This is a genomic window from Pseudoalteromonas sp. SCQQ13 (assembly GCF_015864415.1).
In the GTDB taxonomy this organism is placed as follows: Bacteria; Pseudomonadota; Gammaproteobacteria; order Enterobacterales; family Alteromonadaceae; genus Pseudoalteromonas; species Pseudoalteromonas nigrifaciens.
In genome coordinates this window covers 1-115,343 of sequence record NZ_JADYXG010000003.1, presented here as the reverse complement: position 1 = coordinate 115,343, position 115,343 = coordinate 1, and the positions used below count along the sequence as shown (strand labels likewise).

The 115,343-nt window shown below is 41.3% G+C and carries 107 protein-coding genes and 1 tRNA gene (1 of these 108 running past the window's edge); 78 read left to right on the top strand and 30 right to left on the bottom strand.

The genetic code is table 11. The features are described 5' to 3' along the window. On the top strand, window positions 1–66 hold the final stretch of the coding sequence (locus I6F41_RS03845; RefSeq protein WP_089367892.1) for a GIY-YIG nuclease family protein. It extends 249 nt beyond the left edge of the window; 66 of the gene's 315 nt are visible here — the last part of the coding sequence; its start codon lies off the left edge, out of view; the stop codon is at window positions 64–66. Here I6F41_RS03845 and I6F41_RS03840 read toward each other — a convergent pair. From I6F41_RS03840 to ilvC, 4 genes are all read right to left on the bottom strand, one after another. Beyond that, window positions 53–1,000: a M20/M25/M40 family metallo-hydrolase gene (locus I6F41_RS03840; RefSeq protein ID WP_197107692.1), complete on the bottom strand. Its 948-nt coding sequence runs from the start codon at window positions 998–1,000 to the stop codon at window positions 53–55. The two genes, I6F41_RS03845 and I6F41_RS03840, sit on opposite strands and share 14 nt — an antisense overlap. Next, window positions 990–2,171: a tetratricopeptide repeat protein gene (locus I6F41_RS03835; RefSeq protein ID WP_179808128.1), complete on the bottom strand. Its 1,182-nt coding sequence runs from the start codon at window positions 2,169–2,171 to the stop codon at window positions 990–992. Before I6F41_RS03835 ends, I6F41_RS03840 begins: the two co-directional genes overlap by 11 nt. Before the next feature lie 86 nt (window positions 2,172–2,257). Continuing rightward, window positions 2,258–4,177, bottom strand: coding sequence for a methyl-accepting chemotaxis protein (locus I6F41_RS03830; protein WP_182683986.1), 1,920 nt, complete (start codon window positions 4,175–4,177; stop codon window positions 2,258–2,260). A gap of 160 nt (window positions 4,178–4,337) precedes the next feature. Beyond that, window positions 4,338–5,810, bottom strand: coding sequence for a ketol-acid reductoisomerase (gene ilvC, locus I6F41_RS03825; RefSeq protein WP_011327542.1), 1,473 nt, complete (start codon window positions 5,808–5,810; stop codon window positions 4,338–4,340). Between the two features lie 136 nt (window positions 5,811–5,946). Here ilvC and ilvY point away from each other — a divergent pair, with 136 nt between their 5' ends. The 5 genes from ilvY to I6F41_RS03800 all read left to right on the top strand — a co-directional run bounded on the left by ilvY (window position 5,947) and on the right by I6F41_RS03800 (window position 10,283). Beyond that, window positions 5,947–6,852, top strand: coding sequence for an HTH-type transcriptional activator IlvY (ilvY, locus tag I6F41_RS03820; protein ID WP_182683985.1), 906 nt, complete (start codon window positions 5,947–5,949; stop codon window positions 6,850–6,852). A 228-nt stretch (window positions 6,853–7,080) separates the two neighbouring features. Further along, complete coding sequence (locus I6F41_RS03815; RefSeq protein WP_011327544.1) at window positions 7,081–7,932, top strand: MipA/OmpV family protein; 852 nt, start codon at window positions 7,081–7,083, stop codon at window positions 7,930–7,932. Window position 7,933: 1 nt separating this feature from the next. Continuing rightward, a complete protein-coding gene (locus I6F41_RS03810) occupies window positions 7,934–8,308 on the top strand; it encodes a DUF3019 domain-containing protein (RefSeq protein WP_011327545.1) in 375 nt (124 codons plus the stop codon). Window positions 8,309–8,322: 14 nt separating this feature from the next. Continuing rightward, a complete protein-coding gene (locus I6F41_RS03805; protein WP_011327546.1) occupies window positions 8,323–9,015 on the top strand; it encodes a response regulator in 693 nt (230 codons plus the stop codon). 26 nt (window positions 9,016–9,041) lie between these two features. After that, window positions 9,042–10,283, top strand: coding sequence for an ATP-binding protein (locus tag I6F41_RS03800; RefSeq protein WP_182683984.1), 1,242 nt, complete (start codon window positions 9,042–9,044; stop codon window positions 10,281–10,283). Between the two features lie 147 nt (window positions 10,284–10,430). Here the strand turns inward: I6F41_RS03800 and I6F41_RS03795 are convergent, their stop codons facing one another. Both I6F41_RS03795 and I6F41_RS03790 read right to left on the bottom strand, forming a co-directional pair. Next, entirely contained in the window at window positions 10,431–10,652 is a 222-nt protein-coding gene (locus I6F41_RS03795; RefSeq protein ID WP_041454363.1) for a DUF3820 family protein, read from the bottom strand. 264 nt (window positions 10,653–10,916) lie between these two features. Beyond that, window positions 10,917–12,488, bottom strand: a complete 1,572-nt coding sequence (locus I6F41_RS03790) for a cation:proton antiporter family protein (protein ID WP_041454668.1) — start codon at window positions 12,486–12,488, stop codon at window positions 10,917–10,919. A gap of 309 nt (window positions 12,489–12,797) precedes the next feature. Between I6F41_RS03790 and I6F41_RS03785 the strand changes: the two genes are divergently transcribed. Beyond that, window positions 12,798–13,541: a sporulation protein gene (locus I6F41_RS03785; protein ID WP_011327550.1), complete on the top strand. Its 744-nt coding sequence runs from the start codon at window positions 12,798–12,800 to the stop codon at window positions 13,539–13,541. Window positions 13,542–13,710: 169 nt separating this feature from the next. Continuing rightward, a complete protein-coding gene (locus tag I6F41_RS03780) occupies window positions 13,711–14,160 on the top strand; it encodes a GNAT family N-acetyltransferase (RefSeq protein ID WP_011327551.1) in 450 nt (149 codons plus the stop codon). A 52-nt stretch (window positions 14,161–14,212) separates the two neighbouring features. Here I6F41_RS03780 and I6F41_RS03775 read toward each other — a convergent pair whose 3' ends face one another. The 6 genes from I6F41_RS03775 to I6F41_RS03750 form a co-directional block, all read right to left on the bottom strand. After that, a complete protein-coding gene (locus tag I6F41_RS03775) occupies window positions 14,213–15,568 on the bottom strand; it encodes a sodium-dependent transporter (RefSeq protein WP_086993503.1) in 1,356 nt (451 codons plus the stop codon). Window positions 15,569–15,767: 199 nt separating this feature from the next. Next, on the bottom strand, window positions 15,768–17,066 hold the full coding sequence (locus I6F41_RS03770) for an ATP-binding protein (RefSeq protein ID WP_179808223.1): 1,299 nt from the start codon (window positions 17,064–17,066) through the stop codon (window positions 15,768–15,770). A 6-nt stretch (window positions 17,067–17,072) separates the two neighbouring features. Continuing rightward, window positions 17,073–17,777: a response regulator transcription factor gene (locus I6F41_RS03765; RefSeq protein ID WP_182683983.1), complete on the bottom strand. Its 705-nt coding sequence runs from the start codon at window positions 17,775–17,777 to the stop codon at window positions 17,073–17,075. Between the two features lie 12 nt (window positions 17,778–17,789). After that, a complete protein-coding gene (locus tag I6F41_RS03760) occupies window positions 17,790–18,176 on the bottom strand; it encodes a DUF3019 domain-containing protein (protein WP_041454364.1) in 387 nt (128 codons plus the stop codon). Continuing rightward, window positions 18,166–19,023 carry a MipA/OmpV family protein gene (locus I6F41_RS03755; protein WP_086993499.1) on the bottom strand — a complete coding sequence of 286 codons (858 nt, stop codon included), beginning with the start codon at window positions 19,021–19,023 and terminating at the stop codon, window positions 18,166–18,168. Before I6F41_RS03755 ends, I6F41_RS03760 begins: the two co-directional genes overlap by 11 nt. Before the next feature lie 92 nt (window positions 19,024–19,115). Continuing rightward, window positions 19,116–19,934, bottom strand: coding sequence for a hypothetical protein (locus I6F41_RS03750; RefSeq protein WP_011327557.1), 819 nt, complete (start codon window positions 19,932–19,934; stop codon window positions 19,116–19,118). A 114-nt stretch (window positions 19,935–20,048) separates the two neighbouring features. On the opposite strand from I6F41_RS03750, the gene I6F41_RS03745 reads away from it, so the two are divergent. Together I6F41_RS03745 and I6F41_RS03740 are read left to right on the top strand one after the other, a co-directional pair. Then, window positions 20,049–21,194: a serine hydrolase domain-containing protein gene (locus I6F41_RS03745; protein ID WP_197107690.1), complete on the top strand. Its 1,146-nt coding sequence runs from the start codon at window positions 20,049–20,051 to the stop codon at window positions 21,192–21,194. Between the two features lie 5 nt (window positions 21,195–21,199). Continuing rightward, entirely contained in the window at window positions 21,200–21,721 is a 522-nt protein-coding gene (locus I6F41_RS03740) for a SixA phosphatase family protein (RefSeq protein ID WP_197107689.1), read from the top strand. 77 nt (window positions 21,722–21,798) lie between these two features. Here I6F41_RS03740 and yhbY read toward each other — a convergent pair whose 3' ends face one another. Continuing rightward, window positions 21,799–22,095 (bottom strand): ribosome assembly RNA-binding protein YhbY, encoded by a 297-nt coding sequence (gene yhbY, locus I6F41_RS03735; protein WP_011327561.1) that lies wholly within the window; start codon window positions 22,093–22,095, stop codon window positions 21,799–21,801. Between the two features lie 88 nt (window positions 22,096–22,183). Between yhbY and rlmE the strand changes: the two genes are divergently transcribed. The 8 genes from rlmE to I6F41_RS03695 all read left to right on the top strand — a co-directional run bounded on the left by rlmE (window position 22,184) and on the right by I6F41_RS03695 (window position 29,499). Beyond that, window positions 22,184–22,813 carry a 23S rRNA (uridine(2552)-2'-O)-methyltransferase RlmE gene (gene rlmE / locus I6F41_RS03730; protein ID WP_011327562.1) on the top strand — a complete coding sequence of 210 codons (630 nt, stop codon included), beginning with the start codon at window positions 22,184–22,186 and terminating at the stop codon, window positions 22,811–22,813. Between the two features lie 57 nt (window positions 22,814–22,870). Further along, on the top strand, window positions 22,871–24,817 hold the full coding sequence (gene ftsH, locus I6F41_RS03725; protein ID WP_172459236.1) for an ATP-dependent zinc metalloprotease FtsH: 1,947 nt from the start codon (window positions 22,871–22,873) through the stop codon (window positions 24,815–24,817). A 97-nt stretch (window positions 24,818–24,914) separates the two neighbouring features. Beyond that, a complete protein-coding gene (gene folP, locus I6F41_RS03720; protein WP_179808219.1) occupies window positions 24,915–25,760 on the top strand; it encodes a dihydropteroate synthase in 846 nt (281 codons plus the stop codon). Continuing rightward, window positions 25,761–27,110 (top strand): phosphoglucosamine mutase, encoded by a 1,350-nt coding sequence (gene glmM, locus I6F41_RS03715; RefSeq protein ID WP_011327565.1) that lies wholly within the window; start codon window positions 25,761–25,763, stop codon window positions 27,108–27,110. A gap of 72 nt (window positions 27,111–27,182) precedes the next feature. Then, the gene (gene tpiA / locus I6F41_RS03710) at window positions 27,183–27,932 is read left to right on the top strand and encodes a triose-phosphate isomerase (RefSeq protein ID WP_011327566.1); all 750 of its coding nucleotides are present in this window, start codon (window positions 27,183–27,185) and stop codon (window positions 27,930–27,932) included. Beyond that, entirely contained in the window at window positions 27,933–28,286 is a 354-nt protein-coding gene (gene secG / locus I6F41_RS03705) for a preprotein translocase subunit SecG (RefSeq protein ID WP_011327567.1), read from the top strand. It abuts the gene before it with no gap. A gap of 85 nt (window positions 28,287–28,371) precedes the next feature. Continuing rightward, window positions 28,372–28,456 (top strand) — tRNA-Leu (locus I6F41_RS03700). 245 nt (window positions 28,457–28,701) lie between these two features. Beyond that, complete coding sequence (locus I6F41_RS03695) at window positions 28,702–29,499, top strand: SDR family NAD(P)-dependent oxidoreductase (protein WP_197107688.1); 798 nt, start codon at window positions 28,702–28,704, stop codon at window positions 29,497–29,499. A 226-nt stretch (window positions 29,500–29,725) separates the two neighbouring features. Here I6F41_RS03695 and I6F41_RS03690 read toward each other — a convergent pair whose 3' ends face one another. Further along, window positions 29,726–32,083 carry a TonB-dependent receptor gene (locus I6F41_RS03690; protein ID WP_089367904.1) on the bottom strand — a complete coding sequence of 786 codons (2,358 nt, stop codon included), beginning with the start codon at window positions 32,081–32,083 and terminating at the stop codon, window positions 29,726–29,728. Window positions 32,084–32,611: 528 nt separating this feature from the next. Here I6F41_RS03690 and I6F41_RS03685 point away from each other — a divergent pair. From I6F41_RS03685 to I6F41_RS03665, 5 genes are all read left to right on the top strand, one after another. After that, window positions 32,612–33,832: an acyl-CoA dehydrogenase family protein gene (locus tag I6F41_RS03685; RefSeq protein ID WP_011327570.1), complete on the top strand. Its 1,221-nt coding sequence runs from the start codon at window positions 32,612–32,614 to the stop codon at window positions 33,830–33,832. 14 nt (window positions 33,833–33,846) lie between these two features. Beyond that, a complete protein-coding gene (locus I6F41_RS03680; protein ID WP_011327571.1) occupies window positions 33,847–34,917 on the top strand; it encodes a ferredoxin--NADP reductase in 1,071 nt (356 codons plus the stop codon). 90 nt (window positions 34,918–35,007) lie between these two features. Continuing rightward, on the top strand, window positions 35,008–35,778 hold the full coding sequence (locus tag I6F41_RS03675) for an SDR family NAD(P)-dependent oxidoreductase (protein ID WP_011327572.1): 771 nt from the start codon (window positions 35,008–35,010) through the stop codon (window positions 35,776–35,778). 9 nt (window positions 35,779–35,787) lie between these two features. Further along, on the top strand, window positions 35,788–36,855 hold the full coding sequence (locus tag I6F41_RS03670) for an alkene reductase (protein ID WP_197107687.1): 1,068 nt from the start codon (window positions 35,788–35,790) through the stop codon (window positions 36,853–36,855). Between the two features lie 287 nt (window positions 36,856–37,142). Further along, entirely contained in the window at window positions 37,143–38,303 is a 1,161-nt protein-coding gene (locus I6F41_RS03665) for a helix-turn-helix transcriptional regulator (protein ID WP_058372844.1), read from the top strand. A 126-nt stretch (window positions 38,304–38,429) separates the two neighbouring features. On the opposite strand, the gene I6F41_RS03660 is transcribed toward I6F41_RS03665, so the two are convergent. After that, window positions 38,430–39,215 (bottom strand): enoyl-CoA hydratase, encoded by a 786-nt coding sequence (locus I6F41_RS03660; protein WP_011327575.1) that lies wholly within the window; start codon window positions 39,213–39,215, stop codon window positions 38,430–38,432. A 161-nt stretch (window positions 39,216–39,376) separates the two neighbouring features. Between I6F41_RS03660 and I6F41_RS03655 the strand changes: the two genes are divergently transcribed. The 8 genes from I6F41_RS03655 to I6F41_RS03620 are packed head-to-tail and all read left to right on the top strand — an operon-like array spanning window position 39,377 to window position 47,423. Then, the gene (locus I6F41_RS03655) at window positions 39,377–40,159 is read left to right on the top strand and encodes an SDR family oxidoreductase (protein ID WP_011327576.1); all 783 of its coding nucleotides are present in this window, start codon (window positions 39,377–39,379) and stop codon (window positions 40,157–40,159) included. A gap of 55 nt (window positions 40,160–40,214) precedes the next feature. Then, window positions 40,215–41,201, top strand: a complete 987-nt coding sequence (locus I6F41_RS03650) for an OB-fold domain-containing protein (protein WP_041454365.1) — start codon at window positions 40,215–40,217, stop codon at window positions 41,199–41,201. Further along, entirely contained in the window at window positions 41,201–42,334 is a 1,134-nt protein-coding gene (locus I6F41_RS03645) for an acyl-CoA dehydrogenase family protein (RefSeq protein WP_011327578.1), read from the top strand. Before I6F41_RS03650 ends, I6F41_RS03645 begins: the two co-directional genes overlap by 1 nt. Further along, window positions 42,306–42,725 (top strand): MaoC family dehydratase, encoded by a 420-nt coding sequence (locus I6F41_RS03640; protein WP_011327579.1) that lies wholly within the window; start codon window positions 42,306–42,308, stop codon window positions 42,723–42,725. Before I6F41_RS03645 ends, I6F41_RS03640 begins: the two co-directional genes overlap by 29 nt. Before the next feature lie 17 nt (window positions 42,726–42,742). Continuing rightward, on the top strand, window positions 42,743–43,918 hold the full coding sequence (locus tag I6F41_RS03635) for a lipid-transfer protein (protein ID WP_011327580.1): 1,176 nt from the start codon (window positions 42,743–42,745) through the stop codon (window positions 43,916–43,918). A 9-nt stretch (window positions 43,919–43,927) separates the two neighbouring features. Continuing rightward, complete coding sequence (locus tag I6F41_RS03630; RefSeq protein ID WP_011327581.1) at window positions 43,928–45,097, top strand: acyl-CoA dehydrogenase family protein; 1,170 nt, start codon at window positions 43,928–43,930, stop codon at window positions 45,095–45,097. A gap of 14 nt (window positions 45,098–45,111) precedes the next feature. Beyond that, a complete protein-coding gene (locus I6F41_RS03625; protein WP_197107686.1) occupies window positions 45,112–46,311 on the top strand; it encodes an acyl-CoA dehydrogenase family protein in 1,200 nt (399 codons plus the stop codon). Continuing rightward, on the top strand, window positions 46,311–47,423 hold the full coding sequence (locus I6F41_RS03620; protein ID WP_197107685.1) for an acyl-CoA dehydrogenase family protein: 1,113 nt from the start codon (window positions 46,311–46,313) through the stop codon (window positions 47,421–47,423). Before I6F41_RS03625 ends, I6F41_RS03620 begins: the two co-directional genes overlap by 1 nt. 104 nt (window positions 47,424–47,527) lie before the next feature. Here I6F41_RS03620 and I6F41_RS03615 read toward each other — a convergent pair whose 3' ends face one another. The 3 genes from I6F41_RS03615 to I6F41_RS03605 all read right to left on the bottom strand — a co-directional run bounded on the left by I6F41_RS03615 (window position 47,528) and on the right by I6F41_RS03605 (window position 51,480). Further along, complete coding sequence (locus tag I6F41_RS03615; RefSeq protein WP_011327584.1) at window positions 47,528–48,316, bottom strand: SDR family NAD(P)-dependent oxidoreductase; 789 nt, start codon at window positions 48,314–48,316, stop codon at window positions 47,528–47,530. A 146-nt stretch (window positions 48,317–48,462) separates the two neighbouring features. After that, window positions 48,463–50,583 (bottom strand): oxidoreductase, encoded by a 2,121-nt coding sequence (locus I6F41_RS03610; protein WP_197107684.1) that lies wholly within the window; start codon window positions 50,581–50,583, stop codon window positions 48,463–48,465. Window positions 50,584–50,625: 42 nt separating this feature from the next. Next, window positions 50,626–51,480, bottom strand: coding sequence for an alpha/beta fold hydrolase (locus tag I6F41_RS03605; protein ID WP_197107683.1), 855 nt, complete (start codon window positions 51,478–51,480; stop codon window positions 50,626–50,628). Window positions 51,481–51,750: 270 nt separating this feature from the next. Between I6F41_RS03605 and I6F41_RS03600 the strand changes: the two genes are divergently transcribed. The 16 genes from I6F41_RS03600 (at window position 51,751) to I6F41_RS03525 (ending at window position 68,566) form a co-directional block, all read left to right on the top strand. Next, window positions 51,751–52,494 carry an SDR family NAD(P)-dependent oxidoreductase gene (locus tag I6F41_RS03600; protein WP_011327587.1) on the top strand — a complete coding sequence of 248 codons (744 nt, stop codon included), beginning with the start codon at window positions 51,751–51,753 and terminating at the stop codon, window positions 52,492–52,494. 8 nt (window positions 52,495–52,502) lie between these two features. Further along, complete coding sequence (locus I6F41_RS03595; RefSeq protein WP_011327588.1) at window positions 52,503–53,138, top strand: nuclear transport factor 2 family protein; 636 nt, start codon at window positions 52,503–52,505, stop codon at window positions 53,136–53,138. A gap of 20 nt (window positions 53,139–53,158) precedes the next feature. Continuing rightward, window positions 53,159–55,027 (top strand): long-chain-acyl-CoA synthetase, encoded by a 1,869-nt coding sequence (locus tag I6F41_RS03590; RefSeq protein ID WP_197107681.1) that lies wholly within the window; start codon window positions 53,159–53,161, stop codon window positions 55,025–55,027. Then, window positions 55,027–56,238, top strand: a complete 1,212-nt coding sequence (locus tag I6F41_RS03585; RefSeq protein WP_011327590.1) for a thiolase family protein — start codon at window positions 55,027–55,029, stop codon at window positions 56,236–56,238. The genes I6F41_RS03590 and I6F41_RS03585 overlap by 1 nt, the downstream gene beginning before the upstream one ends. Before the next feature lies 1 nt (window position 56,239). Further along, the gene (locus tag I6F41_RS03580) at window positions 56,240–57,175 is read left to right on the top strand and encodes a bifunctional OB-fold nucleic acid binding domain-containing protein/MaoC family dehydratase (RefSeq protein ID WP_197107679.1); all 936 of its coding nucleotides are present in this window, start codon (window positions 56,240–56,242) and stop codon (window positions 57,173–57,175) included. A 192-nt stretch (window positions 57,176–57,367) separates the two neighbouring features. Further along, window positions 57,368–58,258, top strand: a complete 891-nt coding sequence (locus tag I6F41_RS03575) for a VOC family protein (protein WP_011327592.1) — start codon at window positions 57,368–57,370, stop codon at window positions 58,256–58,258. After that, the gene (locus I6F41_RS03570) at window positions 58,258–59,133 is read left to right on the top strand and encodes a CoA transferase subunit A (RefSeq protein WP_011327593.1); all 876 of its coding nucleotides are present in this window, start codon (window positions 58,258–58,260) and stop codon (window positions 59,131–59,133) included. The genes I6F41_RS03575 and I6F41_RS03570 overlap by 1 nt, the downstream gene beginning before the upstream one ends. Window positions 59,134–59,147: 14 nt before the next feature. Continuing rightward, a complete protein-coding gene (locus I6F41_RS03565; RefSeq protein ID WP_011327594.1) occupies window positions 59,148–59,954 on the top strand; it encodes an acyl CoA--acetate/3-ketoacid CoA transferase subunit beta in 807 nt (268 codons plus the stop codon). Then, complete coding sequence (locus I6F41_RS03560) at window positions 59,954–60,823, top strand: enoyl-CoA hydratase (protein ID WP_011327595.1); 870 nt, start codon at window positions 59,954–59,956, stop codon at window positions 60,821–60,823. Before I6F41_RS03565 ends, I6F41_RS03560 begins: the two co-directional genes overlap by 1 nt. Before the next feature lie 2 nt (window positions 60,824–60,825). Beyond that, window positions 60,826–61,941 (top strand): NAD(P)H-dependent flavin oxidoreductase, encoded by a 1,116-nt coding sequence (locus I6F41_RS03555; RefSeq protein ID WP_197107677.1) that lies wholly within the window; start codon window positions 60,826–60,828, stop codon window positions 61,939–61,941. Between the two features lie 3 nt (window positions 61,942–61,944). Beyond that, window positions 61,945–62,697 carry an enoyl-CoA hydratase family protein gene (locus I6F41_RS03550; protein ID WP_089367916.1) on the top strand — a complete coding sequence of 251 codons (753 nt, stop codon included), beginning with the start codon at window positions 61,945–61,947 and terminating at the stop codon, window positions 62,695–62,697. 8 nt (window positions 62,698–62,705) lie between these two features. Next, the gene (locus I6F41_RS03545; RefSeq protein WP_011327598.1) at window positions 62,706–63,869 is read left to right on the top strand and encodes an acyl-CoA dehydrogenase family protein; all 1,164 of its coding nucleotides are present in this window, start codon (window positions 62,706–62,708) and stop codon (window positions 63,867–63,869) included. Between the two features lie 11 nt (window positions 63,870–63,880). Next, complete coding sequence (locus I6F41_RS03540; RefSeq protein WP_182683970.1) at window positions 63,881–64,945, top strand: acyl-CoA dehydrogenase family protein; 1,065 nt, start codon at window positions 63,881–63,883, stop codon at window positions 64,943–64,945. Next, a complete protein-coding gene (locus tag I6F41_RS03535; RefSeq protein ID WP_197107675.1) occupies window positions 64,942–66,093 on the top strand; it encodes an acetyl-CoA C-acetyltransferase in 1,152 nt (383 codons plus the stop codon). Before I6F41_RS03540 ends, I6F41_RS03535 begins: the two co-directional genes overlap by 4 nt. A 14-nt stretch (window positions 66,094–66,107) precedes the next feature. Next, window positions 66,108–66,989 carry an SDR family oxidoreductase gene (locus I6F41_RS03530; protein ID WP_197107673.1) on the top strand — a complete coding sequence of 294 codons (882 nt, stop codon included), beginning with the start codon at window positions 66,108–66,110 and terminating at the stop codon, window positions 66,987–66,989. Next, complete coding sequence (locus I6F41_RS03525; RefSeq protein ID WP_197107671.1) at window positions 66,989–68,566, top strand: amidase; 1,578 nt, start codon at window positions 66,989–66,991, stop codon at window positions 68,564–68,566. Before I6F41_RS03530 ends, I6F41_RS03525 begins: the two co-directional genes overlap by 1 nt. A 202-nt stretch (window positions 68,567–68,768) precedes the next feature. On the opposite strand, the gene I6F41_RS03520 is transcribed toward I6F41_RS03525, so the two are convergent. Together I6F41_RS03520 and I6F41_RS03515 are read right to left on the bottom strand one after the other, a co-directional pair. Continuing rightward, window positions 68,769–69,014, bottom strand: a complete 246-nt coding sequence (locus I6F41_RS03520) for a hypothetical protein (protein WP_011327603.1) — start codon at window positions 69,012–69,014, stop codon at window positions 68,769–68,771. A gap of 100 nt (window positions 69,015–69,114) precedes the next feature. Next, window positions 69,115–69,564: a hypothetical protein gene (locus tag I6F41_RS03515; RefSeq protein ID WP_197107669.1), complete on the bottom strand. Its 450-nt coding sequence runs from the start codon at window positions 69,562–69,564 to the stop codon at window positions 69,115–69,117. A 104-nt stretch (window positions 69,565–69,668) separates the two neighbouring features. Between I6F41_RS03515 and I6F41_RS03510 the strand changes: the two genes are divergently transcribed. Beyond that, window positions 69,669–70,052, top strand: coding sequence for a response regulator (locus I6F41_RS03510; protein ID WP_011327605.1), 384 nt, complete (start codon window positions 69,669–69,671; stop codon window positions 70,050–70,052). Between the two features lie 174 nt (window positions 70,053–70,226). On the opposite strand, the gene rpsT is transcribed toward I6F41_RS03510, so the two are convergent. Next, complete coding sequence (rpsT, locus tag I6F41_RS03505) at window positions 70,227–70,487, bottom strand: 30S ribosomal protein S20 (protein WP_002958225.1); 261 nt, start codon at window positions 70,485–70,487, stop codon at window positions 70,227–70,229. Window positions 70,488–70,782: 295 nt separating this feature from the next. On the opposite strand from rpsT, the gene murJ reads away from it, so the two are divergent. The 13 genes from murJ to I6F41_RS03440 all read left to right on the top strand — a co-directional run bounded on the left by murJ (window position 70,783) and on the right by I6F41_RS03440 (window position 85,641). Further along, window positions 70,783–72,321, top strand: a complete 1,539-nt coding sequence (gene murJ / locus I6F41_RS03500; RefSeq protein WP_442960620.1) for a murein biosynthesis integral membrane protein MurJ — start codon at window positions 70,783–70,785, stop codon at window positions 72,319–72,321. Between the two features lie 85 nt (window positions 72,322–72,406). Then, window positions 72,407–73,333 (top strand): bifunctional riboflavin kinase/FAD synthetase, encoded by a 927-nt coding sequence (gene ribF / locus I6F41_RS03495; RefSeq protein WP_011327607.1) that lies wholly within the window; start codon window positions 72,407–72,409, stop codon window positions 73,331–73,333. Window positions 73,334–73,362: 29 nt separating this feature from the next. After that, window positions 73,363–76,191 carry an isoleucine--tRNA ligase gene (gene ileS, locus I6F41_RS03490; protein WP_197107667.1) on the top strand — a complete coding sequence of 943 codons (2,829 nt, stop codon included), beginning with the start codon at window positions 73,363–73,365 and terminating at the stop codon, window positions 76,189–76,191. A gap of 10 nt (window positions 76,192–76,201) precedes the next feature. Beyond that, a complete protein-coding gene (gene lspA / locus I6F41_RS03485; protein ID WP_011327609.1) occupies window positions 76,202–76,702 on the top strand; it encodes a signal peptidase II in 501 nt (166 codons plus the stop codon). Continuing rightward, window positions 76,699–77,139: an FKBP-type peptidyl-prolyl cis-trans isomerase gene (gene fkpB / locus I6F41_RS03480; RefSeq protein WP_011327610.1), complete on the top strand. Its 441-nt coding sequence runs from the start codon at window positions 76,699–76,701 to the stop codon at window positions 77,137–77,139. Before lspA ends, fkpB begins: the two co-directional genes overlap by 4 nt. After that, the gene (gene ispH / locus I6F41_RS03475; RefSeq protein WP_086997376.1) at window positions 77,139–78,068 is read left to right on the top strand and encodes a 4-hydroxy-3-methylbut-2-enyl diphosphate reductase; all 930 of its coding nucleotides are present in this window, start codon (window positions 77,139–77,141) and stop codon (window positions 78,066–78,068) included. The genes fkpB and ispH overlap by 1 nt, the downstream gene beginning before the upstream one ends. 47 nt (window positions 78,069–78,115) lie before the next feature. Then, on the top strand, window positions 78,116–79,150 hold the full coding sequence (locus tag I6F41_RS03470) for a sensor histidine kinase (protein WP_179807243.1): 1,035 nt from the start codon (window positions 78,116–78,118) through the stop codon (window positions 79,148–79,150). After that, window positions 79,147–79,848 (top strand): LytR/AlgR family response regulator transcription factor, encoded by a 702-nt coding sequence (locus I6F41_RS03465; protein WP_182683965.1) that lies wholly within the window; start codon window positions 79,147–79,149, stop codon window positions 79,846–79,848. Before I6F41_RS03470 ends, I6F41_RS03465 begins: the two co-directional genes overlap by 4 nt. Window positions 79,849–79,990: 142 nt before the next feature. After that, entirely contained in the window at window positions 79,991–80,551 is a 561-nt protein-coding gene (pilV, locus tag I6F41_RS03460; RefSeq protein ID WP_182683964.1) for a type IV pilus modification protein PilV, read from the top strand. Window position 80,552: 1 nt separating this feature from the next. Beyond that, window positions 80,553–81,548, top strand: a complete 996-nt coding sequence (locus I6F41_RS03455) for a PilW family protein (protein ID WP_011327615.1) — start codon at window positions 80,553–80,555, stop codon at window positions 81,546–81,548. Then, on the top strand, window positions 81,536–82,039 hold the full coding sequence (locus I6F41_RS03450) for a pilus assembly protein PilX (RefSeq protein WP_086993274.1): 504 nt from the start codon (window positions 81,536–81,538) through the stop codon (window positions 82,037–82,039). Before I6F41_RS03455 ends, I6F41_RS03450 begins: the two co-directional genes overlap by 13 nt. Window position 82,040: 1 nt before the next feature. Then, on the top strand, window positions 82,041–85,211 hold the full coding sequence (locus tag I6F41_RS03445) for a pilus assembly protein (protein ID WP_182683963.1): 3,171 nt from the start codon (window positions 82,041–82,043) through the stop codon (window positions 85,209–85,211). A gap of 19 nt (window positions 85,212–85,230) precedes the next feature. After that, window positions 85,231–85,641, top strand: a complete 411-nt coding sequence (locus tag I6F41_RS03440) for a type IV pilin protein (RefSeq protein WP_011327618.1) — start codon at window positions 85,231–85,233, stop codon at window positions 85,639–85,641. Here the strand turns inward: I6F41_RS03440 and I6F41_RS03435 are convergent, their stop codons facing one another. Together I6F41_RS03435 and I6F41_RS03430 are read right to left on the bottom strand one after the other, a co-directional pair. Next, window positions 85,642–86,178 (bottom strand): GspH/FimT family pseudopilin, encoded by a 537-nt coding sequence (locus I6F41_RS03435; RefSeq protein WP_011327619.1) that lies wholly within the window; start codon window positions 86,176–86,178, stop codon window positions 85,642–85,644. 75 nt (window positions 86,179–86,253) lie between these two features. Next, window positions 86,254–86,805: a GspH/FimT family pseudopilin gene (locus tag I6F41_RS03430; protein WP_182683962.1), complete on the bottom strand. Its 552-nt coding sequence runs from the start codon at window positions 86,803–86,805 to the stop codon at window positions 86,254–86,256. A 160-nt stretch (window positions 86,806–86,965) separates the two neighbouring features. Here I6F41_RS03430 and glnB point away from each other — a divergent pair, with 160 nt between their 5' ends. Beyond that, window positions 86,966–87,304, top strand: a complete 339-nt coding sequence (gene glnB / locus I6F41_RS03425; RefSeq protein WP_011327621.1) for a nitrogen regulatory protein P-II — start codon at window positions 86,966–86,968, stop codon at window positions 87,302–87,304. A gap of 64 nt (window positions 87,305–87,368) precedes the next feature. Here glnB and I6F41_RS03420 read toward each other — a convergent pair whose 3' ends face one another. After that, the gene (locus I6F41_RS03420; RefSeq protein WP_182678528.1) at window positions 87,369–88,133 is read right to left on the bottom strand and encodes an outer membrane protein assembly factor BamD; all 765 of its coding nucleotides are present in this window, start codon (window positions 88,131–88,133) and stop codon (window positions 87,369–87,371) included. Between the two features lie 141 nt (window positions 88,134–88,274). On the opposite strand from I6F41_RS03420, the gene rluD reads away from it, so the two are divergent. The 3 genes from rluD (at window position 88,275) to clpB (ending at window position 92,659) form a co-directional block, all read left to right on the top strand. Further along, the gene (rluD, locus tag I6F41_RS03415; RefSeq protein ID WP_011327623.1) at window positions 88,275–89,252 is read left to right on the top strand and encodes a 23S rRNA pseudouridine(1911/1915/1917) synthase RluD; all 978 of its coding nucleotides are present in this window, start codon (window positions 88,275–88,277) and stop codon (window positions 89,250–89,252) included. Further along, window positions 89,252–89,986 (top strand): peptidoglycan editing factor PgeF, encoded by a 735-nt coding sequence (gene pgeF, locus I6F41_RS03410; protein WP_182683961.1) that lies wholly within the window; start codon window positions 89,252–89,254, stop codon window positions 89,984–89,986. Before rluD ends, pgeF begins: the two co-directional genes overlap by 1 nt. A gap of 96 nt (window positions 89,987–90,082) precedes the next feature. Next, window positions 90,083–92,659 carry an ATP-dependent chaperone ClpB gene (gene clpB / locus I6F41_RS03405; protein ID WP_182678524.1) on the top strand — a complete coding sequence of 859 codons (2,577 nt, stop codon included), beginning with the start codon at window positions 90,083–90,085 and terminating at the stop codon, window positions 92,657–92,659. A 61-nt stretch (window positions 92,660–92,720) separates the two neighbouring features. Here clpB and I6F41_RS03400 read toward each other — a convergent pair whose 3' ends face one another. Continuing rightward, a complete protein-coding gene (locus I6F41_RS03400; RefSeq protein ID WP_179807233.1) occupies window positions 92,721–94,268 on the bottom strand; it encodes a methyl-accepting chemotaxis protein in 1,548 nt (515 codons plus the stop codon). A gap of 427 nt (window positions 94,269–94,695) precedes the next feature. Here I6F41_RS03400 and gshA point away from each other — a divergent pair, with 427 nt between their 5' ends. Together gshA and I6F41_RS03390 are read left to right on the top strand one after the other, a co-directional pair. Further along, window positions 94,696–96,273 (top strand): glutamate--cysteine ligase, encoded by a 1,578-nt coding sequence (gene gshA, locus I6F41_RS03395; protein WP_182683960.1) that lies wholly within the window; start codon window positions 94,696–94,698, stop codon window positions 96,271–96,273. A 133-nt stretch (window positions 96,274–96,406) separates the two neighbouring features. Then, window positions 96,407–97,018 (top strand): transglycosylase SLT domain-containing protein, encoded by a 612-nt coding sequence (locus tag I6F41_RS03390; RefSeq protein WP_182683959.1) that lies wholly within the window; start codon window positions 96,407–96,409, stop codon window positions 97,016–97,018. A gap of 59 nt (window positions 97,019–97,077) precedes the next feature. Here I6F41_RS03390 and I6F41_RS03385 read toward each other — a convergent pair whose 3' ends face one another. Further along, a complete protein-coding gene (locus tag I6F41_RS03385) occupies window positions 97,078–98,346 on the bottom strand; it encodes an HlyC/CorC family transporter (protein ID WP_140391177.1) in 1,269 nt (422 codons plus the stop codon). A 61-nt stretch (window positions 98,347–98,407) separates the two neighbouring features. Next, on the bottom strand, window positions 98,408–99,214 hold the full coding sequence (locus I6F41_RS03380) for a cytochrome C assembly family protein (RefSeq protein WP_011327630.1): 807 nt from the start codon (window positions 99,212–99,214) through the stop codon (window positions 98,408–98,410). Window positions 99,215–99,466: 252 nt separating this feature from the next. Between I6F41_RS03380 and ffh the strand changes: the two genes are divergently transcribed. The 5 genes from ffh to rplS all read left to right on the top strand — a co-directional run bounded on the left by ffh (window position 99,467) and on the right by rplS (window position 103,070). Then, entirely contained in the window at window positions 99,467–100,846 is a 1,380-nt protein-coding gene (ffh, locus tag I6F41_RS03375; protein ID WP_011327632.1) for a signal recognition particle protein, read from the top strand. 261 nt (window positions 100,847–101,107) lie between these two features. Further along, window positions 101,108–101,356 carry a 30S ribosomal protein S16 gene (gene rpsP / locus I6F41_RS03370; protein WP_011327633.1) on the top strand — a complete coding sequence of 83 codons (249 nt, stop codon included), beginning with the start codon at window positions 101,108–101,110 and terminating at the stop codon, window positions 101,354–101,356. A gap of 17 nt (window positions 101,357–101,373) precedes the next feature. Continuing rightward, on the top strand, window positions 101,374–101,910 hold the full coding sequence (gene rimM, locus I6F41_RS03365; RefSeq protein WP_011327634.1) for a ribosome maturation factor RimM: 537 nt from the start codon (window positions 101,374–101,376) through the stop codon (window positions 101,908–101,910). Beyond that, window positions 101,910–102,677, top strand: a complete 768-nt coding sequence (trmD, locus tag I6F41_RS03360) for a tRNA (guanosine(37)-N1)-methyltransferase TrmD (protein ID WP_011327635.1) — start codon at window positions 101,910–101,912, stop codon at window positions 102,675–102,677. Before rimM ends, trmD begins: the two co-directional genes overlap by 1 nt. A 33-nt stretch (window positions 102,678–102,710) precedes the next feature. After that, a complete protein-coding gene (gene rplS / locus I6F41_RS03355; protein ID WP_011327636.1) occupies window positions 102,711–103,070 on the top strand; it encodes a 50S ribosomal protein L19 in 360 nt (119 codons plus the stop codon). Between the two features lie 727 nt (window positions 103,071–103,797). On the opposite strand, the gene I6F41_RS03350 is transcribed toward rplS, so the two are convergent. Then, complete coding sequence (locus I6F41_RS03350; protein ID WP_086995304.1) at window positions 103,798–104,631, bottom strand: mechanosensitive ion channel family protein; 834 nt, start codon at window positions 104,629–104,631, stop codon at window positions 103,798–103,800. Window positions 104,632–104,937: 306 nt separating this feature from the next. On the opposite strand from I6F41_RS03350, the gene tyrA reads away from it, so the two are divergent. After that, window positions 104,938–106,071, top strand: a complete 1,134-nt coding sequence (tyrA, locus tag I6F41_RS03345) for a bifunctional chorismate mutase/prephenate dehydrogenase (protein ID WP_041454671.1) — start codon at window positions 104,938–104,940, stop codon at window positions 106,069–106,071. A 55-nt stretch (window positions 106,072–106,126) separates the two neighbouring features. Here the strand turns inward: tyrA and I6F41_RS03340 are convergent, their stop codons facing one another. Further along, window positions 106,127–107,287 carry a chorismate mutase gene (locus I6F41_RS03340; protein ID WP_086997942.1) on the bottom strand — a complete coding sequence of 387 codons (1,161 nt, stop codon included), beginning with the start codon at window positions 107,285–107,287 and terminating at the stop codon, window positions 106,127–106,129. Between the two features lie 439 nt (window positions 107,288–107,726). Here I6F41_RS03340 and I6F41_RS03335 point away from each other — a divergent pair, with 439 nt between their 5' ends. Continuing rightward, a complete protein-coding gene (locus I6F41_RS03335) occupies window positions 107,727–110,735 on the top strand; it encodes a bifunctional diguanylate cyclase/phosphodiesterase (protein ID WP_197107665.1) in 3,009 nt (1,002 codons plus the stop codon). A 15-nt stretch (window positions 110,736–110,750) separates the two neighbouring features. Here the strand turns inward: I6F41_RS03335 and I6F41_RS03330 are convergent, their stop codons facing one another. Continuing rightward, a complete protein-coding gene (locus I6F41_RS03330) occupies window positions 110,751–111,080 on the bottom strand; it encodes a translation initiation factor (protein WP_011327641.1) in 330 nt (109 codons plus the stop codon). Window positions 111,081–111,210: 130 nt separating this feature from the next. Here I6F41_RS03330 and I6F41_RS03325 point away from each other — a divergent pair, with 130 nt between their 5' ends. The 4 genes from I6F41_RS03325 (at window position 111,211) to I6F41_RS03310 (ending at window position 115,263) form a co-directional block, all read left to right on the top strand. Continuing rightward, window positions 111,211–111,516: an STAS domain-containing protein gene (locus I6F41_RS03325; RefSeq protein ID WP_011327642.1), complete on the top strand. Its 306-nt coding sequence runs from the start codon at window positions 111,211–111,213 to the stop codon at window positions 111,514–111,516. Next, complete coding sequence (locus tag I6F41_RS03320; RefSeq protein WP_182683957.1) at window positions 111,516–113,165, top strand: fused response regulator/phosphatase; 1,650 nt, start codon at window positions 111,516–111,518, stop codon at window positions 113,163–113,165. Before I6F41_RS03325 ends, I6F41_RS03320 begins: the two co-directional genes overlap by 1 nt. A 55-nt stretch (window positions 113,166–113,220) precedes the next feature. Beyond that, window positions 113,221–113,880 carry a GAF domain-containing protein gene (locus I6F41_RS03315; RefSeq protein ID WP_011327644.1) on the top strand — a complete coding sequence of 220 codons (660 nt, stop codon included), beginning with the start codon at window positions 113,221–113,223 and terminating at the stop codon, window positions 113,878–113,880. A 189-nt stretch (window positions 113,881–114,069) separates the two neighbouring features. Next, window positions 114,070–115,263, top strand: coding sequence for an amino acid aminotransferase (locus I6F41_RS03310; protein ID WP_011327645.1), 1,194 nt, complete (start codon window positions 114,070–114,072; stop codon window positions 115,261–115,263). Window positions 115,264–115,343: the final 80 nt, after the last annotated feature.

Here is a 115,343-nt window from a genome sequence, read left to right as displayed (position 1 = left end):
TACCAAGTGAAAAAATTATCTAGGGCTAAAAAAGAAGCCTATGTAGCATCATTTAAGACGGGCTAAGTGGGAGTGGTGTTTTAGCAAGCTGGTTAATAAAGGCTTCTATTAATAGCACTGCATCAGTAAAAAGTTTGCTGTTAATATTCTCAGCGGTGTCATTACTTGTATGATGGGCACTGTCGTAGCCCATGCCAAAGTAAACATAAGGGATTTTTTGTCTTGCAAACGAATAGTGATCGCTCGCTTTATGCCAGTTTATATTTTTAGATTTTATATATCTGCTCATTTGCGCTGCGGAGTAAACCGGTTTTAAATTTACATTATTATTTTCAACGGCTAAAAACACACTATTTAAGGTATTTTTTAACGATCTAGAGGTTAATACATATAAGTTGCTACGACGTTTTTTAACCCCTAGCATGTCTAAATTTATGTTCATAATAACGCTATTTGGTAGCAGTGTTTTGGCAAAATATTTACTGCCATGTAAGCCGTTTTCCTCTGCATCTGTGGCTACAAAGGTAAGAGAAAAAGGCAGTGGCTTATCATTAAATACGCTTGCTAAATAAATTAAAGCAGCAACACCGGTGGCATTATCATTTGCTCCAGGATGCAGTTTTCCGCCACGTTTACCTAAATGGTCATAGTGTGCGGTAATAATAATACGAGTGGCTTTTTGTACGGGGTCGCTTGCCTGTGTTACTGCCTCTAGAGCACCTATGTTGGAACTAATAATATTAATACCACACGCTTGGCTAAATAGGCCCGATTTATAGCAAAATGGCTGCTCGACCACGTTATTATTAACTTGGCTTAATCTGTGTTTTATATAGCTTCTTGTAAGCTCTGCGCTTTGAGAACCTGTTTTTCTACCTGCAAGTTGCTGGTCTGCTAAGTAATATAAATCATCAATAAGTAGCTGCTGCGCCGTTTTACTATTAACAAAAGGGCTTAAAAGCAGAAAAATAATAACGACAGTTAATTGTTTAATGGGCACCTACCTTTGCGGTTAATGATTGCAGCGCTTTTAACTTTGCGTCATAACGTTTTTTGTCATGTAAAAAATCAGCATTTTTTCCGGCTTTACGCAAATGGTACTTTGCTTGCTTTGTATCGCCCCACTGAAAGTAAACTCGCGCCAAGCCAAAATGACTTTCGTGAAGTGTGGGGGATAATGTATAGGCCTTTTTAAAGTGTTTGAGTGCTTTAGCGTAATATTTATGTACGTACTCGGTATTACCAAGTGATATATGGTAATAAGGATTACTTTGGCGCTGTTTATCAAGCTGATTAAGTATTTGAGTTCCTTGCATCTCTCGCTCTGTAAGTAAGTACAACATAGCAAGATTACCTTGTGCTGTGTTGTTGTTTTTATCAAGATGAAGGGCGTAATTATAAGCTTGCTCGGCTTCATTTAAATAGTTAAATTGCTTAAATAAAACACCTAAGTTCCCCCATGCAACGCTAAAATTAGGTGCTACCTTGGTTGCTGCATTAAAGTAGCTATAGGCTAATTCATATTGTTTATTTATTAGCGCAGTAGCACCTTTATTATTATAAAACATAGCGGTAACAGTATTTTTTGATAATCGTGTTGTTTTAAAGCGTGCTTGTCGGCTGTTAGAGTCAAAGTCGATAATTAAGCGCTGATCTCGTTGGTAAAATAAAGTGCCAGCATCTTTTATTAGAGGTTGGCTATTAAGGCTTAAATTTATGTGTCCGGTTAATAAATTAACGCCTTGATCAAGTGCCCAATATTCAGGGATATGTACTTTTTGAAATTGCGCTTTTAAGCCTAAGTGCTCCGCTAAGCTATACGCTAATATAGATAATGACAAACAGTTAGCGTTTAGATTTTGATAGCTTTGTGCAGCGGTTAAAGTGGCAGATGAGCGATAGGCAAGTGAGTCATCACCATTTTTTAATAAAAAGCTAAATATGCCTTGTGCAATATGTTGGGCTGAATTTTGACTGTTTAAATGAGAATCTAATTGCCGCGTTAAGCTGGTATCTAATTTAAATATTTCTGCTGGAGTTTCGATCTGTTGTAGCTTAAAGTTTGCTGGCTCAATGAGTTGCGGCAGCGCTAACTTTGGCGGTGAGCTACACGCACACAAAAAAAGTATAAAGCTAAATGATAAATAATATTTAAGTTGAGTGGCTTTCATATAACACCTCTAAGCAAAACTACTTACCAGTTAAGTGTAGTTGTAATTTTACTCAGAGGTATAATTTAAATGTTACAAAAAATGAGTTAGCGATTTGCCTCAAAAGTGGCAACAAGTGACGCAAGCGTTTGTGCGCTATTTGCTAAATCGCGAATAGCCTGCTCAGTATTTAATTGCTCATTCATCGACTTGTCGCTAATTTCACTAATTTGCTCAATATTACGTCCTACATCGGCTACTACATTACTTTGCTGCTCTGTTGCTGTTGCGATTAAGGTTGCCATATCATTAATTTGATTTGCTGTTTCAGTAATTGTATCAAGCAGCTCAACTGAGTTTTGCATTGCCCCTACACTTTGCTGAGCTTTACTTTTGGACTGACTAATATCGGTAACAACATCATTCGATATTTGGGTTAATTCTTCAATCATCGACTGAATTTCAGTGGTTGATTGTGAGGTACGATTAGCCAGCGCTCGCACTTCATCGGCAACAACAGCAAAACCACGACCGTGCTCGCCCGCACGCGCAGATTCAATAGCAGCATTAAGCGCAAGTAAGTTTGTTTGCTCAGAAATACCTCTAATTGAGTCAACAATACTAGCAATATCAAGCGTTTTTTTAGAAAGTAAGGTTACTTGCTCTGTAATGCCATCTATGTCGCTAGCAAGAGCTGCAATAGTCGTTTGGCTTTGCAGTACCTGTTGATGGCTTTTACTGGTATTTTCACGGCTACTATTGGTTAACTTCGCCGTGTTGGCGGCACTTTGTGCTATTTCTTGTACTGTTGCGCCCATTTCGTTAATGGCGGCAGCAACTGATATTGTTTGCTCTTTTTGCTGATCAATTGCTTGTGAGTTATGTTTTGCTTGCGCAAACACGTGGTCAGAGCTTTGGCGGATCCCATGGCTTTCATGGGCAACTTGTTTAATTGCTGTGTCTATTTTTTCGATGAATTGATTAAAACCATCGGTTAAATAATTTAGCTCAGGTTGCGCAGAGTAAGGAAGTCTATATGCTAAATTAGCATCGCCTGTGCCTAAACGAGAGAATAGCTCGGCTATTTTCGACAGTGGCGACGACAATGAGCGAGCAAGCAAATAACTAATACAGCTCGCTATAAGGGCGATAATTATAGTGAAGGTTAAAATTTGCCATTCTAATTTACTCACACTCGAAAACACTTCGCTTTTAGGTACTTGGGCTACAACAAAAAGGTCAGTATTTTTTATTGGTGTTGCAGCAACCAGGGTGTCTTCACCTGCTAAGTTAATTTCTGCCAATGAAAAGCCATTACTATTTAATAATTTATTATGTATATTTTCGCCGTACAGGGCATCTATATTTACTTTAGCCACTTTATTGGCGTCTTTGTGTAACTGGATCAAGCCATTTTTATTGGCAAGAAAAACAAATCCAGATTGCTCAATCTTAAATTGCTGCAGTAGCTTTTGCATATCGGTAATGCTTTTAGCAAGCCCTGCCAAACCTAAACCATTGGGTTGCTGATGGTTAATAAACATTTTTACATCGTTAGCAGATTCTTGATAAATACTAATGTCATAAGGGCGCTTTGACTGTTTAAATGCGAAAAACCAGCCATCTGCGGCATCGTTTTTTAATACGCGTAAAAAGCCATTTTGGTTCCAGTATTGTGCGGTGTCTCTATTTGCCCATGATGCAGTAGCAAGATCGTACTGCTGTACTAATCTATTTAACTCATTAAGAAGTTGAGAGTCGTCCTCGGTGGCTGAATTTGCCCAATCAATCAGAAATACATTTGAAGAAAGTTGTTCTGCGGCGCCTAAAAGCTCGTTTATTTCGCCACCAATATGGTTACTAATAGTTTGTAACTTGCTTGGAAGTTCAGACTCTATCATGCGCTTTTCGATGATATCCTCTGCGTTATGTAACGATGTTAAGCCTATGAGCGCGGCAACACAGATTGCTATAACACTGCCTAAAGCGGTGATTTTTTGAGTAATAGAAAGGTTTTGTATCATCATAAGGGTAATTTTGTTTACAACTGAACCAAGTAGGTGATTATTTTAACACATTATATATTTTGAGCGAGTGATGAATAGCGCGCCATACAGGTACGAAAAAGCCCACCGCAAAAGCAGGTGGGCTTGGTTTCTAACAAGTGAAACTTAGATTAACTTGGGATTAAACTATTTTTTTCATTGCTGACATGTAACCGCGTAATGTAGCGCCTACTTTTTCAACAGGGTGTTCACGTAATGCTGTATTAATTTGAATTAGCGTTTGGTTGTCTACTTGATTACTATGCTCACCTAAGCCTTTACCAATTACGTCGGTGTCAATTTTTTGCATAAAGTCTTGTAGTAAAGGTAAACATGCGTGGTTATATAAATAACAACCATATTCAGCCGTGTCCGAAATTGTACGGTTCATTTCAAATAACTTTTTACGCGCAATGGTATTAGCAATCAGTGGCGTTTCATGTAATGACTCATAATAAGCCGACTCTGCAATAATGCCTGCGGCAGTCATGGTTTCAAATGCAAGCTCTACGCCTGCTTTAACCATAGCGACCATTAAAATACCGTTATCAAAAAATTCTTGCTCAGCAATTTCAACATTGCCCGCTGGGGTTTTTTCAAAGTGAGTTTCGGCTGTTTCTGCGCGCCATTTAAGTAAGTTTGCATCATCATTATTCCAGTCTTCCATCATGGTACGTGAAAAAGTACCATCGATGATGTCATCTTGATGTTTGTTATATAGTGGGCGCATAATTTGTTTTAGTTCTTCGCTTAATTCAAACGCTTTGACTTTGGCTGGGTTTGAAAGACGGTCAAGCATATTGGTTACGCCACCGTATTTAAGCGCTTCGGTAATTACTTCCCAGCCGTATTGAATTAGTTTTGAGGCGTAACCTGCATCAATGCCTTTTTCAATCATTTTATCAAAACATAAAATAGAACCGGTTTGTAACATGCCACATAAAATGGTTTGCTCGCCCATTAAATCTGATTTTACTTCAGCAATAAATGACGACTTAAGTACGCCGGCTCTGTGGCCGCCAGTACCTGCGGCATAGGCTTTAGCTTGAGCTAAACCATGGCCTTGTGGGTCGTTTTCAGGGTGTACAGCAATTAGAGTTGGTACGCCAAAACCACGCTTGTATTCTTCACGCACTTCAGAGCCTGGGCATTTAGGTGCTACCATAATAACGGTAATGTCGTCGCGTACTTGCATACCTTCTTCAACAATATTAAAGCCATGAGAGTAGGCAAGGGTTGAGCCTTGTTTCATTAGTGGCATAATTGCGTTTACCACTGAAGTATGTTGTTTATCAGGCGTTAAATTTAATACTACGTCGGCAGTTGGAATTAGTTCTTGGTAAGTGCCTACAGTAAAGCCATTTTCAGACGCGTTTAAAAATGATTGACGACGTTCACTAATGGCCGAGTCACGCAGCGTATACGACACATCTAAACCAGAATCACGTAAGTTTAAGCCTTGGTTTAAGCCTTGTGCGCCACAGCCTACAATAACCAGTTTTTTACCTTTAAGAGCATCAACGCCGTCAGTAAACTCGTCTGCGTTCATAAATTCACATTGGGCTAATTGCGCCAATTGTTCGCGTAAAGGTAAGGTATTAAAATAATTCGCCATGTTAGTGTCCTATTGATTCAGTTTGTTAGATGCATTGCTGTTGCTTTGCTTAACTCAACCATATGAAAAATCTTTTCTTGCGTAAACTGATATATTTGCATTAGAGTGTTTCATAATATGAAACACTGGGTTGATTATGGATCACAAGCATTTAAATTACTTTTTAGCGTTGGCAAAAACATTGCACTTTTCGCGTGCCAGTGAACTTTGTCATATAAGTGCGCCGACATTGAGCCGTAATATTAAGCAGCTTGAAAGCGAAGTGGGGGTAATGCTATTTTTACGTGATAACCGCAGTGTAAAATTAACCCGCGAAGGGCTGGCATTTATTGACTACGCCACATCCACATTGGCTAATTGGCAGCGCTTTAAAGCGAACCTAAAAGAGCCACAACAGTATATTTATGGCAACGTGAGTATTTATTGTTCAGTAACCGCGTCGTACAGTTTTTTACATCATATTTTAGAGCAGTTACGCGCTCAACATCAGCATATAGAAATCACCCTAAATACCGGCGATCCTGCGCTGGCAATAAACCGTGTTTTAGATGGCCACGAATCTATGGCTATTGCTGCTAAGCCAAATAAGTTACCTGCACAAATTGCCTTTGTTGATATTGGCTATTCGCCGCTGGTATTTATTGCGCCTAAAATTGCGTGCTCAATTACGCTAAAGCTTGCTAGTAATACAAGTAGTATTGATTGGTCAGAACTTGAATTTATTGTGCCAGAGCAAGGGTTTGCTAGGCAGCGCTTGGAGCAATGGTGGCGAAAAAATAATATTCAGGGAAAAATTTATGCACAAGTAGCGGGGCACGAAGCGATGGTATCTATGGTGAGCCTTGGCTTTGGTATAGCAATGATCCCTAAAATAGTTTTAGATAACAGTCCACTACAAGACAAAGTACACGTTTTACAAACAAATACACATGCACCTAAAGGTATTGATATTGGCTTGGCAGTATTACATAAGGAATTAAACGACCCGGCTATAAGTGCCTTGTGGAATATAGCGCAAAATATGGGTGAAAAAATAATTTAATGCAATACACTTACTAAGGTTGCTCTTAGTATAAAAGCCCAGATAGCGTAAGCCTTTAATCTACCGCTCCTCTATTGCCTATCAATAGAGCTGTTAGGCTAAGTATATAAGCCGCAAAGTAATCATAATTGTATAAAAGTTGTTAATGATTGTAACTGCCTAGAGCTTGTTCTCAATGACCTTGCTACTATGGATAAATGGCCTTTTTATATATGTACGATGAACACAATGCGGTTTTATTTTATAATAATATTATTAATCTCTCTTTCGTTTAATGCTCAGGTATTAGCGCAAAGTGACGAGCCTGTAGATGCACATATATCTACAGAGCAACTGCATTTAAGTATGAGTATAGGGGCGGGAGTAATAACTAATCCATTATATGGTGCAGATAATATTCCGTTGGTGATCATTCCTCAAATAGCCTTTTATGGCCAACAGTGGTTTTTTGATAATGGCCGAGTTGGCTACTCGTTTAAACAAACGCAACAGCATAACTTAAGCCTAGTAACAGAATTAAACCCTGAGTCGCGTTTTTTTATTGATTGGCACCCGCAAAATATATTTGCGCTAAAAAGTGCTAGTTCAAATAATCAATTTACCCAGTTAGAAACAGATACCTCGCCTCAACAAATAAATATTAATAATATTAGTAAGCGCAAGCTCGTTTTAGATGCAGGTATTAGTTACTCCTTTGTAGCTGAGCAGCAGATGTTATCCGTGCAAGCATTGCACGATGTAAACTCAGCTTATAATGGTTGGCGAGCTGCAATACAATGGCAGTATCATGGGCAAGTAGGTAATTTGCAATTAAAGCCCACTGTGGGAGTTAATTATAAGTCTGCGCAATTAAACGACTATTATTACGGTTTAAACAGTGATGAAACACTGTTAGGTAAAATAGTAGTTGGTAGTAGTTGGCAACCTTATGCTAAAATCGATGCCCGCTGGCCCCTTAGCAAGGCCAACGCTCTTCGTTTTCATTTAGCATATTATGACTATTCGGCTATGGATAGTAGCCCGCTGTTTGAACGTCATTATTCAACGACTGCCTTTATAGGATTTGAACATACTTTTTAATATGAAGTATTTAATCTTTTTTGTGTTTATTTCTTCACTACTTAGTGGCGTTAGCGTGGCGCAAACAATTCTTGATGTATCTCCCAAAGTTTGTGTTGTCTCTGAACAGCATGATTTTTGCGATCTCAATTTGCAGTTTAAATGGCAGCAGTTAGCGGTTAAAGATGTGTGTTTGTATCAACAAAATACGCAAATACGATGCTGGCAACAGCAAGGTTCTGGTCAGTTTAGCTATAAAGCGCGTGTTCAGGTGGAGACCATATACTCCCTGATCAATCCTCACACCGGTGACTCACTTGCGAGCGTACTCGTTGAAGTACAAAGTGCCCATACTAAAAAACAGTATCGGCTGCGTTCACCGTGGAGCTTTTTTTAATTTAGGAGTAGTAAATGCCAAAAATATTACTTGTTGAAGATGATCTTGGTTTACAGCAATTAACCAAAGATTACCTCGAACATAATGGCTTAGAAGTCGACGTACTAGATCGTGGTGATGAAGTGTTTACTTACCTTGAAAGTAATCCCGTCGACCTGATTATTTTAGATGTAATGCTGCCAGGTAAAGATGGCTTTAGTGTTTGCAGACAAGTACGTGATAAATACACCACTCCTATTTTAATGTTAACGGCCAAAGGTGAAGACTTTGATCAGGTAATAGGGCTAGAGCTTGGCGCTGATGACTATGTTATTAAACCGGCTGAGCCACGTGTATTATTAGCAAGAATTAGCGCATTATTACGCCGTGGGCAACCTAACTTAAAAGCCACCGAAGAGCTGCAGTTTGGCGACTTATTTATTGATAAAACCAGCCGTATTGTTAAGTTATCGGGCGCAGAAATAGTCCTAACCTCACATGAATTTGAATTACTTTGGCTACTAGCATCAAATGCCGGAGAAGTATTGAGCCGCGAACATGTGCACCAACATATGATAGGGCGACAATACGATGGCCTAGATCGCACCGTAGATGTACGCGTTTCAAGAATTCGCAAAAAACTGGGCGATAACAGCGACAAACCTTATCGGATTAAAACTGTTTGGGGACAAGGCTATTTATTTGTTTCTGACGCGTGGGATATGTAATTAATGCTTAGTGTTAAGCTGCGTTAATGGGCAAGCTGTTTATAAGCCTGTATGTGTATATTATTGTCTCGTTATTTATTGTCAGCGGGGTAATTGAACAGCTTTGGCCATATGAAGAATCGCAGCAGCAGGTGCTACTCGACGATGAGTTTGGCCAGTCTTTGTGGCTATTATCACAAACCCCTAATGGGCTTACAAAGCTAAAAAACCATTTTTCTAGTCAAGTGATTGCTCAGCGCGATTTAATATTACCCGCCGAGCAACAAGCTCAGCTATTAAAAAATCACTACCTTTATTTATATGATAAACAACAGCGCATAGTTTGGTATGTTCAACTTAACGCCACACAACTATTACAGGTTGGCCCTATAGGGGGGGCAGCCAAGCCCGTTGCCTCTGTTTTACCCTACATATTGCTGTTATTAATTGTAGGCATTCCTGTTGGTTTGTGGAGTTTTTTACTGTGGCGAGACTTTGCTAAGCTGCGTAATGCATGCGAGGCCGTAGGTGGCTCACAGGACTTTCAATTAACAGATAGCTCTAAATCATTTTTTTTACCTATAACGGGCACCTTGCAAGTGATGCAGCAGCGAATTGAGTTTTTATTAACCGCGCAGCAAGAGCTTACCTCATCGGTATCGCATGAATTTAGAACGCCACTGGCGCGGTTAAAATTTGCCATTGCAATGCTTCAAGACCGAATGCTCGATGATAAAGCCGAAAAATACTTAGCTAATATGCAAGTCGATATAAATGAACTTGAGGCACTGGTTTCTGAAATGCTTGAGTATGCACGTTTAGATTCACAGCAACCGAGTTTACAGCTGATCAATTGTAATTTAGTGGCAGTGGTTAAAACGGTGGTTGAAAAACTCAGTTTTGATACGCGAATAAAGTTAAGCACGACATTACCCAATGAACTGATTTACCGCTGCGACAGTCACTTTATGGCGAGAATAATGCAAAACTTGGTAGGTAATGCTTTAAAGCATGCCAATAATAGTGTGCAAATAACCTTATTAGCGCAAGCTAATAATATAGTTTTTATTGTTGAAGATGATGGCAGTGGTATTGCTGAAGTTGAGCGTGAAAACGTATTTAAGCCATTTACTCGATTGGATAAAAGTAGAGATAAAAAAACCGGTGGGTTTGGCTTAGGATTGGCTATTGTCAGTAAAATTATTTCTTGGCATCAAGGTCAGTGTACAATTGAAGATTCAAGCTTAGGCGGAGCTAAATTTATTGTCAGCTTACCGATTAATAAATAGCAGCTTTTAATACATAAATAAAAAGTACGCAGATAAAAAACACTCAATAAAAAAGCGCCCTTGTTAACAAGGGCGCTTTTTTGGGTTTTAATCAAAATCAACAAGTAGCAAAGTAATAGACAGTACCTTTATAAAAAAGTTCTTAATTTAATTATTTTTCTTTTCTAGTAATGGCATTAACATTTGCTCTAGCCCATTGAGCTTTACCTCATACATCATGGCTAGTTGGCTGCCTAGCTTTGAGTCGGGAAACCCTTGTTGTTTAAACCATACTAAATAGGGCTCGGGTAAAAGCAGTAAAGGGCGGCCTGCGTACTTTCCAAAGGGCATAATAGTATTAACGGCAATTTTTAGCTGTGTAGGATCCATTGGCTTTAAAGGTTTTATAAAACATAGCTAAGTGTAAGGTATATTAAAGAGATAAAATAGGCTGTGACGGGCAAGTAACAGCCTATTTAACGAGGGAGCAGGCCCTCTGGATTAATATATTTTATTAGTAAGCCCTTCGTTAGCTGGAGTCTAATTAGGGGCAGGTGCTTGCGCTAATATTTACCAATAGTCTTTAGTTTACCTGCTTTTTTCTATGTTAGAGAATTAGCTTGTAAAAGAATGTAAATTCAAACTAGTGCTGCTTTACGAAAATAATTTTTGTTTAACGTGCTCAGCAAAACCACTACCAGCTTCTAAGTAAAAGTTATAGGTAGAATTTACACCCATTTCTTCTAACTCTTTTTGCTGATCAGGGTAGTTAGCAATAGCGGTAACTTGCCCTTTATAACCCGATGCTTTTAATTGCTCTAACGCAAAAATATTTTGCATATGCTGTGGCATTGTTAGCATGACCATTTCAACACGAGAGTGATTTACGCGCTGCCAAAAGTCAGGGTCGGTTGCATCTGCTATTAATACATTTCTTCCGCGTTTTATGTGCTTATCAACTACTTCAGGCTTTATGTCTATACCTGCAACTAGCTGTGGGTGCGTAGCATTTATTGTTTCATAAGCACCTGTGCCAATTCTGCCCATGCCAAATATAACAATTTTAGTGTCGTTAAGGTTAACAGGCAGTTCTTCGGATAAACGAGTTTTACTTTCAAACTTTAGTAGCCAAGGCTCTATTTTTGCGTAAATTTCGTTAGAGCGCTTATTTAAAGGGGATGCAATAATAAAAGTAATTGATACGGCAATTGCAATAACGGCTAACCACTCAGAGGTGATCATGCCTGTAGAGGCGGCTACAGCGCAAACAATTAAACCAAACTCGCTATAATTAGCTAAACTAAAAGTGGTTAGCAATGAGGTGCGAGCACGTAAGTTAAACATGTTTGTTAGCACATAATATAAAAACGTTTTGATTGGTAATACTAACACCAATAATAATGCGGCCAGTAATGAGCTGGTGGTAAGCTCTGCGTTTAAACCTATTGTTAAGAAAAAGCCAACCAATAAAATATCTTTTAAATTAAGTAATGACTTAGAAAGTTCACTGGCCTTTTTATGAGGCGCAATCATCATACCTATTATTAGTGCCCCTAAATCACCTTTTAAACCAACTAGCTCAAATGCATGATAACCAGCCACAAGTGCAAAGAAAAACCCAAATAATGGCAGGAGTTCGCCGTGTTTAGAGCGGTTTAGTATCCACCCCATAACTGGGCGTACTAGCGGCAGTGAAATAATAAGTACCAAAGCCCAAATATTAGGGATTTTACCTGTGCTAATAGCTAAAAATACCACGGCAAAAATATCTTGCATAACTAAAATACCAATGGCTACTTTTCCGTGTAAGCTGCCCATTTCACCGCGTTCTTCTAACACTTTAACAGCAAAAACGGTACTAGAAAAACTCAATGCAAAGCCAACTAATAAAGCGCTTTGCCAGCTCAAATCAACAAATAATGGCAGTGCAAATAGGCTAAGTAATAGCATAAAGCCACTAAATAACGCACTACTCAAAATAATATGTAAAGTAGCAGAAGCCCACACTTGTGGTTTCATTAAACTATTTACTTTTAGCTTTAAACCAATACTAAATAATAAAAGCGTAACGCCTAAGGTAGCAATGGTGTTGAGTAATTCGGTGCTTTTATAGCCCGCTAAATTAAGCGCGAATCCCGCAAGTAAAAAACCGATAAGAGGAGGGAGCTTTAGCTGATAAACAGCAAAGCCAAACACAAACGCGGCGGCAAAGTAAATTAGTTCCATAATTATAAATATCACTTCATTGGGAGGTTTAGTGTAACGAAAAATCAATACCATTGAAAATAAATATACAAATACTCACCATTTTATTCATACAATAAGTCCTTCATAAAAGATTAGGCTTAAGCGCCGTTTAATCAAATACTTGCTCTGTTGCGTATGAAAAATGGACATTTAACACATATTTAATCGTAAACAGCATGTAAATAGTAGTTTTTCACTGACAAGAGCATTTAAATGTGGTTAAGATGCGCTAACGACGAAGTTTAAGTTAGAGCACATTATAGAGCCGCTCAGCTTAAGGAGAAAAATATGTTTAAAAAGATTTTAGCATCGGTTGGTATTGGTGCCGCCAAAGTAGACACTATTTTAGAAACAGAGCACCTTCAGCCTGGGCAATTATTTAATGCGCAAATCGTTATTACAGCTGGTGATGTAAGCCAAGAAATTGCAGGGTTAGATTTACTATTAATGACGCGAGTTAAAGCATCAAATGAAGATGGTGACTATTTTACCAACCACGTTATAGAGCAGTGGCGCATTACAGATATAGGCACGGTAGAGCCAGGGGAAGTTAAAACGATTCCTTTTCAAGCACGGTTGCATTCAGAAACACCTATTACTGAAATTAATGCAGGGTATAACCAATCTTATGTTTGGCTTGAAACTGGGCTGGACATTGATTTAGCGCTTGATCCAAGTGATAAAGACCATTTACATGTGTACCCCAATGAAGCTGTTAAAACGTGTATGCAGGCCATGGAAAAGCTAGGCTTTAGCCTAACTAAAGCTGATGTTGAAAAAGGCCACTTGCGCGCATCAACGTTTCAATCAGTATCTGGTTGTTATCAAGAGCTAGAATACAAGCCTAACAGCCGCAGTTTATTTGGAGTGAAAGAAATTGAATTATCATTCATTCCAGAAGCACATAAAACCCATGTGTTAATTGAGTTAGATAGAGCATTTAAAGGCGATGGTTATGTAGATTTAACCATAGAGCACGACCATGTAAATCTCTCGCAATTATGCGATCAGTTAGAGCGATTATTTACCTAAGGTAGATAATTACTTAAAACAAACCCAGCTTATGCTGGGTTTTTGTTTTAAGCCATTTTATTATATAGCATAGCGGTTAATTAAGCCCCTAGCTGCATTACTGCTATTATGCCTAGCCCTAATAACGTATAGGCTTTTATGTCTATTAGAGCCAACGACAGGAGTTACAATGGCGTTTAAATGTGAAACTTTTACTGCGCTCAATACGCAAACCTTATTCTCCATAATGCGTGGGCGCGTAGAGGTATTTGTAGTTGAGCAAATGTGCCCTTATCCAGAGCTTGACGATAATGATGTAGCACCAAGTACCTTGCATATTTACACTGTGAAAAATAATACGCTACAAGCTTATGCTCGATGCTACGAAAAAAACGCAAAATACAGTGCGATCGGTCGCGTGTTAGTCACTAAAGAGGAACGAGGTAGAGGATTGGCTCAGCAATTGGTTACAGAGGCCATTAATTGCTGTAAAAGCCAATGGCCAGAACGTGATATTTATATTGGTGCGCAAACGTACTTACTGGAGTTTTATCGCTCATTCGGATTTGAAAGTATTAATGCTGAATATTTAGAAGATGGCATTGCTCATCAAGATATGGTTTTACAACTAGTACCTTGATTACAAAAGCCCACAATGTGGGCTTTTTTGTTGTTAAGAGCAGAAACTAACTTTAGCTTAATAATGAATGTAAAAATACCAGGCCTATCGCCAGTGGGCATACAAACTTAGTGTACCAAGGCCATACTTTCCAAAATAAGGTATTGTGTACTTCAGGGTTACCTTCTTGAATGGCCTTTAGTAATGAGCCTCTTGACCAAATCCAGCCTACGTATATACAACACATAAGACCTAATAATGGCTGTGCCACTTTAGTGGTTAAGGTGATCACTAAGCCAAACAGTAACTCTAAGTTACACACTATCGTGATGCTCACTAGAGTGATTAATGCACCAATTACCCAAGTGGCCTGTAAGCGAGACATTGCAAAGCGTTCTACCGTATAAGATACCGGCGCTTCGAGCATTGAAATAGAGGAGGTGAGTGCTGCAATGCTCATTAGCGCAAAAAACGCAAAGCCAACAAATAACCCCATACCACCCATACCATCAAAAAGTGCAGGTAATACTTGAAATACTAATGTGTCTTCAGAGAGGAGCTTTCCGGTAGTCGGTGAGAAAATCTCAATCCCTTGTGCTTGTGCTACATACATAGCAGGAATGATTAATAACCCTGCGACAAAAGCAATAAATACATCAATAAGCGTGACATAAGCACCTAACGAAACTAAGTTCTCTTTTTTACTAATATACGAGCCATAAATAATCATCACACTGGTACCTAGTGATAATGAAAAGAATGCTTGCCCTAGTGCACTAACTAACAAGTTAGCATCAAAAATAGATGAGAAATCAGGTACTAAATACGCCTTTAAGCCTTCAATAGCGCCATCTTGGGTCATTACATAAATAATTAACGCAAATAAAATGCTGAGCAAAGCAGGCATTAAACGTTTTGACCATTTTTCGATTCCGTTTTCAACGCCACGACTAATAATAGCAACGGTTAGTACAATAAAGATCATAGTGAAAATGATGTTTCTGCTAAGTGACTGTTCACCTAGCCAAGCAGATGCAGAGTTTGCGCCCACTAACGTTGTAATAGGTTCTGCTGTTGCACTTAGCATCCAACCAGCAACAATGGCATAAAAGCTTAAAATAAAGCCAGCACATAAAATACCGCCAAAACCAACCGCAAAAGAAAAATGTTTTTGCCAAGGTTTATTAGATATTTTTCTAAGTGAAGAAACCGCATTTGCTTGGCCATGACGACCAATCATTAGCTCCGCCATTAAAGCAGGATAAGCCAAAAAGAATGCCAGTACTAAATACGCAATTAAAAATGCGGCACCACCATTACTTGCGGTTTGTGTAGGGAAACCCCAAATGTTACCTAAACCTACAGCAGATCCTGCGGCGGCCATTATAAAACCAAAGCGAGAGCTAAACTCGCCTCTTACTGCACTCATATTATTGTACTTCTCTATTTTGTGACGGCGCAGACAATCTACTGGAAATGTAAAAAAATAAAAAGTGCTAATTTGCTGATCTAGCACAATTACTTTATTAAACTCTGTGTTATGAACATAGATTTTAATAAAGTAACTTAAAACTAAAAATTAACAGCTTGATATTGTTTAATAATTGTTAATTTACAGTGTGTAGCCTTTACTTTACACTAGGGTGTTGTTGAGCTATTTTCAGGGTAAAACAAGCTCCACCTAACTGCTTACTTTTGCCTGCATAAACACGGCCGTGATGCCAGTCAGCTACTTTTTCAACAATTGCTAATCCGAGGCCATAACTTTTATCAGCTCGATTACGGTGGTTGTTTTCGCGAAAAAAAGGGCTAAATACTTTGCTAAAGTTTTCAGCTGCTATGCCTGGACCATCGTCCTCTACGGTAATAATAATATGTTGCTCATTGACAGTGGCACTTACATAAATATGTTGCAGGGCAAAGTCGCAGGCATTATTAATTAAGTTAGTAACGGCTCTGGCAAGCCAATGTAAGTCGGCATAAATAACATCGTTACTACTATTAAGTTGCACACTGAGTTTGTGGGAGTCTAATTTAGGCGATAGCTGCGCTAAAATATCTTCAAAGTAGCTGCGCATATGGGTTGCAGAGTAGGTTAAGCGGTTGGCATTTTGTTCTAGCGTGGCAAAGGCTAGGTAGCTTTTTAGCATAGACTCCATATGGTCTAAGTCATTTTCCATGCGGGTTAAATATTGCTTCACTTTTGGCATGTCATTGCTATCTATTGCAGCATCTAAACCAAATCGCAGGCAAGCTATGGGGGTGCGAATGTCATGGGATAAACTCGAAGCCATTAGCTTATTTTCAGCAACCAGCTTTTCTATTTGACTCGCCATACGGTTAAAGGTGAGCTCTACATCTTTTATATACGTGAAATGAGAGACTTTGATACGAGTTTTAACATCACCCGATGCAAATTTTTTAGCTGCTTCATTTAACACGCTCAAGCGTTTGGCTAAGGGATAAATAATAAAACCCATAAATACACACAGCCCAGCGTAAAATAATAAGGTTAGAATAATATCGTCGCGTTGCTCTGCTTCAAATGAGTTATCGAGGCGCATAGATAAATGATAAGGGCTTAATGCTTGGTTGCTATAAAGCATATGAAAACCCTGTTCGCCCTCTAAAATTAACCCACCATGGGTTTGCATTTGCATAAGTAAGGCAGGGCTAAGCGCTAAAGTGTCGTTTAGCTTATAGGTAAGCGGCAGGCTAAAGTCGTTGGCTAACTTTGTAACATAATTACTGCGCTGTGCAGGGGGGAGAGTAGCAAGCTGTTTGCTAAACCCTGCAATCATTTTACTTTGCATGCTAAATTCGTCTAAAGGGGCGTGTGTATTTTGACTAAAAGCGTCAATAAGCCAGCCTAAAACAATAATCGAAAGCAGTGCGCTGCTAAGCAGTGCAATATAAAACTTTTTCATTTGTAGCTACCAAGCAGTGGCAACGAGTAAATAACCTCGTCCCCAAATTGTTTTAATTTTTTCAGGGTTTTGCGGATCGTCATTAAACTTTTTACGCAGCGCAGAAATAAGCACATCAACACTTCTATCAAGGCCGTCGTACTCGCGTCCTTTGGTTGCTTTAAACACCGCATCGCGTGATACAACTTGCCCTGCGTTACTGGCTAAGTAATGCAGCAATAAATACTCAGCGCTAGATATATTTATATCGATATCGTTAAGTTTAACGCTTCGCGACTCACTATTAATGCTCAAAGCCCCTACATTAATAATACTATGCTGTTTATGAGGTTGGCTGCTTTGGGTGGTGAGCCTAAGGGCTGACTTTATTCTTGCTAGTAATGCACGAGGGCGTACCGGTTTCATTATGTAGTCACTGGCACCTACCTCTAAGCCAATCACTTCATCCATTTCGTCATCACGAGCTGTTAGCATAATAATAGGAGCTTGATAAAAGCTACGTAGCTCGCGACAAACGCTTATGCCGTCTAACCCAGGAAGCATAATATCAAGTAGTATTAACTGCGGTTTCAAGGTTTTAACTTGGCCAACAACTTCATCACCGCGATGACAAACATGTACACAATAGCCTTGTTCTGTTAAATATTCAGCCACCCATTGTGCCAAAGAAATATCATCTTCAACGAGTAAAATAGTACCGTAATTATCCATAAGACTTCCTTATTAAAACAATCGCCAACGGCGTTTTTTCTGCCTGTTTTGATAAACCCACTGTAACTTTACTTCAGTGGTGGCTATGACTTTTGCAGTATTACTATCAAATAATTCAAATGATAAGCTCTGCTCAGAGTCAAATGCATAATTAAAAACGCCGTGTTGCTGCTTAAGCCAACATTGCATAATATATTTTGAGGTAGCGTCTCGTAAGCAGTAGTTACCTATTGTGGGCTGCTGCCATGATAAAACCACTTCAGTATAACAGTGGCGGCCTTCACGTAGTGCCACGCAGGTATTAGGTATTGCACTAAGTGCGGTTACCTCTTGGGGCACCTCGGCGAGTAAACTGCCAGGGTAAGCTAATAGTAAATAACACCAGCGTCTAAAATACATAACGCACGCCTAGCTTGGCTTTGTGTTGGTACCCTTGAGAAATAATAGGGCTGTCGTCAATTTCTTTAGAAAATAAAGTCGTTAACCAGCCGGCTAAAAACACCCAGTCTTGGTTAAGCGGGTACTCAGCATGAAACTCAAGCATAATGCTGCTGCTGGCATTGGTTTTATAGGCAGGACGCAGCAAGGTAACTTCACTTTGCTCAATACCAAAATAATAGTTAGTAAAGTCAGCAGAGTAGGCACTAAAGCCTATGCCTGAGCGAAACTCCCAGTTACGCCAAGGTTGTATTTTGCTAAAAAAAGAATTAAATACCCAGCCATTGTGGGCGTTTGAAATATCATGCAAAAATTCAATAGAAACCTGTGAGCCATCAAATCTGTGGGTAAATCTAAGGCCTGTATTAAAGTCATACTTACGCTTTTTAATGCCGCGTAATTCCTCAACCACACCATTGTTATAAAACCCCAAGCCTTTTTGACCAAACCCAGCTTGGGCGTTAGCACCGATTATATCGAGCTCCCAATTATATTTGTTAATTAGACTGTAGCCTATAACAAGGCCGCCGCTGAGTTGGTTATGGTCATAATCGAGATAAAAGTTATCAAAAGAAACCGCAAGGCTGAGATCTAATTCAATACCATCGTCATAGGAGTCCATGCCGATAAGGTAAGAGTCTTCAATATAATAACCAGTACCGGCGCTCCAGTCCCATGCAAAGCCTTGAATAGGCTCTAAGGTGTTATCAGCATAATAGCGGTTACTGGCAGTACTATGGGCACTAAATACACAGGCAAATAATAAGCAGGTGTAACATAAAAAATAGCTAAGTATTGAGTGCTTCATCCTTGGAACCTAAATAAGTAATGGTTATAAAGCGTAGTATATTGTTAAACGTTCCTTTAAACCTGTAAAAAAATGTAGTGTTTAACTTACGCTTATATCACTTTAATTTTGTCGATTAATATACTGCTTAAATAAAACTGCATCATTGGTGCTAAAGCACTTATTTCTGTGCGAGTACACGGGCCTTGCACTTTAGTCAGTGTGCTAAGCTTGCTCATTGTATTATATTTAGGAATAGTTACCTTTGTATTTGCCTCGGCACGTGCTAAACGTGCTTGTTCGGTATTTTGCTGGTGGACAAAGGCGACTACTTCAAGTTCATTAGTGATTTTTTGCTCTTCGGTAAAGCTATAAATCAGTGATTCACGATGAAAGCTAGTGCTATCTAAAGATGATTTTGCAAACCAAACAACATCACCAGAGGCTTTATGCGTTAAGCGCATGCTAACTTGCGCTAAAATAGTTGCACACTGCTGGGTTGGAAATTGCTGTGCAACTTTAGAGTATAGAGCATAAGGTTGTTTGGGCTGATTTAACGTGTATTTACTATCATCGGTAAACGACAGATCAACTTGATGAATAGCAAGTGTGTAATCACTATCGTTTTTAGTAGTTACTTTTAGTTGTTTGTCATTGAGCGCTTGGCTTATTTGCGCCAGTAAAGTGTCGGTTACACTTACTCTGTCGGTAACAATTTTAACCGTTTGGTTTTTCATTACTTTATGAGCTGGTAATTGCACTGACTTTACTTTAGGCGAGGTGTGTTGTGCCTCATACTCCAGTTGGTATGTCTGACTTTTTAACATTGGCTTTAAGGGCATTGCCAATGGCTCAGCAGGCTGATTTGTTGTTGTGGTTATAGCGCAACCCGATGAAAATAATATAAAAAGTGGTACAACTAAAAAACGCATAAATACTTCACACTCAGTAAAAGGCCAATAATCAACATATTGTACGTTAGTCTTGACAAAAGTTCATGATATTATATGCATAGAAGCAATTAAAAAAAGAAAAAACAGCCACCGATGAAGTACCTTAATTACTCGATTTATTACCTGCTCGCCTTTTGTATTTTAATAACCCACTCAGAGGTTGCTGCAAATGTAGATCCAGATTGGCCTGCATTTGTAAAAAAATATGGGCGTTACGCAGAAAAAAAGCTTAAACGAAAAGGTATACCTGGCGCGGCTTTATCGATTGTTAATATGCAGTCGAGTGATTATATTCATACCATGGGCTTTACCAAAGTGGGTAGCTCTCAAAGGGTTAATCAACATACACGTTTTAGATTAGCATCAGTATCTAAAACCTTTGCAGGATCGTTAGCTGCTAAGCTTGCAAGTGAAGGGGAAATAGATTTATACCAGCCTATTAGCGACTATATTCCTGAATTTGCTAACACCGACTACAAAGATAATTTAAAGGTTTATCATATTTTAAGTCACTCTAGTGGCCTAGTTCCCAACGCCTACGATAACCTAATTGAATCACGAATGAGTTATCCAGATATTGTTGAAAAGCTACTTACGGTAGCGCCCATATGCGATCCTGGGCAGTGTTATGGCTATCAAAATGTGATGTTTAGTTTAATTGACGATGTAATTTTAAGGAGTACTCATAAAAGTTACTCTCAGTGGCTAAATGACGCTATTTTTACGCCCTTAAAAATGCATGACACTAGTTTAGGCTACGACGCTATGGTGCAAGATAAAAACTACGCATTTCCACATGTAAGAGGGAAAAAACGTTGGTATAGCGCTAAGCTGAAAAAAAATTATTATAAAGTAGCCCCCGCTGCAGGCATAAATGCCAGTGCTGCCGATATGGCAATATGGCTAAAGGCGCAATTAGGTCAGTACCCAAATGTATTATCGCTCGATGCATTAGCGGTACAAACACGTCCCTATACGCATACCAAAAAAGAGCAATACCGACGAGTATGGAAAGGTCATCTTAGTGAGGCTTTTTATGGGCTAGGTTGGCGAGTATATAACTACGATGATGAAACCCTTTATTACCATAGTGGTTGGGTGCAAGGCTATCGCACCGATTTAGTGGTTTTTCCTCATTTAAATGTGGGTTTTAGCTTAAAAATAAATGCCGAAACTGGGGTGATAAATGAACTTACAACAGAGTTTATAAATAGAGTGCTTAAATATAAGCGAGGCTAAAAATCATGATTAAAGATAAAAGGCTTTTAATCTTGGCGCTACTGGTTATGGTGTTTAATAGCCAACTTGTATTTGCCGCCCCAGATAAGATTTATTTATTTCGCCACAGTGAAAAACAAGCCGGTAAAAACCCGTCGCTTACAGTGCTTGGCGCACAACGTGCACAGTATTTGGTACAGTTAATAAAACAACATAAAAACGTGCAGCTATTTAGCAGCAATTATAAGCGTACATTACAAACAGCAGCGCCAATGGCTACTTACTTAAGCACTACAGTAAAAATGTATGATGCAGCTGATTTAGCTTCACTTGAAAGTAAACTACTAAAATTACAGGGTGTTGTAATTGTTGTAGGACACAGTAATACCACGCCTGAACTTACGGCACTGCTTTCAAAAGGTACGGTGAGTGCTATGTCTGAAGATGAGTTTTCGCGCTATTACATACTAGATAAAATACGCGATAAAGCCCCAAAAGATGCACCACAATATAGGGTCAGTGAACTCACTATGGATTTTAATCATTAATTTAAAAGTGACAGATAATAAAAAACCAGCGGGTGCTGGTTTTTTTATATTACCGGGTAAATCCTACAAGTAGGTGTTTAGCCACGCGGTAATTTAATTTTTTTCTCTTCACTTTGGCGGTAAAGCACAATAGTGTGACCAATTGATTGTAATTTAGTTGCACCAGTTTCACGCACAATTGCTTCAAAAATGAGCGCTTTAGTTTCGCGATCATCAGTTGGAACCTTCACTTTAATTAATTCGTGAATTTCTAATGCGCTTTGAATTTCTACTACTACGCCTTCGGTTAAACCGTTAGAACCTAGTAAAACTACAGGCTTGAGGCTATGTGCCTGACCTTTTAAAAACTGCTTTTGTTTGTTTGATAATGTCATGTTTATACAAATTTTGCTGAATATGGCTTGAATTAAGGGTATTCTACCGCCATCTAAAGAATATTACTAATTAGTTGCGTGTTAATTTATGACAAATAAAAAACAGTCAGCCAGTTCACAGCGATGGCTGAAAGAACATTTTGATGATAAATATGTTCAAGAGGCGCAAAAAAAAGGTTGGCGTTCTCGAGCTGTTTTTAAATTAGATGAGGTCCAAAGTAGAGACAAGTTACTCCGCCCAGCAATGACTGTTGTTGATTTAGGGGCTGCACCGGGTAGTTGGTCACAATACTTGGCAGAAAAAGTAGGAGATAAAGGACAAGTTATAGCGTGCGATATCCTCCCTATGGATTCATTAGCGGGTGTTGACTTTTTACAAGGCGACTTTCGTGAAGAAGCAGTGTTAAGTGCATTGTTAAAACGTATTGATGGCAAAAATGTTGATGTGGTACTCTCTGACATGGCACCAAATATGAGTGGTAACAATTCAGTTGATCAAGCTGGTAGCATGTATTTGGTCGAGCTTGCACTGGATATGTGTAATCAAGTATTAAAGAAAAATGGTGCATTTATTGTTAAAGTATTCCAAGGTGAAGGCTTTGATCAGTTCTTGCAAGATGTACGTAATAGTTTTAAAACAGTGAAGATACGTAAACCAGATGCCTCGCGCGCCCGTTCACGGGAAGTATATATAGTAGCGACTGGATATAAACTGTAGTACAGTTGTTGGGCGTTTAGTTGAATTTAAATTAATTGGATACAAGAGGTTAACCCCTTGAGCGATATGGCAAAAAATCTAATACTCTGGCTGGTTATTGCAGTTGTGCTGATGTCAGTATTTCAGAGCTTTAATGGCGGCGATCAAGTAGATCGTCAAACAAGTTATAGTCAATTTGTTAAAGATGCCCGCAGTGGCTCTATACAAGAAGTGGCAATTGAAAGTACCAGTGGCACAATTACAGGTACTAAAACCAGTGGCGAACGTTTTCAAACGATTATGCCTATTTACGACAAAGACATTTTAAATGATTTGTTAAAAAGTAACGTCAATGTGAAAGGGGTTAAACCTGAAGAGCAGTCATTTTTAGCAAGTATATTTATTTCTTGGTTCCCAATGATACTGCTTATTGGTGTGTGGATATTTTTCATGCGTCAAATGCAAGGCGGTGGCGGTAAAGGCGCAATGTCGTTTGGTAAGAGCAAAGCGCGCTTAATGAGCGAAGATCAAATTAAAACCACTTTCGCCGATGTTGCTGGCTGTGATGAAGCAAAAGAAGATGTATCAGAGTTGGTAGATTTTTTACGCGACCCATCAAAATTCCAAAAATTAGGTGGCAGCATTCCTAAAGGCGTGTTGATGGTTGGTCCTCCTGGTACAGGTAAAACGTTACTTGCTAAAGCCGTTGCTGGTGAAGCAAAAGTGCCGTTCTTTACTATTTCTGGTTCGGACTTTGTTGAAATGTTTGTTGGTGTGGGCGCATCTCGCGTACGAGATATGTTCGAGCAAGCTAAAAAAGCATCACCCTGTATTATCTTTATTGATGAAATAGATGCTGTAGGTCGTAAACGTGGTGCTGGTATGGGCGGCGGTAACGACGAACGTGAGCAAACGCTAAACCAAATGCTAGTAGAAATGGATGGTTTTGGTGGTAACGAAGGTATTATCGTTATTGCTGCAACTAACCGCCCAGACGTATTAGATCCAGCCTTACTTCGTCCGGGTCGTTTTGACCGCCAAGTTGAAGTTGGCTTACCTGATATTCGTGGTCGTGAGCAAATACTTAAAGTACATATGCGTAAAGTGCCATTAGGCGACAACGTTGAAGCAGCTTTAATTGCACGCGGTACACCGGGTTTTTCAGGTGCTGATTTAGCAAACCTAGTAAACGAAGCTGCACTCTATGCGGCACGCGGTAATAAACGTGTTGTTAGTATGGCTGAGTTTGACGCTGCTAAAGATAAAATCATGATGGGCGCTGAGCGCAAAACCATGGTGATGAGCGAGCAAGAAAAAGCCATGACAGCGTACCACGAAGCTGGCCATGCTATTGTTGGTCGTATGGTGCCAGAGCATGATCCTGTTTATAAAGTATCTATAATTCCACGTGGCCGTGCGCTAGGTGTAACTATGTACTTGCCTGAACAAGACCGTGTAAGCCATTCGAAAGAATTGCTAGAGTCGATGATCTCAAGCCTGTATGGCGGACGTATCGCAGAAGCACTTATTTATGGTGCAGATAAAGTAACCACAGGTGCTAGTAACGATATTGAACGTGCGAGTGATATTGCCCGTAAAATGGTAACGCACTGGGGTTTAAGTGAAAAACTTGGACCACTACTTTACGCAGAAGATCAAAACGATATGTACATGGGCGGTGGCCGCTCTATGAGTATATCGGACGAAACAGCTAAAATTATCGATAGCGAAGTACGCTTATTATCAGATCGTAACTATCAGCGAGCAGAAGCGATATTAAAAGAAAATATCGATATTCTACACGCAATGAAAGATGCGCTGATGAAGTACGAAACGATTGATGCTAAGCAAATTGATGATTTAATGGCGCGCCAAGAAGTTCGTGAACCACGCGATGCGCATGACCGCCATGAAAAAAAGCCAGTTAAAGAAGATGTTTCAGCAGAAAAATTAGTTGATGAAGATCAAAAACCAACTGATGAAGCTAAAAAAGATGAAACAAACCTTGATGACAAAGCTGAATAATCGTTAAAATAGCTAAACTAAAAGCCCCGAACCTCGGGGCTTTTTTGTATCAAACGTATAAAATAAACTTCAGCTAATTCAAACAAAAAAGGTCATCATGAATAATTTACTAAACTTGCCTCGCAAACGTACACTAAGTTTGGCAAATCCAGTAATTATGGGAATACTTAATGTTACTCCCGATTCATTTTCAGATGGCGGGAAGTTTATAGACCCTGATATTGCGCTGCAGCGTGCGCTGCAATTGTTAGACGACGGGGCGCAAATTATAGATATTGGCGGAGAGTCGACTCGCCCAGGTGCTCCTGATGTGAGCCTTGAGGATGAATTAGCACGTGTAATACCAGCGATTAAAGCAATTCGTGAAAACAGTGATTGCGTCATATCTATTGATACCAGTAAAGCACAAGTAATGCACCAAGCTATTTTAGCTGGGGCCGATATTGTTAATGACGTACGTGCATTACAAGAAAGCGACGCACTGAACGTAGTGGCGCAGTTTCCTGATGTTGCGGTGTGTTTAATGCATATGCAAGGCCAACCTCGCAGCATGCAGGCAGCGCCGCACTATGATGATTTATTTACAGATATAAAACAGTTTTTTAGTCAGCGTATTGCTGCGTGTAAAACAGCGGGGATTAAGCAAACACAACTTATTCTTGATCCTGGCTTTGGTTTTGGTAAAACACTCAGTCACAATTACCAACTACTGGCGCAGTTTAATGACTTTAATCAGTTTGGTTTACCGTTGTTAGCGGGATTATCGCGTAAGTCGATGATTGGCAACTTATTAAATAGAAATACAAATGAGCGATTGGCCGGCAGTTTAGCGGGCGCATTAATCGCAGCACAAAATGGTGCGCATATTATTCGTGTACACGACGTAAAAGAAACCGCAGATGTACTTAACGTACTACAAGCCTGCAAACAAGGAGTACTTTAAATGAAAGAAAGAAAATATTTTGGCACCGATGGTGTACGCGGGCTCGTGGGTGAGCATCCTATAAATCCTGAGTTTGCAATGAAACTAGGTTGGGCTGCGGGCCGTGTCCTATCAGAAAATGGCACTAAAAAAGTGATGATAGGTAAAGATACCCGCATTTCAGGCTATATGTTAGAAACCGCATTACAAGCAGGGTTAATTGCAGCAGGAATCGATGTTGTATTACTGGGCCCTATGCCAACCCCTGCGATTGCTTATTTAGCACAAACATTTAGAGCCGAGGCCGGCATAGTAATTAGTGCATCGCACAATCCGTATTACGATAACGGCATAAAGTTTTTTAACTGTCGCGGTTTAAAGCTTGATGACAAAGTAGAGCTTGAAATTGAAGCCATGCTTGATGAACCAATGACTTGTGTTGAGTCAGATAAATTAGGTAAAGCGAGTCGCTTAACTAGCGCTGATGGTCGTTATATCGAATTTTGTAAAAGCCAATTTCCACAAAGCTTGTCGCTTGAAGGATTAAAAATTGTACTCGATTGTGCCAATGGCGCAACTTACCATATTGCACCTTCAGTTATGCGCGAACTAGGTGCAAATATAATCACGCATGCGTGTGAGCCCAATGGTGTAAATATTAACCATGAATGCGGCGCTACTCACGTAGATACCCTAAAACGTAAAGTGCTTGAACATAATGCAGATGTGGGCATTGCCTATGATGGCGATGGCGACCGTGTAATGATGGTTGATCATAATGGTCGTGTGTTTGATGGTGATGACTTAGTGTATATTATTGCCTGCCAAGCAGCGCAAGATGATAATTTAGGTGGTGGTGTTGTTGGCACTGTTATGTCAAACATGGGCCTTGAAAATGCATTGAAAGCCAAAGGTATTGAATTTGCACGCAGTAAAGTAGGCGACCGTTATGTAATGGAGTTGCTACAACAAAAAGGCTGGACTATTGGCGGCGAAAGCTCGGGCCATGTATTAAACCTTGATTTAATTAGCACCGGCGATGGCATTATTTCAAGCTTGCAAGTACTAGCTGCTATGGTTGCGCAAAATAAAACATTACAAGACTTAGGTACTGGTTTTACTAAGTACCCAATGAAAATGATTAACGTACGTTACACCCCAGGTACAGATCCGACAAAAGCGCCTGCAGTATTAGCTGCAGTAGCAGAGGTTGAGCAAACTTTAGGTGAAAAGGGGCGTGTGTTACTACGTAAATCAGGCACTGAACCTGTTGTACGTGTTATGGTTGAGGCCGAACAAGAGAAGTTAGTAATCGACAGCGCAGAAAAAATAGCCGCGGTTGTTGAATCTATGAGCAAACAAACTGATTGATAACAATAACCTCTTGTAACTTTGGGCGAGTCGAGTTAATATCTCGACCGCTTTCTCATGTGGAGTGGAAAAATGGCAGCACGCAAGGCGATGGTCGCAGGCAATTGGAAAATGAATGGCTCTTTAGAGCTGGTTAAACAAATGTCTGATGCTATTAACAATGTTAAATCAAACGAGATAGACATTGTTTTATTTCCTCCGTTTCCGTTAGTGTCAGCAATGATAGCCAGCGGTGTTTCAACGGGAACTCAAACTGTGTCAGAAAATACCCCCGGTGCATTTACCGGTGAAGTTGATGCACAACTTATTAAAGAGTTGGGCGCCCAATATGTATTAGTAGGTCACTCAGAGCGCCGTAGTATATACAAAGAAAGCAATGATGTCGTAGCTGCAAAATTTGCTCGCGCACAACAAGTTGGTTTAACGCCAATTTTATGTGTTGGAGAGAGTGAAAGTGAGCAAGAAAACGGTAAAACAGAACAAATAGTTGCTGCACAAATTGATGCAGTAATTGAAAAATTAGGTGTAGCAGCACTCAAAGATTCTGTGATAGCATATGAACCCGTTTGGGCCATAGGCACAGGTAAGACTGCATCGCCAGAACAGGCACAAAGCGTTCATAAATTTATCCGTGACAAAATCGCTTCATTAAACAGCGATTTAGCACAAGGGCTAACCATCTTATATGGTGGTAGCGTTAACGAAAAAAATAGCGAATTATTATTTGCACAAACAGATATAGACGGCGGCCTAATTGGTGGCGCAAGTTTAAAAGCAGATTCATTTACTGCTATCTGCAACAGTGCAAAAGGGACCGTATAAATGTACGAAATTTTACTAGTAGTTTATTTAGTTGTAGCTTTAGCGCTTGTTGGAATGGTTTTAATCCAGCAAGGTAAAGGTGCCGATATGGGTTCTTCATTTGGCGCGGGTGCTTCGTCAACTGTTTTCGGATCATCAGGTGCAGGTAACTTTATGACTAAAACAACGACAGTTTTAGCTTCTGTGTTTTTTATATTAAGCATAGTACTGGGCAACCTTACTGCAAGTCATATTAAAAAGACTGATGAATGGGAAAACCTTGAAGCAGCACCAGCTTTAGAAACAGTTATTCCTGTTGAAGAAGATGTGCCAGTTACATCTTCGAAAGAGCAACGCTCTGACGTACCAAATTAATTTAGCGTAAAAGCTAAAACGTTAAACGATTTATACTCCTCAAATAAATCATAAAGTTTAACATCTAAGCGCAAGCTTAAAAAATGCGGATGTGGTGGAATTGGTAGACACGCCACCTTGAGGGGGTGGTGCTTTAGGGCATGGGGGTTCAAGTCCCCCCATCCGCACCAAATTTAAAACCCAGTAACTAACGTTGCTGGGTTTTTTGCTTTTAGCTAACGTTAACCTTTATTACCACAAAATCTCCTCACAAAATCACTTATTTAATCTAACAACGGATGCTTTTAGAACACACATTATTACTTGTGTAATCAGTTATGTAGCATTTTCATATAACAATAAAATCCTTGGTCCATTTAAACTATGCCGCAATGCTAAATTGATGCTAAGTTAAATAAAAAATAGGAGATAATTTGTGTCAAAAGTAGCGTTTATTTCAGGTGCAAGTAGAGGTATTGGTCGTGCAACAGCCATCGCATTTGCAAAAGCAGGCTATCGAGTAGCAATAACAGCTCGTGAATTAGATAGCGAGGTAGCACAGCAAAGTACGCAAGGGAGTTTAAAACAAACAGCCCAAATGATGGAGCAATTAGGTTGTGAGGTCATTGCGATAAAAATGGATTTACTTGATTTTAACTCCGTTGCTAATGCTCTAAAGCAGGTGTTTGAACACTTTGGTAAAATTGACGTGGTTGTCAATAATGCTATTTATCAGGGGGCTGGCCTTAATGCTTCTTTACTAGATATAACGCAGCAAACGCTTGAAAAAGTTGCTAGAGGTTACATAGGCGCGCCAGTGCAAATAGCACAAGCTGTTTTACCAAGTATGTTAGCGCAACAAAGCGGTTGTATAATAAATATAACCTCGGGAGCGGGTGAAAAAGATCCGCCTATTCCTGCATCTAAAGGGGGCTGGGGTTATGCATACGGTGCAGGTAAGGCTGCAGTGTCGCGACTGTCGGGTATTATTTGCCGTGAACATGGTCATCAAGGTATTCGCGCTTTTACAGTAAACCCGGGAGTTGTTAACACTGAAACGCTAAGAGCGACTATTGGCGATCAGGGTATTAAAGGCTTGCAGCAGGCTGTAGCCGAACCGGATGAAATAGGTAATGTATTGTTATGGATTGCAGATAACTCTGCAGCAGATGAGCTGCAGTACAGTACCATCTCCGCACAAAAGTTAGCGCGCGAGTTAAACCTACCTAAATAATCGAACCTCATATAATCTTGCTGCTTTGTGCTAGGTCAATTAAGCGCAATTACAGCAAGGTTATAATTAATATAACTTTATATCCTACCTACCAAATTATGCGTATTAACCCTATCTCAACGATCATTACTGTGCAAATACAGCTGTATTCGTAGCAACAATAGCAGCACAAATAAAAAGGCCTTAATAAATATTAAGGCCCTTTTTCACTATAATAATTATTTAATTAATACTCAAAACTAACATCTATGCCATAGGTTCTTGGCGTACCGTATGCCTGCGCATCAAAGAAGTTAAAGTTTGAACCAAATACAATGTACTCTTCATCGGTAATATTTTTCCCCCAAAGCGATACTTTAAGGTTTGAACGCTCACCTATCTTGATATTAGATAATGTTAGGCGTGCATTGAGTAGCGCATAGTTATCACCCACTAAGCTTGGGTCAGATACAGAAAATTGATAGTCATCCACCATCACATAGTTTGTATTGAGTGCTAAGTTACCAAAGTCTAATTCGGCTATAGTCCAATTCATTGCAACAGATGCCGAATAAGATGTGTTGTCGGTAAATGTAATATCACTGTATTTCGTATCTAAATACCCAAGGCTGGTGGTAAAGAATAGGCTGTCGGTAGCAGCAAATTTAGCATCAATCTCGATCCCCTTATTTTTCGACTCACCAGTATTAAGTGAACGACGAATACTGCCATCGAAAATGGTTTTTTGTAGGTTAGTGTTATTATTTAAAAATACAGCGGTATTAAGCATTAAACGGTCATCCAGCAGCATTGCTTTAACACCAACCTCATACGCTGTGGTATCTTCAGGATCGGCAGGTGTTAGTGTTCCTTCATAGTTTGCTTCGCCCATATTTGCTGGATTAAGATAAGCAAATCGGTCGATAGAACCTGGGTTGTAAACCCCTGCAGCGTACCCTTGTGAGATACTAGCGTACATAGTTAAATCTTGATCTACTACATAATTAAATAGCAGTGATCCCACTGTTTTTGACCAGTCAGTTTCAGAGTGTAAATCGTTTCTTAACATTGCATCATGCTTTGCTACGTTAGTCAGAGATTTGGTATCTTTTGTATAGCGTATCCCTGCAACCACATTTAACTCGTCCGTTAATTTATAATCAACATTGGTAAAAAGCGCCGATGATTTAGCGTTTACTTTATAAAAGCTACCCCATGGTAGTGAGCCGGTGAATAATACGTTAGCGCCTTGGCCTGTAAAAATACCTATATTCCACGGGTTGTTTTCTTCACCTTCTTCACTGAAGTAATAATACCCAGCTACGTACTTTAAATCACCTTCTAAAAACTGACCGAGTAGTTGAAATTCTTGTGATTTTTGCTCTTGTGATTTCACGCTAGTATATTGAAACGCCGGAATAGCAAGCACGTCACTGGTGTCAACACTTGGTGGCGAAGTACTGAAATCTAAAGCTGGAGCAAAATAAGCACCGCCATCGGTATCGTAACCTTCGCTTAAATCTGAGTCATAGCTGCGAAATGAGCTAATCGATTTAAAGGTATGGTTGTCAGAAAAATCCCATTCAAACGTTAAGTTGTGTCCTTCAATATCAACATACTCACGGCCATGTTGATCTAATTCAAACTCGGTTTGACGGCCAGGCGCTTTCTCATTGGCGGCCATCATTGCAAATACGTTGCCGGCATAGAGCTTACCCGTAGATAGGTCCATAGTGGGTACATTTGGATCTGTATATTGCGGGCGCACATTGCTAATTTGTACAGGCATAGCGACTGAACTGCCATCAGTATTGTCATAGCTGTAGTTAACGGTAAAATCATCACCGGTATAACGCAGTGCAACACGCAGTGCATCAACATCTTCTGCACCTAAGTTTTTTTCTTTTGCACCAGCAAAGGTATTGGTAGCCCAACCATCATGCTCACTGGTCATATACGTAAGTCTGGCGGTAAAATTACCAATTGCGCCGGTATCAATTGATGTGGTTGAGCTAAGTAAGCTGTTATTGCCTACAGTAACCTTTTGCTTAAATTGAAAGTCATCTGATGGTTTTCTAGTGACTAAGTTAAGCGCACCACCGGTTGTATTTTTACCCCAAAGTGTACCTTGAGGTCCACGTAGTATTTCCATACGCTCTAAATCAACGATATTAAAAATAGCCCCAGAGTTACGTGCTAAATAAACGCCATCTAAATAAATACCTACTTTAGGGTCAATCGCTAATGAAGGTTCAGATGTCCCTAGGCCGCGAATATCCATGCCAACGTTAAAGGTACTACCATATGGAGGAAAAATTTTGACGTTGGGTGCTTGCGCATTAACATCACTGATATCTTCAATACCCAGGTTTTCTATTGCTTCAGCGTTAAAAGCGGTAATGGCGATAGGCGTTTCTTGTAATGTGCTAATACGTTTTTGGGCTGTTACCGAAACACGCTCAATGCCTTTAACTGCGGTCTGTTTAGCTTCGGCCTGCTCTGGTTCTTGCGCTGCAAATGCCTGACCAGATACAGCACATGCAATAGCAAACGCTAACGGTTTTATAGTGAGATTTGATGCAAACCTATTGTCATTTAAATTCATTACACTTCCTCGATGATTTTTTATATTTATTTCAGCGATAGGCATTCACTAACTACTGCAACCCTCATTGAGTAAAGCTTATCAAAGAGGAAATGCCTAACCGCTATTTTGTTGTACTTTTTTTACACTGCGGTTTGAAAGTAGCGATAAGTGATCTGTTGAGCATCACGCATTTGGACTATGTGTAAATAAGAGGTAAACAAACTGCTGCTTTGGTGTTGTTTTATAAGCGTTATATAAGTTAGTGCCCGTTGCCGTATTTGTTCACTTGAGTTTTACACCCATGTTTCAACCCCCTTAATTTGGTTAAGCTATTGAATTTAAAGTAATATTATTGAGTTGGGAAATGTTGTTCTTTATTATGTGGGTTGCTTAATAGCGCTGTTAATTATTGCATGGAATGAGAAGTTTTTTTGCTTAGTCCATATTGACGATGAGAGATAGTGGCTAGTGTGAAAATCTGGTGTTAAGCAAGTTGGTGAGTTTAACCAGTGCAATTGCGCGCTAATTCTATGAAGGATAACAACCATGAGTGTTCCATATAAAATTGATATTACAGGTATCTCAGATGATTTTCTTACACCAGAAGCTAATCGTCTCATCGCAGCGGCAGAGAAGTTGGTTCCTAACTTACTTGAGCGCGCCCAAGCTGCAGAAACTGCTGGTAAAGTACCTGATGAAACAATAAAAGAAATGATTGCAGCAGGTTTGTTCCGTGTTTTACAACCTAAACGCTGGGGCGGATATGAGCTTGACCCTAGAGTATTTTATATTATTCAAATGACGCTAGCGCAAGGTTGTATGTCTACCGCTTGGATTTATGGTGTTATTGGCGTACATAACTGGCAAATTGGCTTGTTTGATGAAAGGGCACAAATAGAAGTACTTGCTGAAAACCCAGAAATATTAATTGCTTCTACTTATATGCCAGTGGGCAAAGTAGAAAAAGTGGAAGGTGGTTTTAACTTTTCAGGCCGTTGGGGTTTTTCAAGCGGTGTAGAGCACTGTGAATGGATATTTTTAGGTGGCTTAGTGCCTAAATCACCAGGTAGTAAAGAGCTTGAACATAGAACATTCTTATTACCTAAATCTGATTTTAAAGTGGTAAAGAACTGGGATGTACTTGGACTACGCGCTTCTGGTAGTCACGATATTGTGGTTGAAGGGGCATTTGTTCCTGAGTATCGCACCCACCAAACTAATGACTACAGCGACGCAGCTTGTAAAGGGCGCGCGATTAATGATAACTGGTTATACCGTATCCCATTTGTGCAGATATTTCAGCGTGCTGTATCTACCGCGTGTATTGGTGCACTGGATGGTGCTGTTACTGAATTTCGTCATCGCTGCGCTGAACATGTGGGTAAACACGGTGGTAAAACTGCAGAAGACGTGAATGCGCAAATGGCAGTAACCGAAGCAATAATGACCAGCGATCAGTTGAAGTTGGTGTTGTTTCGTAATTTTGCAGAAGTGGTAAAGCATACTCAAAATGGCGAAATGATGCCAGTTAATGACCGTTTACTACAGCGCGCGCAATCAGCAGCTGTGCCTAAACAGTGTAGTGAAAGAATTAACGAGATTATGCGCGCTTGTGCAGCGTCGGGAACTTATAAAGGTAATCCGATTGAGCGAATTTTTCGCGATATAAATCAGTCTCGTGGTCATATTGCTAACAATACAGATACTTACATGCGTGCACATGGCACTGTAATGCTAGGTTTACCTAACTCAGATCCTTTTGTATAAGCTAGGGAGTCGCTATGTCTCGTTATCATAATTTAACTATTGCTGAAGTAATACAAGAAACCGCTGATGCGAACTCTATTGTATTTGACGTACCAGCATCGTTAACCGAGCAATTTGACTATCAGCCGGGTCAATTTTTGACCCTTAAACTCCCTTATGAAGGGGCATTTTTGATGCGTTGTTACTCTATGTCGAGCACGCCAAGCCAAGATACAGGATTACGTGTCACGGTTAAGCGTGTAGCAGACGGGCGAGGTTCAAACTGGATTTGCGATAATCTTAAAGCGGGTAGCAACATAGAAGTGATGCAACCTGCTGGGCTGTTTGTGCCAAAAGATTTAGCGGAAGATCATTTGTTATGTGCAGGGGGCAGTGGTGTTACTCCTGTGCTGTCTATTTTGCGACATGTGTTAATTAATGGCACCGGAAAGGTGCGGGTTATATACGCTAATCGCGATGAAGCCTCGGTTATATTTCAGCAAACATTTAAGGCATTATCGGCGCAGTACCCAGAGCGTCTTGAAGTGATTCATTTATTAGATTCGTTACAAGGCATTCCTTCATTATCACTGTTAACTTCGTTAGCTGATGGTATGCAACAAGGACGTGCTTTTATTTGTGGCCCTGGGCCATTTATGGATGCAATGGAATTGGCCGTTAAAGCCGCTAAATTTCCTGCTAGTCGTATTCATATTGAACGCTTTTCTAGTGCAGCGCCAAAAATTACAACAAAACCGGTACCAGCCAATTCATTAAAAACACCGATTCAAGACAATATCGCAGAACTTGTTGTTGATGAAGCAAATATGCCTGCGGCAACAATACAGCTTGAACTTGATGGCGAACATTATGTTATTGCTTGTGAGAGCGGACAAACCGTGCTTGATGCAGCTGAAAAAATAGGTATTGAATTACCCTACTCTTGTCGCGAGGGCATGTGTGCCTCGTGTATGTGTGAAGTGGTGTCAGGGCAAGTAAAACTTAATAATAATGATGTGCTCGATGAAAAAGATTTAGCAAACAACTTAACGCTAAGTTGCCAAGCAGTGCCTTTAACCAGTGAGCTTAAGCTCAAATATACCTAACACTTAATATTAATATCAGTAACGCAACGCGTTATCACTCATTCACTCAGTGCAACATTGTTTGCACGTTTCCAATATAAGGAATTTCTCATGCAATCTCGTTTTAAAGATAAAGTCGCTTTCGTAACAGGTGGTGGCAGCGGAATTGGTGCAGCTACTGCACAGCGACTTGCACAAGAGGGCGCCACAGTAATTATTTGTGGTCGCAATAAAGCACCATTAGACGAAGTAGTAGCGACTATTCGCCAGCAAGGCGGTAACGCTCATGCAGTACAAGCCGATGTAAGCAACGAGCAAGCATTTGTTACAGCACTTGAGCAAACGGCGCAGCAATATGGCAGCCTCGATATTTTAGTTAATAATGCCATGGCCTTTACGTATGGGGCAATTGAAGATATGAGCACCGAACAGTGGCATAGCAACTTTACAACCTCGGTCGATGGTACATTTTGGGGCACCCGAACGGCAATGCAATTAATGAAAGAAAAAGGCGGTGCTATTGTTAATATTTCATCTATTTGTGGTGAATTAGGTACGCCGATGATGGCCGGATATAGCGCCTCTAAAGCGGCGGTAGTTAATTTTTCACGTGCGGCTGCGGCAGAAGGTGCAGCGCATAACATTCGCGTTAATGTGGTAGTACCCGCAGTAGTAGAAACCCCGGCTACGGCAGGTATGTTAAGTGACGAGGGTATGCTAAATAATACCAACAGGCTTATTCCTATGGGTCGTGTTGGCCGCGCCGATGAGTTAGCGAGTGCAATTGCCTTTTTAGCCAGCGATGACGCATCTTATATAACAGGGGCTTCTTTACCTGTTGATGGTGGCCGCGCAGCAGTATTGGTAACCGCTTTAGATTAAGGACATTGTATGACCACAAATAACCCACTATTAACCCCATGCAAATTGGGTGATATAGAAATAGCAAACCGAGTAATAATGGCGCCAATGACGCGTAATCGCGCTGATGCAGATGGTACACCTAATAGTATAATGCGTGACTATTATGCACAGCGAGCAAGTGCTGGGCTGATTGTAGCTGAAGGCTCGTGGCCTGTTGTTACAGGGCAAGCGTATAATCGCCAACCGGGAATAGAAACGCCAAAGCAAATTCAAGCATGGCGCGAGGTAACCAATGCAGTACATCAGGCGGGCGGTAAAATAGTGCTGCAAATTATGCATGCAGGGCGTATTGGCTCGCACCATATTAAAGGTAATGATGTAGCTACTGTTGCTCCTTCAGCAATAAAAGCTCGTGGCGAAGTGTATACCGACAGTGCGGGTATGCAGCCATTTGATATGCCTGAGGCCTTAACTACAGAGCAAGTGTGGCAAGTAATAGATGAGCATCGCCAAGCTGCCGAAAATGCAAAAGAAGCTGGTTTTGATGGTGTTGAACTGCATTGCACCAGTGGCTACTTACCTATGCAATTTTTGTGTTCTGATTCAAACCAACGCAACGACGAGTTTGGTGGTAGCGCTCAAGCACGCGCTAAATTTGCCAGTGAATGTATACGAGCTATGGCGACGGTATTTGGCGCAGGGCGAGTTGGTTTGCGGATGAATCCGGGAAACCGCTTTAACGATACCAAAGATGAAAACCCAGCAGAAAGTCATTTGGCCTTGCTGCATGCGGTGGCCGATTTAGATCTTGCTTATTTGCATATTATGCGTGCGCCGACAGCCGATATCGACGCCTTTAAAATGGGCAGAGAAGCATTTAAAGGCGCTCTGATCATTAATGATGGCTTTGATGGCGAGTCTGCTGCTGAGGCGGTTACTTCAAACCAAGCAGAAGCGGTTTCATTTGCTCGTCACTATGTTGCTAACCCTGATTTAGTAACTCGTTTTGCAGCGCAATTACCGCTGGCAAAGTTTAAACGTGAAACACTTTATACCCCAGGTGCGGCAGGCTACACCGATTATCCAAACGCATAATAAAGTACTGTTATTGAGTGTTGCAACATAATAGGTACAGCAACACTCAATAGCTTCATTTCATCATTTGTCATAGTTTTCATACAATAAACTTAATCGTTAAAATAGATTAATATTACTTTAATTAGACTAAATGATAATCAAAGAGTCACTTGCAAACCTTGCTAATAACGGTGATAGTGGAGTAAGTGAAATATTAAATAGCAGTATAAATTAATAATATAGCATGCTTATTTTTTTGTTTTATTTTCAAGTTTTAATCAAAAAAAATAACTATAGGTTGAAAAATGGCACAATTAGATATAAGTCTCGATGCATATAATGAATTAATAAATGCATTATACGAAGCGTCGGCAGATACCAGTTCTTCAAGTTGGAATATCCCTCTAAAGCTAATCCAAAGCATACTTCAAGCAAACTATGTCACCTTAATATTAAAAGTTCCCGAGGAAGACGATTTAGGATTAATGATCGCAGTAGGTGAAGGTTTAGAAGAAGGGGACACCGTTCAGCATTTACCCTATCAATATAAATTAACCCCTTTTGCTGATCAACCACTTGATACAGTGTTAACTGTTGCGGATTTTATGGATGAAAACGAATGGAAAAATTCATCATATAGGGAACACTGGTGCGAAAAAAATAACATTTACCATGTACTAACTGCCGATATTAGCACTCCTAATGTTGGTCATTTAAGGTTTAGGGTTACGCGAACCGATGCACAAGAAGATTTTTCTCCAGCTGATAAAGCGTTTGTAGAGTTACTTATCCCGCATTTTAGACGCGCAATTACTACCTTTTTACAACTCAATAGTAGTGCGTCATTAGGCTCGTTATATTCTCGTGCTATTGGTCGTTTGTCTATTGCTACTATTACTATTGATGAGCATGGCAAAGTACTCGATAAAAACGTATTTGCTAGCCATATACTCGACGCCGAAGACGGGCTTAAAATAATTGGTGGTAAACTAACCGCGCAAGATAACAGTGATAATCGCGAGTTAAAACGCTTAATTAAAGCAACGTTTGCTAATGCTGATGGCAAGCAAACTATGCCAGAGGCAATGTCGATTACTCGTCCATCAGGCGAAATAGCTCTTGGTGTAGTAATTGAAGTTATTCCCTCATTAGGTTGGGCTGAAGGTAAAGGGCAAAACAAGGCCGTAATTTACATTCGCGATGCGGTAGGTAAATCGACCACCAGTATTGAAATATCGAAAAAGCTATTTGGTTTAACGCCGGCAGAAACTGCGCTATCACTGCAGTTAACTAATGGTTTATCGTTAGAAGAAGCTGCTGAAGAGCTAAATATTCGCCGTAACACAGCGCGTGCTCACTTACGTTCTATATTTTCTAAAACCGGTGTACGCAGGCAAACAGAGTTAGTTAGATTGTTTTTAAATAGTGTCGCTGCGCTGGGCTACGACGACAGAAATAGCTTGTAAACTTTATTACAAACGATTCCTGCCTTACCTTAAAGTAAAAATAAGTAGGCAAAAAAAAGCCAGCTAAATGCTGGCTAAAATTAACAAAGGGGAGTGTTAATTAATTTAAATTAATGACTATTACCCTTACTTTCCGCTAAATACAGGATGGCGTTTTTGTAAAAACGCCTCCATACCTTCACGTTGATCTTTTGATGCAAATAATAACGCATTTGCTTTGCGCTCCAGCGCCATAGCACTGGCAAGTGGAGCGTCCATTCCTGCTAAAATAACTTCTTTTATTTGCTCTGCCGCTAGCGGAGGCATACGTGCTATGCGACGACAATTTGCTAGTGCCTGTTTATATACATCGTCATCTTCGCACAGCTCACTTACCAGTCCGCCTACCCAAGCATCGTAAGCACTAATAGGCTTGCCTGTAAGCGCCATTTGCATTGCTTTAGCTTTACCTACTGCACGTACTAAACGCTGCGTGCCACCAATACCTGGCATAATGCCAATGGCTATTTCGGGCTGACAAAAACTTGCGCCTTTACCGGCAATAATAATGTCGGCCAACATGGCCAGTTCACAGCCACCGCCATACGCGTAGCCATTTACTGCAGCAACTACAGGTATTGGGCATTGCTCAATAGGTGCCCATAATCGCTCTGTATGGCGCTGGTAAATCTCAATTGGGTCTGCATCTATTAAGCTAGTAATGTCGCCGCCTGCAGCAAATACTTTGTCGCCACCGGTTAATAAAATACAGCGAATGTCTTTATTGTTTGCCAGCTCAGTAAAGTACTTAGATAGTAATGTTTGCAGCTCTAAGCTTAATGCATTGGTGGCACTGGGTCGGTTTAACGTTAACTCGGCCACGCCAGGCTCAGGGAAACTTAGTAAAACGCTAGGCTCGTTTGTATCTGTCATTCATTACTCCAAAACATTGCTAGGCAACGCACAGTAAAATTTCTATGTTGTTATTGTCACTTGTTGTCGCTAAACACAGCATCGTCCATTTAGACGAAGCTGGTTATCTAATACTGCCTGTACACTGTTTTTATGGAATTATTTTATGACAAGGCTTAATTATGCATGCGAGTAAAAACTATAAAGATAAAGTGGTACTCATAACCGGCGGTACTAAAGGCATTGGCCTTGGTATAGCACAAGGTTTCTTGTCGGCAGGCGCTAAAGTAGTAGTGTGTGGTCGTGAACAAGTAGAGCAGCTACCACAGGTAATCCTTGATGGAAAAACTCGTCAGGCACACTTTATTCAAGCAGATGTGAAAGATATTGATAGTACTGCAGCCATGTTTAGCACCATAGTAAAAGAATATGGCACGCTTGATGTACTCATTAATAATGCGGGCGGCAGTCCATTTGCTTTGGCCGATAAAGCATCTCCTCGTTTTCATGAGGCTATTCTTAAGCTTAATTTAATTGCACCGTTAAACGTAGCACAGCAAGCAAACGAAATAATGCAAGCAAATAACAGTGGCTGCATTATTTTTATAGGCAGTATTAGTGCCATGCGAGCTTCACCAGGTACGGCGGCTTATGGCGCTGCTAAAGCGGGTATTTTATCTTTAGTAAAATCACTTGCAGTAGAGTGGGCACCTAAAGTGCGTGTTGTGGCGGTAAGCCCAGGGTTAGTACATACCGAAAACTCACACCTACATTACGGTGACGAGGCCGGAATTGCCGCAGTAAGCGCAACAATTCCAGCAGGGCGTATGGCGCAACCAGATGATATTGCTAACGCTTGTTTGTTTTTAGCTTCAGCAGAAGCAAGTTATGCAAGTGGCTGTAATTTACTGCTAAATGGCGGCGGTGAAATGCCCGCTTTTCTTAGTGCTAGCGAAACTAACTAAATAATTAATAATTTTAATTTTTAGAATTTATCTTGATAAATGCAGGAGACGAACATTGGCTAAATATGAATGGTTTGCAGAAATAGAAGCGATGATAGGGCGACAATATGGTCGTATCTATGCGTGGGACAAGGTTAATGAAGCTATGGTACGTCAGTGGTGTGAAATTATGGGGGTAGAAAACCCACTTTACACCGATGCAGACTACGCGGCAACAACCGAGTATGGGCAACTAGTAGCACCACCAGCAATGTTACAAAGTTGGTGTTTAGCGGGCTTTGGTGACAAAATTTTAGCACCAGGTTCAACTACCGAAAACCCGTATGGCGTACTCGAAATACTTGAAAAAAATGGCTACCCAGCGGTCGTGGCAGTTAATTCTAACCTAACGTTTGACCGCTACATTACTATGGGTGAAAAGCTTTATTACACCACAGTACTCGATAGCATCAGTGAAGAAAAAACCACCGCACTGGGCACCGGCTTTTTTGTTACCTTAAAAATGACTTATTTCTCAGAAAAAACCAATGGTGAAGCCGACGAAAAAGTAGGCGACATGATGTTTAGAGTCATTAAGTTTAAACCAGCGCAAAGGCCTGAGCAAACAGCGCCCGCTAAAGAAGCACCAGCTAGAAAGCGTCCTAAGCCTGGGATCAGCGACGATAACCGCTTCTTTTGGGAAGGATTTGGCGAGCAAGAGCTGCGTATTCAACATTGTATAAGCTGCGACAAATTACAACACCCACCAGCACCTGTGTGCATGCATTGCCATTCGTTTGAACTTGATTACCAAGTAGCTAGTGGTAAGGGTGAGCTGTATTCATTTGTGATAATGCACTACCCACATGTAGCCCCATTTGATAGCCCAAATCCTATTGGTTTGATTGAGCTTGAAGAAGGCGTACGTATTCCAGCAGGCTTAATCGGAGTTGAAGAAGGTGTAGCTCCTAAAATTGGCCAAAAAGTGCAAGTCGAATATCACACATTTGATGGTGAGCTGACCTTGCCACAATTTAGACTTGTTCCAACTAAGGAGTCGTAATGGATTTTAATTTAAGCGAAGAGCAATCAGCCATTGCAGAAATGGCCAATAGCTTATTTACCGATACCTGTACCGATGACTTTCTGCGTGACTATGACGAAGCAGGCCAAGGCACCATGACGCAGTTATGGAACTCGTGTATAGAAACCGGGCTGCACGGGGTAATTATTCCCGAAGCAACAGGCGGGATTGATTTAGGTATGACCGAACTGAGCTTAGTATTACAGGCGCAAGGCGGGGCGTTAGGGCAAGTTCCTTTGTGGCGTCATCAGCTGGTGGCTACTGCCATTGCAAAGTTTGCGGGTGCACAGCTGCAAACAGTTGCACAAGCTGCGGCTGAGGGCACAAACCTATTAACGCTGGCATTTAACTTAGTAAATACCCACAGCGAAGCGACGCTCAACGTAGAAAAAACGAATGACGGCTTAAGTATTAATGGCTTAGTACAGTCGGTGGCAGTTGCAGGACTCGCTGACTTTGTTTTACTACCACTGACCCTTGATGAGCAAACACGCTGGGCACTAGTGGCAACAACAGCGCCAGGTTTAACCCTAGTTAAAGGGCAAATGACCCAAGGCGAAGAGGTTGCAGACTTACAACTAAATAACCTGCTTGTAAGTAATGCAGCGTTACTCGATAGCAAAGCTAATGACTGGTTAGTACCAAGAATATTCGCCTCTTTGGCATCATTACAGTTAGGTGTTAGTGAAGCGCAAATTAAAAAAACCGTTGAATATATTAGTGAACGCCAACAGTTTGGTCGCGCTATAGGCACCTTTCAAGCAGTACAAATGACCATGGCCGATACCAAAATTGCCCTTGAGGCATTACGCAGTAATGTATGGCAGTTGTGTTATCGCCTTGACAATAACTTAGGCTGCGATCACGAAGCGTTAGCAACAGCGTGGCATGCCTGCGAAGCGGGTCATTCTATTGGCCACAAAGCGCAACATGTGCATGGTGGTTTTGGTGTAGATGTTAGTTACGTTATCTACCGATACCTCTATTGGAGCCGGGCTATTAGCCTAAACTTGGGCGGGAGTCCCGCATTATTGGCAAAACTTGGCGATGCCTTAACCGAAAATAATAAGCTGGGGTGGAAATATGACCTTGATGAAAACAATGCAATTTAACGACATAAACGTAGGTGACAAGCTACCTGAAAAAGCGATTCCAATTACCGTGGCACTTATCTCTAATGGGGCTTTAGCAACGCGTGATTTTTTTCCAGGCCATCACGATAAAGATGCCGCTATTGCGCTGGGCTCACCACATATTTTTATGAATATTTTAACCACTAATGGCTTAGTGCAAAGCTATGTAGAAGGCTGGAGCGGCCCACAAAGTCGCTTAAAAAATATTGATATTAAATTAGGTATGCCTAATTACCCAGGCGATGTTATGACCTTTATGGGCGAAGTAACCGCAACCGATGCCACAACCCGCACTGTGGATGTAGGTTTAGCCGGCAAAAATAAATACGGCATGCATGTTACAGGTACCGTGCAATTGGTATTGCCATAAAATTTAGGAGAGACAAGATGAGTGAGTCAATTAGTGGTAAAGCTGCCATTGTAGGTCTGGGGGCCACAGAGTTTTCTAAAAATTCAGGGCGTACTGAATTACGTTTAGCCATGGAGGCAACATTAGCAGCTTTAAAAGATGCGGGAATTGATCCCAGTGAAGTGGATGGCTTTAGTAGTTATTCAGTTGATAAAGTACCAGAGTACGAAATTGCGCGTTTATTAGGCTGTAAAGAAGTTAAGTTTTTTTCACAAATACCTCATGGCGGCGGCGCAGCGTGTGCACCTATAGTGCATGCGGCAATGGCTGTGGCCAGTGGTGTGGCTAAAACCGTAGTGGTGTATCGGGCGATGAACGAGCGTTCTTGGTATCGTTTTGGTACTGGCGATTATGGCTTTTCATCAACCCCTATTTTTGAAAATGTGAATTACGGTTATTACATGCCCCACGGTTTTCATACACCTGCAAGTTGGGTGGGTATGTTTGCACAGCGTTATATGCATGAGTATGGCGCTACATCAGAAGATTTTGGTCTTGTTGCGGTTGCCGCACGTGACTTCGCAGCAACTAACCCTGCGGCATTCTTTTACGAAAAACCAATTACTTTGGCCGATCACCAAGCGTCTAAGTGGATTTGTGAACCGCTACATTTACTTGATTGTTGTCAAGAATCTGATGGTGCGGTGGCAATGATTATTACCAGTGTTGAGCGTGCAAAAACGCTAAAAAATAAACCTGTAGTAATTAAAGCCGGTTCGCAAGGTATTGCCGAAGGTCAGCAAAGTATGACCTCGTATTATCGCGACGACATTACCGGTTTACCCGAAATGGGCATAGTAGCAAAAGAGCTTTATGCACAATCGGGCCTAGGGCCAGATGATTTTCAAACTGCGATTATTTACGATCACTTTACCCCTTTTGTATTGCCACAACTTGAAGAGTTTGGGTTTGTAGAACGTGGTAAAGCAAAAGAGTTTATTCGCGCAGGTCATCATCAACGTGGTGGTAAGTTACCTATTAATACCCACGGAGGACAATTAGGTGAAGCCTATATCCATGGTATGAATGGCGTGGCCGAAGCAGTACGACAAGTGCGTGGAACAGCAGTAAACCAAGTTGATAATGTTGAAAATGTACTCGTTACAGCAGGCACTGGTGTACCCACCAGCGGCTTAATTTTAGGCGCAGAGTAGGAGTGCAAAATGTTCATTGATTTAACACCAGAACAACGGGCGTTACGCCTAGAAGTACGTGATTACTTTTCGCAATTAATGACACCCGAACTGCGTCAAAAGCTAAGAGGCAGTGAAGGCGGCGAAGACTTCCGTAAGGTTGTACGTCAAATGGGTAAAGACGGCTGGTTAGCTGTTGGTTGGCCAAAAGAGCACGGCGGCCAAGGTTATCAAGCCACCGAGCAGCTAATCTTTTTTGAAGAAGCCAATATTGCAGGCGCGCCCCTACCATTTGTTACTATTAGCACAGTAGGTCCTGCGTTAATGGAATACGGTACTGAGTTACAAAAAGAAAAGTTTTTGCCTGGTATTGCTAATGGTGAAATTCATTTTGCCATTGGTTATTCAGAACCAAATGCGGGCTCTGATCTAGCCACTTTAAAAACCAAAGCCAGCCTAGAGGGCGACAACTTTATTGTTAATGGCAATAAGCTATGGACCTCAGGCGCTGAGTCGGCCGACTATATTTGGTTAGCTGCACGAACCGATCAAGAGCTGGCGCGTCACAAAGGGATTTCTATTATGATTTTAGATACCCAAAGTGAAGGCTTTAGCAGCACAGTTATTCCAACGTGTTCAAACCCAACCGCGGCTACTTATTACGACAACGTAAAAGTACCTCAAGAAATGCTGGTGGGTGAATTAAATGGCGGTTGGCGTTTAATTACTTCGCAACTTAACCATGAACGTTTAGGTTTAGGTTCGTGGTCTGATAAAGTGGTTGGCTTATTTCGTCGAGTATATTTGTGGGCTAATACCGCAGATGAGCAAGGCAAGTCTGCTGCTAATAACCCTTGGGTGCGCGCAGCGTTAGCTGAGTGTTACGCTAAGTTAGAAGCCATGCGTTTAATTAACTTTCGCATCGCCGCCGATTTAGAAAAAGGCCATATGGATATTGCTCTGGCGTCAATTACTAAAGTATATGGCTCAGAATGCTCAATTGAAATACTGCGTAAGCTGATTGATATTGTGGGAATGAATGGCATGGTTCGCGATGATTCTGCCGCGTCATTTTTAATGGGTGAGCTGGAATACGAAGTACGTGCCTCGGTTACCTTAACCTTTGGTGGTGGTGCTAATGAGTTACAACGAGAACTAATAGCCCAATTTGGTATTGGTATGCCACGCGCAGTGCGCTAACAGGAGATAACAGCATGAGTGAGTTAACTGAATTTCGCCAGCAGGTTCGTACTTGGCTAGAGGCAAATTGTCCTATGTCGCTGCGCACCCCAACGCCTGATGGCGAGCTCATTTGGGGCGGGAGTGAGGTTAACTTCACTTTTGATGATCAACGCCAGTGGTTTAATAGCATGCGCGACAAACATTGGTTTTGTCCTAGTTGGCCAACGCAGTACGGTGGTGGTGGTTTAACTGCGCAGCAAAACAGCGTATTAGAAAGTGAAATGCGCCGTTTAAAGTGTCGCCCGCCACAAATTAATTTAGGTATTTGGATGTTAGGTCCTGTGCTGTTAGAGCACGGAACTGAGCTGCAAAAACAACAGTTTTTAACACCAATGACTCGCGGTGAAGTACGTTGGTGCCAAGGGTTTAGTGAGCCAAACGCCGGCTCTGATTTGGCCAGTATTCGTACCAGCGCCATTGATCAAGGCGATCATTACTTAGTTAATGGTAGTAAAATTTGGACTTCTTACGGTGACAAATCTGATTGGATGTACGCATTAGTACGCACTGATGCTAAAGCCCCTAAACACCAAGGCATTAGCTTATTACTCCTCGATATGCACAGCCAAGGTGTGCAAGCCAAACCTATTGATTTAATTAGCGGTAAATCTTCTTTTTGTGAAGTGTTTTTCGATAATGTAGTCGTACCCAAAGAAAATCTTATAGGTGAGCTCAATGGCGGCTGGAAATTGGCTAAAGAATTGCTGCAACACGAACGCAGCGCAATGTCTAAGTTTGGTGAGTTTCAATTACCCACGCACTTTGACTTAATGTCACTAATGAGCGATTACATGCCAGCGCCACACAGCGCTAGTGAAGCCGCGCTTCTAAATAAGGCGGTTGCAGCCAATATGGAAGAGCAGGCATACAACTTAACGGTGCAACGCTTAGGTGCAGAAATGCAAGCGGGGCAAAGCTGTTTTGGTTTAATGTCGATTATGAAGTTAGTGCATACCGAACAAGAAAAAATTAAATTTGAATTATTACTCGATGCAATGGGTTACCGCGGTTTAGGTTGGGAAGATGATAGCTTTAGCGAGCAAGAGCAAGCAGTTACTCGCGCTTGGCTAAATAGTTTTTCGCAAACCATAGCTGGCGGATCCTCAGAAGTTCAGCTGAACGTGATAGCAAAGCGTGTATTGCAATTACCTGAAAATAAAGGAGTAAGCTGATGAGTATGGTATATAGCGAAGATGATCGCATGTTGGCAGATACCGCCGAAGAGTTTTTAAGTGCGCAAAGCCCTGTCGCAGCGCAGCGCGCATTACGCGATAAGCCAACCGCAGTTAATTTTGATGAAAAAATTTGGCAACAAATGCTGGAACTAGGTTGGGGAGCAATTACTTTTCCCGAAGAGCTGGGTGGCCTAGATTTTGGTTATAAAGGAATGGGCGCAATATTTGAAGCTATGGGTAAACACCTGAGTGCTTCGCCAATGTTATCGTCGGTAACCCTGTGTGGTTCATTATTACAACAACTAGCCAACGCAGAACAGCAAACCTGGTTAACAGCAATAATGAGTGGTGAAAAACGCTTAGCCTTAGCGGTTGACGAACATGCAAGGCACGATCCCGACAGCATGCAAACAACGGCAACAACAGCGGTAGATGGCTTTGTGTTAAATGGTAAAAAAACCATGGTTATTGATGGTGTCAGCCCCGATGGCTGGATAGTTGCGGCGCAGCATAACGCTGGCTGTAGTGTGTTTATTGTGCCATTTAGTGAGCAAGTAAAGGTTAAGCGCCTTAACCTTATCGATGCACGCAATTACGCCGAGCTTACTTTTAATGACTTAAAACTACCCGCAGAAGCCTTATTAGGCGATGCTGGCAATAGCTTAAAAGCACTGCAACAAGCACTCGATTTAGGTCGTTTATGTTTAAGTGCTGAAATGCTTGGTGCTATTAAAGCGCTGTTTAATATGACTATAGAATACTTAAAGGTACGTGAACAATTTGGTGTAAAAATTGGTACTTTTCAGGCATTACAACATCGTGCGGCACGCTGTTATGTAGAATTAGAATTAGCTCAATCTTGTGTTATAGCCGCACTTTCGGATGCAGATAAGGCTGACGCAAATTTAGCCTCAAGCGCTAGTTTAGCTAAATGGAAACTATCAAAAGTAGCCGATTTAATCAGCGGTGAAGCGGTGCAAATGCATGGCGGCATTGGGGTTACTGATGAGCTAGACATTGGTCTTTACCTAAAGCGCATTCGCGTAGCACAAATGTGCCTTGGTGATGCCGATTACCATCAAGCGCGGTTTGCAGCTTTAGCGCCTTAAAACTCATCTTGAGTTAAACATAAAAAACCAGCCAACAGTTATTCACTGCTGGCTGGTTTTTTTGTTCATGCACTGAGAGCCTTAATGCGCGTTGAAGGTCGCTATTACTGTGCTGGCGCGCCAGGTACACCATAATAATATTGACCAGCCGTTAGGCCGCCATCTACCACCATTTCGGTGCCATTACAGTAAGATGCCTGATCCGAGACTAAAAAGTTAACCATATTGGCTACTTCTTCAGGCTGACAACCACGTTGCTGTGGAATAAATTTATAGCGTGGGTTCAGCTCTTCGCTACTTAGCCCCTGTGGGTTAGTCATGGGGGTATTTACAGCACCAGGATGCACACTATTTACACGTATACCAAACGGGCCTAGCTCAAGCGCTGCGGTGCGAGTTAACCCTCTTACTGCATATTTACTTGCAGCATACGCACCTGTGCCATTGTTAGGTAAAATAGACGAGGCTGATGAAATATTAACAATAGCGCCACTGCCGGCTTTTTTCATGCAGGGGATCACGCTATGTAAGCCTAAAAAGGTGCCGGTAATATTAATATCGATTAATTTACGAAACTGCTGCGGCTCTGTGGTTTCGAGCGTTGCGAACAGTAAAATCCCCGCATTATTAACTAAAATATCTATTTTTTGGTGCTTTTCTAAAGTTGCTGATACGATCGACTGCCATTGTAGCTCATCGGTTACATCGTGTGTCATTGGCGTAACCTTGTCGCCAAGCTCTTGCGCCATTTGGTTAAGCTCTTCAGTTAAAATATCAGTGGCTATAACAGTGGCTCCAGAGTCAACCAGTGCTTGGCATATTGCTCTACCGATACCCCGTGCGGCACCGGTAACTAAGGCGACTTTATTGGTTAAATGTGTAGCGTTTTTCATTGTTAGTTTCTCGCTTTAAAATAGTTGTAAGTATTATTGCTGAGGTTCTTGCTGAGCCATAAAAAGGCAGCAGCTTTAATTATGGTAATAAAATAGGGGCGAGTGCCCCTATGTTAAAAGTGTTAGTAGTTAGTAATTAGTGGCTATTAACAGCTTAAGCCAGCTTTATAACCGGCACTAATTGCACCCTCTATATAGGCAACGTCATTACAATCACCAATATCTTTTACTGTATGGCCAGCTGCAATTAAGCTGTTTGTTAAGCTATTATCAGTGGTAATACCCGTTGCCATTACTACGGTATCGGCAAGGCAGCTGCGGGGTTGCTCGTCCACTTTATAGTGCACAGCGTAGGTATCGATAGCGGTAACGTCTGCCTGAGTAATTAAAGTAACGCCTAATTGCCTAACATGATCAAGTACCCGCCAGCGCCTAACAATACTCAGCTCGATGCCTAAGTTACGTCCGGCTTCTATAACGGTCACTTCGCGGCCACGCTCAGCTAAAAACTCGGCCAGCTCTAAGCCCACTAAGCCACCGCCAACAATAGTGACGCGCTTGCCAAGTGGCATCCATAAATGCGATAAGCGTTGTAATTTATCTACGTGTTTTGTTAAGCCCAGGGTGTTGCCCGCTCCTAACATTAAGCGCTGTAGCGCGGTTAGCTTATTGCTAGTGTTAGTACTTACTTCGCCGGTAAGTAACTGTCTAAGTTGTTCGCCAGACCAAACGTGGCTTAACTCACAACCCTGTATGTCGGGCATGCCACGGCTGGCGCCGGTTGCTACAAATACTTCATCGGCATTTAGTGTGCTAATTAATTTCGGAGTCGCTGTGGTATTAAGTTTTACTGTAACCTTAGATTGGGCTAGTTGCCTTAAATGGTAGTCGAGTAACTTGCCATTTTCGGGATAGGCCAGCGCTGCAAAAAATAATGTGCCGCCTAAGCGTTTACTGCGCTCTAACAAGGTTACTTTATGGCCTCGTTCACTGGCGGTTACAGCAGCTTCTATGCCAGCAGGCCCGCCACCAATTACCACAATATGTTTGGGCTTATCGGTCATTATTACTTTTAGTTCAAATTCTTTACCAGTCGCGGCATTAACTGCACATTTAACGCGCTGATTAATAAATACTTGGCTTACGCATACATAGCAATAAATACAGGGACGAATGTCGGCTTCACGATCTGCGGTGAGTTTATTTGGTAGTTCGGGATCGGCTAATAATTTACGTCCCATTGCAATAAAATCACACTTACCGCTGGCAATAGCAGCATCGGCAATATCGGGCTCTAAGCGGCCAACGGCAATTACCGGTATAGACACTTCTTTCTTCACTGCCGCAGCCCAATCTAAAAAGCCTGCTGGTTTATGCACTAGCGGCGCGGCGGTAAATGCAGAGCCTGTGGTTAAGGTGGCATAAGCAGAAATACTAACGGCATTTACACCCGCTTGTTCAACCATTTTGCTCACTGCAATACAGTCCTCAAGGGTAATACCGCCAGGGGTGTTGAGTTCGTGCGCATCTAGGCGTACCCACAATGGAAAATTTTGGCCTACGCGTTCGCGTATTGCCGCTATTACCTCGAGTAGTAAACGTGCGCGGTTTTCAATACTGCCGCCATATTCGTCATCACGTTTATTATAATAGCTCGATAAAAAGCCAGCCAAAATATACGAGTGCGCGCTGTGCAGCTCAATAGCATCAAAACCCGCTTGCTGAGCACGTTTTGCCGCTGCGGCAAACCATTCCACCATTTGGACAATATCGGCTTTTTCCATTACTTTTATGGTAACGGGTTTATCTGCTGGAGGTCTAACAAAGGTACTTAATTCTGTTGGTGTTACCGCTTGCATAATATCGCTTTGTGGTGGCGCAGGGGGCAGTGAAGGCACCCAAAGCTCGCGGCCTTCGGCTAAATCGCGTACTGCCGTTTTACCAGCATGCTGTAATTGCACCGCAATTTTTGCACCATGCTTATGCACCCGCTCGGTAAGTGCTTTTAATCCAGGAATAAACTCATCTTTAGAAATACCCACCTGATAAGGTTCGGCAGTTCCTGCGGGAAACGCAATAGCAATAGATCCCATAGTAATAAGGCCCACACCGCCTTTTGCTCTGGCTTCATAAAAAGCTTGAATACGCTCACTACAATGGCCATCAGGGTCAGCATAATTAGAGCCCATTGGCGCCATCATAATGCGGTTACGCAGCGTTAGTCCGCCTACTTTCCCTGGTTTAAGCAAGTGCTGATAATGTGACATAGATTATTACCTCTTATTATTTATGTTTTTTGAGGTGCTGTATTAGCCGTGTTGTAAAAAATCAATACAGCTGCTGTTAAACAGGCGTTGATGTTCTACTTGTACCCAATGACCACAACGATTAAGCATAATAAAGCGCGCTGTTGGTACGTTATCCAAAATTTTATGCATGCCTTGATGTGGATTAAATTTATCGTTAGTGCCCCAAAAGCCAAGCACTGGGCAGTTAAGCTCGCCAAGGCGTTCGGTCATGTTTGGCACCATCATAGTGCTAAATAAATTAGCCGGTTGAGTAACTGCTACTGCAGCGCGCTCTGCTAATATATCATCAGAAAGTACAGCTGAATCAAAAAGTTGTAACGACATCACTTCGCGCATTTGGTTAACACCCATAGGGCCACGGCTGTATACTTCTACCATACGCACTATACCTTCCATTTGAAAATACGTTTCGCGCTCTTCAACACCACCCGGGGCCATTAAAATTAGGCGCTCTACCGTATCGGGATAATCGAGAGCTTGCCCCAGCGCAATAGCACCGCCTAAAGAATTGCCTAATAAAGTCACCTTAGGTAAATCAAGGGCGTTTATAAAACCATTAAGTGCTGTGACAAAAAAAGCTAAATCGTAATTAACGTCATCGGGTTTATCTGAGCGACCAAAACCAGGTAAGTCGAGCACAATATTACGATAGCCCGCATCAGCAAATTCAGGATAATTGCCTTTAAAGTTACTAAAACCACTGGCACCTGGGCCACTACCATGAAGCCAAATAACAATAGGGCCTTGGCCTTGCTCTAAATAATGTAATTTAAGGCCGTTTTCTAGGGTAACAAAGTGTCCCAGTGGTAACGGTAAATCCTGTGCTTTCTTTGGATTAGTTGTTTGCTGATTCAAAACTCTTACTCCTAATTTTGCCTTGCTAACAAGGTAATGAACGCTCACCACCTCTGCTTATTTATATAATTTTCCTACTCAATACTGCGTTGCTCGTTTGCTTAAAACATCGTCCATTTAGACCAGTGTTTTGTTTGTGTTGGTTAGTCTTATTGGACGATGCTGGTTTTTATTACATATCCCAGTATGAATTGGAAAATTAATATTGGTGCGACTGCAAATGTTGCTCTATATACGCCAAATTGGCTTGAGAAAAGCAAGGGGATAAAAATGAAACATCAGGATCAAGTTGTGCTAGTAACAGGTGCAGGGCAAGGCATAGGCCAATCAATAGTAAGTTATTTTGCTACTGCAGGCGCTAATGTCGCCGCGGTAGATATTAACGCCGACACATTAAATGCCAGCGTTAATGAATTAAATGCAAACGTTGCCGGCAATATTGTGGCTATTACTGCCAACATAGCAAAAAGCGACTCAGTACGTGATGCCATTGCCGCTGTAGTGGAAAAATTTGGCCGACTCGATGCCATTATTAATGTGGCTGGTGTGGGCTCTATTGATGCATTTGTTGATACCCCAGATGAGCACTGGGACAAAGTGATTGCAGTTAACTTAACCGGTACTTTTTTGTGTTGTCGTGAGGCGGCTAAAGTTATGCAAGCCCAAGGATCGGGTTGCATTATTAATGTTTCCAGCACGGCGGCATTAACCGGCGAAGGCCCAAGTCATTATTGTGCATCAAAAGCCGGTGTTATGGGGCTTACGCGTAGTATGGCACGCGAACTAGCGCCAGTGGGTATTCGGGTAAATACCATAGTACCAGGGCCAACCAATACACCCATGATGGCTGATATTCCAGAGGAGTGGACGCAGCAAATGATCGCGGCTATTCCATTAGCGCGCATGGGCGAAGGTGAAGACATTGCCAAAGTAGCGAGCTTTTTAGCGTGTGATGATTCTGGCTTTATTACCGGCCAAAATATCGCAGTAAATGGCGGCATGGCCTTTATTTAGGAGTGAATATGAGTGACTTAAGTTCAAGCCTTGAACAACGAATTGACCGCTTAGAGTCTATTGAGTCAATTCGTCAGCTCGCGGGTAAATACTCGTTGTCATTAGATATGCGTGACATTGACGCACATGTAGGCTTATTTGCTCCCGATGTACGTGTCGGGGGTGGGAAAAGCGGCCGAGCTCATTTAAAAGCCTGGGTTGACTCAACCTTGCGCGATCAATTCACCGGCACGTCGCATCATTTAGGGCAGCACATTATTGAGTTTGTTGATGAGAACAATGCCATTGGTGTTGTGTACTCTAAAAATGAGCATGAAACCGGGCGTGAATGGGTACTGATGCAAATGCTGTATTGGGATGACTACCAACGCATTGATGGGGTGTGGTATTTCCGCCGTCGTCTGCCATGTTATTGGTACGCCAGCGATATAAATTCAGCGCCAATTGGCGATATGAAAATGCGCTGGCCGGGTCGCGAACCTTACACCGGCACCTTTCATGATTTATTCCCATCATGGCAGTCGTTTTGGCAGCATCGACCTAATTCAGATGAGTTACCCGAAGTGGCAACTCCTGCGCCACTTGAACAGTTTTTACGCACCATGCGGGGTGATACCCCAGCACCTAAAATCCGCGTTCGTTGATTAACACCAAAGGAGATAATATGTTGGACAATAATAAAATTCCTTATGCTGGAAGTCTCGACAACGCGCCAGTATCTAGAGCCGCCACACAACAAAAAATGGATAAGCGCGCACTAGCAGTACGCTCGGTTAGTCCGTCGCAAAAGTACAGCATTGCCGACCGCCTAGAAGCGCAAGCAGTAGCACATGGCGATGCGCCATTTTTGATTTATCAAGGTAAAAGCTACAGCTACAGCGAAGTAGATGCCCAAGCAAGTAAATTTGCTAAAGCGATACAGGCCCGTGGTTTAATGGAAGGTGATGTGTGTGCTATTGCGATTGAAAATCGCCCTGAGTTTTTCTTTGCGTGGTTTGGCTTAACCAAGCTGGGCGTAGTGGTCGCTTTTATTAACACTCAAGTACAAGGCAGCGTGCTTGAACATGCAATTAACACCACAGATGCCAATGTAGTTATTGTTGGTGAAGAATGTGTACAGCGTTTTATTGACACACCAGAGCTGGCAAATAAGTCAATTTGGCTGGTAGGCGATTATGAGGTAGTTGATAAACCGGTACTTCCTCAGTGGATTGATAGCAGCTTTGATAGCGATGTGGCTGCGCGCAGTGGCACAAGTTGTAAGCAGGCACGTGGCTCAACGGTGGGCGAAACCCCAACTTTACTTATTTTTACCTCAGGCACTACCGGGTTACCTAAAGCGGCGATTTACAGCAATATGCGTTGGTTAACCTCGGGTGATGTGATGATTGAAACCATTGATGCCACACCAAATGACGTATTTTATTGTTGTTTACCTTTATACCACGGCGCTGCAGCCACTTCAGTGACTTCAACTGCGCTAGCGGCGGGGTCAAGCATAGTGGTTAGGCGTAAATTTAGTGTTAGGCAATTTTGGGATGATATTCAAACGCATAACATTACCGTTTGCCAATACATAGGTGAGATTTGCCGCTACCTGCTTAACTACGCCGAGGCCACGGGAATTAAGCCAAAAGATCATCAACTGCGCTGCATGTTAGGCGCCGGTTTAACCGAAACTAGTTGGCATCGTTGGCTTGAGTACTTTGGCGAAATGGACGTGCTAGAAGGGTGGGGATCTACCGAAGCGAATACTAACTTACTTAATTTAGATAACTATATTGGTTCGTGTGGTCGCGTGCCGCGCTGGGATCGCACCAATTTTAGGTTAGTTAAATTTGATACCGAAACCGAAACTCATGTTAAAGATGCTAACGGGCATTATGTTTTATGCCAACCTGGCGAAGTAGGGGAAGGGCTGGGAATGATAATTAACATGCCTGATTTTGGTGGTGGCCGCTTTGAGGGCTATACCTCAAAACAAGGTACAGAGCAGAAAATTTTACGCAATGTGTTTCAGCAAGGCGACGCTTACTGGCGCTCAGGTGATTTACTGCGCTACGATGAAAATGGTTACTTTTATTTTGTAGATCGCATTGGTGATACCTATCGCTGGAAAAGTGAAAATGTATCATCGCAAGAAGTGGCTACCGCTTTGGCTGAATACGATGGCGCCGAGCTGGTTAATATTTATGGCGTACAGGTTCCTGAAAATGAGGGACGAGCAGGTATGGCGGCCATTGTTATGCAACCAGGGCGGCAGTTTGATCCACAAGTGTTTTATGCTTTAACCATAGAAAAAGTGCCTAATTACGCCGCCCCTCAGTTTATTAGGGTAAGCAAAGCCGCCGACATGACATCAACCTATAAACTGCGTAAAGTCGACTTACAAAAACAAGGTTATGACCCAGTAGCGTGTAATGAGCCAATTTACATACGTAACGATAAGTTAGGCTGCTACCAGCCATACTGTGAAAGTGCGTTGCAAGCGGCAGGATTTTTACCGTTCTGTAGCAATCAGGAGGAAAAATAATGGGCTTAGCAGGAAACGCCGCGATTGTTGGTGCGGCGCAATATAAACCAGAGAAATACCAAACCGCGCCGCAAATGTTTCATTTAGAACAAGTGGCCGACTTAGCCAATCAAGCATTATTAGATGCTGGGCTACAAAAAAGTGATTTAGATGGTTTGGTTATTAATGGCCCACATTTTCACGAGGCCTCAGTATTTGTGCCGGCAATGGCCGCAGAATATTTAGGAATAGAAGTAAACTTTGCCGAAGTAGTTGATTTAGGCGGCTGTACCGCAGTTGCACAAATTTGGCGTGCAGCGGCAGCGATTGAGCTGGGGTTATGCCAAGCGGTACTGTGTGTTATTCCCGCTCGCATGGCACCAATGGCACCAAATGAAGACCCAGCTTGGATGGCGCAAGCTATGCGTTATGGCGGCCACAGTACGGCATTTGGCGCACCAGAAGCAGAGTTTGATTTGCCCTATGGTCACATGGGGCAAAACACCGGTTATGCAATGATTGCACAGCGTTACGCAGCGCAATATGGCTACGATCAAGCGGCTATGGCTAAAATAGCAGTCGATCAGCGCTTTAATGCGCAATACCACAAAGACGCTATTTTTAAAGGCAAAGAGCTAACTATTGCACAAGTATTAGCTTCTAAAATGGTAGCCGACCCACTGCATGTACTAGAAATAGTCATGCCGGTATCGGGTGGCGCGGCGGTTATTGTGGCCTCTAAAGAAGTGGCTGCAAGAGCGAAAAAACGCCCTGCATTTATTACCGGTTTTGGTGAGCGTTTATCATTTAAATCGCCATCGTATGCGCAAGATATGACAGTGACGCCAGTTGCCGAAGCCGCAAAGCGTGCGTTTACTATGGCCGGGCTGTCGCCTAAAGATATACATGCAGCGCAAATTTATGATTGTTACACCATTACTGTGTTGTTATCACTTGAAGATGCAGGCTTTTGTCCTAAAGGGGAAGGCATGCGCTTTATTAAAGAGCATAACCTCACCTTTAAAGGCGACTTTCCGATGAACACCCACGGCGGGCAACTTAGTTTTGGCCAAGCTGCAGCAGCGGGCGGTTATTCTCAAGTTATTGAGGCTTTCCATCAAATTTCAAACTCTGCCGATCAACGACAGCTAAAAAGGTGTGACAATGTATTTGTTAGTGGCACCGGTGGCGTGATGAGTGAGCAGGGCGCATTGATATTACAAGGAGGCTAGTATGGCAACGTTAAAACCTATGCCAGTCGCAACAAAAATTTCTGCACCATTTTGGCAGGCGCTAAAAGAAAATCAGTTAAAAATTCAGCAATGTAAGCAGTGTGAAGGGTGGGTGTTCTTTCCACGTAATCATTGTAGCCATTGTTTAGCGCACGAGCTGCAGTGGCAGCAAGTGAGCGGTGAGGGCACCTTATATTCATACACCCTTACACGTATTCCAACTATGCCAGAATTTAGTGACGAAATGCCGCAAGCATTAGCCGTGGTCGAACTAGCTCAAGGCGTTCGTATCAATACCACGTTAATAGATGTGGCAGAGCAAGACATTAAAATAGGCATGCCTGTTAAAGCGGTGTTTGATAAAGTGAGTAGCGATGGCGATACCTTGCTACGTTTTACCTCTATTAATAATGCCGGTGGTGTGCGTGAATATATTAATCCGCTCAATGGGCTTGAACGCAACGACAAAGGGCAAGTACAAGTACCGCTAAGTAACCTTGCTGCGCTTTATGCACTGGCCGATAATAAATATACCGACTGGAGTAACGTGGTTGTTGTTGATCAAGACCTGATTAACGCCTTTGCCGATTTATCGGGGGATGATTACTGGTTACATACCGATCCTGAGCGCGCAAAAACAGATAGCCCGTTTAAAACCACCATTGCCCATGGCTCGTTAGTACAAGTGCTGCAGTCACGATTAACGATTGCACTGCCATTTGAAATTATCGGCTTTAATAACATGGTTAACTATGGCTCAAATCGTTTGCGCTTTCCTGCGCCAGTGCCTGCGGGCGCAACTATTTATGGCCGTAGTAAGGTAAAAGACATTAGCGTGTCGCACAAAGGGGTGCAATTAACCCTAGAAATGAACATCCATGTGGTTGGCAATGATAAACCAAGTGTGATCAACGATTTGGTGATCTTTTACCGTTAAACACAGTAAATAATTTGGTAAATATAAAGCCGCTGAGCAACATTATTGCTCAGCGGTTTTTTGTTTTTTTAGTTTTAAGCTTATGACTCTTAATGCTTTTTTTTCGTTTTTTTGGTTAGTCTCAATGGACGATGAAGCATTAGTAATTTGCCCTAATAATGAACCTAATCACAATTTTGTAAGAGAGGGTTCATGGATATTCGCGCATTAGGTTATTTCGTAGCACAGACTGACGCTCCACAAGAGTGGCAACACTACGCAGAGCAAGTATTAGGGATGATGACGGCGCCAACTGACGACGGTGGATTCTACATCAAAATGGATGAGCGCCCATACCGCATGTTGGTTATACCCGGCGCAGACAAGCGCTATTTTGCTTCTGGTTGGGAACTAACAGGTGCAAAAGCTTACAACAACGCTAAACAAACATTACTTGATAAAGGCATTGCCTTTGAAGAGGCTAATAAAGCCTTATGTGAGCAGCGCCGCGTACAAAATATACTCATAGTTAATGACCCAGCTGGTAATCGTCACGAACTGTATTGGGGTCATGTTTCAGACTGCCAACCGTTTACTTCTCCTCAAGGTGTACCCGCTTTTATTACCGGCGATATGGGCCTTGGCCACACCGTACTACCTGCGCCAAATTTTGATGAAACCTTTGCGTTTTTAACCGACGTATTAGGGTTTGAATTATCAGATTTATTTAATTTTAAACCTGCACCAGAGGCCGATCCAATTCGCATTTACTTTATGCATTGTGGCAACGCACGTCACCACAGTTTAGCTATTTGTGAATTTCCGGTACCAAGCGGTTGCGTGCATGCCATGGTCGAAGTTGAAAACATGACAGAAGTAGGCCGCGCTCACGACAGACAACAACAACATCAAGTACAACTGTCGGCCACTTTAGGTCAGCACCTTAACGACAAAATGACCTCATTTTATATGAAAACACCATCAGGCTTCGATTTAGAGTATGGCTTTGGTGGTTTACAAGTTGAAAACTGGGAAGAGCATTGCGCTTTTGAATTTAGCCGAGTGAGCCTGTGGGGCCACGATTTCTCAGTAGGAGAAAAATAATGAATAAAGTAAAAACAACAGCGCAAATGGTGGCTGAGCTAAGTGATGGCATGACAATTGGCATAGGTGGTTGGGGCCCGCGCCGTAAACCAATGGCGCTTATTCGCGAAATTATAAAATCGGATCTTAAAGATCTTACGATTGTGGCGTATGGCGGCGCCGATGTGGGGATGTTATGCGCAGCCGGCAAAGTAAAAAAATTAATCTTTGCGTTTGTATCGCTAGACTTTATTCCACTAGAACCTTTTTTTCGTAAAGCCCGTGAACATGGCGAGCTTGAGCTAATGGAAATTGACGAAGGTATGTTGTTACTTGGCCTTCGTGCTGCGGCGTGGGGCTGTCCTTATATTCCAACTCAAGTTGGTTTAGGTACAGATGTACTTACCCACAACCCAGATATTCAAGTGATTGATAGCCCCTATGACGATAAAGAATGGGTGGCAATGCCAGCGCTTAAACTCGACGCTGCACTGGTACATGTTGATCATGCTGATGAGCGTGGTGTGTGCCAGATTTCAGGTCCAGATCATTACCTAGACGATTGGTTTGTACGCGCAGCAAATAAAAGCTATGTCACCTGCGACAAGCTAGTTAGCAGCGATCATTTTTATGATCGCACAGCGGCAGATAAAGTATTTTGGGAACGCAGCTTAACAACGGCCGTAAGTGAAGTACCTGGGGGCGCGCATCCAAGCAGTTGTCCGCCATTTTACGGCATTGATAATAAACATTTGCTGCAATATAACAAATACGCAAAAGAAGGCGGCTTTAGTGCTTACTTTGATGAGTTTATTAACAATAAATCAGAGCAAGAGTACCAAGCTAAATTAGGCGGCATCGATGCGATCCGCCAAATCCCTAACACAAGTTACTAAGGCAGGACATTAAAATGACAGCAACTCAATACAGCTTGGCAGAATTAATGATTTGTGCCGCAGCAACCGCATTTGATAACGATGGTGAAGTGCTTGCCACCGGCATTGGGGTTATTCCGCGTTTAGCGGCGAGTATTTCTATGAGTACTAACAACCCAGATTTAATGATGACAGACTCAGAAGCCTACTTACTGAGTGAGCCAAATCCGATTGGCGCACGTGGCGATGATTTTGTACAGCGTAACGAAACATGGATGGGTTTTTCACGCATTTTTGACAATGTGTGGAGCCGTAAACGCCACGCCATGATAGGGCCAACGCAAATTGATAAGTACGGGCAAAGTAATATTTCAGCCCTAGGGGGCGACTACGATAAACCTAAAATACAAATGTTAGGCGTACGTGGTTTACCGGGTAACTCAATTAGCCATGCTAACTCGTTTTTTGTACCAAGCCACAGTAAACGCGTATTTGTAGAGCAAGAATGTGATGTGGTGTGCTCAATTGGTTACAACCCAGCACGTTTGCCAAAAGGTTATCAGCTATCGGATGTCGATATTCGTTTAGTGATCACCGATATTTGTGTGATGGATTGGCAAGGTCCAGAGCATCAATTGCGCTTAGTGAGCGTTCACCCTGGTGTGAGTGTACAAGAAGTAATTGAAAAAACAGGCTTTGAAATTCACGTTGAGGCAAACACTCCAACCACACCAGCACCTACAGCTGAGCAGTTAGCATTAATTGCTAAATTGGATCCGCACAATATTAGAGCTAAACAGCTAAAAGACAACCCACCGGGTGTACGCCCAGAGGAGTCGTAATGAGTGAAGTTCAAACAATAGATGACGTAGTGTTATACGAAGTGCGCGCTCAAGTGGCGGTTATTACCATGGATCGTCCTGAATATAACAACGCGCAAAACTCGCAAATGACCTACGCGCTAGATAAGGCTTTTCAGCTTGCGTGTAACGACGACGAAGTAAAAGTAATTGTACTTGCCGGTAACGGCAAGCACTTTTCTGCTGGTCATGACATTGGCACCCCTGGGCGCGATGTTGATAAAAGCTTTGATCGTACTAACCTTTTTTACGATCACGCTAATAAGCCCGGCGGTGAGTTTTTATATGCTCGCGAGCACGAAGTGTATTTAGGAATGTGTCGTCGCTGGCGCGATTTGCCTAAGCCAACGATTGCTATGGTACAAGGTGCCTGTGTGGCTGGTGGCTTAATGCTGGCGTGGGTATGTGATTTAATTATTGCCGATGACAAAGCATTTTTCTCTGATCCGGTCGTGCGCATGGGTATTCCTGGGGTTGAGTATTTTGCGCATGTGCACGAGCTTAATCCACGTATTGCCAAAGAGTTTTTATTTACCGGCGATCGTATGTCGGCAGACCGTGCTTATCAAATGGGCATGGTGAATCGCGTAGTGCCAAGGGATAATTTAGAAGAGACGACCTTTACTTTAGCTAATCAGATTGCACAAATGCCACGACTGGGTTTGCAATTAACTAAGCAAGTAATTAATAACGCCGAAGATTTAATGGGTAAACGTTCAACCATGGATATGGCGTTTGGTTTGCATCATTTTGCGCATGCGCATAACGAAACAATATCGGGTGACCGCTTAGGTGGCTTTGACGCGAAAGCGATGGCTCAAGCCAATAAATCAGCAGCCAAGGAAAAATAAATATGAGCACAGAGCACAATAATGCCGATGGCCGCTGGAATACGCCGTTAACAGAGGCACTGGGCTGTCGTTATCCGATTATTCAAACGGCGATGGGCTGGGTCTCTGATGCAAACTTAGTAATAGCAACAACGCGTGCGGGCGGTTTTGGTTTTTTAGCTGGCGCGACGATGAACACTGAAGAAGTGGAAAGTGCCATAAAAAAAGTAATTGCTGCCACAGGGACCAGTAATTTTGGTCTTAATTTTCATATGTTTCAAGAAAACGCGCAGCAATGTCTTGATTTAGCTATTAGTTACAAATTGCGTGCGGTGAGCTACGGACGCGGCCCCGATAAAGCCACTATTGAGCGACTCAAAGCGGCAGGTGTGCTGTGCATTCCCACCGTAGGCGCAGTAAAGCATGCAGTAAAAGCGGTTGCCATGGGCGCCGATATGATCACCATTCAAGGCAGTGAAGGGGGCGGTCATACTGGCAGCGTACCGAGCACTATTTTGTTACCGCAAGTGTTAAATGCGGTGTCGGTACCAGTAATTGCCGCAGGGGGATTTTCGTGCGGGCGTGGTTTGGCCTCAGTATTAGGCGCAGGCGCTGCAGGTATGGCAATGGGCACGCGCTTTTTGCTGACCTGCGATGCACCCACGCCAAAAGTCACCCAGCAGCGTTATCTTGATACTAAAGACAGTGCCGATATTCGCATTTCTACCGCGGTAGATGGCCTGCGTCACCGGATGATCAACACGCCATTTATTGATGATTTAGAGCGCTCGGGTGGTGTTAAGCGCTTATGGTTGGCACTAAAAAGTGCGCGCCATTGGCAAAAAGAAACCGGCATGACATCGCTGCATATGCTCAAAGTGTTTTTTAATGGCCTGCGTGAAGATCCCAAAGCTGCAGCAACATTGGTAATGTCGGCTAATCAACCGGTGTTAATTCAAAAATCTATGGTTGAAGGTAAACCCGACGAAGGTATTTTACCCAGCGGCCAAGTGGCGGCGGTAATAAATAACTTACCTAGCGTTGAGACACTAATAAACGAAATTATCGCCGAGGCAGACACCTGTCTTGAGCAATTGTTAATCCGCCGGACTAACCGGTCAGTCGAAGAAGAGGCCTAAGCTATGAACCCAGCATTTAAAAGCCATATCGAAAACGGTATCGCCGAAATAATTATAAATAAAGCACCGGTAAATGCACTCGACAGTGCTGAATGGCAAGCGCTCGCCGATCTGATCAACAGTATTGGCCAAAATTTGGCTGCTCGGGTATTAATTATTCGCTCAGAAGGGCGTGGTTTTTGTGCCGGTGTTGATATTAAAGAGTTAGATAAATACCCAGAGCGTATTGTTAGCGTTAACGCCGGTAATTACGAAACGTTTAAAGCGGTACATTTGTGTCCAATACCAGTAATAGTTGCGCTGCATGGTTATGTGCTGGGTGGCGGTATTGGTATTACTGGTGCGGCCGATATTGTGGTGGCGTCAGAATGTACCACTTTTGCGCTACCAGAAGTAGATCGTGGCGCTATGGGCGGCGGCGCGCATTTACAGCGCTTATTTCCGGTGCAAAAAGTACGTTACTTGTTTTTTACTGGCGAAACTATTTCGGTACAAGATGCCGATAGATACGGCTTTATTGAACGCATTGTACCTAAAGAGCAATTACGCGATACCGCGCTGGAAATTGCCAGCAAAATTGCCGCAAAAAGCTCCGATATGATCCGCATTGCTAAAGAAAGCCTAAATGGTATTGAAGACGGTGACCTAGAAGCTAAATACCGTTGGGAGCAAGGGTTTACGCTGCAAGCTTATACCAGCCCAGATTCTGCTGAAACCCGCCGCGCGTTTGTAGACAAACGCGAAGCGAATTTTTGAGGCCGACTATGAAACTAACTTATACAACAGAGCAACAAAATTTCCGTATGGAAGTGCGTCAGTGGCTTGCAGAAAATGTACCTGCAGAAAAACTGCCCACTTACGACACCAAAGCAGGCTTTGAGCTGCACCGCCAATGGGAGCGCAAGCTACATAAAGCGGGTTTTTCAATGGTTATGTGGCCTAAAGAATATGGCGGCCGCGGGTGTAACTTAATTGACTGGCTTATTTTTGAAGAAGAATACTACGGCGCAGGTGCACCAGGGCGAGTAAATCAAAATGGCCAGCTATTACTTGGCTCTACTTTACTTGAATTTGGTACAGAGCAGCAAAAGTCGCACTTTTTACCACGTATGGCATCAAGTGAAGACATGTGGGCGCAAGCCTGGTCTGAACCTAATGCGGGCTCAGATATGGCCAACATTAGTAGTAAAGCAATTCGCAATGGCGACCATTACATTGTGAATGGCCAAAAAACCTGGTCTACCCGTGCTACTTATGCCGATTGGGCATTTGGCTTGTTTCGCTCAGAAGCCGGTTCGCAGCGCCACCATGGTTTATCTTTTTTAATGGTACCGCTGGATGCACAGGGCGTAACTATTCGCCCAATTAAAGCGCTGGATGGCGAAGATGCCTTTGCAGAAATATTCTTTGATAACGTCAAAGTGCCGGTTGAACACCGCATTGGCGAAGAAGGCAAAGGCTGGCATGTGGCAATGGCAACGGCAGGTTTTGAGCGTGGTTTGTTGCTGCGCTCACCAGCGCGTTTTCAACAACCTGTGCGCAAACTAGTGCAGCTGTACCGGGATAACAAAGCGGCTGCCGATCGCGATCCAGCCATTGGTGCTGCGGTGGCTAAATGTTGGGCTGATGCAGAAGCCTATGCGCTGTCGGCTTACAACACTGTAGGACGTATTAGTCATGGCGATAAAATTGGCGCTGAATCGAGCCTAAATAAAGTGTTTTGGTCAGAGCTAGATTTGCTCATTCATCAAACGGCGATGGATATTTTGGGTACTTGTGGTGAGTTACTCTCATCGGCAGCACTTGCCGAGGAGCATGGTTATTGGTTAAACGGCTTTTTATTCTCTCAAGCTGGGCCAATTTATGCGGGTGCCAATGAAATTCAACGAAATATTGTTGCTGAGCGTATGCTTGGCCTACCTAGATAGCGAGTGAAACTATGGATTTTACCTTTACTGAAGACCAATTAATGTTTCGTGAAGCTATCAGCCGTTTTTTAATGACTGAAGCAGCACCAGAAACACTACGCGAAATATGGGAAACCGACGCGGGTCGCTCTCCCGAATTAAGAAATAAAATGGCAGAGCAAGGGCTTACTGCGCTATCAGTGCCAGAGCAGTTTGGCGGTTTGGGAATGGGCGATATAGCGTGGTCATTAATGACCCAAGAGCTAGGTTATTACGCTATTCCTGATTCGCTTGCCGATACGGCTTATGTAGGCAGTGGCGTATTTTCAGCCCTTGATGATAGCGTGGCTTGTAAAGCTGATTACTTAGCTAAAATTTGTGATGGCGAGCTGCGCTTAGCTATTGGCCATCAATGCAGTGAGCTGGTATCGGATGCACATTTAGCGCAGGTGCTACTTATGCAACACGCTGATGAAGTGCATTTAGTACCGTGTGAGCAAGTGGATAACGTCGTTAATTTAAGTATTGATTCGTCGCGCCGCTTATCGCAAGTAACTTGGCAGCCAACAGCCGAAACCTGTATTGCACAGGGCGAGGCGGGCAAAAAAATATGGAATGACACGCTTAATCGCGGGGCGCTCTCGGTTGCTGGGCAATTACTCGGTTTAGCGCAGCGCATGCTCGATTTAACCGTTGATTATAGTGTACAGCGTAAACAGTTTGGCAAAGCAATTGGTAGCTTTCAGGCTGTTAAGCACCATTTGGCTGATGTAGCAGGAAAAATTGAAATTGCAAAACCAGTACTGTATCGCGCGGCGTGTTCGCTAGAAAATAACCACCCTTTAACAGACGTGCATGTTTCACAAGCGCGTAATTTTTGCAGCGAAGCAGCCGCACTTGCAGCGCGCCACGGGATTCAAATCCACGGTGCTATGGGTTATACCTGGGAAGTAGACCTGCAAATGTTTATGAAACGCAGTTGGGCATTAAACAACACCTGGGGTGACAGTATTTTTCATCGTGCACGAGTGCAAGATTATGTACTTAACTCTGATGTCGATTTGGCTCCTTCTAAAACTTTTGAGGCGATACTATGACCCATGCATATATTGTAGACGCACTGCGTACACCTACAGGCAGACGCAAAGGGGGCCTTGCCCATGTGCATGCCATAGACTTAGGTGCAGCAGTATTAAAACCTTTGGTTGAGCGCAATAACATACCAGCAGAAGATTACGATGATGTGATTTTTGGCTGTGTAGACACGATAGGCTCGCAAGCAGGAAACATTGCCCGCACCAGTTGGTTAGCGGCGGGACTAGCAATGAATGTACCGGGTACAACGGTTGATAGACAATGTGGCTCATCGCAACAAGCCGTGCATTTTGCTGCGCAAGCGATTATGAGCGGCACGCAAGATGTGATAGCGGTAGGGGGCGTGCAAACAATGACGCAAATTCCTATTTCGTCAGCAATGCTTGCCGGGCAACCACTTGGCTTTAGTACGCCATTTGCAGAGAGTAAATTGTGGGAAGCACGCTTTGGCGATGCGCCGGTAAATCAGTTTTATGCCGCTCAGCGCATTGCTGATCATTGGGGTATAAGCCGCGCCGATATGGAAGTGTTTGCGCTAGAAAGTCATCGCCGTGCATTAGCAGCCGCAGCAGAGGGACGCTTTGATCGCGAAATAGTGGCGATTGAAGGATTAACATTTGATGAAACACCTAGAGAAAGTAGTTTGGCTAAAATGGCAGAACTTGAGCCGGTTGACCCTACTTACCCAAGTATTACCGCAGCGGTTTCGAGCTCAGTGTGCGATGCATCAGCAGCAATGCTTATTGTGTCTGAGCGCGCATTAAAAAAATATAACCTGACCCCAAGAGCGCGTATTCATCATGTTAGTGTGCTGGGAGATGATCCTATTTGGCACCTTAGAGCACCTATTCCAGCTACTATCGCGGCATTAAAAAAAGCGAATCTTACGCTTGATGATATTGATTTAGTAGAAATTAATGAAGCGTTTGCCTCTGTAGTAATGGCATGGCTAAAAGAAACCGGTTACAGCCATGAAAAAACTAATGTTAATGGTGGTGCCATTGCACTGGGCCACCCCCTTGGCGCTACCGGCGTGCGCTTAATGACCGGATTATTACATGAATTAGAGCGTACAGGCGGGCGTTATGGCCTACAAACAATGTGCGAAGGCGGCGGTTTAGCCAATGTCACTATCATTGAACGATTATAATTAAGGAGAAAGGTATGGGTATTTGCCAACAGCGTACAGTTATTATTACCGGAAGTGGCGGTGGATTAGGCCGTGCTTATGCACTTGCCTTTGCCGCAGAAGGCGCCAATGTGGTAGTGAACGACATTCGTCTTGATGCTGCAAAAGCAGTGGTTGATGAAATTATTACTGCCGGCGGTAAAGCAATTGCTAATAGCAGCGATATTACTACCACGGCTACGGCGCAGCAGATAGTAGATGATGCCATTGCCGCTTTTGGCGAAGTGCATGTGCTAGTTAACAATGCCGGCGTACTGCGCGATGGTATGTTTGTTAATTCAGATGAAGATGCCTGGGATATGGTAATGCGAGTGCACCTTAAAGGGCACTTTTGTTTAGCCAATATTTTAAGCCGTCGCTGGCGCGATCAGTCAAAAGCAGGTAACCCAGTAGCTGCACGTATTATAAACACCAGCTCGGGCGCAGGCTTACAAGGCTCGGTAGGGCAAGCAAACTATTCTGCGGCAAAAGGCGGTGTTGCTACGCTTACTTTAGTACAAGCGTCGGAATTGGCGCGTTACGGTATTACTGCTAATGCATTGGCACCGGCAGCACGCACCGCAATGACCGAATCAGCAATGCCTGATCTAGTGAAAAAGCCAGAAGATGATAGCTTTGATGCTTGGGCACCAGAAAATGTAGCGCCGCTGGTTGTTTGGTTAGGCAGTGAGGCATCATCTACCGTAACAGGGCAAATATTTGAAACGCAAGGCGGGCGTATCTCATTATGTGATGGCTGGCGCACTGGGCCTACTATTGATAAAGGCGCACGCTTAAATGTAAATGAAATTGCCGGCGTGATTGATCAATTAAATGCCCAAGCTGTGGTACCACAAAAGGTATGGGGTAGTAAATAATGACTAAGATAGATTTAGATAGACGACGACTTATACAGGCGTGCGGCGCAATTGGTGGTGCGTCTATGCTAGGTTTATCACTTGCAAGTCAAGCATCGGCGGCTGCAACAGTTAACACTCCTAAACAGCCGCTTGGTGACTACGACAGTTGGGATATGTCGACCATGGCGGATTTATTACGCCAAGGCGATATTAGCCCATTAGAATTAACCGACAGTGCAATTGCAAGGTTTGAAACAAATGCTGCGCTTAATATGATAGCCGTTAATCATTTTGAGCAAGCGCGTGAGCAAGCACAAAAGTTAAACCAATTAAGCACTGCACAGCGAACAGCTAAAATGGCCAGCGCGCCGCTGTTGGGAGTGCCGTTTGCGCTTAAAGATTTAGGCGTAACTATGGCCGGTACTATTACCACTAATGGTTGTCGTTTTTTTAAAGATAACCGTGTGGCTGAAAATTCAACCTTAGTTAATCGCTATCAAGCTGCGGGACTAAATATTATGGCTAAGCTTACCAGCCCTGAGTTTGGTCAAACGCCTACAGGTGAGTCGAGCTTACATGGCGACACGCTTAACCCGTGGGATACCCGCTATAGCAGTGGTGGCTCCTCGGCAGGCTCTGCAGTGGCGGTTGCCGCGAGAATTTTACCCGCAGCTCATGGTAGCGATGGTGGCGGCTCTATTCGTATACCTGCATCGCATTGTGGACTATTTGGGCTCAAACCAAGCCGTGGCCGTGTGGCATCTGGCCCCACTAACTTAGAAAGCTCAATGGGGTTATCGGTTCATCATGCGCTTACCCGCAGTGTGCGCGACAGTGCATTGCTGCTGCAGCTAACACAAGGGGCAGAGCCAGGGTCGCGTGTTACCCTGCCCAACGATAATATGTTAGCTGCGGTTAACGCCAAACCAAAGCCTCTTAAAATAGCATTAATGCAAAGCCATCCGTTTGGTTACCCTGTGCATCAAGATTGTAGCGACGCCTTAGATAAAACCGTTAAATTACTGACTAGTTTAGGCCATATTGTTGAAGTAGCACAGCCAACCTTGCCACTTGAGCAAATGTTTAACGGCATGGGCATAGCCACTTCAAGCGGTATGCTTAATGCGGTACAAGCTAGAGAATTAAAAATAGGGCGTGCAGCACGCGAAAACGAATTTGAAGCCATTGTTTGGGGACACCTGCAGCGGGCTAAAGAATTTACAGCTCAGCAAATGCTAGCCGCCCGCAGTGCCTTTGATCAAGGCGGGCAAGCTTTTGACGTGTTTTTTAACGACTACGACTTTATTTTGACGCCAGTGACCACAGCGCCACCACCCAAAATTGGTGAGCTTAGTTTAAATCAACCCTACGACTCATTTGTGCAACAGGTATTAAAAGCATCACCCATTGCAGCGTTATTTAATATGACAGGTTTACCAGCAATGTCGGTGCCACTGCATTGGAATAAGAATGGCTTGCCAATTGGTGTGCAGTTTGCCGGTGCGTATGGCAGTGAGGCGCAGTTGCTTACGCTGGCCGCGCAATTAGAGCAAGCCGCTCCGTGGGCAGATAAAAGGCCGCCTATATTAAGCTAAGGCACAAAATATAGAGATGCTAAGCAGCAAAAGAGCCAACTAGGCTCTTTTTTAGTTGTAAAGTAGTAACTATACGGCATTAATTCAGTTGCAGTTAACTATCGTAATGAGTTAGCAGTAGCTGCAATCAGCTTGGTTGTTAAATATTAGGCAAAAAAAAGCCCAGCTAAGCTGGGCTATAAAATATTCTAAGGAGAAGTGCTTAATTTTGGGTTACAGTAAATTGCCCAAAAGTATAAACTTTAAACAAATAAAATGTATTGATTAACACCAAACTCATATTCGAAACAATACTCGACGACATAAGATCTAAGCTAAATGATAAAAATAGCAAACCACAGGCACTAACCGCGGCAATACGCAGTAATGTGAGTTGGTTAATAAAGAATGCACCTAAACCTAGTGCAAGTAATATCGTGTTTAAAAGCCAATCTAGCTCGTTCAGCATGGTAGTTTCAATAGTTCATTTGTTGAAAAAAGGAGCGCCATTATGTTGATCTTTTGCACACCTTTCAACCAAGTAATTTTAAATTTTCAGATTAGTTTTTTTAATGCTGAAAGTAAGCTTTTATTGCCGCAATAATTCCATTATCGGCAATTACTTTATATTTTTGACAGCTTTTTGAGTTAACCGTATTAGTACATAAATAAAGTGCCTTACGCTTACTGTCTAGCTGTGGCTGTAAGTTTGAATCGAGGAGCGTTGCGCCGTAACCAAATACCCCAGGCCAATAAATGCTATTACTCACCATACCTAATTTATGATAACTAAGCAGTGTAGGCTTAGGGATTATAATTATTATAAATAGTAATAGTCCAAGCGTGGCCAGCAAGCTGCTTTTAGACTTTTGCGCTGCTTTATTGTTAGCGCTTGTATTAGCACTTTGTTTAATATTATTAGGCTTTGTAGTCGTACTGCGGTTTTGCTTGTTTTTTGTTGTTTTTGTACTTCTAGGTGCTTTACCTAGTAATGATTGTTTTTTTGTATTTGTAGACATAAAGCAAATCTGGCCTTTTTGGTGTAGTTCTCTATAATAAATAATTGTATTTAAAGCAAATGATAGCATTTGCAAACATTGCTTTTAGCCTATAAGGATCAAATATGAACACGCAGCTTGCAATTTTAATCGTTGATGACGTTAGTACTGTGCGCAGCTTTTTAAGCCAAACATTGATGCATTTAGGCATAGAAAACGTAAAAGAAGCATCAACTGCCGCACAATGTATTAATGAGTGTCGTGCTGCAAATTATAACATGATTTTTTTAGATATAGAGTTACCTGATGGCGATGGTAAAGAGTTAATTGAGCAAATTAATCAACTGAACCCAGAAACAAACGTGGTTATGGTGTCGGCGCACTCAGGGGTTGAAAATGTAAAAGATGCAATTGATAAAGGGGCTAAAGGTTTTGTGGTAAAGCCTTTCTCTCCTAAAAAAATAGCAGCTATGCTGAAAAAGTTTTATCCCGAGCTAGAAGGGGTTTAATAACTTACGCGCCATTTTATTAAAAGCGCTTATTTAAGCGCAACTGCCCTAAATAAGAATATGTGATGATGGTGCTGTGTGAATTGGCTACATACCTGTTTAACGCTATAAGTATTAAATATTAAGCAAAAAAAAACCGGCCAAGGCCGGTTTTTATATTCTTGCAAAAACAAATTATAGTGCTTTAATTTTAGCAGCTATGCGGCTCTTATGACGAGCAGCTTTGTTTTTGTGAATTAGACCCTTAGTTGCGTAACGGTCTAGGATAGGTGTAGCAACAGAAAAAGCTTGCTGTGCAGCTTCTTTATCACCAGCTTCAATAGCTACGATTACTTTTTTGAAGTAAGTACGCATCATTGAACGACGACTTGCGTTGTGCTGACGGTTTTTTTCGCTTGTAATAGCGCGTTTTTTTGCAGACTTGATGTTAGCCAAGGTTTGCTCCTAACAATCTTAAATAAAGCTTAAATTAAAGGCCGTGGAATATGCCTGTTTTTATCATGAATGTCAATTTAATTTTGACAATCCAAGAAAAACTGCTCCTTATAACGAACATCAATTTGCCGCTCTAGCAGTTAATATCGACATTGTAACAAAGCATGAGGATTCAGCCTAGTGCTTTAAAGCGATTTATAAAAAAGACTATGGCATAATTACTTATCTTAATGATTTTTAGTGTGGGTTTGCGGTGTCAAAAGGTTTATTTCGCTCCGGTATGATTGTTAGTTGTATGACAATGATATCGCGTATTTTAGGGTTAGTTCGCGATGCGGTTGTTGCAAACCTCCTGGGAGCCGGTGCTGCGGCCGATGTTTTTTTGTTTGCTAATCGAATTCCTAACTTTTTACGTCGTTTATTTGCAGAAGGTGCGTTTGCTCAAGCATTTGTACCTGTATTAAGCGAAATAAAAGAGCAGCAAGGCGACGACAAGGTTAAACTTTTTGTTGCGCAAGCAGCAGGAACCTTAGGCACTATTTTATTAATAGTGACAATTGTAGGTGTGGTTGCGTCTCCGGTTATTGCTGCACTATTTGGCACAGGTTGGTTTATAGATTGGTGGCAAGGTGGCCCTGATGGCGAAAAGTTTGAACTTGCCAGTGCATTATTAAAGCTGACATTTCCGTATTTGTTTTTTGTAAGCCTTGTGGCGCTAAGTGGGGCGGTTATGAATGTATATAACCGCTTTGCTGTGGCTGCGTTTACCCCAGTGTTATTAAATATATCTATTATTTTGTGTGCTATTTTTTTACATGACCAATTTTCGGTAGGTGCATATGCATTAGCTATCGGTGTATTTATTGGTGGTGTGGTGCAATTACTGTTTCAGTTGCCTTTTTTATATCGGGCAAAAATGTTGGCGCGGCCGCGCTGGGCTTGGCAAGACGAAAATGTAAAAAAAGTACGTAAATTAATGCTGCCTGCTTTGTTTGGGGTCTCTATTAGCCAAATAAACTTATTGCTCGATACCGTTATTGCTTCATTACTCATGACCGGCTCAATTGCTTGGTTATATTACTCAGACCGTTTAATAGAGTTTCCGCTGGGATTATTTGGTATTGGTATAGCAACGGTTATTTTACCGGCACTGTCAAAATTACACAGTAGTAAAAAAAGCAGCGATTTTCAGCATACCTTAGATTGGGGGGTGCGTTTTGTAATATTTTTGGGCCTGCCTGCTATGATAGGGTTAATGATTATTAGCCCACTTATTATTACTGTGTTGTTTGATCATGGTGCATTTAAAGAAGCGGGGATTGATCATGTTAAAGCGGTGAGCTTAGGGGTAATGGCTTATTCGGTTGGTTTAGTCAGCTTTATGCTAATAAAGGTATTAGCCCCTGGATTTTACGCCCGCCAAGATACTAAAACCCCAGTGCGCATTGGTATTATTACCTTGGTACTTAATATGGTGTTTAATATAATGCTTGCGCCTTTTATTGGCTATTTAGGATTGGCATTAGCTACTTCAATGTCGGCAAGTTGTAATGCATTTTTGCTTTACAGGCAGCTTAAAAAAGAAAATGTGTATCAGTTTTCGTCAATGAGCTTATATTTTACCCTTAAATGCTTTGTTGCAAGTATTGTTATGGGGTTACTGGTTTGGTTTACCAGCGAGCAGTATAGTTGGACGACTTGGCACTTTGGCGAACAGGTTATTTTACTCCTAGTGTTGCTAGCAATTGCAGGGTTAAGTTACTTTACGCTGTTATTTTTGATGGGTGTGCGACTAAATACGATAAAAAGTGTAGCAATTACTGAATCGAACTAAAAAAAAGATTATAATCGGCAACTCTGCAACTTCATTCAATTTTGAGTTGTGAATTAATAACTCGCTTAAAAAGGCATTGGGTGGCATGGAGTTAATTAGAGGTATACACAATATTCGCTCACAACATTTTGGTTGTGTGCTTACTATTGGTAATTTTGATGGTGTTCACTTAGGTCATGCTGAAGTATTAAAAGGCTTACTTATTGATGCTAAAGCAAATAATTTACCTAGTACGGTAATGTTGTTTGAGCCTCAACCACAAGAGTTTTTTGCTAAAAGTAATGCGCCAGCGCGTTTAACTCGCTTACGAGATAAACTGCTATTGCTCAGCGAGTTAGGTATTGAACGAGTTATTTGTATTAGCTTTAATCAGCAATTTGCAAATATGCATGCAGAGCAATTTGTTAGTGATATTTTAATTAAAAAGCTAGGCGTTAAAGCATTAACGGTTGGTGATGATTTTAGATTTGGCAAGCAGCGACAAGGTAATTTTGACTTACTAGTAAGTATGGGCAAACAAGCGAGCATGGATGTTAAAAGCACCGCGAGTTTTCGCCAATTAAATGCTAGAGTAAGCAGTACTTTAATTCGTGAAGCGCTTGCCGCTGGTGATTTAAGCACTGCAAAGGTAATGCTTGGTCACAACTATGCCATTTCGGGGCGTGTTATACATGGTTGGAAACGTGGCCGAGAGCTGGGTTTTAGAACCGCAAATATAGCGCTTAAACGTCAAGTTTGCCCGGTAAATGGGGTGTTTGCTGTGCAAGCAACCATAGCAGGGAAACAAGTTTATGGGGTTGCCAATATAGGCAATAAGCCCACCTTTAATGGAACTCGTGCCTTATTAGAAGTTCATCTTTTTGATTTTGCACAAGACATTTATGGACAATTTATGCATGTGGAGTTGATTAAAAAACTCCGCGATGAGAAAAAATTCGAGACATTAACACAATTAACGGCGCAAATAGCAACTGACGTTGCCGCCGCTAAGCAGTGTTTTGGTTTAAATTAGGTAGCCGATAGATACGGAATGTAGGATTAATGAGCGACTATAAACATACTTTGAACTTACCGGAAACACCGTTTCCAATGCGTGGCAATTTGGCACAACGTGAACCAAAAATGCTAAAAGCATGGTATGAAGACGACCTATATGGTCAAATTCGCAGTGCTAAAAAAGGTAAAAAAACCTTTATTTTGCATGATGGACCTCCGTATGCAAACGGCGATATCCATTTAGGCCATTCAGTAAATAAAATATTAAAAGATATTATTGTTAAGTCTAAAACCTTATCTGACTTTGACTCGCCATTAGTACCTGGTTGGGATTGTCATGGTTTACCAATAGAATTAATGGTTGAGAAAAAAGTTGGCAAGCCAGGCGTTAAAGTAACCGCGAGCGAGTTTCGCGAAAAGTGCCGTGCATACGCTAAAAAGCAAGTTGAAGGTCAAAAGGTCGACTTTAAACGTTTAGGTGTATTTGCCGATTGGGACAAGCCTTACTTAACCATGAACTTTGATTTTGAAGCGAATGCTATTCGTGTACTTGGTCGTATTATTGAAAAAGGCCATTTACATAAAGGCGCTAAGCCTGTGCATTGGTGTACCGATTGTGGTTCTGCTTTAGCCGAAGCCGAAGTTGAATACCAAGATAAGCAATCACCAGCAATAGACGTACGCTTTATTTTTAACGACCAAGACGCAGTAGTAAGTGCGTTTGATTTAGCTGATGGTCATAAAGGTGCAGGTAAAGTTGGTACTGTTATTTGGACTACCACTCCGTGGACGCTGCCTGCTAACCGAGCAGTAGCAGTACATGCAGAATTAGAATATGCACTAGTACAAGTTGATGACGAAGGTAAGCAGCAACGCTTAATATTAGGCTCTGAGCTCGTTAAAGATGCAATGGACCGTTTTGGTTTTAATCAATTTCATGTATTAGGTTATGTTAAAGGTGCGGCACTTGAAAATTTACAAGTAGCACACCCTTTTTATGACTTTAGTGTTCCTGTAATTGTAGCTGAACATGTTACGACCGACTCAGGTACGGGTGTTGTACATACGGCTCCAGGGCATGGTCAAGAAGATTTCGTGGCTGGACTTGAATACAAACTAGAAGTGGCTAACCCGGTTGGCGCAAATGGTGTGTACTTGCCAGACACTGAGTTATTTGCCGGTCAGCATGTGTTTAAAGCTAACGCGAGCATTGTTGAAGTGCTTAAAGAGCATGGCGCATTAATGCATCACCATGCTATTACGCATAGTTACCCACATTGCTGGCGTCATAAAACGCCAATTATTTTCCGTGCTACACCACAGTGGTTTATTAGTATGGATCAGGCTAATTTGCGTCAAGACTCATTAAACGAAATTAAAAACACGCAGTGGTTACCAGAGTGGGGCGAAAGCCGCATTGCAAACATGGTTGAGGGCCGTCCAGATTGGTGTATATCACGCCAACGCACTTGGGGTGTACCAATTGCATTGTTTGCTGATAAAGACACCGGTGCTATTCATCCAAATACGCAAGAGTTAATTGAACAAGCAGCACAATTGGTTGAAAAGTCAGGTATTCAAGCATGGTACGATTTAGACCCAGCGACACTGTTAGGTGAAGAAGATGCTAAGCAATACATGAAAGTGCAAGACACTCTCGATGTATGGTTTGACTCGGGCGTATCGCATGCGTGTGTTGTTGATGCGCGTGAAGACTTAACTGGTCCTGCCGATTTATACCTTGAAGGTTCTGATCAGCATCGTGGTTGGTTTATGTCGTCTATGATGACATCGGTCGCTATTAACGGCCATGCACCATACCGCCAAGTACTTACTCATGGTTTTACCGTTGATGAAAACGGTCGTAAAATGTCTAAGTCGTTAGGTAATGTTATTTCACCACAAAATGTGATGAATAAACTAGGCGCCGATATTTTACGCTTGTGGGTTGCCTCTACCGATTACACCGCAGAAATGACGGTGTCGGATGAAATATTTAACCGCTCAGCAGATCGTTACCGCCGAATTCGTAACACTAGTCGTTACTTATTAGCTAACCTAAATGGTTTTGATCCAAAAACAGATCAAGTAGCTGTTAATGATATGGTTGAGCTTGATAAGTGGATTGTTGGCCGTGCAGCACAATTACAAACAGAAATTTTAGCTGCCTACGATAGCTACCAAATGCTGTTAGTAACGCAAAAGCTAATGAACTTTTGTACCGGTGAGCTTGGCTCGTTCTATTTAGACGTAATTAAAGACCGCCAATACACAGCTAAGAGTGACAGCCACGCACGTCGTTCTTGTCAAACAGCGCTGTACCATATTGCTGAAGCAATGACGCGTTGGATGGCACCAATTATGAGCTTTACTGCTCAAGAAATTTGGGAAGCATTACCGGGTGAGCGTAGTGACTACGTATTTACATCAACCTGGTACGAAGGCTTACAAGCTCCTACTAACAGCCAATTTAGTAACGATGATTGGTTAGAAATTCTAACAGTGCGCGATGAAGTAAACCGCCTATTAGAAGCTGCACGTAAAGAAGAAGTGATTGGTGCAACGCTCCAAGCAACTGTTAATTTATATACAGGCAAAGCGCTCGCAGCTAAATTATTAGCACTTGGCGACGAGCTGCGTTTTGTATTTTTAACATCAGCAGTAAACGTAACCGAAGTTGATAGCCAGCCGGCAGATACACAAACTACCGAAATTGATGGTCTTTATATTAGTGTTGCTGCAACCGACGCACAAAAGTGTGAGCGTTGTTGGCATTATAGCGCTGATGTAGGTGTTGAGCCTGCTCACCCTGAAATTTGTGGACGCTGTGTAAGCAATGTTGACGGTGAAGGCGAGCAACGTCAATTCGCTTAGGAGTTAATTAGTGAGCAAACTAGCCCAAAAAAGTGGTTTAGTGTGGCTATGGTTAAGTCTACTGCTGTTAGTAGTAGACTTTGCTAGTAAAACACTTGTTGTAAGTAGTATGGCTTATCAAGAGTCGATTAATTTACTGCCTGTTTTTAGTATTACTTATGTACATAACTACGGTGCAGCTTATAGTTTTTTAAGTGATGCAGGTGGTTGGCAACGTTGGTTTTTAAGTGCTATTGCAATTGCTATTAGTGGATTGCTGGTGTGGTGGTTAAAACGCCTGCCAGCAACTAATAAAGTATTATGCGCTGCCTATTCATTGGTACTTGCCGGTGCAATTGGTAACTTATACGACCGTATTGCATACGGTTATGTAATTGACTTTATACACGTATTTTATAAAAACTCACATTTTCCGGTATTTAATGTTGCAGATTGCGCTATTTGTATTGGTGCAGCATTATTATTATTTGACGCCTTTACAGGCGAAAGTCCGAAGGAGCATAAAGCATGAGCCAAGCTGTAATTGGTGAAAACTCACAGGTTATTTTTCATTTTTCTATTAAGTTAGAAGATGGCTCTGCTGCCGACTCAACCAAAGTGCATAACAAGCCTGCTAAATTAACTATGGGCGATGGTAGCTTAACAGCTAACTTTGAAAAGTGCTTATTAGGCTTAAACGCAGGTGAGAGCAAAACCTTTGAGCTAGAACCAGAAGATGCATTTGGTCAGCCAAATCCAGATAACATTTACTATGTTGATCGCAGTAAATTTGGCCCAGAAACCCCAGCTAAAGTAGGCGCTATAATAGCGTTTACTCAGCCTGACGGTACCGAGCTTCCGGGGTTAGTGCGCGAAGTGCAAGGCGAGTCGGTAACGATTGATTTTAATCATCCGTTAGCGGGTCAGCGTTTAACCTTTGAAGTAGATATTATTGAGGTGCAAGGTTAATGGAAATATTACTAGCCAACCCACGAGGCTTTTGCGCAGGGGTTGATCGCGCTATTAGTATTGTTGAGCGCGCTTTAGATATTTTTGAAAAGCCAATTTACGTACGCCACGAAGTGGTGCATAACCGCTATGTGGTTGACGGCTTAAAAAGCCGCGGTGCGGTATTTGTCGAAGAGCTTGATCAGATACCTGACGACAGCATAGTTATATTTAGTGCGCATGGCGTATCGCAAGCGGTACGCACCGAAGCAAAGCGTCGTGACTTAAAAATATTTGATGCGACCTGCCCACTGGTTACTAAAGTACATATGGAAGTAACCCGTGCGAGCCGCAAAGGCATAGAGTGTATTTTAATTGGCCACCAAGGACACCCAGAAGTTGAGGGCACCATGGGGCAGTATGGCAATGACGAGGGCGGTATTTACCTGGTAGAAACTGTAGAAGACGTAGCTAAGTTGAATGTAAAAAATGCTGACAACTTATTTTACTGCAGTCAAACAACGCTCTCGGTAGATGATACTGCTGATGTAATTGATGCGCTGCGCGCTAAGTTCCCTGCTATTGATGGGCCGCGCAAAGATGATATTTGTTATGCAACGCAAAATCGTCAAGATGCCGTTCGCGACTTAGCCGATAAAGTAGACGTATTGTTAGTGGTTGGCGCTAAAAACAGCTCGAACTCAAATCGTTTGCGTGAACTTGCCGATAAAATGGGCACTAAAGCTTATTTAATTGACGATGCCACAAACGTGCAAGAGTCATGGTTTACTGGTATTAATGCTGTTGGGGTAACCGCAGGAGCATCAGCACCTGAAGTGTTAGTGCAACAGGTTATAACCCGCTTAAAAGAACTTGGTGGCAATCAAGTTACTGAAAATCCTGGCGAAGAAGAGAACATTGTATTTGCTGTTCCTATTGAGCTGCGCTAATCTGAATTAAATATATATCTAATTAATTAGCTTAAAAGGGAGCCGTTATGAGCAAATCGCCACAAGTGGATGGGTTGCTTTTTTCGGCTCTTTTTAATGAACGAGGCGTACTTGCCTCGTTAGTTGTATCGCAAGTTGTTGCTATTGTTCTGGCTTTTGCACCCAATGTAGAAGATGATATTTGGCTTCGTCTTGGAATAATAAGCTTATTTTTACACTTAATAGTGTTAGTCAGTACCTCTTCTTTATACTTCTGTAGATTTTTTTTACAAAAACGTACTCAAACTTTTCAGTTAAGTTTGTTTTTTGTCTTTTTTTTATTATCTACATGCATTTTTAGTATTTTATTTTCTCATTTTGCTTTTGATATAGATGATACAAATAGCCTAATTTATTTCATACTTCGTAATTGTATTATAGTGGCTTTACTGACTGCTTTATTCGTCCAGTTTTTATTAATTTATTTTGAAAAAGAGCAGCAAACTAAAGCGCTTGCCCGCGCAGAGCTTGATGCATTACAAGCACGTATTCGCCCACACTTTTTATATAACAGTTTAAATACCGCTGCAGAGCTTACCCATCATGATGCAACCGCAGCTGAGCAGGCTATTTTAGCCTTAGCTGCCTTATCTCAAGCGGCAATGCGCTCAGGGCAAAGTGTGCCATTAGAGGACGAAATAACCCTTAGCAAGCAATATGTTGCACTAGAAGCATGGCGTTTTGGTAACCGCTTAAAGCTCGATTGGCAAATACCCAATGAGCTTCCCGCGCTTAATATTCCCTGTTTAACTTTGCAGCCTTTAATTGAAAATGCCGTGTGCCATGGCGTAGAGCCTAGCGAAACAGGCGCTGTCATTAAAGTTGAGCTGCATGTTACAAGTGGCTATTTAACTATTATAGTCACTAACCCAATAGCCGTGGCAACCACAAATACTCGGCCAAGTAACGGCATGGCGCTGGAAAATATTCGCCAACGACTTAATATTTATTACAAGGGTAAAGCGCAGCTCACTATTGCTAATAAAAATGGCGTATTTAGAGTGAAAGTAGTGATCCCTAAACATATTGAGAGTCAATTATGAATGTAATTATTGTTGATGATGAACCCTTAGCTAGAGCGCGTTTAGTACGTTTATTGGCGGCTCAAAATATAGTTGTACAAAATGAAGCGAGCAATGGCACAGAAGCACTTGCGTTAAGTAAAGTAAACCAGCCTGACTTAGTGTTTTTAGATGTTGATATGCCGGGTATTAATGGCTTGGAGGTAGCAAGTGAGCTTAACAAACTTGCAGTTCCACCCGCCATAGTATTTATTACCGCCCACCCTGAGCACGCGCTAGACGCATTGCAATTAAATGCGGCGGGTTATTTAGTAAAACCTGTATCGGCGCAATCATTACAAAAAGTAGTTGAACAACTTGGGCGCTTAAATAAAGTACATATACAAAAACAACAAACAACAAAAATTACGTATCAGCTCGCGGGCACATTAAAAAGTATAGAAATGGAGTATATTTATTATTTTGCTGCTGAAGAAAAATATACAAAAATGGTATTTAAAGGGGGCAGTGCGCTTATAGAGCAAAGTTTAAAACAATTAGAAACCCTTTATCCCACACATGTTTTAAGAGTACACCGCAATACGTTAGTAAATAAAAATAAGGTGGTTGCTCTGCACTCACTAAGTAGCGGTAGCCATGCTATTGAACTACAAAATTGCCAAGAGCTGTTAGCGGTTAGTCGCCGCGAGCTAAAAACAGTTAAATCTACCTTGTGTTAACTCATTTACTATAAAGCTATTTTGGCAAAAACAGTGTTTATTAACCGTTTATCAACAAAATCAACCGTTAGTCTTAGTAGTTCTTGAATCTATATTTTATTTGCATACACTTATAATTAGATAATATTTATTTGGTTTTATTATGCATTCACACCCAATTAAGCGACGCAAAGGCTTCACTTTAATAGAAGTACTTATTGCTTTTATCATCCTCAGCTTTGGTTTGTTAGGCGCCGTTGCACTGCAAGCAAAAGCCAAACAAGCCAGTTTTGACTCTATGCAGCGCGCCGCCGCTGTGGCTTTAGGTAACGACATTATTCAGCGCATTCGAGCCAACGACAGTCCTCAGTTAGCTACTCATTATAAACAAACATTAACCAGTGAAACGCCAATAGCGTCGTCAACTACGTGTTTTTCCGGTTCATGCACTGCGGCGCAAATAGCGTTACTCGATATTGAACAGTGGAAACGCGCCATTCGTGCTCGTGAAAATACCGGCTCATTAGATGATGCGACTGTGTGTATAAACCCGGCAGGAGTGGCCGGCACTGGCGGTAAAGCATTTAATTTAGAGGTAGTAATCTCCTGGCAAGGTCGTCAAGAGTTTAAAGCAAGTGATGCAACAGGAGATGTTAGCTGTGGTACTGCAGATAAAAAGCGTCGATTAGTGGTATTAACTAGCTATATTTATGTGAGGAGCTAGCATGAAACAAACAGGTTTTACGCTCATAGAAGTAATGATTTCGCTATTTATAGGTGGGTTAGTACTCGGTGGCGTTATGTTTACTTATATTGGTATGAAAGTAACTACTAAAGACACCATGACCATAGGCGAACTACAAGAGTCAGGGCGCTTAGCAATTAATATAATGCAGCGCGATATTGAGCAAATTGGTTTTTGGGGAACCTATTATGAAGATTCATTTACAGCTGGAAACACATCAACTTTACCAGCTCCAACAAACGATTGTTTTGAAGGCTTAAATAACGGCAGCTTTCCAGATTTAGCCAGCAGCAGTAATTTTAGAACTATATATGCTAAAACGGCTGATGGTACAAAAGAACTGAATTGCATTAATAACCCGATAAAAAAAACCGATATTCTTCAGCTTAAATTTTTGCAAGGAAATCAGCTTACGGTAGAGGCAGGGACTAATGAAACACAAATAAATCAAAACTACTTTATTGCCGAACAAGAGCAAGCACAATTTGTACGCGGAGTTGTTGATCAAAGTACATTAAATACAAATGCGACAGTATGGCCTTATAGCCATCATACTTATTATATTACTGAGCAAACATATACAGTAAATAATCAAAGCTTGACTGTACCAGCGTTAATGAGAGAGCGTTTAGTAGCGGACGAGGTAAGAGCAGAGACTATTATGGAAGGGGTTGAAAACATGCGTTTTGTATTTGGTTTAGACACTACCAATGATAGCCGAGTAGATACTTACCGCAGCATTAACGACATGACTTCCACTGATTGGGAAAATCGAAAAGGCATTTTAACCGTACAATTATTTTTATTGATTAGAGCATTGCAACCCGATCCTGGAGTTAAAATTAAAAATCAAAAATATATACTGGGTGAAGATAGCGATAAACGAGAGCTAACATTTACCGATAATTACAGACGTACGGTATTTACTACCACTATTCGTTTAAATAATGTGGGGGCTAACTTATGGCGCATTTAAAAAATATACCGAATAAACAGCGGGGTGTAGTGCTTATTACAGCATTGATAATGGTAATAGCTGTAACAGGCATCGCTGTAACATTAATGAGTAGTAGCACTATAGATATTAAAATCACCAATGCAGCTCAAGAGCGTGAAGTTGCTGAAAATGAGTTGATTGGCGAAGTGCAGCGGATGATTTCGGGTGAAGCAAATAAGGGGGCAGGCAATCAGTTTTTTTTAACCCCAGACGAAGTAACCAGCATTGCATCAGGCGATGAGAGTGGCATGGTAATAGCTAAGCATAATGACATGCAAAGTAAAATGATTAACTTAAATAAAGGGGCGCTCAATTTAGAATGCCCGCGCCGATTTAATTTTACCGCAGGAGTATCCTGCAATATGGTGCAAGTAGCTACCACTATAGAATATGGCTCAAAAAGTAAGCATCAACTAACCATAGTTACTGGTGTAGCCCAAGAAATGGCTAGCACAGGTAAGGGGATTTAAAATGAAGTTTAATGCAGTCATAGCCTCACTAATAGTTTTAACTATTAGTATGTCAGCAAGCGCTGAAGATATTGAGCTTTATGTAAATCATAATGTTGAAACAAAAGAAAAGCCTCGAGTCATGATGATTTTTGATACTTCTGGCAGTATGGCTTGGGATGTGAGTGATGGTGACGCTTGCTATATGAGAAGTGGTAATCGCTATTACGAAGTTGACTGTTTTCAAAGTAAAAACAGCTACAATCGAAATGAGCAATGCTATAAGAGATCTTCTTACTATAATTATGAAGCAACATGCAGTGATAGCAGATTGAAAGTTGCACAAAATGCGATTAAACAATTAGTAAATGATAACGAAGATATTGAATTTGGCTTAATGCGCTTTAATGGGGATAACGGTGGTTATGTTTTAGCAAGAGTAGGGGCCGACAAAAAATCCTTGCTAGAGAAAATAGAAGAGTTACCTGCAAACGGTGCAACGCCTTTGACTGAAACATTATGGGAAGCTTATTTATACATAACAGGCCAAAAAGTATATTACGGTAATAATACAAATGACCGAGACAAAACAGCCGAATCCTCTGGGTATTATAATTCGCCGTTTGTCCCTGTTACGGGGGAGCCACTTAGATGTGATAACAGTATTAATATTATATTAATGACTGATGGAGACCCAAGTAATGACTCCAACAGAAATAATGATATTTACTATCTTCATCGCGACTATTTTTCTGAAAACCCACCTATTGTTAGTAATAGTTATTTAGCAGCCCTAGCTAAAATAATTCATGGTACTGATGATGTGGAAGTCGATTTATATAAAAACACTAAGAATGTACTTGATATAGGCCGTGTATTTCCTATTGGCTTTGGTACAGGTATGAGTAATTCGGGTAAAAATTTACTTACTGAAACTGCTGACTATGGCGGTGGTCAATATTTGCATGCAAATACTGCTGCGCAGTTGTCTGATGCACTTAAAAATACAATTTCGCGCATTCGAGAAGTGAACGACAGCTTTTCATCGCCTTCTGTAGCGAGTAACAACGTAGATCAAACCCGTAGCCGCGATGCGATTTACTTTGCGATGTTTTATCCCGAAACCGGTGCGCGCTGGCGTGGTAATTTAAAAAAGTTGAAAGTTTCGGGTGATCAAATAGTTGATTCAAAGGCTAAGGGAGCGCTGGATGATAATGGCTTAATTAGCAAAGATGCAAAAACGTTCTGGCTGCCAAGTAATCAGCCTGCTGATGGTAATGCAGTAGCGCAGGGTGGGGTTAATTTACATTTAACTACTTTAGATACCCAAAGCCGTAACCTATATACCGAGAACCAAGGAGCGCTTGTTAAATTTAGCCCTACAGTGGTAAGTGATATTCTTAATACGACTCCGGATAATACACTTAGCTTAGCAAGTGATGACATAAAATGGGCGATTGGGGTTGATGTTGATGATGAGGACAGAGACGGCTCAAAGCAAGACCAACGACAAGATATTTTTGGCGATCCGCTGCACTCTAAACCTGTAGCAATTGATTACGGTAATGATGACGTTCGTTTGCTTATTGGCACCAATGCTGGCTTTTTACATATGTTTAAAGACGCAGGAAATACAGTGAGTGAGAGTTGGGCGTTTATTCCCTCTGCATTATACAAGATTATTAAACCACTGCGTGAAAACCAGGCTGAAACTAAAGTTTATGGCATGGATGGAGCAATCAGTGTTTATTTTAGTAATAAAAGTTTAAACGGTGAAGGATTAAATGACGGCATTATAGATGCAAGCAAAGGCGATGAAGTATGGGCTTTTGCAGGAATGCGCCGTGGTGGTAAAAACTACTATGCACTAGATATTACAGCACCAAATGCTCCGAAAAAACTCTGGGATAAACCAATTGAAGGCGGGAAAGGTGACTTTACTGAACTTGCTCAAAGTTGGTCTAAACCACAAATAGCCTACATAAAAGCATTTGGCGATAAGCCTCTGCTTGTATTTGGTGCTGGTTACGATACAAATAAAGATGCTGCTATTCGTAGTGAGGATAAGACTGGCCGCGGTATTTATATTGTTGAAGCTAAAACAGGTAAAAAAGTTTGGGCATTAACACCCGGTGAAAATGGCTTTACAGGCAAGCACAGTATTGCAGCCGATTTAACCACACTCGACTCTGATTATGACGGCTATATAGATAGAATTTATGCGTCAGATACAGGTGGTAATATTTGGCGGATTGATATGCCGGGCAGTGATACTAGTGAGTTCAGTCATTTTAAATTAGCTGAGCTAGGTAGTACAAGTGCCACTCAAGATAGGCGCTTTTTTTACAAGCCATTAGTTGCGCGCACTATGTTTAGTAAAGTGACTCAAACTACCGTCAAAAAAGGGGAAGTAGTTACCACGCGCTTAGATACGCCTTACGATGCCATAGTTATAGGTAGTGGTAATCGCTCTAAACCGACTGATACTAATGAGCAAGATCAGTTATTTATGATTCGAGATGAAAATACAGTGACTAAGTCATTTAAAACAGGGGCACCAGCAACAATCAAGGCATCTGATTTAATGCTGATGAATAGCGACCCATTTGGTAATTTATTAGACGATGTAGATGGGTTTATTGAACTAGAGGCTGATTTAGCTAAAGTTAAAGGTTGGCGGTATGAATTAGCAACCGGTGAAAAATCACTTGCCGCAGCTACAGTTGTGGGTGGAGTGGCTTATTTTACCTCGTTTACTCCGGCTTCAGATACAGCAACAGTAAACCAGTGTTCACTTAGTGGTGGTGGAGGCTCACTGTATGCGTTTCACTTACTTTATGGTACTAAGGTATACGACGAGCTGAAATTTTTGACCAGTTATGACGTACCCGATACCCCGCAACTGTACTTTGGTGAAGGACCGTCGTGTGCTGATGGCAATGGTGATGGTAAATGTGACGATAACCCGACCGTTGATGTAAAACAGGAAAGCCAATTTTATTTAATTGGCCCGGGTATAAAAGGTAAAGATGCTCAAAACCCAATGAGACCAGTGGATGTTATTGGGCCGGGGTTAAAAGTAGTAGACGGAAAAATACAATTAGTAAATAAGGAGTCTGTCGGTTTTGGTTTTAAAACCCAGCAAACTTACATTTATAAGCGCGAAGAAAACGACGAAATCAAATCTAATTAAGATGATTAAGGGTGTTTAAATGAATAAAAAGCAACATGGATTTACCTTAATTGAGCTGATGATAGCAGTTGCTATCGTCGGTATACTTGCAGCAATTGCATTGCCTAATTATACAGAGTATGTGAAGCGTGCTTCGCGTGCAGAGGCAGTTGCTGCATTATTAGATGCAGCTAATAAGCAAGAGCAGTACTTTGTAGATAACAGAGAATATACAGAATTAGCGAGTGATTTAGGGATTCAAAGTAAAACAGAGAATGGGCATTTTGAATTAACGATTAAAGTCGTTGATAAAAATACTTTTACAATCACAGCAAAGCCCATTGCAGGCTCGGTGAAAGGGGACAATAATTGTAAAGAAATATGGATTACCGACACTGGGCTTAAAGGAAAAACTGGCAGTGGCGATGTAGATTACTGTTGGGGAAGGTAGCTATTTCTTCTGGCATTTATCAGTTGATTTAATACGAATTCTACCAGTTTGACTTACAGATAAAGCCAATCCTTCCAGATTGGCTTTATCGCTATTAGGGCAATATATAAAAGTCCCATTTTGAAAACCGTTTAATGAGCCATCGGGCCTAAAAGTAAGTGCCTCTCGGGGGTACTCTAAGCTATCAAACTCATGGGTGTGTTCAAAGGTGCTTAGCATTAGCTCATCGTTATTAAGAGAAGTAGATTTATCGTTATCGATAAATAACGATATTTGCTCCTCCCAATCACCTTCTTGACATTCATTGTTTTTTAACGCGCATAAAGTAACGTATGTACTGTTTTCTATGGCGTAAAGGCGAGCATAGTTTATATTGCGATGTAATAAGTTTACTTGATTATCAGCACGGTTTAGTGCCAGAAAATCAGGAAAAAACCACATAGAAAGCTGGCTAATAATAGCCACAATAGCAATTGTTACCATTAGCTCAAGTAAGGTTATACCATTATGCTTAGTTGAATATGTTATTAACTTCATCCCTGAAGCCTTAAATGGAGAGGTGATTATTTTAGTTTAGTAAATAATCAAAAAATAACAATATGGAGCTTGTTTTTAACTGCACTTAAGGTTGGTGTCTCCAACGTAAAAGGCAGTGCCCGATTGAGATACAGTTAATGCTTTATTATTCTCGTTATCGCTATTAGGGCAATATATAAAATCCCCAGGGCTTGTGGTAATGCGGCCACTGGTGTTAAAACGAAGGCTGTTAACTTTACCGCTATATTCCACTTTATCATTTCTAGAAACGGCCTCCATTACACGCAATAGGCTATCATTATCTTTTTTGTAGTTGCCATCACGATCAGCATCGACAAATAAAATAACACTACTCGTCGCTCCCCATTGACTTTGACAAGTTAAAGTTGGCTGATTGCTTGCAACATTAGCGCTAGAAGCAGGACATACAACGACTATTTCATCGGTGCTTGCCGCTTGCGCGCGTGCATAACTAATATTACGTTTTAGTTCTAATAGAAAGTTCTCGGCGCGGTTTTCCTCTAGCATGTCGCTACTGTTCCACAATGCAATGGTGGCAATAATGCCTACAATAGCCACAGTCACCATCAGCTCTAGTAAAGTGAATCCGTATTGTGTTTTTTTCATATTGATCCCGTAGGTTACTTATTGTTTTAGTATAGCTATTTTTATTAGCATAATCATAGCATGACAGATTGTTTTATCACCGTAATACAGTCACTTTGTTTGCTATGAGCCTTGTGATTGTCTAAAATCGAGGCAACTGTAGCTTTAAAAAGTAATTAATATGAAAAAAATAGAAGCAATCATTAAACCTTTTAAGCTTGATGATGTGCGTGAAGCCCTATCAGAAGTAGGCATTACAGGTATGACAGTAACTGAAGTTAAAGGGTTTGGGCGTCAAAAAGGCCATACCGAGTTGTATCGTGGTGCGGAATACATGGTTGATTTTTTACCTAAAGTTAAATTAGATATTGTACTGGGCGATGATGATGTTGACCGTGCAATTGAGGTAATAATTAAAACGGCACAAACAGGAAAAATTGGTGATGGTAAAATATTTGTCACTGAAGTTGAGCGTGTTGTGCGTATTCGTACTGCAGAGGAAGATGAAGAAGCTATTTAAGCTTTATTACAACAAGTACGCTAAAAAGGCGCTTACTCAAGTTAGTAAGCGCCTTTTTAATTAATTATTTATTTCTGCTGTTAAAAATTCGTGTTTGTTTAGCGTCTTCGCTAAGCTCACTTAAGCCTAGCTTATCGTAGCTTTTTTCCATCATTTCAAGTGCAGAGTTTAAGTAGCTGCTTTGAGAGTAATGTTCTACTACAAACTTACCGCGGTTAGCAGCTGCTAAGTAGGCTTCACGTTCATAATAGTAATTGGCCACTTTTAGCTCATACCTTGCCATACGGTTTAACAACCACACTAAACGACGTTTTGCCTCTGGGGCGTAGTCACTTTGTGGGAAACGCTTAACCAAGGTTGATAAATCGGTAAAGGCCACACGTGTACGGTTAGCATCGCGGTCAGCTCTATCAACACCAAAATATTCTTGGAATGCGTTTTTATCGGCTTTAATGTTAACTAATCCACGCATGTAATACATGTAGTCTAAATCTTTATGATTTGGATTTAAGCGAATAAAACGGTCGATTGTTGCTAGTGCTTGCTCGGTATTACCCGATTGGTAATGCGCATAGACTAAATCCATTTGTACTTGTTTAGAAAATGGGCCAAACGGGTAGCGAGAGTCAATAGCACTTAAAAGTTCAATTGCGCGTGCATATAAACCAGAATCTAAAGTTTGCTTGGCATCTTCATACAAAGCGTGAGCCGATTTATTAGGTACACGTTGAATGTCTTCTTGGTCAGGAGCTGACGAACAAGCACCTAAACTAAGCACTGAAACTGAAAAAACAATGGCGAATGCACGTTTCCCTATTTTATTTATCATTTTATTTGTTACCTTCGTTGTCTACGGCTAGGCCAAGTCGGTAAAACCGAGTAAACTATGCGTATTATATTATGCTTTTATTAAAAGCGATTCTAACCCAGTCGAGCAAAGCTTGCACTGGTAAATTGGGTAAAATTACTAATGTCAGAGCAAATTTCTCTTCAAGCCGACGTTCCAACCGATTTAGGTGGTAAACGTCTAGACCAAGTATTAGCACAATTGTTCCCTGATTATTCACGATCAAGGATAAAAACGTGGATTTTGGATGATAAAATCACCGTTGATGGCGAAATATTCAACACACCGCGCACTAAACTGCTTGGTGGTGAAGTACTTAATGTTGAAACAACCATTGAAGCACCTCGTGAATACATAGCGCAAGATATCAAATTAGACATTGTTTATGAAGATGATGATATTTTGGTAATTAATAAACCTATGGGCTTGGTAGTTCATCCTGGTGCAGGTAATCCAGATGGCACAGTGCTAAATGCATTGCTACATTACCACCCAGAAATTATTAATGTACCTCGCGCGGGTATTGTGCACCGATTAGATAAAGATACTACAGGCCTTATGGTGGTAGCTAAAACTATTCCGGCACAAACGCATTTAGTAACCGCACTGCAAAAACGTGAAAATTTCACGCGTGAATACGAAGCGCTTTGCAATGGCACAATGACCGCTGGTGGTATGGTTGAAAAGCCTATTGGCCGCCATGCAACGCAACGTACGCATATGGATGTACATGAACAGGGTAAGCCAGCCATTACGCATTACCGTGTTGCTGAAAAGTTTCGTGCTCATACACGTTTACGTTTACGCCTTGAAACCGGTCGTACTCACCAAATACGTGTGCATATGGCTTATTTAAATCATCCGCTTATTGGCGATCAGTCTTATGGCGGCCGTCCGCGTCCACCTAAAGGGGCAACGCCTGAGTTATTTGAATTGCTGCGTAGTTTTAAACGCCAAGCATTACATGCGGTTAAATTAAGTATTGCGCACCCAATTACGGGTGAAATGATGACATGGCAAGCACCTATTCCAGATGACATGGTTGCTATGACACTGGCACTGCGTGAAGACACAAAAGCTAATCCTGACATAGATAGATAATGCAGTTTTTATCAGCAGCATGGCAAGTCCCTATAACAGGTGTGAGTACATTAAGTACCACACGTGTAGGCGGTGTTTCAGAAGCGCCGTTTAAGAGTTTAAATTTAGGGCTGCATGTTGGTGATAATAAACAACAGGTATTAAAAAATCGTGCTTTGTTGGATAAGCATTTGCCAAATAGTGCTGTATGGATAGATCAAGTTCATAGTGGCGATGTACTCATTGTTGATGGGCAATTTAAATTTAACGCTCACCATCAAGGAGATGCACTATATACACAACTCGTTGCTCAGCCTTTGGCAATAATGACCGCCGATTGCTTGCCCATTTTACTTGCCAGTAAAGATGGAAAAGAAGTAGCTGCCATACATGCTGGTTGGCGTGGATTAGAGCAAGGTGTAATTAAAAATACGCTAAGCTGCTTTAATGCCAAAAAAAGTGAAATAAGTGCCTGGTTAGGTCCCGCAATAGGGGCTGATAAATTTGAGGTAGGTAGCGAGGTGTTTGCATTGTTTAATGCCCAAAACCCTTTGTTTGCCAAAGCGTTTAAAGCGTGTGCAAACCAAAAGTACCTTGCCGATATTTATCACCTTGCACGTATTCAATTGCGTCAATTAGGGATTATAAATATTACCGGTGGTGAGCACTGTACGGTTTCTCAAACTGAACAGTTTTTTTCGTACCGACGCGACGGCCAAACCGGACGCATGGCAAGTTTGATCTGGCGCAACTAATTTATCAATATAATGATTATATTTTCTGCAACACCTTGAACAACCCCCCTAACATACCCATTATTTAAGCAATGAATTTAATAATAGGTAACCCCAATGCGTTTAGATAGATTTACCAGTAAATTTCAGTCTGCGCTTTCTGATGCGCAATCTTTAGCCCTTGGCCGCGATCATCAATTTATTGAGCCGGTACACTTAATGTATGCTTTGTTAAAGCAAAGCGGTTCTAGCGTGCGCGCGTTATTAGCACAAGCAGGTGTTAGTGCTGACGAGCTTAATACTAAGCTTTCCCAAGAAATAGAAAAACTATTTAAAGTGGAAGGCGTAGGCGGCGATGTGCAGCTATCGAACAACACTATATCCTTGATCAACTTATGCGATAAGTATGCGCAAAAGCGTAAAGATAAATATATTTCTAGCGAACTGTTTGTATTAGCTGCTTGCGACGATAAAGGCCCGCTGGGTAATATTTTTAAAACCTTAAATATCACCTCCGACAAAATAGAAACGGCCATTAATGCAGTGCGTGGTGGGCAAAAGGTTGATGATCCAAATGCCGAAGAAACACGCCAAGCACTTGAAAAATACACCATAGATTTAACCGAACGTGCAGAGCAAGGTAAGCTTGATCCGGTTATTGGTCGAGATGATGAAATTCGCCGAACAATTCAAGTTTTACAACGCCGAACTAAAAACAACCCAGTATTAATAGGTGAACCCGGTGTAGGTAAAACTGCGATTGCCGAAGGTTTAGCACAGCGTATTATTAATGGTGAAGTACCAGAGGGATTAAAAAACAAGCGGGTACTTTCGCTTGATTTAGGCGCGCTGGTGGCCGGTGCTAAATACCGCGGCGAATTTGAAGAGCGATTAAAATCAGTATTAAATGAACTGGCTAAAGAAGAAGGCCAAGTGATTTTATTTATTGATGAAATACACACAATTGTAGGCGCAGGTAAAAGTGATGGCGCAATGGATGCAGGCAATATGCTAAAACCGGCACTTGCCCGTGGCGAATTACATTGCGTAGGTGCCACCACTCTTGATGAATATCGTAAATACATTGAAAAAGACGCCGCCCTTGAGCGTCGCTTTCAAAAGGTATTAGTAGAGGAGCCTTCGGTTGAGGATACTATTGCTATATTACGAGGCCTAAAAGAGCGCTACGAGCTGCATCACTCTGTTGAAATTACCGATCCTGCTATCGTTGCTGCTGCGCAATTATCGCATCGTTATATTAGTGACCGTCAATTACCCGATAAAGCAATTGACCTAATAGATGAAGCGGGCTCTTCTATTCGTTTACAAATAGATTCAAAACCAGAGTCATTAGATAAGTTAGAGCGCCGTATTATTCAATTAAAACTTGAAGATAACGCACTCGCCAAAGAAAAAGACGAAGCAAGTTTAAAACGCCGTACTGAAATGCAAGAGCTGATCACCGAGCTTGAAGGAGAGTACAATGAGCTTGATGAAATATGGACTGCCGAAAAAGCATCTTTACAAGGTACTCAAGTTATTAAAGCTGAGCTAGAACAAGCACGACTTGATTTAGATGTAGCTCGAAGAGCCAGCGATTTACAGCGTATGTCGGAGCTACAATATGGCCGCATACCAGAGCTTGAGCGTAAACTTGATTTAGCATCGCAAGCAGAAATGCAAGAAATGACCTTGCTAAAAAATCAAGTGGGCGAAGATGAAATAGCCGAAATACTCTCACGTTGGACCGGTATTCCAGTATCGCGGATGCTACAAGGTGAGCGAGAAAAACTATTGCAGATGGAAGAAAAGCTACATGAAAAAGTAATCGGACAAGATGAAGCCGTTGTAGCGGTAGCTAATGCTATTCGCCGCTCACGTGCAGGGCTTGCCGATCCTAATCGCCCGATTGGCTCGTTTTTGTTTTTAGGCCCAACCGGGGTCGGTAAAACAGAATTAACCAAAGCACTCGCCGGCTATATGTTCGACACCGAAAGTGCCATGGTGCGTATTGATATGTCTGAGTTTATGGAAAAACATTCAGTAGCACGTTTAGTTGGTGCGCCTCCTGGGTATGTTGGCTACGAAGAGGGCGGGTATTTAACCGAAGCCGTGCGTCGTAAACCTTACTCAGTTATTTTATTGGACGAAATAGAAAAAGCACACCCAGATGTGTTTAATATTTTGCTACAGGTTTTAGATGATGGACGTTTAACCGACGGTCAAGGACGCACGGTTGATTTTAAAAATACCGTTATCATCATGACCTCAAACTTAGGCTCAGATATAATTCAAGAGCAAGCGGGTAATAACGATTACGTTACTTTGAAAGAAAAAGTAATGAATGTATTAATCAATGAGTTTAGACCTGAGTTTATTAACCGTATTGATGAAACCGTTGTTTTCCACCCACTGGCTAACGAGCACATTAAAGAGATTGCTGACATTCAGTTGAGCAAATTACGAGAGCGTTTAACGCAAATGGGTTATTTACTCGAAATAAGCGACGCTGCTTTAGATCGTATTGCCGCAAGTGGTTTTGATCCGGTTTATGGTGCGCGTCCGTTAAAACGAGCTATTCAACAAACGATTGAAAATCCATTAGCACAAAAATTACTCAATGGTGATTATATGCCAGGCAGTGTTGTTGTAATTGATGCAAATGACGACGGTTTAGTGTTTTCAAGCCGTTAAGCGTTATAAAGTAAAAACGAAAAAGCCGCTAACATAGCGGCTTTTTTATTTGTGCTGACAATTAAATTTTAAAAGTAAGCAGTAAGTCGTTGATCTTTCTTGAGCCTTCAACTAACTCAGCAGCGCCCCTGGCAACATTAAAACTTAAGTTTAAATTATCATCACCTAAGTTTTTAATCTGCTCTACATTAGTACCTATGTCGTGGCTCACTACTTGTTGTTCTTCTGCAGCAGCCGAAATACCAGTAGCGAGTTGCGCTATTTCGCTAATTTGAGTGAAAATGCTATCAAGCTCTTGCTGTGTTTGCGTTGTAGTATTTACACAACTGTCGGCTTGTTGCTTCGTGTTTTGCATTATTTTTGACCAGCTAAACAAGGTGTCTTGAATTTCCTTTATTGAGCTGTGAATTTGCGCAGTGGCATTTTGTGTTCTTGATGAAAGCGCTCTTACTTCATCGGCAACTACAGCAAAACCACGGCCATGCTCACCTGCTCTTGCAGCTTCTATGGCAGCATTTAGCGCAAGTAAGTTAGTTTGCTCGGCAATACCTTCAATTTCACTCATTACTTGGCCAATTTTATCGGCTTCTGAAGCTAGGCTGTTAGCGGTTGTTGCTGCTTGCTCTACCTGAACGGCTAAATCAGAAACCATGGCATTATTATCGGCAATGTGTACTTTTATATCGGAGCAACTTTGATAAGTAACACTTACTTTATCGGCAGTGGTGCAGGTGTTACTTGATATTTCACCTATAGTCGAACTCATTTGCGCCATTGCAGATGCTATTTGCTCAAGCTGCGAGCCTTGCGATGAAATGCCTTGCTCTGTGAGCGTTGACTGTTGATCTAAATTTAAAGCAATATCATTAAAGCTTAAGGTAGAGTCTTTCATACGCCCCAGTACAGTGCGTAATTTAGCGCTTAGCATTTGCTCTCTGTAATCACTAATACTGTGAGGGTGTCGGCCACTATATATATAACGAGATATAGAATCGGCCTGTTGTTTTTGCTGCTTTAATATTCTTGGCGTTGTTATTAGCTCATCATAATTTAAAGCAAGTATAACTAAGCAAACCACTAAGCTAATTAGTGCAATAGCAAATGAAGCCCATACAGCAGTTGCAACTAACCAACATAATAAAGCAAATACACTTAAGCTTTGTCTTAAACTTGTGCGTTCGCGCCAATTAAAGAATGACTTTTTAGCATTTACTTTACTGTAAAATAGTTCTGCACGGCGTTTTAACTGTGGGCTTAATTTGGTTCTTACAGATTGATAACCAATTAACTGGCTGTGCTCAAAAATAGGAGTTACAAATGCATCAACCCAGTAATAGCGGCCATCTTTACAACGGTTTTTAACTGCGCCGCGCCAAGAGTGGCCTTGCTTTAATGTTTCCCACATTTCTTTAAATGCAGCTTTTGGCATGTCAGGGTGGCGCACTATACTATGATTTTTACCAGTAAGTTCTGCTATATCATACCCGGCTATAGTACAAAATGCTTGATTAGCGTAAGTGATCACTCCGCGCAAATCAGTTGTTGATACCAGTTCTTGTTGTTCTTCGAAGGTCACTTCTTCATTTATTAAGCTTTGATTACGACGCATATTATTCTTTAATCATCCTTTGTAATACTTACTATTATACTTGCTTATATAAAGCGGTAGTAGGGTAATCCCATTATGAAGGTCACTCAGTTTATTTATTGCCTGTATTTATGATCTAAATCAAGATTAAAGTTATATAAGCTATATATAACATACCAGTATGGGACTAATACGGCTAATAGTTAGCTAATTATTTACTTTAGTACGGTTAGTTTTTGTTTTGATAAGATAAATAATAGTGCAAAGCAATTGTATATTTTGTATAGCAATGGCAAGATTATCGTTTATGGCGTTAAATAAAGCGTGTTTAAAGCAAAGCAGATACAATAGAACTATAAATAGTATTTTTTCTTAGTATTTATCTTGAGTATAGGTAATTAGACCCCATAACCTTATGATTAAGCCACTTGGCTCGAGGAAGTATTTTTTGGCAACACATGATCTAACAAACGCGCTTGACGCTCTTTCAGTAACGCAGCATAAACATGCAATTAACGGAATAAAACGTGGTATTGAGCGTGAGTCACTAAGAATTAAAAGTGATGGCGTTATCTCTGCACAAAAACACCCAGAAGGGGTGGGCAGTGCGCTTACCAATGGCCAAATTACGACCGATTTTTCAGAGTCGTTACTTGAATTTATTACCCCAGTTAGTGAATCGTCCACACAAACGCTGCAGCAATTAAAAGACTTACAAAAGTTTACCCTAGAAAAAATGGGTGACGAATTACTTTGGCCTATTAGTATGCCGTGCTTTATTGAACATCAAGACGACATAGTTATTGCGCAATTTGGCAGTTCAAATGTAGGGCAAATGAAAACGCTTTACCGTGAAGGGTTAAAAAACCGTTACGGCAGTATGATGCAAGCTATTGCTGGTGTGCATTTTAATATTTCGTTTCCAGATTCATTGTGGCAGTCATTACATACGCTAAAAAATAGCGACCTTAGTTTAGAGAATTTTATATCTGATGGTTACTTAGCGCTTATTCGTAATTTTAAACGTGAATTATGGCTGATCAGTTATTTATTTGGTGCATCACCTGCGTTATGTAGTTCGTTTTTACAGGGTAGAAAAACCGATTTACCATTTAAAAAGCTAGGTAAAGGCACCCTGTATTTAGAAGTAGGCACTGCGCTGCGCTTAGGTAACTTAGGTTACACCAATAGCGCACAATCATCACTGCGTGTAATGTATAACTCGTTAGATGAATATGTAGCTGGTTTGAAAAAATCAATTAACACACCTTCAGATATTTACGGCAACCTTGACGATTACACCAGCGAAAATCCAAAACAGTTAAATAAGAATATTCTGCAAATAGAAAACGAATTTTATTCGCCAATTCGCCCTAAACGTAATGCTAAAAACGGTGAAACACCAACAGATGCACTACTTAGAGCCGGTATTGAATATGTCGAAATTCGCGCATTAGATGTTAATCCATTTAGTGAAGTGGGCATAGATATAGAGCAGTTCCACTTTTTAGATGTGTTTTTAACGTATTGTTTATTAAAAAGCTCACCGGCAATGGATTGGGAAGAGCAAACACGCAGCACAGAAAATCTTGATACAGTAGTAAATAAAGGGCGAGAAAAAGGCCTTGAACTTAATTACTTTAATCAACCGCGTACCCTTCAATCTTGGGGTGAAGATATATTTTCGCAATTAAGTGAAGTGGCAAAATACATGGATACTGCCTACGGCGTTAGTTATTATTCAAGTACTATTGAGCGCATGGCAACTTGGATTAATAACCCAGGACTTACATATTCTGGGCGTTATGTAGCTGAGTTAGAAGCTTCAGGGCTAGATAACGGCCATTATGCGCTAGCAATTGCTGAAAAGTATAAGCAAAGCCATCAAACTGCAGACTATCAAGTGTTTTCAAAGCAATGGTTAGAGGAGCAAGTTACACGCTCTAACGACGCTCAGCGTGCTATTGAGCAAAGTGACTCAGTATCATTTACCGCATTTTTAAATGCTTATTTTGATCCTAAATAAATAGTTAGTTTTAAGCAAAAAAAACGCAGCTCAAGGTAGCTGCGTAATTATTTTAGGGAAGAAACAATGCTGCTCTGCTGCATTGTTAAAATCAGACTACTGATTTTTGCAAAAGTTCAGCGAGATAAACCAAATGAAAAAAAATGTAGTTGTTTTATCATTAGCGTTTAGTTTAGCCGGTTGTGCCACCGCTCCACCAAAGCAGCCTGATGATATTTGTAAAATTTTTGAAGAAAAAAGAAGTTGGTACTTTGGTGCCAAAGATGCTCAAGAAAAATGGGGCGCTCCCAAGCACGTACTTATGAGCATGATGTACCAAGAAAGCTCGTTTAAACATGACGCAGCTCCACCAATGCAGTATTTCTTATGGATTATTCCTACCGGTAGAGCAAGCTCTGCTTATGGCTACTCACAAGCAAAAACGATGACCTGGTCTGATTATATTCGTGAAAGTAAGAATAGTGGCGCCGATAGAGACGACTTTGATGATGCTATCGACTTTATGGGCTGGTTTGCTTATAAAACCCATAAAATAAACGGCGTATCTAAATGGGATGCCTACGGTCAGTATCTTAATTATCACGAAGGGTGGGGCGGTTACAAACGCGGTACTTACAAAAAGAAAAAATGGTTAATGGGTGTGGCTAATAAAGTAAAACACCGTGCGAGCCGTTATGGTGCGCAGTTAAAGCGTTGTGAAGCAGATTTAAATAAAGGGTGGTTAGAGCGTTTGTTTTTTGGCTAATAACATCTGTTGTATTTATTTAGCCTACAAAAAAGGAGCCAATTGGCTCCTTTTTTAGTTTATTTTTTACGTTTTTTCGGCTGTATTTTAACCAGCTTTATCATGTTTTCTTTTACTTCAAGTACTTCAATAGGGTAGCCGGCAATACGCAAACTTAAATTGGCATCAGGAATGTTTTCTAAATACTCAACTATTAAGCCGCTGAGTGTTTTAGGCCCGTCGAGTGGAAACTCCCAGCCCATTTCTTTATTTAAGTCGCGCACGTTAGCACCGCCATCTACAATGCACGAGCCATCGGTTTGTGTGGTTACTTCTTCGCTTGGCGTACGAGTTTGGGTGGTGGTAAAATCGCCTACCACTTCCTCAAGTATATCCTCTAGGGTAACTAAACCTTGAATGTCGCCATACTCATCTACCACCAAGCCAATACGCTCTTTAGATTGCTGAAACTTTAATAGCTGCGTATTTAGTGATGTGCCTTCAGGTATGAAATAAATTTCACGTACAGCGCGTAGCAACGATGGTTTATCAAATTGCTCTTTTGTAAGTAACCTAAGCGCATCACGCGAATGAATAAACCCCACCGCGTCATCTATGTTATCTCTATATAACAATACACGCGTATGTTGTGCATGAGTCAGTTGGCGGCTAATAAGTTTCCATTCATCGTTAATATCTATGGCCACAATTTCGTTACGTGGGATCATAATATCTTCAACGGTTACTTGTTCTAAATCTAAAATTGAGGTCAACATGCTTTGGTGACGCGCAGGAATAAGTGCACCAGACTCATTAAGTACTGATTTTAGCTCTTCTTTACTCATGCTGTGCTCATCTATTTGTGCCGCACTAATACCAAATAACCGCAATATGCCGTTGGTTAGCCAGTTAATAACAACGACAAATGGGAAAAGGATTTTTAGTAATCCTTTAAGCACAACAGAACTTGGGAAGGCAACTTTTTCAGGGTAGAGAGCAGCAAGTGTTTTTGGGGTTATTTCTGCAAAAATAAGCACTACTAAGGTTAACGCACCTGTTGCCACAGCAATACCTAAATCACCGTATAAACGAATACCAATAATAGTAGCAACTTGTGCAGCGGCAATATTAACTAAATTATTGCCGATTAAAATTAAACCAATGAGCCTATCCGGACGACTAAGTAATTTACTGACACGTTTAGCAGCGCGATGATTCTCTTTGGTGAGATGTCGCAGGCGTATACGATTGATTGACATAATTCCGGTTTCTGAGCCAGAAAAATAAGCAGAAAAAAGTACCAAAAAACCTAAAATGATAAACAAGGTACTGGTCGATATGGCGTCCAACGATGGATCCTTTTATTATAAACTAGCGTGTATTAGGCTAGAGTGAGTTAGTAGAGTCAAGTTAAAATTTATTTAGAATAACTTCTTGTATAAAACGACTGCCAAAATAAGCCAGTGTAAGAATAAAAGCAGCAACCATAATAGCAATAACCACAGGTTTACCACGCCAGCCTTTTTTCATATGGCCAAGCGCAATCACAGCAAAAATACACCATGCAACAAGCGATAATATCGTTTTATGGATAAATTGAGTAGCGAACATACCATCGAGAAATACAAATCCCGACAATAGTGCCAAAGTGAGTAATATAGTACCTAAGTTAACCAATTGATACAGTTGGCGTTCAACCACCATTAGTGGTGGTAAATGGCTGTGTACAATAGCTAAATCTTTACGCTTTAAGCGCTTATCAATAAAGTAAAATTGTACGCCATATAAAGTAGCAATAATTAAAATACAGTAAGCGAGTAATGATAACGAAATATGGGTTACTAAGCCCACATCAACATCAATACTTTGCAGTAAAATATGGTGTGGTATAAACAAGCTTGCCATAGTTAGTAGTGCAGCAAAGCCGTACACGACCGGCAATAATAAGGTCGCCGGAAACTTTAACGATACCGTAGTGACAGAAATCACAATAACCCAGCAGGTTAAAAGCGCCACATTGACAATACTTAAATCTTGTCCGTCTGCTCTAAAAACCGAATTTACTAACAACAGCATGTGCGCCAAAATAGCCACAGTACTCAATATAATAGTTAGCTTTTGGCTAGGGCCTTGTTGATGAAACAACCGTGAGAGCACGTAAGACGTTGCTAACACATAAAATAAACTGGCAATAATAGTTAAGCTAATAATCAGCATTGTGCTTGGGCCACTTAATTTGAGTCAAATAATTAATGATTGTTATATAGCCATTGTATTTTATAGCAAAGCAAATGCATAGACCTTAAAAAAAGAAACTCAACAAGCTGCACTTGAACACTGTATTGTAAGACACCATTTACGGTATACTGCTTTTAATTGAAATTTAATAATATTAATTCTATTAATACAGCGCACAGAGTTAAAGGCGCTTTAATTGGGTTGGTATAAACGTCTTATCGGAACCGTAATATGTTTGAGAATCTCCAAGAACGATTAGGTAAAACCTTAAAAAACATTAGTGGCCGTGGCCGCCTAACAGAAGAGAATATTAAAGACACTCTTCGTGAAGTGCGCATGGCATTTTTAGAAGCCGATGTGGCGTTGCCCGTTGTTCGCGATTTTGTAAAACAAGTTAAAGAGCGTGCGGTAGGTGTTGAAGTTACAAAAAGCTTAAGCCCAGGCCAAGTATTTGTAAAAATAGTACGTGAAGAACTCGAAAAAGCCATGGGTGAAGCCAACGAAGAGCTAAGCCTAAATGCACAACCCCCTGCTGTTGTTATGATGGCGGGTTTGCAAGGTGCTGGTAAAACCACCAGTGTTGCTAAACTGGCTAAGTTTTTAAAAGAGCGCAAGAAAAAATCAGTACTTGTAGTAAGTGCCGATGTATACCGTCCTGCAGCAATTAAGCAACTAGAAACGCTCGCTGCTGAAGTTGGTGTTGATTTTTTCCCAAGTGATATTTCGCAAAAGCCGGTTGATATAGCAACCGCAGCTATTTCTCATGCGAAAAAGAAATTTATTGATGTGGTATTAGTCGATACTGCAGGTCGACTGCATGTTGATAGCGACATGATGGATGAGATTAAAAATCTTCACAAAGCAATTAACCCAATCGAAACCTTGTTTGTTGTAGATGCAATGACAGGTCAAGATGCGGCAAATACAGCTAAAGCATTTGACGAAGCCCTGCCACTTACCGGTGTTATATTAACAAAAACCGATGGTGATGCGCGTGGTGGTGCTGCTTTATCTATTCGTCACATCACTGGCAAGCCAATTAAATTTATGGGTGTGGGTGAGCGCATTGATGCACTTGAGCCTTTCCACCCTGACCGCATAGCGTCACGTATTCTAGGCATGGGTGATGTACTTTCATTGATCGAAGAAGTCGAAATGAAAGTAGATAAAGAGCAAGCTGCCAGAGTCGCTGAAAAAGTATTTAAAGGCGCTGGTTTTACCCTTGATGACTTTGCGGATCAACTTAAGCAAATGAAAAACATGGGCGGCATGATGTCGATGCTAGATAAATTGCCAGGTATGTCTAACTTACCCGATGCTGTTAAAGGCCAAATGGGCGATAAAACCTTCATTCAAATGGAAGCCATTATTAGCTCAATGACAAAAAAAGAGCGCGCCCGCCCAGAAATCATTAAAGGGTCACGTAAAAAACGCATTGCAGCAGGTTCTGGTACGCAAGTACAAGAAATTAATAAACTGCTAAAACAGTTTACCCAAATGCAAAAAATGATGAAAAAAATGAAAGGCAAAGGCGGCATGACCAAAATGATGCGCGGCATGAAAGGTATGTTACCGCCGGGAATGATGGGTGGCGGTGGCCCTAAATTTTAAAGTTGAGTTTAGCGTTAGCTTAAACGTAACGATGTAAAATATATAAAAAGGAGCAAATAGCTCCTTTTTTGTTGAATAAATTATGCGTGCTAAACGTTATTAACGCTAATTTAAAGTTGGGATCACGCTTTAACCTACTAATCTGGCTTTTAGCATCACTTCTTACTTGCATTGTTGCTAAAAACTCGTACAATTCCCCAGCTCCCCATTCTGGGGAGTAAATCTTATTAATGAAAACAGTCAATCTTTATAGAGGACGGTATGGTAACTATTCGTTTGCAACGTGGTGGCGCTAAAAAACGCCCTTTCTATCAAATTGTGGTTGCGGATAGCCGTTTCTCGCGTGACGGTCGCTTCATCGAGAAAGTAGGCTTTTTTAACCCAATTGCTGCAGGTCAAGAAGAAAAAATTCGTTTAGATTTACCACGTGTTGAACACTGGGTAGGTCAGGGCGCGTCTCTTTCAGATCGCGTAGCTAAGTTAGTAAAAGACGCTCGTAAAGCGGCTTAATAGGCGTAAGTGTAACCATGAGTCAAGAGAACACCTCATCAATAATTGTCGTAGGAAAGCTCGGTGCCCCGTATGGTATAAAGGGCTGGCTTAAGGTACATTCATTTACTGATGATCCCGCAGGGATCTTCGATTTCAGCCCGTGGTTGATAGGGCAGCAAGGTAAATGGCAGACCTTAGAAGTGGTCGACTGGCGTCGCCACAACAAAGGCTTTATCGCTAAATTTGCGCAAGTAAACGATCGAGACGAAGCAGTGGCTTATACCCACGCAGAAATCTCAATGGATTCAGCGCAATTACCAGAACTCCCGCAAGGTGAGTTCTATTGGCGAGATCTCATTGGCATGTCGGTTGTAACTGATAAAGGTTACGATTTAGGCATTGTTGATGACCTAATGGAGACAGGGTCAAATGACGTACTGGTTGTTAAAGCAAACAGTAAAGACGCATTTGGTCAAGCAGAGCGTTTAATTCCGTTTTTAACTGATACAGTTATTATCGAAGTTAAACACGACGCAAGAGAAATTACCGTAGACTGGGATCCAGGGTTTTAATGACGCAAACGAGTTCATTATGGGTAGGGGTGATAAGCCTTTTTCCTGACATGTTTGACGCTATTACAGACCAGGGTGTTACCGGTCGCGCAGTAAAAAGTGGCTTAATTGATTTTAACTGCTGGAATCCGCGAGACTACGCTTTAGATAAGCATAGAACCGTGGACGATCGTCCTTACGGGGGCGGACCAGGTATGTTAATGATGGTTGAGCCATTAAAAAAAGCGATTGCCGAGGCTAAAAAAGCTGCAGGTGATGGTGCTAAAGTAATTTATATGTCCCCACAAGGGCGCAAACTAGATCAGCAAGGAGCTAGCGAACTCGCAAGCTCTAAAAAACTGATTTTGATTGCCGGTCGCTATGAAGGTATAGATGAGAGAATAATAGAGTCATACGTTGACGAAGAATGGTCAATTGGTGATTTTATTTTGAGTGGTGGTGAATTACCAGCCATGACATTAATTGACGCAGTAGCGCGATTAGTGCCTGGCGTATTAGGTCATAACCAATCAGCAGAACAAGACTCATTTTCGGATGGCTTGTTAGATTGTCCTCACTATACACGGCCAGAAACATTGGACGACAAACAGGTGCCTGCTGTATTGCTCAGCGGAAACCACCAAGAGATAGCAAAATGGCGGCTTATGCAGTCATTAGGCAGAACTTGGCTACGCCGTCCTGACTTGTTGCATAACCTAGCTCTGACTGAGGAGCAAGCGGTATTACTCGCGAAATTTCAGCAAGAGTACCAAAAAGCTTGTGGCTAGAAGACAGTTACACCTAGGAAAGTGAGAAACATAATGGCAAAAGTAAACCAAAATATTATTAAAGCGCTTGAAGATGAGCAGCTTAAAACAGACGTACCTGCATTCGGCGCTGGTGATACAGTAGTTGTACAGGTAAAAGTAAAAGAAGGTGCTAAAGAGCGTCTACAGGCCTTTGAAGGTGTTGTAATCGCTAAGCGTAATCGTGGTCTTCACTCAGCATTCACAGTTCGTAAAATTTCGAACGGTGAAGGCGTTGAGCGTGTATTCCAAACGCACAGCCCTCTTATTGATAGCGTAACAGTTAAGCGTCGCGGTGCAGTTCGTCGTGCTAAGCTTTACTATCTACGTGAGCGTTCTGGTAAATCTGCACGTATTAGAGAAAAACTTAACTAATACGCGCTGTTTATCAACGCAAAAAAACGGGTTGCATCCTTCGGGTTGCAACCCGTTTTGGTTTCTATAACATAAAATTTCAGGCTAAATACTAAAGCTTAAACCACAGCTGTCGGACTAGGAGTCTCACTGTCGTAATATTCACCAGTATAGTTAGGCTTCCTTTATTGCTAAACACAAAGTGCACCTCGATAAATTTTTATCAATATGTGTTTTAAACACCTTTTCAACTTACCCGCAGAATACGTAATAACCCAATTAACGCCAGTATGAGCATAACTTTGCTCAAGCAAAACTTAAGCTAAATATACCTAAGCCAAATAAAGCACAGAAAATAAAAATTTGGCAGATGAATTATAGTATTTAACCTTGAACTCTGGTTAAGAGATTTACTAACGTATTGAATCATAGTTATATTTAATTTTATTTTCTCTAGCCAGAGGTTTTCAGTGAAAACAAGGCGAATTTACGCGTCAATAGCTGGCCTCTTGCAAGAAAATTCAACGCAGTTAGCGCTGAAAATAGCTGCTTGAGATAAGTTTATTATCCGGAGCTCAGGTTATTTAAGGAAGTAGGGTGATGAAAATAGCTCAAAAAGTGGAGCCATGTGTAACTAGGTATAACTTGAAGGGGTATTGGATGGGCAGTAAGGATTGCGGTAAGGGCGCTTTATACGACCTTACCGCGACTAAGTTATTAGGCTAGTTGAACCTATGCACAATACAAATTACTTAACGTTATGAACATGTACATCGCGTTGTGGGAAAGGAATAGAAATACCTTCTTTATCAAACGCTTTTTTCACTTTTTCTTGCATATCCCAGTAGTAAGGCCATAAGTCACCTGTTGCAACCCAAGCGCGAAACATTAAATTAACTGAGTTATCGCCAAGGCTGGCAACACAAATACGTGGTGCCGGATCTGTTAAAGAGCGCTCGTCTTCTTCAAACAGGCGTTTTAAGATAGCTTTTGCCGTATCTATGTCGTCGTTATACGAAATTCCAAAGGTCATATCACAGCGGCGTTTGTCATAAATACTTACGTTCACTAGTGTCGCATTCGATAGGCTACCGTTTGGAATAACAATGCGGCGGTTATCGAAGGTATCTACTACCGTGTATAAAATTTGAATTTCGACGACTGCGCCCATAAAGCCCTGTGCTTCGATAGTATCGCCAACCTTGAACGGTTTAAAAATTAGCAACAGCACACCGCCAGCAAAATTAGCTAGACTGCCTTGCAGTGCAAGACCTATTGCCAGGCCTGCAGCACCAATCACCGCGATGAATGAGGTGGTTTCGATACCTACCATAGAGGCCACCGAAATAAGCAGCATAATTTTCACTACAGCGCTAATTAAGCCACATAAAAACTTGTTTAGTGTTGGATCTTTTTTGCCTAGTCGGTTATCTAAAACCTTAACAAAGCGGTTGATCAGCCATAGGCCAACCAGTAAAGTAATAATAGCGAGCACAAATTTTGGTGCGTAAGTCATAACGAGTGATATGGCTTGGTCTATTAATTGTGAAGCGTCTACATCTGTTCCTAAAACTTCTTCCATTTTATGGATCCTGTTTATTTTAATTACTATATGAATAATATAAGAATAAACGTGATAACTCTACTATGCAACAAATGCAGGCTTTTTAGCTTGCTAATTTACTTTTATTGACTGCGGCTTTTAGGGTAAATAATTAATATTTACTTTAAAGGTATTCGTTGCTTCTCAAAGTATTGTTTTTCAATTTAACCTTTTACTTATTTAGTCTTTTATCAGGCTATTGATCCTGTTAGTATTTATCGTATTGATTAGTTTACTTTAATGTAAACTTAAGTTGGCGTTTTTGCTTTTTAAGGTGGTATGCAAGTGGCGGATATAAATGATTTAGCCCAGTTAAGAGTGGGTATTGATGAGTGTGATACACAGTTGGTGGCACTGCTGGCAAGGCGTAATTCGCTTACTCAAAAAATTGGCGCAATAAAGCAGCAAACTGGTGCGCCACTTCATGCACCCGATCGTGAAGCTGATTTATTAGCTGCAAGGCGCCAAGAAGCAATTAATCAGGGAGTAAGCCCAGAGTTAGTTGAAGATATTCTTAGGCGTATGATGCGCGAAGCGTATCAGAATCAGCAAGCCAAACTTGCATGTGCTGCACCGCATTTATCACCCATTGTTATTGTGGGTGGGCAAGGTGCTATGGGGCAATTATTTGCTAAGCAATTTCAGCGCTCTGGTTACGAAGTGAAAACCCTTGATAAGCAAGATCAAGTAAACGCTGCAGCAATTTTAAAAGGCGCTAAATTAGTACTATTAAGCGTACCTATTAATGCGTTAGAAACTGTAGTTGCTGAACTACCTAAGTTAGATGAAGGCTGTTTATTGGTAGATATAACATCGGTTAAGCAAGCGCCAATTAAAGCACTAAAAGCAGCGCATAGCGGCCCAGTTGTAGGGCTGCATCCTATGTTTGGCCCAGATATTTCGCACTGGGTTAAGCAAACAGTGGTGGTGTGTGAAGGGCGTGACCACGATGTTGCACAGGGCTTGTTAGCACAGTTGCAAGTGTGGGGTTGCCAGCTAGTTGAACTTGATGCGAAAAAACATGACGAAGCAATGCAAATAATTCAGGTAATGCGCCATTTAACCACCTTTGTATATGGGCAGTTTTTAGCAAAACAAAGCCATACATTAGCGGAGTTACGTAGCTGTTCATCACCTATCTATCAATTAGAGTTAATGATGGTTGGGCGCTTATTTGCGCAATCGCCAGAGTTATATTCAGATATTATGTTAGCGCAATTTGATAACGTAGAGAGCTTACTGGCGCAGTATCAACAGACTTTTGCAGACACACTTAAAAAGTTAAAAGCAGGAGATAAGCCCGCGCTTATTGATGCCTTTGCTGATGCAAAAGCTTATTTTTCAGATTCGACAGCGCACTTTTTAACCCAAAGTCGCAGCCTGTTAAATAAAGCGAATGACGCAAAAGTGCTAGATTAAAACAGAAAAACAAAAAAGGGCTTAATTAAGCCCTTTTTACATTATAAGCTGCGCGTTATTGCGTATTTACACTCACAGCTTGGAGCGTTTCGCTTTGATAGCAGCCTAAAATACGTACATACTGAGTGTATTCTTTTAGCTCCTCTAATGCATTTTTTACTTGGCTGTCGGCAAGGTTCGCTTCTAAGTCGACGTAAAATACTTCTTCCCATGGGTTACCCGGCATAGGGCGAGACTCTAACTTAACCAAATTAATTTTATGTTGTTTAAAAATCATTAATGCATCGGCAAGTGAACCAGCCTGCTGTTTAGTGGCCATAATTAAACTGGTTTTAGTGGGTATTTGCTTTGATACCTGTAATGGCTTACGCGCTACAACAATAAAGCGGCTGTGGTTTTCGCTTTGGTTTGCTAAGTTAGATTTAATCACTTCTAGGCCTACATTTTTACCTGCTTGGGCAGAGCCAATAGCGGCACTATTTGGCGTATTTAGTGCTGATTGCAGGGCACTTGAAGTTGAGTCGCAGGTTTCGTGTTGCAGCTCACCAAGGCCTTGTAAAAAGCGGCTACATTGAGCAAACGGTTGCGGGTGAGCAAATATTTTTGTAAGTTGGCTAAGCTCAGTATCTGGGTTGGCAAGTAAACAATGTTCAACACTGTGCGTTACTTCACCAACAATAGACACTTGTGCATGTTGTAGTAAATCAAATACTTCGTTGATACTGCCTGAACTGGTGTTTTCAATAGGCAGCAAACCAAAATCGGCTTGGCCGTTTTCTACTTTACCGGTAATTTCGTCAAACGAGCTACAGCCTATTTCAACTAACTTACCTGGGCGACGGCTAAAGTATTTATGACAGGCCAACTGGCTGTATGAGCCTTGCCCACCTAAATACGTAACACGATGGGTTTCGCTTAACGCATCTGGGTTAAGGTTTTTTTGCAGCATAGCTTGTTGATGCAATACAGAGTCTTCTAAAATAGTTTGAAAAACATTATTTACGTAATAGGCGTCTAACCCTAACGATTTCCCATAACCTATCAGCTTTTCTAGAAGTGCTAATTCACGGGCTTCATCACGAATCGGTTTATTGTTCGCTATTTTATATTCCACCACACCATGGCTAATACGACGTCGTTTGGCTAGTAAAACCAGTAAATCAGAATCTATCTCATTTATATCGTGTCGAAGTGTATTTAGTACATCATTGCTCATTTGGCTTTCCTCATTCCAAAAGTATGCTGTTCATACAGCAAAAACAAAAAAGCCTCCCGGTTGGGAGGCTTTGCTATTCGATTGATTTTATCTCACAAACAGTTCAGCCTCTTCTATATAAAGAAGCTAAAAAACGAAAAAAAAGTAACTGCGTAAGTAATGTTCATGATGATAATGTATGGAGAGTTACTGTTAATGTCAACAGCGCTTTTGTTAAATAACTTAAGCTCTGAAAAATAAATCTATCACTAGTGGCTATTTTCAAGGTTAACTGTGTTGGATTTACTTGTAATAGGCCGTGATTGTTGCATAAATTTGTCTTGTTCCCTTTGTTTTTTTTATATAGTTTACAAATAATTTATAAATATGATCTTGGATCTGGTATATTTCAATTACTGGTTCAAATAATAATAATTATTAATAATAAAAAGGTTAGCCTGTGGTGTATCGACGCCCCCCATCTCGTTTCGGGATAAACTCACTTAGCGTCAAGTTGTCATTGTTGATTTCTGCAATATGTTTAATTGCTGGAGTGTGTGCGGCCGCGTTAATGCTCAAATCTGAAGAAAAACAACTGGTTTTTGAAGAGCATGAAGTATTAAAAGAATCTAACGAATTACTTATAAAACAATTCAAAAACTTACTAAACACTAAAATTAAAGTTGCTCAGCAAGCAAATATAGTTGTGGGTGAGCAGCTATTTAGTGATCGGTCATCGTTAATAAGTAATAAAGTAAATACACTGCAATTAAATAATGACGGTACGATACGCAGTGCCTCTACTGATGGGCTTTCGGCTGCATTTATCCCACAAACTAGCTATACACCTTTTTATAAACAATTAATATCAGACTCTGAAACGCTCTGGAAAATTATATCGCCACCACTAACTCAAGATTTTTTTAATTTTTACCTTATTACTAAAGATAACTTTATTCGCATAGCGCCGCCTAACGAGGCTTTAAATGCGCCAGCTAATTATACATTTACACAAAGTACGCGCTTTAATTACGTTAAGGCGCTTACTAATCCTCAACATAGGCCTGTTTGGTCTAAAGTTTATTACGATACTATATGGCATAAATGGGCTATTAGCTTAACGGTTCCTATTTATAAAGAGGGTGAGTTTTTAGGTGTTACTGGCAGTGACATCGCGCTAAAAACATTAATATCGCAATTGCCAATTGGCGGAAAAGAAAAACAGTTAGTGGTATTTGACAGCCAAGGGCAGTTATTAGCGCACCCCAATTTAACCCAATCAAGTTATGCACAATATGGTAAAGCAGGTAAAAAACTACTCCCTGAGGACTTTATTGATCCCACATTACAAGTAATTGTAGATGATGCGATTAAAATGCAACGGTCTGAATATGCCGACTCATTCAAATTAAATAATGAAGCGCATATTATTAATATTCATAAAATAGATGGCTTAGATTGGTATGTAGGGGTATATAAAAAACGTTCTTCAACATTCTCAGCATTAGCAGATTTAAAGATGAAGTTTTTTGGGCTATTTATACTCTATGCCATTTTAGTCGCCTTACTCTTACATCAAGCACTTTATCAGCTAGTACTTAGGCGTATACATTCTTTGGTTTATGCCGTTACAAACTTTGGTCAAGGCCAGTTACAAATAGAATTTCCAAAAGAAAACAAAGATGAAATAGGCACTCTCAACGGCTCATTTAAAGACATGACCATTGAAATTAGAAAGCTAATAGATGGGCTTAACCAGCGTATTATTGAAAAAGAAATTGCAGAAAAAGCAGCCAGGCGACTATCCAAAGCCGTGGCGTTTTCTGGTACTGGTGTGGTGATCACCGATAAAAACTTTGTCATTGAATACGTAAACCCTAAAATGCTTGAAATGACCAGCTTTTCAGAGGAACATTTTAATCGAGCGCCTTTATTAAGCATTATTGCAAGCGAAATGGCTATATTAATTGATGATATAGATGTTGATTTACGCAGTCGTAATTGTTGGCGTGGCGACACCTTAATTGAAAGCAATAATAAAGCGCCTATTTGGGTTTCTTTAAGTATTTCACCTATTCGCGAAGATGACGGAACAATTACCAGTTACGTAGCCTCTGCGCAGGATATTTCGTTTGTTAAAGAAAGCCAGCGTAAAATGGAACAGCTTGCTTATTTTGATACTTTAACAGGACTTGCTAATCGAACATTTTTTAGAATGCAGCTGCGTAAATCGATGGCGCTCGCTGAACGCGGGCATTATGCCTTTGCATTGTTTTATTTTGATTTAGATGAATTTAAACGTATTAACGATACCTTAGGCCATAATTCAGGCGATCAATTACTCGTTGAAGTTGCAAATAGATTAAAGCAACGCCTAAGAGCAGAGGATACTATTGCGCGTTTAGGCGGTGATGAGTTTGCTATATTACTCAGTGGCATTGAGCATCAAGAGCATGCAACTCAAGTGGCAAATACGATTCAAAAAACCCTTAATGAGCCTATTCAACTTGGCAGTAACGAAGTTATTATTAGTGCCAGTATAGGCATTACTATGGCCCCATACGACAGCCAAGAAGAAGACCAACTGTTAAAGCATGCCGACTTAGCCATGTATGAAGCAAAAGCAAAAGGGCGTAACACCTTTCATTTTTATAGCCAAGAGCTCAATACTGCTGCAAATGAACGCTTGTTTATTGAAAACGAGCTACGCCAAGCGATAAAAGATAAACAACTCACGGTTTATTATCAGCCGCAGATTGATAGCCGCACTCAGCTTATAGTGGGTTACGAAGCATTGTTACGCTGGTTTCATCCAACAGAAGGGGCGATTGCACCCACTAAATTTATACCTATTGCAGAAGCTACCGGTTTAATTGTTGAACTGGGAGAGTGGGTATTACACCAAGCATGTAATTTTGCAGTTAAGTTAGAGCGCCAAGGTAGAGCGAGTAATATTGCGATTAACTTATCGGCCAGACAGTTTAAAGATGCCAGCTTATTACCTACACTGAAAAAAATAATAGCCAGTACACAGGTGTCGGCTAAAAGCCTACATTTAGAATTAACCGAAAGTATGCTGATGGGCAATGTAGAAGCTGCTATAGCACAACTACATGAATTAAAGGGACTCGGGGTTTCTATTTCTATAGATGACTTTGGTACTGGTTACTCTTCATTAAGTTACTTGAAACGTTTTCCGGTGGATATTCTTAAAATTGATCGCTCATTTATAAAAGATATTCCAGATGATAATAATGATATGGCAATAACAGCGGCAATTATAGCCATGGCGCAAAAGCTAAAACTCGATGTGGTTGCCGAAGGGGTAGAAACCGTTGAGCAAGTAGAGTTTTTGAAAAATAACAATTGCTTTATAGTGCAAGGGTATTACTTTAGCCCGCCAATTGCAGAGCGCGATTTACCCATGCTTTTTGAACGATTGGAGCAAATGGCGAAGGACGAAAAATAAAATTAAATTGCGGGTTTAACCACCCGCAATTTTTACTTTAAAGGTTAAGCTTTCTAAAATAGCTTTTAGTTTATCGCGATCATCACCTTGTACTTCAATAAGACCGTCTTTTACTGCGCCGCCTTGGCCCATTTTACTTTTAAGTGTTTTAGCTAATTTTTTTAAATCATGCTCTTTAGGATCGACTCCAACTACCAGCATAACGCCTTTGCCTTTGCGTCCTTTTGTTTGGCGCTCAATACGCACAAACCCGTCTTTAAATAGTTTACCTGCAACTTCTTTCTCTGGTTTTGGTTGCTCTATTCGCCCCGTTTGTGTTGAATATACTAAGTGACTATCGCTCATCATTACCCTATACAAAAATTGAATCAAACAATGGCGTAAATAATAGCAAATTTGTGTATTGATGTTTTTATTTTTGCTAATTAGTTTTAAACAGTTATATTTGATTCAAAGAATATTAATAGGACATAATATGAGTTTAACTAAAAGTATATCGGCCGATGCAGCTACGTTAACAATACATATAAAGGGTAAGTTTGACTTTAATTTAGTGCAATCTTTTCGCCAAGCGTATGCGCAAATAGACAAAAGCATTACTAAAGTAATTATCGACCTAAGGGAAACCGATTACATGGACAGCTCAGCATTAGGTATGCTGCTAAATATGCAAAAAAGCATAGATACACAGGTCAATAAATTTGAGATCAGCAACTGCCAACCACAATTAAAAAAAATATTACAAATATCTCGGTTTGATAAGAAGTTTGATATTAACTAATGATGCATATTTTAGTTGTTGATGATCAAGCCCTTAACCGAATATTACTGCAAAGGCTATTAACACAAGAAGGCTATACAGTTTCTTTGGCGTATAATGGTGTTGCCGCTCTAAAGATACTCGCGCAAACCCCAATTGATATTGTGCTACTTGATGTAGTAATGCCTATTATGGATGGCTTTGAAACGGCAAAAATAATAAAACAACGCTTTAACGATATTCATTTACCTATTATTTTTATTACGGCACTGGATGATCACGCCAGCTTTGAGCGTTGTTTAGCGGTTGGCGGTGATGACTTTATTCAAAAGCCGTTCGAAAAAGTAATTTTACACGCCAAAATTAAAGCCCACTGCAGGACCCGTGAATTAAGTAAAAAGGCTAACCAGCAAAAAATATTACTTGAGGAGCATCAAAATCAGCGTGAGCGAGAGTATGAAATTATTGAGCATATTTTTAATAACTCCCTCGAAAATCAAGATCAATTTAAAACCCACCTCGATTTTAATTTATCGCCTGCCACCATGTTTAACGGCGATATGTTTTTAGTCGCGCAAAGTCCTATAGGTAATTTATATTGCATGTTGGGTGATTTTACCGGTCATGGTTTAGCGGCGGCAATAGGCGCTTTACCAGCATCGCGTGTGTTTTACACTATGGTTAAAAAAGGTATGGCGTTACACGACATTGCCCGCGAATTAAACTTATTATTATACAATTTACTGCCCGGACATATGTTTTGCGCTGCAACTATTATAGAGCTAAGTGTATCTGGTAAAAGTATATCGGCATGGCTAGGCGGGCTTCCCGATACTTACTTAATAGATAAGCAAGGTAACCTTAAAAAAACGCTAGAATCGCAACATATGGCATTGGGTATATTAAACAATCAAGAGTTTGAACATGAGGTTATTCACTTTGAAGTAAATGAGCAAACACGGCTTGTACTTGCAACCGATGGCATAATTGAAACACCGAATAAACAAGGTGTTTTTTTTAGTGAACAACGCTTTATCGAAACCTTAAAAATGAACCCGATGATCAGCAGCGAAAACATCGTTAATAGCGTAAGTCAGTTTGCTGATGGTACTAAACAACAAGACGATATAAGCATAGTGTTACTCAATTGTTTACCACTAAGTGTAAAGCCGGAACCCAGAGAGGCATTTTCTAAATTAGCGTTTAATATGTCATTGAGTTTAGATTCGAAGCAAATAAAAAACACCGATCCGGTTTATGATTTAGTAAATATGCTCAGCAGTATTAGTGGCTTAAAAGCACATAGAGCGAATATATTTTTACTCCTATCGGAGGCATACAATAATGCGCTTGATCATGGTGTACTTAAATTAGACTCACAATTAAAAACTCAAGATGATGGCTTTTTTAAATATTATGAATTGCGCGCAAAAAAACTTGCAGAACTTAGTAATGCAAAACTCTCTATAGAGGTAAGTTACTGCCCTGATAGCTTGAACTTATACTTTATTATTTGCGACAGCGGCTGCGGGTACACTCACCAGCAAGATACCCTATTTAATGACGCAGCTGAGTTTGGTCGCGGGCTGTCACTGCTTGACGAAATAGCACAGAGAGTGACTTATAACAGCAGTGGGAACCAAGTTGAAATGTGTTATAAGTTGAGCTAGCACTGTAAAAAAATCCATGCTAATATTTGCACACTATAGAAGTATGGATGGCCAAATGATTAATTCCTATTTACAACAAGCACAACTCAGTGCAGACACCCGTTTAATTTCAGCAGAGCTAACAGCGCTTGAGCAAGCACTTGTAAGCACTAGCTTGCCTGAAGTTCGCTGGCATTATCAAATTCCACAGTTAGGTGAGGGCGGAGCATGTAGTTTATTTGGTTATCTGCAAGATGAACCGTTTAAGTTAACTGCTTACGTAACTAACAATGAGCAAACGCACACTAAGCTTGCTAACTTACAGGCTATTGTAAACTACATACAGCAGCAAACTGGGGTTGATTGGTATGGTATTTATCAAACTCACGATACTGCACAGGGTAAACAGCTTTTAAAGTTAGCTTATCATGGCGCGCCAAGTAGGCCGCTTTTTCCGCTTACAGCCGATTTTGCCGCGGGCAGTAACAACGTGCAAGTTGCGCTCTCTAAAACGGGCCGTATTATTAATAATGTTGAGCAATACTTAAGCCAAGGAGGGGAGTATTATACTTGCGACCCAAAGGTTAAGTCTGAGGTGTGCTTACCTTTATTTAATAGGAGTGGTGAATGCGTAGGAATTATTGATGCTGAGGCGTTTCATAATGATTTTTTTGATGAAAAAGTACTCGCAGTCCTAATTGCATGCTGTATTAAAATTCCTCAATTTTTAGTTTAAATAACAAAAATAGACTATGTTGAGGTTTTTAATAATGATTTTTTGCATGCACAAGGTATTAACTGTATTAATGGCATGCTGTATTAAAATTCCTCACTTTTTTGTACCAATAACACTAGTCAACCTAGCGTGTTTTTATGATAAGCTTAAGCTCACACCAACCCCCTAAATAATGATAAGAGATAGTCAATGTTCTCAGTATTAAAACCATTACCCACAGATCCTATTCTTGGCCTTATGGCGGCCTATAAGCAAGATACTAACCCTAATAAAATTGATTTAGGTGTGGGTGTCTATAAAGATGAGCTAGGCAATACACCGGTACTTAAAGCGGTAAAAAAAGCAGAAGCGTTTCGTTTAGAAAATGAAACCAGCAAATCTTATATTGGTTTAGCGGGTAATTTAGATTACTGTCAAAAAATGGAAAGCTTACTATTAGGTGAGCACAAAACATTACTAGCTAACCGTGTACGTACGGCGCAAGCGCCAGGTGGTACTGGGGCATTACGTGTTGCTGCTGAATTTATTATGCGTTGTAATCCAAAAGCAACAGTGTGGGTAACTACGCCAACATGGGCTAATCATATTAGCTTATTTGAAGCAGCGGGCTTAACAGTAAAAGAATACCCTTATTACGATTACGAAAATAAAGACTTATTATTTGATGAGATGATCAACACACTTAAGCAAGTGCCTAAAGGCGATGTGGTTTTACTACATGCGTGTTGTCATAACCCAAGTGGTATGGATTTAAACGAAGCACAGTGGAAGGTAGTTGCTGAGCTTGCAAAAGAAGTGGGCTTTACGCCGCTTGTTGATATTGCATACCAAGGTTTTGGCTCTTCACTAGAAGAAGATGCACGTGGTTTACGTATTTTAGCTGACGCAGTTGAAGAGTTAATTATTTGTTCTTCATGTTCTAAAAACTTTGGTCTTTACCGCGAACGTATTGGTGCGTGTTCACTAATTGCAAAAGACAGCGCAACTGCTGATATTTCAAACTCAGTATTACTTAGTGTTGTACGTAGTATTTATTCAATGCCGCCAGCGCATGGTGCTGACATTGTAAATACAATTTTAAGCAGCACTGAGCTTACGCAAATGTGGCATCAAGAGCTTGATGAAATGCGTAGCCGTATAAATGGTTTACGTACACAAATTAAAGAAACACTAGCGACTAAAGACATAGCGCAAGACTTCTCGTTTATTGAGCGTCAGCACGGTATGTTTTCTTTCTTAGGAATTAATAAAGAGCAAATTACTCGCCTACAAAAAGAGTACGGCATTTATATTGTTGGCTCAAGTCGTGTAAACGTAGCGGGCGTGAGTGATGCAAATATTGAATACTTTGCAAATGCAGTTGCCGACGTATGTAAATCATAATAGTTAACCTGAACTCTGGTTAAGAGATTTACTAACATATTGAATCATCGTTATATTTAATTTTATTTTCTCTAGCCAGA

Bases quoted from the DNA above. Each gene is read 5' to 3' on its own strand.
- I6F41_RS03775 (WP_086993503.1), bottom strand. From the start codon at position 15,568: ATGAGTGCAGTAAGAGGCGAGTTTAGCTCTCGCTTTGGTTTTATAATG.
- I6F41_RS03420 (WP_182678528.1), bottom strand. From the start codon at position 88,133: ATGATAAATAAAATAGGGAAACGTGCATTCGCCATTGTTTTTTCAGTT.
- I6F41_RS03445 (WP_182683963.1), top strand. From the start codon at position 82,041: ATGAAGTTTAATGCAGTCATAGCCTCACTAATAGTTTTAACTATTAGT.
- I6F41_RS03755 (WP_086993499.1), bottom strand. From the start codon at position 19,023: ATGAAGCACTCAATACTTAGCTATTTTTTATGTTACACCTGCTTATTA.
- I6F41_RS03450 (WP_086993274.1), top strand. From the start codon at position 81,536: ATGGCGCATTTAAAAAATATACCGAATAAACAGCGGGGTGTAGTGCTT.
- I6F41_RS03790 (WP_041454668.1), bottom strand. From the start codon at position 12,488: ATGGAACTAATTTACTTTGCCGCCGCGTTTGTGTTTGGCTTTGCTGTT.
- I6F41_RS03350 (WP_086995304.1), bottom strand. From the start codon at position 104,631: ATGGAAGAAGTTTTAGGAACAGATGTAGACGCTTCACAATTAATAGAC.
- I6F41_RS03785 (WP_011327550.1), top strand. From the start codon at position 12,798: ATGTTTAAAAAGATTTTAGCATCGGTTGGTATTGGTGCCGCCAAAGTA.
- I6F41_RS03540 (WP_182683970.1), top strand. From the start codon at position 63,881: ATGGATTTTACCTTTACTGAAGACCAATTAATGTTTCGTGAAGCTATC.
- ispH (WP_086997376.1), top strand. From the start codon at position 77,139: ATGGAAATATTACTAGCCAACCCACGAGGCTTTTGCGCAGGGGTTGAT.
- rpsP (WP_011327633.1), top strand. From the start codon at position 101,108: ATGGTAACTATTCGTTTGCAACGTGGTGGCGCTAAAAAACGCCCTTTC.
- I6F41_RS03680 (WP_011327571.1), top strand. From the start codon at position 33,847: ATGTCTCGTTATCATAATTTAACTATTGCTGAAGTAATACAAGAAACC.
- rimM (WP_011327634.1), top strand. From the start codon at position 101,374: ATGAGTCAAGAGAACACCTCATCAATAATTGTCGTAGGAAAGCTCGGT.
- I6F41_RS03530 (WP_197107673.1), top strand. From the start codon at position 66,108: ATGGGTATTTGCCAACAGCGTACAGTTATTATTACCGGAAGTGGCGGT.
- I6F41_RS03315 (WP_011327644.1), top strand. From the start codon at position 113,221: ATGATTAATTCCTATTTACAACAAGCACAACTCAGTGCAGACACCCGT.
- rluD (WP_011327623.1), top strand. From the start codon at position 88,275: ATGTCAGAGCAAATTTCTCTTCAAGCCGACGTTCCAACCGATTTAGGT.
- I6F41_RS03685 (WP_011327570.1), top strand. From the start codon at position 32,612: ATGAGTGTTCCATATAAAATTGATATTACAGGTATCTCAGATGATTTT.
- clpB (WP_182678524.1), top strand. From the start codon at position 90,083: ATGCGTTTAGATAGATTTACCAGTAAATTTCAGTCTGCGCTTTCTGAT.
- I6F41_RS03580 (WP_197107679.1), top strand. From the start codon at position 56,240: ATGGCAACGTTAAAACCTATGCCAGTCGCAACAAAAATTTCTGCACCA.
- I6F41_RS03780 (WP_011327551.1), top strand. From the start codon at position 13,711: ATGGCGTTTAAATGTGAAACTTTTACTGCGCTCAATACGCAAACCTTA.
- I6F41_RS03575 (WP_011327592.1), top strand. From the start codon at position 57,368: ATGGATATTCGCGCATTAGGTTATTTCGTAGCACAGACTGACGCTCCA.
- I6F41_RS03585 (WP_011327590.1), top strand. From the start codon at position 55,027: ATGGGCTTAGCAGGAAACGCCGCGATTGTTGGTGCGGCGCAATATAAA.
- trmD (WP_011327635.1), top strand. From the start codon at position 101,910: ATGACGCAAACGAGTTCATTATGGGTAGGGGTGATAAGCCTTTTTCCT.
- I6F41_RS03320 (WP_182683957.1), top strand. From the start codon at position 111,516: ATGATGCATATTTTAGTTGTTGATGATCAAGCCCTTAACCGAATATTA.
- murJ (WP_442960620.1), top strand. From the start codon at position 70,783: ATGACAATGATATCGCGTATTTTAGGGTTAGTTCGCGATGCGGTTGTT.
- ileS (WP_197107667.1), top strand. From the start codon at position 73,363: ATGAGCGACTATAAACATACTTTGAACTTACCGGAAACACCGTTTCCA.
- I6F41_RS03555 (WP_197107677.1), top strand. From the start codon at position 60,826: ATGAGCACAGAGCACAATAATGCCGATGGCCGCTGGAATACGCCGTTA.
- I6F41_RS03535 (WP_197107675.1), top strand. From the start codon at position 64,942: ATGACCCATGCATATATTGTAGACGCACTGCGTACACCTACAGGCAGA.
- rplS (WP_011327636.1), top strand. From the start codon at position 102,711: ATGGCAAAAGTAAACCAAAATATTATTAAAGCGCTTGAAGATGAGCAG.
- I6F41_RS03655 (WP_011327576.1), top strand. From the start codon at position 39,377: ATGCATGCGAGTAAAAACTATAAAGATAAAGTGGTACTCATAACCGGC.
- I6F41_RS03670 (WP_197107687.1), top strand. From the start codon at position 35,788: ATGACCACAAATAACCCACTATTAACCCCATGCAAATTGGGTGATATA.
- ilvY (WP_182683985.1), top strand. From the start codon at position 5,947: ATGGATCACAAGCATTTAAATTACTTTTTAGCGTTGGCAAAAACATTG.
- I6F41_RS03740 (WP_197107689.1), top strand. From the start codon at position 21,200: ATGATTAAAGATAAAAGGCTTTTAATCTTGGCGCTACTGGTTATGGTG.
- I6F41_RS03835 (WP_179808128.1), bottom strand. From the start codon at position 2,171: ATGAAAGCCACTCAACTTAAATATTATTTATCATTTAGCTTTATACTT.
- I6F41_RS03380 (WP_011327630.1), bottom strand. From the start codon at position 99,214: ATGCTGATTATTAGCTTAACTATTATTGCCAGTTTATTTTATGTGTTA.
- I6F41_RS03310 (WP_011327645.1), top strand. From the start codon at position 114,070: ATGTTCTCAGTATTAAAACCATTACCCACAGATCCTATTCTTGGCCTT.
- I6F41_RS03565 (WP_011327594.1), top strand. From the start codon at position 59,148: ATGACAGCAACTCAATACAGCTTGGCAGAATTAATGATTTGTGCCGCA.
- I6F41_RS03690 (WP_089367904.1), bottom strand. From the start codon at position 32,083: ATGAATTTAAATGACAATAGGTTTGCATCAAATCTCACTATAAAACCG.
- I6F41_RS03745 (WP_197107690.1), top strand. From the start codon at position 20,049: ATGAAGTACCTTAATTACTCGATTTATTACCTGCTCGCCTTTTGTATT.
- I6F41_RS03390 (WP_182683959.1), top strand. From the start codon at position 96,407: ATGAAAAAAAATGTAGTTGTTTTATCATTAGCGTTTAGTTTAGCCGGT.
- secG (WP_011327567.1), top strand. From the start codon at position 27,933: ATGTACGAAATTTTACTAGTAGTTTATTTAGTTGTAGCTTTAGCGCTT.
- I6F41_RS03470 (WP_179807243.1), top strand. From the start codon at position 78,116: ATGAGCAAATCGCCACAAGTGGATGGGTTGCTTTTTTCGGCTCTTTTT.
- I6F41_RS03610 (WP_197107684.1), bottom strand. From the start codon at position 50,583: ATGTCACATTATCAGCACTTGCTTAAACCAGGGAAAGTAGGCGGACTA.
- I6F41_RS03615 (WP_011327584.1), bottom strand. From the start codon at position 48,316: ATGAAAAACGCTACACATTTAACCAATAAAGTCGCCTTAGTTACCGGT.
- I6F41_RS03600 (WP_011327587.1), top strand. From the start codon at position 51,751: ATGAAACATCAGGATCAAGTTGTGCTAGTAACAGGTGCAGGGCAAGGC.
- I6F41_RS03520 (WP_011327603.1), bottom strand. From the start codon at position 69,014: ATGCTGAACGAGCTAGATTGGCTTTTAAACACGATATTACTTGCACTA.
- ribF (WP_011327607.1), top strand. From the start codon at position 72,407: ATGGAGTTAATTAGAGGTATACACAATATTCGCTCACAACATTTTGGT.
- folP (WP_179808219.1), top strand. From the start codon at position 24,915: ATGAATAATTTACTAAACTTGCCTCGCAAACGTACACTAAGTTTGGCA.
- glmM (WP_011327565.1), top strand. From the start codon at position 25,761: ATGAAAGAAAGAAAATATTTTGGCACCGATGGTGTACGCGGGCTCGTG.
- I6F41_RS03515 (WP_197107669.1), bottom strand. From the start codon at position 69,564: ATGTCTACAAATACAAAAAAACAATCATTACTAGGTAAAGCACCTAGA.
- I6F41_RS03765 (WP_182683983.1), bottom strand. From the start codon at position 17,777: ATGGATAATTACGGTACTATTTTACTCGTTGAAGATGATATTTCTTTG.
- I6F41_RS03795 (WP_041454363.1), bottom strand. From the start codon at position 10,652: ATGGATCCTACACAGCTAAAAATTGCCGTTAATACTATTATGCCCTTT.
- pilV (WP_182683964.1), top strand. From the start codon at position 79,991: ATGCATTCACACCCAATTAAGCGACGCAAAGGCTTCACTTTAATAGAA.
- ffh (WP_011327632.1), top strand. From the start codon at position 99,467: ATGTTTGAGAATCTCCAAGAACGATTAGGTAAAACCTTAAAAAACATT.
- I6F41_RS03750 (WP_011327557.1), bottom strand. From the start codon at position 19,934: ATGCGTTTTTTAGTTGTACCACTTTTTATATTATTTTCATCGGGTTGC.
- I6F41_RS03430 (WP_182683962.1), bottom strand. From the start codon at position 86,805: ATGAAAAAAACACAATACGGATTCACTTTACTAGAGCTGATGGTGACT.
- pgeF (WP_182683961.1), top strand. From the start codon at position 89,252: ATGCAGTTTTTATCAGCAGCATGGCAAGTCCCTATAACAGGTGTGAGT.
- I6F41_RS03800 (WP_182683984.1), top strand. From the start codon at position 9,042: ATGGGCAAGCTGTTTATAAGCCTGTATGTGTATATTATTGTCTCGTTA.
- I6F41_RS03665 (WP_058372844.1), top strand. From the start codon at position 37,143: ATGGCACAATTAGATATAAGTCTCGATGCATATAATGAATTAATAAAT.
- I6F41_RS03400 (WP_179807233.1), bottom strand. From the start codon at position 94,268: ATGCGTCGTAATCAAAGCTTAATAAATGAAGAAGTGACCTTCGAAGAA.
- I6F41_RS03760 (WP_041454364.1), bottom strand. From the start codon at position 18,176: ATGTATTTTAGACGCTGGTGTTATTTACTATTAGCTTACCCTGGCAGT.
- I6F41_RS03595 (WP_011327588.1), top strand. From the start codon at position 52,503: ATGAGTGACTTAAGTTCAAGCCTTGAACAACGAATTGACCGCTTAGAG.
- I6F41_RS03455 (WP_011327615.1), top strand. From the start codon at position 80,553: ATGAAACAAACAGGTTTTACGCTCATAGAAGTAATGATTTCGCTATTT.
- I6F41_RS03325 (WP_011327642.1), top strand. From the start codon at position 111,211: ATGAGTTTAACTAAAAGTATATCGGCCGATGCAGCTACGTTAACAATA.
- I6F41_RS03810 (WP_011327545.1), top strand. From the start codon at position 7,934: ATGAAGTATTTAATCTTTTTTGTGTTTATTTCTTCACTACTTAGTGGC.
- I6F41_RS03830 (WP_182683986.1), bottom strand. From the start codon at position 4,177: ATGATGATACAAAACCTTTCTATTACTCAAAAAATCACCGCTTTAGGC.
- I6F41_RS03570 (WP_011327593.1), top strand. From the start codon at position 58,258: ATGAATAAAGTAAAAACAACAGCGCAAATGGTGGCTGAGCTAAGTGAT.
- I6F41_RS03630 (WP_011327581.1), top strand. From the start codon at position 43,928: ATGTTCATTGATTTAACACCAGAACAACGGGCGTTACGCCTAGAAGTA.
- I6F41_RS03620 (WP_197107685.1), top strand. From the start codon at position 46,311: ATGAGTATGGTATATAGCGAAGATGATCGCATGTTGGCAGATACCGCC.
- I6F41_RS03645 (WP_011327578.1), top strand. From the start codon at position 41,201: ATGGATTTTAATTTAAGCGAAGAGCAATCAGCCATTGCAGAAATGGCC.
- I6F41_RS03330 (WP_011327641.1), bottom strand. From the start codon at position 111,080: ATGAGCGATAGTCACTTAGTATATTCAACACAAACGGGGCGAATAGAG.
- rlmE (WP_011327562.1), top strand. From the start codon at position 22,184: ATGACAAATAAAAAACAGTCAGCCAGTTCACAGCGATGGCTGAAAGAA.
- I6F41_RS03465 (WP_182683965.1), top strand. From the start codon at position 79,147: ATGAATGTAATTATTGTTGATGATGAACCCTTAGCTAGAGCGCGTTTA.
- I6F41_RS03805 (WP_011327546.1), top strand. From the start codon at position 8,323: ATGCCAAAAATATTACTTGTTGAAGATGATCTTGGTTTACAGCAATTA.
- I6F41_RS03590 (WP_197107681.1), top strand. From the start codon at position 53,159: ATGTTGGACAATAATAAAATTCCTTATGCTGGAAGTCTCGACAACGCG.
- fkpB (WP_011327610.1), top strand. From the start codon at position 76,699: ATGAGCCAAGCTGTAATTGGTGAAAACTCACAGGTTATTTTTCATTTT.
- I6F41_RS03525 (WP_197107671.1), top strand. From the start codon at position 66,989: ATGACTAAGATAGATTTAGATAGACGACGACTTATACAGGCGTGCGGC.
- I6F41_RS03635 (WP_011327580.1), top strand. From the start codon at position 42,743: ATGAGTGAGTCAATTAGTGGTAAAGCTGCCATTGTAGGTCTGGGGGCC.
- I6F41_RS03770 (WP_179808223.1), bottom strand. From the start codon at position 17,066: ATGAAAAAGTTTTATATTGCACTGCTTAGCAGCGCACTGCTTTCGATT.
- I6F41_RS03640 (WP_011327579.1), top strand. From the start codon at position 42,306: ATGACCTTGATGAAAACAATGCAATTTAACGACATAAACGTAGGTGAC.
- ilvC (WP_011327542.1), bottom strand. From the start codon at position 5,810: ATGGCGAATTATTTTAATACCTTACCTTTACGCGAACAATTGGCGCAA.
- tpiA (WP_011327566.1), top strand. From the start codon at position 27,183: ATGGCAGCACGCAAGGCGATGGTCGCAGGCAATTGGAAAATGAATGGC.
- I6F41_RS03660 (WP_011327575.1), bottom strand. From the start codon at position 39,215: ATGACAGATACAAACGAGCCTAGCGTTTTACTAAGTTTCCCTGAGCCT.
- I6F41_RS03625 (WP_197107686.1), top strand. From the start codon at position 45,112: ATGAGTGAGTTAACTGAATTTCGCCAGCAGGTTCGTACTTGGCTAGAG.
- I6F41_RS03815 (WP_011327544.1), top strand. From the start codon at position 7,081: ATGCGGTTTTATTTTATAATAATATTATTAATCTCTCTTTCGTTTAAT.
- I6F41_RS03435 (WP_011327619.1), bottom strand. From the start codon at position 86,178: ATGAAGTTAATAACATATTCAACTAAGCATAATGGTATAACCTTACTT.
- yhbY (WP_011327561.1), bottom strand. From the start codon at position 22,095: ATGACATTATCAAACAAACAAAAGCAGTTTTTAAAAGGTCAGGCACAT.
- I6F41_RS03340 (WP_086997942.1), bottom strand. From the start codon at position 107,287: ATGAGCAATGATGTACTAAATACACTTCGACACGATATAAATGAGATA.
- I6F41_RS03560 (WP_011327595.1), top strand. From the start codon at position 59,954: ATGAGTGAAGTTCAAACAATAGATGACGTAGTGTTATACGAAGTGCGC.
- I6F41_RS03440 (WP_011327618.1), top strand. From the start codon at position 85,231: ATGAATAAAAAGCAACATGGATTTACCTTAATTGAGCTGATGATAGCA.
- I6F41_RS03675 (WP_011327572.1), top strand. From the start codon at position 35,008: ATGCAATCTCGTTTTAAAGATAAAGTCGCTTTCGTAACAGGTGGTGGC.
- I6F41_RS03545 (WP_011327598.1), top strand. From the start codon at position 62,706: ATGAAACTAACTTATACAACAGAGCAACAAAATTTCCGTATGGAAGTG.
- glnB (WP_011327621.1), top strand. From the start codon at position 86,966: ATGAAAAAAATAGAAGCAATCATTAAACCTTTTAAGCTTGATGATGTG.
- I6F41_RS03510 (WP_011327605.1), top strand. From the start codon at position 69,669: ATGAACACGCAGCTTGCAATTTTAATCGTTGATGACGTTAGTACTGTG.
- I6F41_RS03550 (WP_089367916.1), top strand. From the start codon at position 61,945: ATGAACCCAGCATTTAAAAGCCATATCGAAAACGGTATCGCCGAAATA.